The sequence below is a fragment of the Mycobacterium sp. Aquia_213 genome, assembly GCF_026625985.1.
GTDB lineage: Bacteria > Actinomycetota > Actinomycetes > Mycobacteriales > Mycobacteriaceae > Mycobacterium.
On sequence record NZ_CP113116.1, the window covers coordinates 1,592,836 to 1,707,042 of the forward strand.

The 114,207-nt window shown below is 66.1% G+C and carries 103 protein-coding genes, 1 tRNA gene and 1 pseudogene (2 of these 105 cut by a window edge); 62 read left to right on the plus strand and 43 right to left on the minus strand.

All coding sequences use genetic code 11. From position 1 onward, the window contains the following. Window positions 1-1,446: the 5' portion of an alpha-1,4-glucan--maltose-1-phosphate maltosyltransferase gene (locus LMQ14_RS07640; RefSeq protein ID WP_267734159.1), read on the minus strand. The gene continues 645 nt to the left of window position 1, outside the view; only the first 1,446 of its 2,091 coding nucleotides appear in the window; its start codon is at window positions 1,444-1,446; its stop codon lies beyond the left edge, outside the window. Between the two features lie 232 nt (window positions 1,447-1,678). Here LMQ14_RS07640 and glgP point away from each other — a divergent pair, with 232 nt between their 5' ends. Beyond that, window positions 1,679-4,294, plus strand: a complete 2,616-nt coding sequence (gene glgP / locus LMQ14_RS07645) for an alpha-glucan family phosphorylase (protein WP_267734160.1) — start codon at window positions 1,679-1,681, stop codon at window positions 4,292-4,294. Between the two features lie 9 nt (window positions 4,295-4,303). Here the strand turns inward: glgP and LMQ14_RS07650 are convergent, their stop codons facing one another. Together LMQ14_RS07650 and LMQ14_RS07655 are read right to left on the minus strand one after the other, a co-directional pair. After that, window positions 4,304-6,322, minus strand: a complete 2,019-nt coding sequence (locus LMQ14_RS07650) for an ATP-dependent DNA helicase (RefSeq protein WP_267734161.1) — start codon at window positions 6,320-6,322, stop codon at window positions 4,304-4,306. 27 nt (window positions 6,323-6,349) lie between these two features. Then, the gene (locus LMQ14_RS07655) at window positions 6,350-7,657 is read right to left on the minus strand and encodes a nicotinate phosphoribosyltransferase (protein WP_267734162.1); all 1,308 of its coding nucleotides are present in this window, start codon (window positions 7,655-7,657) and stop codon (window positions 6,350-6,352) included. A 56-nt stretch (window positions 7,658-7,713) separates the two neighbouring features. Between LMQ14_RS07655 and clpS the strand changes: the two genes are divergently transcribed. The 10 genes and pseudogenes from clpS to LMQ14_RS07705 all read left to right on the plus strand — a co-directional run bounded on the left by clpS (window position 7,714) and on the right by LMQ14_RS07705 (window position 14,254). Continuing rightward, complete coding sequence (clpS, locus tag LMQ14_RS07660; RefSeq protein WP_267734163.1) at window positions 7,714-8,019, plus strand: ATP-dependent Clp protease adapter ClpS; 306 nt, start codon at window positions 7,714-7,716, stop codon at window positions 8,017-8,019. A gap of 25 nt (window positions 8,020-8,044) precedes the next feature. Further along, on the plus strand, window positions 8,045-8,638 hold the full coding sequence (locus LMQ14_RS07665; protein ID WP_267734164.1) for a DUF2017 domain-containing protein: 594 nt from the start codon (window positions 8,045-8,047) through the stop codon (window positions 8,636-8,638). Further along, window positions 8,635-9,678: a P1 family peptidase gene (locus LMQ14_RS07670; RefSeq protein ID WP_267734165.1), complete on the plus strand. Its 1,044-nt coding sequence runs from the start codon at window positions 8,635-8,637 to the stop codon at window positions 9,676-9,678. Before LMQ14_RS07665 ends, LMQ14_RS07670 begins: the two co-directional genes overlap by 4 nt. After that, window positions 9,669-9,773 (plus strand): annotated as a pseudogene (gene cysM, locus LMQ14_RS07675) (cysteine synthase B); the annotation flags it as partial. The gene LMQ14_RS07670 and the pseudogene cysM, both read left to right, overlap by 10 nt. Further along, on the plus strand, window positions 9,764-10,438 hold the full coding sequence (locus tag LMQ14_RS07680; RefSeq protein WP_267734166.1) for a rhomboid family intramembrane serine protease: 675 nt from the start codon (window positions 9,764-9,766) through the stop codon (window positions 10,436-10,438). The pseudogene cysM and the gene LMQ14_RS07680, both read left to right, overlap by 10 nt. After that, window positions 10,435-11,250 carry a glutamate racemase gene (gene murI / locus LMQ14_RS07685; protein ID WP_267734167.1) on the plus strand — a complete coding sequence of 272 codons (816 nt, stop codon included), beginning with the start codon at window positions 10,435-10,437 and terminating at the stop codon, window positions 11,248-11,250. Before LMQ14_RS07680 ends, murI begins: the two co-directional genes overlap by 4 nt. A gap of 71 nt (window positions 11,251-11,321) precedes the next feature. Beyond that, complete coding sequence (locus LMQ14_RS07690; RefSeq protein WP_267734168.1) at window positions 11,322-12,107, plus strand: cyclic nucleotide-degrading phosphodiesterase; 786 nt, start codon at window positions 11,322-11,324, stop codon at window positions 12,105-12,107. Window positions 12,108-12,153: 46 nt separating this feature from the next. After that, window positions 12,154-12,933: a ribonuclease PH gene (gene rph, locus LMQ14_RS07695; protein WP_267734169.1), complete on the plus strand. Its 780-nt coding sequence runs from the start codon at window positions 12,154-12,156 to the stop codon at window positions 12,931-12,933. A gap of 107 nt (window positions 12,934-13,040) precedes the next feature. Next, the gene (locus LMQ14_RS07700) at window positions 13,041-13,646 is read left to right on the plus strand and encodes a hypothetical protein (protein WP_267734170.1); all 606 of its coding nucleotides are present in this window, start codon (window positions 13,041-13,043) and stop codon (window positions 13,644-13,646) included. Then, window positions 13,646-14,254 carry a non-canonical purine NTP pyrophosphatase gene (locus LMQ14_RS07705; RefSeq protein ID WP_267734171.1) on the plus strand — a complete coding sequence of 203 codons (609 nt, stop codon included), beginning with the start codon at window positions 13,646-13,648 and terminating at the stop codon, window positions 14,252-14,254. The genes LMQ14_RS07700 and LMQ14_RS07705 overlap by 1 nt, the downstream gene beginning before the upstream one ends. A 197-nt stretch (window positions 14,255-14,451) precedes the next feature. Here the strand turns inward: LMQ14_RS07705 and LMQ14_RS07710 are convergent, their stop codons facing one another. Both LMQ14_RS07710 and LMQ14_RS07715 read right to left on the minus strand, forming a co-directional pair. After that, complete coding sequence (locus LMQ14_RS07710; protein ID WP_267734172.1) at window positions 14,452-14,790, minus strand: DUF3817 domain-containing protein; 339 nt, start codon at window positions 14,788-14,790, stop codon at window positions 14,452-14,454. Beyond that, window positions 14,787-15,179: a hypothetical protein gene (locus LMQ14_RS07715; RefSeq protein ID WP_267734173.1), complete on the minus strand. Its 393-nt coding sequence runs from the start codon at window positions 15,177-15,179 to the stop codon at window positions 14,787-14,789. Before LMQ14_RS07715 ends, LMQ14_RS07710 begins: the two co-directional genes overlap by 4 nt. Before the next feature lie 151 nt (window positions 15,180-15,330). Here LMQ14_RS07715 and LMQ14_RS07720 point away from each other — a divergent pair, with 151 nt between their 5' ends. The 5 genes from LMQ14_RS07720 to mbtN all read left to right on the plus strand — a co-directional run bounded on the left by LMQ14_RS07720 (window position 15,331) and on the right by mbtN (window position 20,763). Continuing rightward, window positions 15,331-16,458 (plus strand): ferredoxin reductase, encoded by a 1,128-nt coding sequence (locus tag LMQ14_RS07720; RefSeq protein ID WP_267734174.1) that lies wholly within the window; start codon window positions 15,331-15,333, stop codon window positions 16,456-16,458. An 11-nt stretch (window positions 16,459-16,469) separates the two neighbouring features. Further along, the gene (locus tag LMQ14_RS07725) at window positions 16,470-17,702 is read left to right on the plus strand and encodes a fatty acid desaturase family protein (protein WP_267734175.1); all 1,233 of its coding nucleotides are present in this window, start codon (window positions 16,470-16,472) and stop codon (window positions 17,700-17,702) included. A 67-nt stretch (window positions 17,703-17,769) separates the two neighbouring features. Continuing rightward, on the plus strand, window positions 17,770-18,018 hold the full coding sequence (locus LMQ14_RS07730; protein WP_267734176.1) for an acyl carrier protein: 249 nt from the start codon (window positions 17,770-17,772) through the stop codon (window positions 18,016-18,018). Continuing rightward, entirely contained in the window at window positions 18,018-19,592 is a 1,575-nt protein-coding gene (gene mbtM / locus LMQ14_RS07735) for a long-chain-fatty acid--ACP ligase MbtM (RefSeq protein WP_267734177.1), read from the plus strand. The genes LMQ14_RS07730 and mbtM overlap by 1 nt, the downstream gene beginning before the upstream one ends. 1 nt (window position 19,593) lies before the next feature. Further along, window positions 19,594-20,763 (plus strand): mycobactin biosynthesis acyl-ACP dehydrogenase MbtN, encoded by a 1,170-nt coding sequence (gene mbtN / locus LMQ14_RS07740; RefSeq protein WP_267734178.1) that lies wholly within the window; start codon window positions 19,594-19,596, stop codon window positions 20,761-20,763. Here mbtN and LMQ14_RS07745 read toward each other — a convergent pair. Beyond that, window positions 20,730-21,362, minus strand: a complete 633-nt coding sequence (locus tag LMQ14_RS07745; RefSeq protein ID WP_267734179.1) for a GNAT family N-acetyltransferase — start codon at window positions 21,360-21,362, stop codon at window positions 20,730-20,732. The two genes, mbtN and LMQ14_RS07745, sit on opposite strands and share 34 nt — an antisense overlap. Before the next feature lie 235 nt (window positions 21,363-21,597). Between LMQ14_RS07745 and LMQ14_RS07750 the strand changes: the two genes are divergently transcribed. The 4 genes from LMQ14_RS07750 to LMQ14_RS07765 all read left to right on the plus strand — a co-directional run bounded on the left by LMQ14_RS07750 (window position 21,598) and on the right by LMQ14_RS07765 (window position 27,332). After that, window positions 21,598-21,679: transfer RNA gene (locus LMQ14_RS07750), tRNA-Leu, on the plus strand. A gap of 141 nt (window positions 21,680-21,820) precedes the next feature. Next, window positions 21,821-24,439 carry an ABC transporter ATP-binding protein/permease gene (locus LMQ14_RS07755; protein WP_267734180.1) on the plus strand — a complete coding sequence of 873 codons (2,619 nt, stop codon included), beginning with the start codon at window positions 21,821-21,823 and terminating at the stop codon, window positions 24,437-24,439. Further along, on the plus strand, window positions 24,436-26,175 hold the full coding sequence (locus LMQ14_RS07760) for an ABC transporter ATP-binding protein (protein ID WP_267734181.1): 1,740 nt from the start codon (window positions 24,436-24,438) through the stop codon (window positions 26,173-26,175). Before LMQ14_RS07755 ends, LMQ14_RS07760 begins: the two co-directional genes overlap by 4 nt. Window positions 26,176-26,255: 80 nt before the next feature. After that, window positions 26,256-27,332, plus strand: a complete 1,077-nt coding sequence (locus tag LMQ14_RS07765) for a phosphotransferase family protein (RefSeq protein ID WP_267734182.1) — start codon at window positions 26,256-26,258, stop codon at window positions 27,330-27,332. A gap of 7 nt (window positions 27,333-27,339) precedes the next feature. On the opposite strand, the gene LMQ14_RS07770 is transcribed toward LMQ14_RS07765, so the two are convergent. The 3 genes from LMQ14_RS07770 to LMQ14_RS07780 form a co-directional block, all read right to left on the minus strand. Further along, complete coding sequence (locus LMQ14_RS07770) at window positions 27,340-29,190, minus strand: fatty acyl-AMP ligase (RefSeq protein WP_267734183.1); 1,851 nt, start codon at window positions 29,188-29,190, stop codon at window positions 27,340-27,342. A gap of 269 nt (window positions 29,191-29,459) precedes the next feature. Continuing rightward, on the minus strand, window positions 29,460-30,281 hold the full coding sequence (locus LMQ14_RS07775) for a mycofactocin-coupled SDR family oxidoreductase (protein ID WP_267734184.1): 822 nt from the start codon (window positions 30,279-30,281) through the stop codon (window positions 29,460-29,462). Continuing rightward, the gene (locus LMQ14_RS07780; protein ID WP_267734185.1) at window positions 30,281-31,471 is read right to left on the minus strand and encodes an acyl-CoA dehydrogenase family protein; all 1,191 of its coding nucleotides are present in this window, start codon (window positions 31,469-31,471) and stop codon (window positions 30,281-30,283) included. The genes LMQ14_RS07775 and LMQ14_RS07780 overlap by 1 nt, the downstream gene beginning before the upstream one ends. A gap of 109 nt (window positions 31,472-31,580) precedes the next feature. Here LMQ14_RS07780 and fabG point away from each other — a divergent pair, with 109 nt between their 5' ends. The 6 genes from fabG (at window position 31,581) to LMQ14_RS07810 (ending at window position 37,076) form a co-directional block, all read left to right on the plus strand. Continuing rightward, a complete protein-coding gene (gene fabG, locus LMQ14_RS07785; protein ID WP_267734186.1) occupies window positions 31,581-32,333 on the plus strand; it encodes a 3-oxoacyl-ACP reductase FabG in 753 nt (250 codons plus the stop codon). Further along, entirely contained in the window at window positions 32,330-33,550 is a 1,221-nt protein-coding gene (locus LMQ14_RS07790; protein ID WP_267734187.1) for an acetyl-CoA C-acetyltransferase, read from the plus strand. The genes fabG and LMQ14_RS07790 overlap by 4 nt, the downstream gene beginning before the upstream one ends. Continuing rightward, complete coding sequence (locus tag LMQ14_RS07795) at window positions 33,543-34,751, plus strand: CoA transferase (RefSeq protein WP_267734188.1); 1,209 nt, start codon at window positions 33,543-33,545, stop codon at window positions 34,749-34,751. The genes LMQ14_RS07790 and LMQ14_RS07795 overlap by 8 nt, the downstream gene beginning before the upstream one ends. Next, complete coding sequence (locus tag LMQ14_RS07800) at window positions 34,748-35,941, plus strand: acyl-CoA dehydrogenase family protein (protein WP_267734189.1); 1,194 nt, start codon at window positions 34,748-34,750, stop codon at window positions 35,939-35,941. Before LMQ14_RS07795 ends, LMQ14_RS07800 begins: the two co-directional genes overlap by 4 nt. Before the next feature lie 4 nt (window positions 35,942-35,945). Further along, window positions 35,946-36,635 carry a GntR family transcriptional regulator gene (locus tag LMQ14_RS07805; RefSeq protein ID WP_267734190.1) on the plus strand — a complete coding sequence of 230 codons (690 nt, stop codon included), beginning with the start codon at window positions 35,946-35,948 and terminating at the stop codon, window positions 36,633-36,635. A gap of 72 nt (window positions 36,636-36,707) precedes the next feature. Then, window positions 36,708-37,076, plus strand: a complete 369-nt coding sequence (locus LMQ14_RS07810) for a hypothetical protein (protein ID WP_267734191.1) — start codon at window positions 36,708-36,710, stop codon at window positions 37,074-37,076. Here the strand turns inward: LMQ14_RS07810 and LMQ14_RS07815 are convergent. Genes LMQ14_RS07815 through LMQ14_RS07840 form a run of 6 tightly spaced genes read right to left on the minus strand, consistent with a single transcriptional unit; the run spans window position 37,073 to window position 44,100 of the window. Further along, complete coding sequence (locus tag LMQ14_RS07815) at window positions 37,073-38,608, minus strand: class I adenylate-forming enzyme family protein (protein ID WP_267734192.1); 1,536 nt, start codon at window positions 38,606-38,608, stop codon at window positions 37,073-37,075. The two genes, LMQ14_RS07810 and LMQ14_RS07815, sit on opposite strands and share 4 nt — an antisense overlap. After that, window positions 38,601-40,166, minus strand: coding sequence for a class I adenylate-forming enzyme family protein (locus tag LMQ14_RS07820; RefSeq protein WP_267734193.1), 1,566 nt, complete (start codon window positions 40,164-40,166; stop codon window positions 38,601-38,603). The genes LMQ14_RS07815 and LMQ14_RS07820 overlap by 8 nt, the downstream gene beginning before the upstream one ends. Further along, window positions 40,156-41,631: a class I adenylate-forming enzyme family protein gene (locus LMQ14_RS07825; RefSeq protein ID WP_267734194.1), complete on the minus strand. Its 1,476-nt coding sequence runs from the start codon at window positions 41,629-41,631 to the stop codon at window positions 40,156-40,158. Before LMQ14_RS07825 ends, LMQ14_RS07820 begins: the two co-directional genes overlap by 11 nt. Continuing rightward, window positions 41,631-42,440 (minus strand): enoyl-CoA hydratase/isomerase family protein, encoded by an 810-nt coding sequence (locus tag LMQ14_RS07830; protein ID WP_267734195.1) that lies wholly within the window; start codon window positions 42,438-42,440, stop codon window positions 41,631-41,633. Before LMQ14_RS07830 ends, LMQ14_RS07825 begins: the two co-directional genes overlap by 1 nt. After that, the gene (locus tag LMQ14_RS07835) at window positions 42,431-43,243 is read right to left on the minus strand and encodes an enoyl-CoA hydratase/isomerase family protein (protein WP_267734196.1); all 813 of its coding nucleotides are present in this window, start codon (window positions 43,241-43,243) and stop codon (window positions 42,431-42,433) included. The genes LMQ14_RS07830 and LMQ14_RS07835 overlap by 10 nt, the downstream gene beginning before the upstream one ends. Before the next feature lie 41 nt (window positions 43,244-43,284). Next, entirely contained in the window at window positions 43,285-44,100 is an 816-nt protein-coding gene (locus tag LMQ14_RS07840; protein ID WP_267734197.1) for an enoyl-CoA hydratase/isomerase family protein, read from the minus strand. Between the two features lie 128 nt (window positions 44,101-44,228). On the opposite strand from LMQ14_RS07840, the gene LMQ14_RS07845 reads away from it, so the two are divergent. Next, the gene (locus tag LMQ14_RS07845; RefSeq protein WP_267734198.1) at window positions 44,229-44,906 is read left to right on the plus strand and encodes a hypothetical protein; all 678 of its coding nucleotides are present in this window, start codon (window positions 44,229-44,231) and stop codon (window positions 44,904-44,906) included. After that, window positions 44,903-45,790: an enoyl-CoA hydratase/isomerase family protein gene (locus LMQ14_RS07850; protein ID WP_267734199.1), complete on the plus strand. Its 888-nt coding sequence runs from the start codon at window positions 44,903-44,905 to the stop codon at window positions 45,788-45,790. Before LMQ14_RS07845 ends, LMQ14_RS07850 begins: the two co-directional genes overlap by 4 nt. A 15-nt stretch (window positions 45,791-45,805) precedes the next feature. Here LMQ14_RS07850 and LMQ14_RS07855 read toward each other — a convergent pair whose 3' ends face one another. Further along, entirely contained in the window at window positions 45,806-46,609 is an 804-nt protein-coding gene (locus LMQ14_RS07855) for a TetR/AcrR family transcriptional regulator (protein WP_267734200.1), read from the minus strand. 251 nt (window positions 46,610-46,860) lie between these two features. Between LMQ14_RS07855 and LMQ14_RS07860 the strand changes: the two genes are divergently transcribed. Both LMQ14_RS07860 and LMQ14_RS07865 read left to right on the plus strand, forming a co-directional pair. Then, the gene (locus tag LMQ14_RS07860; RefSeq protein ID WP_267734201.1) at window positions 46,861-47,658 is read left to right on the plus strand and encodes an SDR family NAD(P)-dependent oxidoreductase; all 798 of its coding nucleotides are present in this window, start codon (window positions 46,861-46,863) and stop codon (window positions 47,656-47,658) included. 34 nt (window positions 47,659-47,692) lie between these two features. Next, window positions 47,693-48,700, plus strand: a complete 1,008-nt coding sequence (locus LMQ14_RS07865) for a dihydrodipicolinate synthase family protein (protein WP_267734202.1) — start codon at window positions 47,693-47,695, stop codon at window positions 48,698-48,700. 85 nt (window positions 48,701-48,785) lie between these two features. Here LMQ14_RS07865 and LMQ14_RS07870 read toward each other — a convergent pair whose 3' ends face one another. Further along, entirely contained in the window at window positions 48,786-49,004 is a 219-nt protein-coding gene (locus LMQ14_RS07870; RefSeq protein ID WP_267734203.1) for a CsbD family protein, read from the minus strand. Between the two features lie 96 nt (window positions 49,005-49,100). Beyond that, window positions 49,101-49,352, minus strand: coding sequence for a hypothetical protein (locus LMQ14_RS07875; protein WP_267734204.1), 252 nt, complete (start codon window positions 49,350-49,352; stop codon window positions 49,101-49,103). A 268-nt stretch (window positions 49,353-49,620) separates the two neighbouring features. Between LMQ14_RS07875 and LMQ14_RS07880 the strand changes: the two genes are divergently transcribed. The 10 genes from LMQ14_RS07880 (at window position 49,621) to LMQ14_RS07925 (ending at window position 61,295) form a co-directional block, all read left to right on the plus strand. After that, entirely contained in the window at window positions 49,621-50,478 is an 858-nt protein-coding gene (locus LMQ14_RS07880) for an enoyl-CoA hydratase (RefSeq protein WP_267734205.1), read from the plus strand. A 19-nt stretch (window positions 50,479-50,497) separates the two neighbouring features. Further along, window positions 50,498-51,700, plus strand: a complete 1,203-nt coding sequence (locus LMQ14_RS07885; RefSeq protein ID WP_267734206.1) for an amidohydrolase family protein — start codon at window positions 50,498-50,500, stop codon at window positions 51,698-51,700. A 12-nt stretch (window positions 51,701-51,712) separates the two neighbouring features. Continuing rightward, window positions 51,713-53,368 (plus strand): acyl-CoA synthetase, encoded by a 1,656-nt coding sequence (locus LMQ14_RS07890; RefSeq protein WP_267734207.1) that lies wholly within the window; start codon window positions 51,713-51,715, stop codon window positions 53,366-53,368. After that, window positions 53,365-54,195 carry an amidohydrolase family protein gene (locus tag LMQ14_RS07895; RefSeq protein WP_267734208.1) on the plus strand — a complete coding sequence of 277 codons (831 nt, stop codon included), beginning with the start codon at window positions 53,365-53,367 and terminating at the stop codon, window positions 54,193-54,195. Before LMQ14_RS07890 ends, LMQ14_RS07895 begins: the two co-directional genes overlap by 4 nt. A gap of 20 nt (window positions 54,196-54,215) precedes the next feature. Then, entirely contained in the window at window positions 54,216-55,265 is a 1,050-nt protein-coding gene (locus LMQ14_RS07900) for an acyl-CoA dehydrogenase family protein (RefSeq protein ID WP_267734209.1), read from the plus strand. Between the two features lie 15 nt (window positions 55,266-55,280). Further along, complete coding sequence (locus LMQ14_RS07905) at window positions 55,281-56,474, plus strand: acyl-CoA dehydrogenase family protein (protein WP_267734210.1); 1,194 nt, start codon at window positions 55,281-55,283, stop codon at window positions 56,472-56,474. A 158-nt stretch (window positions 56,475-56,632) separates the two neighbouring features. Further along, window positions 56,633-56,902: a metal-sensitive transcriptional regulator gene (locus LMQ14_RS07910; protein ID WP_090604920.1), complete on the plus strand. Its 270-nt coding sequence runs from the start codon at window positions 56,633-56,635 to the stop codon at window positions 56,900-56,902. Window positions 56,903-57,118: 216 nt separating this feature from the next. After that, window positions 57,119-57,550, plus strand: coding sequence for an MmpS family transport accessory protein (locus LMQ14_RS07915; RefSeq protein WP_267734211.1), 432 nt, complete (start codon window positions 57,119-57,121; stop codon window positions 57,548-57,550). Further along, window positions 57,547-60,537, plus strand: a complete 2,991-nt coding sequence (locus LMQ14_RS07920) for an RND family transporter (RefSeq protein WP_267734212.1) — start codon at window positions 57,547-57,549, stop codon at window positions 60,535-60,537. The genes LMQ14_RS07915 and LMQ14_RS07920 overlap by 4 nt, the downstream gene beginning before the upstream one ends. Window positions 60,538-60,929: 392 nt before the next feature. Continuing rightward, window positions 60,930-61,295 (plus strand): carboxymuconolactone decarboxylase family protein, encoded by a 366-nt coding sequence (locus LMQ14_RS07925; RefSeq protein WP_267734213.1) that lies wholly within the window; start codon window positions 60,930-60,932, stop codon window positions 61,293-61,295. Window positions 61,296-61,363: 68 nt separating this feature from the next. On the opposite strand, the gene LMQ14_RS07930 is transcribed toward LMQ14_RS07925, so the two are convergent. The 4 genes from LMQ14_RS07930 to LMQ14_RS07945 form a co-directional block, all read right to left on the minus strand. Then, on the minus strand, window positions 61,364-62,593 hold the full coding sequence (locus tag LMQ14_RS07930) for an amidohydrolase family protein (RefSeq protein WP_267734214.1): 1,230 nt from the start codon (window positions 62,591-62,593) through the stop codon (window positions 61,364-61,366). A 12-nt stretch (window positions 62,594-62,605) separates the two neighbouring features. Continuing rightward, a complete protein-coding gene (locus tag LMQ14_RS07935; protein WP_267734215.1) occupies window positions 62,606-63,754 on the minus strand; it encodes a thiolase family protein in 1,149 nt (382 codons plus the stop codon). Further along, window positions 63,751-64,968, minus strand: a complete 1,218-nt coding sequence (locus LMQ14_RS07940) for a CaiB/BaiF CoA transferase family protein (RefSeq protein WP_267735407.1) — start codon at window positions 64,966-64,968, stop codon at window positions 63,751-63,753. Before LMQ14_RS07940 ends, LMQ14_RS07935 begins: the two co-directional genes overlap by 4 nt. A gap of 64 nt (window positions 64,969-65,032) precedes the next feature. Further along, window positions 65,033-66,238, minus strand: coding sequence for a cytochrome P450 (locus LMQ14_RS07945; protein ID WP_267734216.1), 1,206 nt, complete (start codon window positions 66,236-66,238; stop codon window positions 65,033-65,035). 219 nt (window positions 66,239-66,457) lie between these two features. On the opposite strand from LMQ14_RS07945, the gene LMQ14_RS07950 reads away from it, so the two are divergent. Next, window positions 66,458-67,894 (plus strand): coniferyl aldehyde dehydrogenase, encoded by a 1,437-nt coding sequence (locus tag LMQ14_RS07950; protein ID WP_267735408.1) that lies wholly within the window; start codon window positions 66,458-66,460, stop codon window positions 67,892-67,894. Here the strand turns inward: LMQ14_RS07950 and LMQ14_RS07955 are convergent. From LMQ14_RS07955 to LMQ14_RS07980, 6 genes are read right to left on the minus strand one after another with little or no spacing between them, the layout of a single operon-like run. Continuing rightward, window positions 67,891-68,718 carry an SDR family NAD(P)-dependent oxidoreductase gene (locus LMQ14_RS07955; RefSeq protein ID WP_267734217.1) on the minus strand — a complete coding sequence of 276 codons (828 nt, stop codon included), beginning with the start codon at window positions 68,716-68,718 and terminating at the stop codon, window positions 67,891-67,893. The two genes, LMQ14_RS07950 and LMQ14_RS07955, sit on opposite strands and share 4 nt — an antisense overlap. Further along, complete coding sequence (locus tag LMQ14_RS07960; protein ID WP_267734218.1) at window positions 68,715-69,191, minus strand: SRPBCC family protein; 477 nt, start codon at window positions 69,189-69,191, stop codon at window positions 68,715-68,717. The genes LMQ14_RS07955 and LMQ14_RS07960 overlap by 4 nt, the downstream gene beginning before the upstream one ends. Window position 69,192: 1 nt before the next feature. Then, the gene (locus tag LMQ14_RS07965) at window positions 69,193-70,845 is read right to left on the minus strand and encodes an acyl-CoA synthetase (RefSeq protein ID WP_267734219.1); all 1,653 of its coding nucleotides are present in this window, start codon (window positions 70,843-70,845) and stop codon (window positions 69,193-69,195) included. 8 nt (window positions 70,846-70,853) lie between these two features. Then, entirely contained in the window at window positions 70,854-71,474 is a 621-nt protein-coding gene (locus LMQ14_RS07970; protein WP_267734220.1) for a PaaI family thioesterase, read from the minus strand. Beyond that, window positions 71,471-72,106, minus strand: a complete 636-nt coding sequence (locus LMQ14_RS07975; RefSeq protein ID WP_267734221.1) for a cysteine hydrolase — start codon at window positions 72,104-72,106, stop codon at window positions 71,471-71,473. The genes LMQ14_RS07970 and LMQ14_RS07975 overlap by 4 nt, the downstream gene beginning before the upstream one ends. Continuing rightward, a complete protein-coding gene (locus LMQ14_RS07980) occupies window positions 72,103-73,095 on the minus strand; it encodes a Rieske 2Fe-2S domain-containing protein (protein ID WP_267734222.1) in 993 nt (330 codons plus the stop codon). The genes LMQ14_RS07975 and LMQ14_RS07980 overlap by 4 nt, the downstream gene beginning before the upstream one ends. Before the next feature lie 96 nt (window positions 73,096-73,191). Between LMQ14_RS07980 and LMQ14_RS07985 the strand changes: the two genes are divergently transcribed. Genes LMQ14_RS07985 through LMQ14_RS08005 form a run of 5 tightly spaced genes read left to right on the plus strand, consistent with a single transcriptional unit; the run spans window position 73,192 to window position 77,826 of the window. Further along, the gene (locus tag LMQ14_RS07985; RefSeq protein WP_267734223.1) at window positions 73,192-73,656 is read left to right on the plus strand and encodes a nuclear transport factor 2 family protein; all 465 of its coding nucleotides are present in this window, start codon (window positions 73,192-73,194) and stop codon (window positions 73,654-73,656) included. Continuing rightward, on the plus strand, window positions 73,649-75,271 hold the full coding sequence (locus LMQ14_RS07990) for a flavin-containing monooxygenase (RefSeq protein WP_267734224.1): 1,623 nt from the start codon (window positions 73,649-73,651) through the stop codon (window positions 75,269-75,271). The genes LMQ14_RS07985 and LMQ14_RS07990 overlap by 8 nt, the downstream gene beginning before the upstream one ends. A 19-nt stretch (window positions 75,272-75,290) precedes the next feature. Next, window positions 75,291-76,418, plus strand: coding sequence for an alpha/beta hydrolase (locus tag LMQ14_RS07995; protein WP_267734225.1), 1,128 nt, complete (start codon window positions 75,291-75,293; stop codon window positions 76,416-76,418). Further along, window positions 76,415-76,795: a nuclear transport factor 2 family protein gene (locus LMQ14_RS08000; RefSeq protein WP_267734226.1), complete on the plus strand. Its 381-nt coding sequence runs from the start codon at window positions 76,415-76,417 to the stop codon at window positions 76,793-76,795. Before LMQ14_RS07995 ends, LMQ14_RS08000 begins: the two co-directional genes overlap by 4 nt. Next, on the plus strand, window positions 76,759-77,826 hold the full coding sequence (locus tag LMQ14_RS08005; RefSeq protein WP_267735409.1) for a TIGR03857 family LLM class F420-dependent oxidoreductase: 1,068 nt from the start codon (window positions 76,759-76,761) through the stop codon (window positions 77,824-77,826). The genes LMQ14_RS08000 and LMQ14_RS08005 overlap by 37 nt, the downstream gene beginning before the upstream one ends. A gap of 34 nt (window positions 77,827-77,860) precedes the next feature. Here the strand turns inward: LMQ14_RS08005 and LMQ14_RS08010 are convergent, their stop codons facing one another. After that, window positions 77,861-79,357, minus strand: coding sequence for an acyl-CoA carboxylase subunit beta (locus LMQ14_RS08010; protein WP_267734227.1), 1,497 nt, complete (start codon window positions 79,355-79,357; stop codon window positions 77,861-77,863). An 87-nt stretch (window positions 79,358-79,444) separates the two neighbouring features. Between LMQ14_RS08010 and LMQ14_RS08015 the strand changes: the two genes are divergently transcribed. The 7 genes from LMQ14_RS08015 to LMQ14_RS08045 all read left to right on the plus strand — a co-directional run bounded on the left by LMQ14_RS08015 (window position 79,445) and on the right by LMQ14_RS08045 (window position 86,284). Beyond that, window positions 79,445-80,467, plus strand: coding sequence for an LLM class F420-dependent oxidoreductase (locus LMQ14_RS08015; protein ID WP_267734228.1), 1,023 nt, complete (start codon window positions 79,445-79,447; stop codon window positions 80,465-80,467). Between the two features lie 11 nt (window positions 80,468-80,478). Beyond that, window positions 80,479-81,699 carry a cytochrome P450 gene (locus LMQ14_RS08020; protein ID WP_267735410.1) on the plus strand — a complete coding sequence of 407 codons (1,221 nt, stop codon included), beginning with the start codon at window positions 80,479-80,481 and terminating at the stop codon, window positions 81,697-81,699. A gap of 284 nt (window positions 81,700-81,983) precedes the next feature. Beyond that, the gene (gene mdlC, locus LMQ14_RS08025) at window positions 81,984-83,597 is read left to right on the plus strand and encodes a benzoylformate decarboxylase (protein ID WP_267734229.1); all 1,614 of its coding nucleotides are present in this window, start codon (window positions 81,984-81,986) and stop codon (window positions 83,595-83,597) included. A gap of 66 nt (window positions 83,598-83,663) precedes the next feature. Continuing rightward, window positions 83,664-84,842, plus strand: a complete 1,179-nt coding sequence (locus LMQ14_RS08030) for a PucR family transcriptional regulator (protein ID WP_267734230.1) — start codon at window positions 83,664-83,666, stop codon at window positions 84,840-84,842. 24 nt (window positions 84,843-84,866) lie between these two features. Continuing rightward, window positions 84,867-85,076, plus strand: a complete 210-nt coding sequence (locus LMQ14_RS08035) for a hypothetical protein (protein ID WP_267734231.1) — start codon at window positions 84,867-84,869, stop codon at window positions 85,074-85,076. A gap of 9 nt (window positions 85,077-85,085) precedes the next feature. Beyond that, window positions 85,086-85,526 carry a VOC family protein gene (locus tag LMQ14_RS08040; RefSeq protein ID WP_267734232.1) on the plus strand — a complete coding sequence of 147 codons (441 nt, stop codon included), beginning with the start codon at window positions 85,086-85,088 and terminating at the stop codon, window positions 85,524-85,526. Then, complete coding sequence (locus tag LMQ14_RS08045; protein ID WP_267734233.1) at window positions 85,523-86,284, plus strand: SDR family NAD(P)-dependent oxidoreductase; 762 nt, start codon at window positions 85,523-85,525, stop codon at window positions 86,282-86,284. The genes LMQ14_RS08040 and LMQ14_RS08045 overlap by 4 nt, the downstream gene beginning before the upstream one ends. Window positions 86,285-86,288: 4 nt before the next feature. On the opposite strand, the gene LMQ14_RS08050 is transcribed toward LMQ14_RS08045, so the two are convergent. Beyond that, window positions 86,289-87,446, minus strand: a complete 1,158-nt coding sequence (locus LMQ14_RS08050) for a Zn-dependent alcohol dehydrogenase (RefSeq protein ID WP_267734234.1) — start codon at window positions 87,444-87,446, stop codon at window positions 86,289-86,291. Then, complete coding sequence (locus LMQ14_RS08055) at window positions 87,443-88,669, minus strand: cytochrome P450 (protein WP_267734235.1); 1,227 nt, start codon at window positions 88,667-88,669, stop codon at window positions 87,443-87,445. The genes LMQ14_RS08050 and LMQ14_RS08055 overlap by 4 nt, the downstream gene beginning before the upstream one ends. A gap of 193 nt (window positions 88,670-88,862) precedes the next feature. Between LMQ14_RS08055 and LMQ14_RS08060 the strand changes: the two genes are divergently transcribed. From LMQ14_RS08060 to LMQ14_RS08085, 6 genes are all read left to right on the plus strand, one after another. Continuing rightward, window positions 88,863-89,222 carry a Rieske (2Fe-2S) protein gene (locus LMQ14_RS08060; RefSeq protein ID WP_267734236.1) on the plus strand — a complete coding sequence of 120 codons (360 nt, stop codon included), beginning with the start codon at window positions 88,863-88,865 and terminating at the stop codon, window positions 89,220-89,222. After that, window positions 89,219-90,268, plus strand: coding sequence for an amidohydrolase family protein (locus tag LMQ14_RS08065; protein ID WP_267734237.1), 1,050 nt, complete (start codon window positions 89,219-89,221; stop codon window positions 90,266-90,268). The genes LMQ14_RS08060 and LMQ14_RS08065 overlap by 4 nt, the downstream gene beginning before the upstream one ends. Then, window positions 90,265-91,428, plus strand: a complete 1,164-nt coding sequence (locus tag LMQ14_RS08070; protein WP_267734238.1) for an amidohydrolase family protein — start codon at window positions 90,265-90,267, stop codon at window positions 91,426-91,428. The genes LMQ14_RS08065 and LMQ14_RS08070 overlap by 4 nt, the downstream gene beginning before the upstream one ends. Window positions 91,429-91,638: 210 nt before the next feature. After that, entirely contained in the window at window positions 91,639-92,604 is a 966-nt protein-coding gene (locus LMQ14_RS08075; protein WP_267734239.1) for an alpha/beta hydrolase, read from the plus strand. A 119-nt stretch (window positions 92,605-92,723) separates the two neighbouring features. Next, entirely contained in the window at window positions 92,724-93,881 is a 1,158-nt protein-coding gene (locus LMQ14_RS08080; RefSeq protein ID WP_267734240.1) for an acyl-CoA dehydrogenase family protein, read from the plus strand. Continuing rightward, window positions 93,878-95,113 (plus strand): acyl-CoA dehydrogenase family protein, encoded by a 1,236-nt coding sequence (locus tag LMQ14_RS08085; protein ID WP_267734241.1) that lies wholly within the window; start codon window positions 93,878-93,880, stop codon window positions 95,111-95,113. The genes LMQ14_RS08080 and LMQ14_RS08085 overlap by 4 nt, the downstream gene beginning before the upstream one ends. 7 nt (window positions 95,114-95,120) lie before the next feature. On the opposite strand, the gene LMQ14_RS08090 is transcribed toward LMQ14_RS08085, so the two are convergent. From LMQ14_RS08090 to LMQ14_RS08110, 5 genes are all read right to left on the minus strand, one after another. Further along, window positions 95,121-97,085: a SpoIIE family protein phosphatase gene (locus LMQ14_RS08090; protein WP_267734242.1), complete on the minus strand. Its 1,965-nt coding sequence runs from the start codon at window positions 97,083-97,085 to the stop codon at window positions 95,121-95,123. A 150-nt stretch (window positions 97,086-97,235) separates the two neighbouring features. Further along, window positions 97,236-97,667, minus strand: a complete 432-nt coding sequence (locus LMQ14_RS08095) for an anti-sigma factor antagonist (RefSeq protein ID WP_267734243.1) — start codon at window positions 97,665-97,667, stop codon at window positions 97,236-97,238. A 203-nt stretch (window positions 97,668-97,870) separates the two neighbouring features. Next, window positions 97,871-99,076: an amidohydrolase family protein gene (locus tag LMQ14_RS08100; RefSeq protein ID WP_267734244.1), complete on the minus strand. Its 1,206-nt coding sequence runs from the start codon at window positions 99,074-99,076 to the stop codon at window positions 97,871-97,873. A gap of 76 nt (window positions 99,077-99,152) precedes the next feature. Continuing rightward, window positions 99,153-100,181 carry a hotdog fold thioesterase gene (locus tag LMQ14_RS08105; protein WP_267734245.1) on the minus strand — a complete coding sequence of 343 codons (1,029 nt, stop codon included), beginning with the start codon at window positions 100,179-100,181 and terminating at the stop codon, window positions 99,153-99,155. Between the two features lie 80 nt (window positions 100,182-100,261). Continuing rightward, window positions 100,262-100,594, minus strand: a complete 333-nt coding sequence (locus LMQ14_RS08110; protein ID WP_267734246.1) for a hypothetical protein — start codon at window positions 100,592-100,594, stop codon at window positions 100,262-100,264. Between the two features lie 195 nt (window positions 100,595-100,789). Between LMQ14_RS08110 and LMQ14_RS08115 the strand changes: the two genes are divergently transcribed. After that, a complete protein-coding gene (locus tag LMQ14_RS08115; protein ID WP_267734247.1) occupies window positions 100,790-105,220 on the plus strand; it encodes a cation-translocating P-type ATPase in 4,431 nt (1,476 codons plus the stop codon). Window positions 105,221-105,248: 28 nt separating this feature from the next. Next, window positions 105,249-105,740, plus strand: coding sequence for a hypothetical protein (locus tag LMQ14_RS08120; RefSeq protein WP_267734248.1), 492 nt, complete (start codon window positions 105,249-105,251; stop codon window positions 105,738-105,740). A 392-nt stretch (window positions 105,741-106,132) separates the two neighbouring features. On the opposite strand, the gene LMQ14_RS08125 is transcribed toward LMQ14_RS08120, so the two are convergent. The 5 genes from LMQ14_RS08125 to LMQ14_RS08145 are packed head-to-tail and all read right to left on the minus strand — an operon-like array spanning window position 106,133 to window position 111,897. Beyond that, the gene (locus tag LMQ14_RS08125; RefSeq protein WP_267734249.1) at window positions 106,133-107,632 is read right to left on the minus strand and encodes a class I adenylate-forming enzyme family protein; all 1,500 of its coding nucleotides are present in this window, start codon (window positions 107,630-107,632) and stop codon (window positions 106,133-106,135) included. Beyond that, window positions 107,629-108,564, minus strand: coding sequence for an acyl-CoA dehydrogenase family protein (locus tag LMQ14_RS08130; protein WP_267734250.1), 936 nt, complete (start codon window positions 108,562-108,564; stop codon window positions 107,629-107,631). Before LMQ14_RS08130 ends, LMQ14_RS08125 begins: the two co-directional genes overlap by 4 nt. Further along, entirely contained in the window at window positions 108,561-109,709 is a 1,149-nt protein-coding gene (locus LMQ14_RS08135; RefSeq protein ID WP_267734251.1) for an acyl-CoA dehydrogenase family protein, read from the minus strand. Before LMQ14_RS08135 ends, LMQ14_RS08130 begins: the two co-directional genes overlap by 4 nt. Before the next feature lie 2 nt (window positions 109,710-109,711). After that, window positions 109,712-110,836, minus strand: coding sequence for an acyl-CoA dehydrogenase family protein (locus LMQ14_RS08140; RefSeq protein ID WP_267734252.1), 1,125 nt, complete (start codon window positions 110,834-110,836; stop codon window positions 109,712-109,714). Beyond that, window positions 110,833-111,897, minus strand: coding sequence for an acyl-CoA dehydrogenase family protein (locus LMQ14_RS08145; RefSeq protein ID WP_267734253.1), 1,065 nt, complete (start codon window positions 111,895-111,897; stop codon window positions 110,833-110,835). The genes LMQ14_RS08140 and LMQ14_RS08145 overlap by 4 nt, the downstream gene beginning before the upstream one ends. Before the next feature lie 70 nt (window positions 111,898-111,967). Between LMQ14_RS08145 and LMQ14_RS08150 the strand changes: the two genes are divergently transcribed. After that, a complete protein-coding gene (locus LMQ14_RS08150) occupies window positions 111,968-112,837 on the plus strand; it encodes an LLM class flavin-dependent oxidoreductase (protein WP_267734254.1) in 870 nt (289 codons plus the stop codon). Here LMQ14_RS08150 and LMQ14_RS08155 read toward each other — a convergent pair. Both LMQ14_RS08155 and LMQ14_RS08160 read right to left on the minus strand, forming a co-directional pair. Continuing rightward, window positions 112,803-113,519, minus strand: a complete 717-nt coding sequence (locus LMQ14_RS08155) for an SDR family oxidoreductase (protein ID WP_267734255.1) — start codon at window positions 113,517-113,519, stop codon at window positions 112,803-112,805. The genes LMQ14_RS08150 and LMQ14_RS08155 overlap by 35 nt on opposite strands. A 17-nt stretch (window positions 113,520-113,536) precedes the next feature. Further along, window positions 113,537-114,207, minus strand: the 3' portion of a protein-coding gene (locus LMQ14_RS08160; protein ID WP_267734256.1) for a FadR/GntR family transcriptional regulator. Its footprint extends 151 nt past the window's final position; 671 of the gene's 822 nt are visible here — the last part of the coding sequence; its start codon lies off the right edge, out of view; it ends in the stop codon at window positions 113,537-113,539.

Genomic DNA, 114,207 nt, shown 5'->3' on the forward strand with positions numbered 1-114,207 from the left:
GGAGATGTCGTTGCCGAATTCGGTGAGTTCCCATTTGGCGGTGCGCCAGGTGAAGTAGCTGTAGGACTGCGTGAAGCCGAGTTTGGCCAGTCCGTACTGCCGGGCCGGCGGAGTGAACGCCTCGGACAGGAACAGCACGTCGGGATCGGCGTCCTTGACCTGACCGATCAGCCAGGCCCAGAAGTCGGGCGGCTTGGTGTGCGGGTTGTCGACCCGAAAGAACTTGATGCCATGGTCAACCCAGTGCCGGACCACGCGCAGCACTTCGTCGTACAGGCCCGCGGGATCGTTGTCGAAGTTGATCGGATAGATGTCCTGGTACTTCTTCGGTGGATTCTCCGCGTAAGCGATAGTGCCGTCCGGCAATTCGGTGAACCACTGCCGGTGTTCGCGGGCCCAGGGGTGATCCGGGGCGCATTGCAGTGCCAGGTCGAGGGCGACTTCCAGGCCCAGATCGCGTGCCGCGGCGACGAATTTGTCGAAGTCCTCGATCGTGCCCAGGTCCGGATGGATCGCGTCGTGGCCGCCCTCGTCGCTGCCAATTGCCCAGGGCGAGCCCACATCGCCGGGCGCCGCGGTGGGGGAGTTGTTGCGCCCCTTGCGATGTACTTTGCCGATCGGGTGGATCGGCGGCAGGTATACGACGTCGAATCCCATGTCGGCGATGCGCGGAAGGTCCGCGGCTGCCGTCGCGAATGTGCCGTGCACGGGGTTTCCGTCGGCGTCCCAGCCGCCGGTCGAACGCGGAAACATCTCGTACCACGAGCCGAAGCGGGCCAGCGGCCGGTCCACCCAGACGCCGTACTGCTCGCCGCGGGTGACGATCTCCCGCAGCGGATAGAGAGCCAGGATCTCCTCGATCTCGGGCGCCAGCGCCAGCGCGGTGCGCGTCACCGGATCTCCCGGGGCTCGCAACGCCGCGGCCGCGGCCAGCAGCGGATCACGATTCGCGCGCGGCACCCCGGTCGCGGCGCGCTCGAACAAACCGGCGCCGACCAACAGATCGTTGGACAGTTCCTTCTCGCCCTGGCCGGCATCCAGTTTGGCCAGCAGCCCGTGCCGCCAGGTGTGGAGCGGGTCACCCCACCCGTCCACGCGGAAGGTCCACAGCCCGACCCGGTCGGGCGTGAACTGACCATGGAAAACGTAAGGTTCCTGGCCCATCGTCATCGGCAGCTGCAGCGGTTTGACCCGCTCGGTGGGCTTGCCGTCGAGCGGGGACGCCAGCCGTTCCGGCGCCTGGACCGCTGTGACACGGCGGGTCTCGGTGACCTGCGGGTAGCGCGGCCCCAGGTAGCGGACTACCAGCGTCGCCGCGACCGCGTCGTGGCCTTCGCGCCACACCGCGGCGCTGACGGGGACCGTCTCGCCGACCACCGCCTTGGCGGGGTATGCGCCGCAGGAAACGACGGGTGCGACGTTATCGATCTCGACACGACCGGGCACGACCACTCCGTTCCGTCCGATTGGTTGCCGGCAAACCGCGGATTGTGCTGCGGCGCGGAATGCCTGCCGTCTGAGGAAACATCGTCTCGTGGGGGAAGTTCCTGTACTGGGGAAGCGTCTTTGCGGCCCCATTTACTACCCGTACCCACCCTAGTGTCTGGCCACACACCCGGTGGTGAACCGTCGAACACTGACCCTGCGAGCGTGGCAATCCTCAGTAAGGTGGTCATGTGTGAAAGCTCTCCGTCGCTTTACCGTCCGCGCCCACCTGCCCGAGCGGCTCGCCGCACTCGAACAGCTGTCCATCAATCTGCGATGGTCCTGGGACAAGGCGACGCAAGACCTATTCGCGAGCATTGATCCGTTGCTGTGGGCGAATTGCGGCAGCGATCCCGTGGCCCTGCTGGGCGCGGTCAACCCCGCGCGCCTCGATGAATTAGCGGTCGACGAGGGCTTCCTGCGCTGGCTCGACGAGCTGTCCGCCGACTTAAACGACTACTTGCGCCGCCCGCTGTGGTACCAGCAACAGCAGGAAGCCGGTACTGCGATGCCCACCGGTATCGCGTACTTCTCGATGGAATTCGGCGTCGCCGAGGTACTGCCCAACTACTCGGGTGGCCTGGGCATCCTGGCCGGCGATCACCTCAAGTCCGCGTCCGATCTGGGCGTGCCGCTGATCGCGGTCGGCCTGTACTACCGCTCCGGGTACTTCCGGCAGTCGCTGACCGCCGAAGGCTGGCAAAACGAGACCTATCCGTCGCTGGACCCGCAAGGTCTTCCGCTGCGGTTGCTCACCGATGCCGCCCGGAATCCCGCGCTGGTGGAATTGACGCTGCCCGACTCCGCACGCCTGTTCGCGCGGATCTGGGTGGCGCAGGTGGGCCGGGTTCCGCTGTTGCTGCTGGATTCCGACGTCCCCGAGAACGAGCACGATCTGCGCAGCGTCACCGACCGGCTGTACGGCGGCGACCAGGAGCACCGGATGCGCCAGGAGATCCTGGCCGGCATCGGCGGCGTACGGGCGATTCGGGCGTTCACCGCCATCGAAGGCCTGCCCGCGCCCGAGGTGTTCCACATGAACGAGGGGCACGCCGGGTTCCTCGGTGTGGAGCGCATTCGCGAGCTGATAACTGATTCGGGGCTGGACTTCGACACCGCCCTGACGGTGGTGCGCTCGGCCACCGTGTTCACCACCCACACGCCGGTGCCCGCCGGTATCGACCGTTTCCCGGTCGACATGGTGCGCCTCTACTTCGACGACTACCTGGACGAGGATTCCGACGATCAGGTGCCCGCGTTGTTGCCGGGCGTGCCGATCGATCGGGTGATTGCGCTCGGCGCCGAAGACGATGAGACCAAATTCAATATGGCGCACATGGGGCTGCGCCTTGCGCAACGCGCCAACGGGGTTTCGCTGCTGCACGGTCAGGTGAGCCGGGGCATGTTCAACGAGCTCTGGCCGGGATTCGACCGCGCCGAGGTGCCGATCGGGTCGATCACCAACGGGGTGCACGCCCGTACCTGGGCGGCACCGCAGTGGCTGCAGCTGGGCCGCGAGCTGGCCGGGCCGGAAGACGCGGCGTTCAGCGATCCGGGCGTGTGGCTACGGCTGCGGGAAGTCGATCCCGGTCACCTGTGGTGGATCCGCTCCCAATTGCGCTCGCTGCTGGTCGACGACGTCCGGCGGCGGCTGCGCCGCTCGTGGCTGGAACGCGGTGCATCGGACGCTGAATTAAGCTGGATTGCAACGGCTTTCGATCCCGACGTGCTCACCGTGGGCTTTGCTCGCCGGGTGCCGACGTACAAGCGGTTGACGCTGATGCTGAGCGACCCCGACCGCCTGGAACGACTGCTGCTGAACAAGGAACGACCGATCCAGCTGATCGTTGCGGGGAAGTCACACCCGGCCGACGACGGGGGCAAAGCCCTGATCCAGCAAGTCGTGCGGTTCGCCGACCGGCCCGAGGTGCGCCACCGCATCGCGTTCTTGCCCGACTACGACATGTCCATGGCCCGGCTGTTGTATTGGGGCTGCGACGTCTGGCTCAACAACCCGCTGCGGCCGCTGGAGGCTTGCGGCACTTCGGGAATGAAGAGCGCGCTCAACGGCGGTTTGAACCTGTCCATCCGCGACGGCTGGTGGGACGAATGGTACGACGGCGAAAACGGTTGGGAGATACCGTCGGCCGACGGGGTGAGCGACGACGAGCGCCGCGACGAGCTGGAGTCCAGCGCTCTCTACGGCCTGCTCGAGCAAGCGGTGGCGCCGAAGTTCTACGAGCGCAATGAACACGGGGTGCCACCGCGCTGGATCGAAATGGTCCGGCACACCCTGCAAACGCTCGGGCCCAAGGTGCTGGCTTCGCGGATGGTGCGTGACTACGTCCAGCAGTACTACACGCCGGCGGCGCAGTCGCTGCGCAAGACGATTGCCGACACGGGTGCGGGCGCATTCGGCGCCGCGCGTGAGCTGGCCGACTACCGGCGGCGCGCCGAACAGGCCTGGCCCAAGGTCGCGATCACCGACGTCGACTCCACCGGTCTGCCCGATACTCCGGTGCTCGGCTCCAAGCTCACCCTGACCGCGACCGTGCAGCTGGCCGGTCTGGTGCCCGACGAGGTCACCGTGGAGGCGGTGGTGGGCCGCGTCGATTCGGGCGATGCGCTGCTGGACCCGGTCACCGTCGAAATGTCGTACACGGGAACGGCCGAAGGCGGCAACCAGGTCTTCTCGACGACGACCTCGCTGCCGGTGGCAGGCGCGGTCGGATACACGGTCCGGGTGCTGCCGCAGCACCCGATGCTCGCGGCCGGCAACGAGCTTGGCCTGGTCGCTCTCGCCGGCTAAAAGCCTGCCTCAGGCTGGTAGGCCGTCCGGCGCGCCGCGCAGCCGCTGCAGGGCGCCGCGGACCTGCTCGGCGTTGGTGGTCTGCCAAAACGGCGGCAGCGACGCGCGCAGGTAGCCGCCGTAGCCGGCGGTGGCCATGCGCGAGTCGAGCACCGCCACCACGCCGCGGTCGGTGTCGCGGCGCAGCAGCCGTCCCGAGCCCTGCGCCAGCAACAGCGCCGCATGATTGGCCGCGACGGCCATGAAGCCGTTGCCGCCGCGGGCGGCCACCGCGCGCTGCCGGGCACCCAGCAGCGGATCGTCCGGCCGCGGGAACGGGATGCGGTCGATCAGCACCAGCGACAGCGACGGCCCCGGTACGTCGACGCCCTGCCACAGCGACAGCGTGCCGAACAGCGAGGTCTCGGGGTCGGCACTGAACTGCTCGACCAACGCCGAGGTGCTGTCGTCGCCCTGGCACAACACCGGCGTGGACAGCCGTTCGCGCATGGCGTCGGCGGCGGCCCGGGCGGCGCGCATCGACGAGAACAGGCCCAGGGTGCGCCCGCCTGCGGCGGTGATCAGTTCGGCGATCTCGCTCAGCTGCTCGGCCGAGCCGGTACCGTCGCGGCCCGGCGGGGGCAGATGTGCTGCCACGTAAAGGATTCCGGCCTTGGCATGCTCGAATGGCGATCCGACGTCGAGGCCACGCCAGGGCGGGCCATCCGTGGTCTCGTCGGGTCCTTTGAGGCCCCACGCCGAGGCCATCGCGTCAAAGGATCCGCCGACCGTCAACGTGGCCGAGGTCAGCACCGTCGTCGACCGCGAAAACACGTGGTTGCGCAACAAGGCGGCCACCGTCAGCGGCGCCACCCGCAGCACGGGTCGCGGCGAACCGCGGTTGTCCTCGTGGTCCAGCCACACCACCTCGGTGCGATCGGGGATCGCCGGCCCGAACGACGTCAGGATCCGCGACGCGGTATCGGAGATCTCGCTCAGTGCCGCAACGGCTTCGGCGCGCGCCGCGGCCGCCTTGGCGTCGCTGGTGGTGTCGATGTCGGCGCGCGCCGCGCCGGCTACGTCGCGCAGTGCCCTCAGGTATGTCGCCAGCTCGTCGTCGAGGTGATCGATGCGACCCGGCGTCGCGTCGTGGATCGCCGCCGCGAAGGTCGCGGTCGTCGTCTCCAGCCGCTGGACCAGTTCCGGGTGCACCAGCCGGGTGATCCGCCGCGCGGCGACCCCCAGGGCGGCCGACGTCAACTCCGCGGTGGCCACCGAGGTCACCCGGTCGACCAACTCGTGCGCTTCGTCGACCACCAACAGCGAATGTTCAGGCAGCACTGTCGATTCCGAGACAGCGTCGATCGCCAGCAAGGCGTGGTTGGTGACGACGACGTCTGCCACACCGGCGCGGCCGCGCGCGCGTTCCGAAAAGCACTCCGTGCCGAACGGGCAGCGGGCCACCCCGAGGCATTCGCGCGCGGAGACACTGACCTGTGACCAGGATCGTTCTGGCACACCGGGTTTGAGGTCGTCGCGGTCACCCGAATCCGTCGTCGAGGCCCAGGCGGTGAGCCGTTGCACGTCGCGGCCCAGGGCGCTGGCCGCCATCGGATTGAACAGCTCCTCTTGTGGTCGTCCCTCTTCGTCGTCCGGCTCGTCGGTGGACCCGTTGTGAATTTTGTTCAGGCACAGATAGTTTCGTCTTCCCTTGAGAAGCGCGAACTGCGGGGGATGCGGCAGCGCGTCGGCAAGCGAGTCGGCCAGGCGGGGCAGGTCGCGATCGACCAGCTGGCGCTGCAGGGCGATCGTCGCCGTCGACACCACGACCGGTGTCTCGTCAGCGATCGCATGCACGATCGCGGGAATGAGGTACGCCAGCGACTTGCCGGTCCCGGTGCCCGCCTGCACGGCGAGGTGCTCCCCGGTATCGAATGCGCGCGCGACCGCGGTGGCCATCTCCAGCTGACCGCTGCGTTCGCTGCCGCCGAGCGCGGTCACGGCGATGCCGAGCAGCTCGGGCACGGACCCGGAAACAGACTCCGACACGTCGTCCAAGTTATCCGAATCAGGTGATCAGACCGGGATGTGCAGCGTCGGAATCGCCGGGTCGCCGTGCGCCAATTTCAGGCCCTCCCAGGGCAGGCTGTGCAGCCCGGACGCGACCAGGTCCCGGGCGGCGGTCAGGGCCGCGTGGTCGGTGCCGGCCACCACCTCGCCCCCGCGGACGAGGGGGGTCGTCAGCACCCGGAACGGTTGGGTGGTCGAGGGTGGCCGGCCCGCCGGATGCACGACCTCTTCGGTGATCGTGCCGGTCGGGCGGGACAGTCGCAGCGCTTCTTTGTGGCCGCCCTGGGATTGCTTGTGGCTGCTGCGTTTCTGCACCGGTATGCCGTCGACTTCGACCAGCTTGTAGACCATCCCCGCGGTCGGGGCACCCGAGCCGGTGACCACCGACGTGCCGGCGCCGTAACTGTCCACCGGTTCGGCCCGCAGCGCGGCGATGGAGAATTCGTCGAGATCGCCGGAGACCACGATGCGGGTGCCGGTGGCGCCCAGCTGGTCGAGTTGCTCGCGCGTCTGGCGGGCCAGCACCCCGAGCTCGCCGGAGTCGATCCGCACCGCCCCGAGCGTCGGCCCGGCGGCGGCCACGGCATTGGCCACTCCGGTCGTCACGTCGTAGGTGTCCACCAGCAGCGTGGTGCCCACGCCCAACGCGTCGACCTGGGCGCGAAACGCCGCCAGCTCGTCGGGTCCGCCCGCGCCGGTGTGCAGCATCGTGAACGCGTGCGCGGCGGTGCCTTCGGTCGGTACGCCGTAGCGACGCTGCGCTTCCAGGTTGGAGGAGGCGGCGAACCCGGCGATATAGGCCGCGCGGGCCGCGGCGACGGCCGCGCGTTCGTGGGTTCGCCGCGAGCCCATCTCGATCAGCGGGCGGCCGGCGGCGGCACCGACCATGCGTGCCGCCGCGGAGGCGATCGCCGTGTCGTGGTTGAAGATCGACAGCGCCAGCGTTTCGAGCACCACGCATTCGGCGAAGCTGCCGCGCACCGACAGCACCGGTGAGCCGGGGAAATACAGCTCGCCTTCGGCGTAGCCGTCGATATCGCCGGTGAACCGGAAATCGCGGAGGTAACGCAAGGTGTCGGCGTCGAGGAATTCCGCCAGTAGCCGGCATGCGTCGTCGTCGAACCCGAACTGTGGCAAGGCCTCCAGCAAACGGCCGGTGCCCGCGACCACGCCGTAGCGCCGCCCCTCGGGCAGGCGGCGGGCGAACAGTTCGAACGCGGTCCGGCGCTCGGCCGTGCCGTCGCGCAGGGCCGCTGCCAGCATGGTCAACTCGTACTTGTCGGTTAACAGCCCAGCTAAGCCCGGCTCGTTCATTCTCCCAACGGTAACGGCTGGCGGCGCGCGGCTGGTCTCTCGGTATCCTGGAGGCCATGGTTGTTGCGTCAGCGCCTACCAAGCCCGGCACCACCGGGCAACGCGAGTCCGCTCCAGTCGACGTCACGGCCAGTCCATGGGTCACCGTCGTGTGGGACGACCCCGTCAATTTGATGACCTACGTGACGTATGTGTTCCAGAAGTTGTTCGGCTATAGCGAGCCGCACGCCACCAAACTGATGTTGCAGGTGCACAACGAAGGCAAAGCAGTGGTGTCGGCGGGTAGCCGTGAGTCAATGGAAGTCGACGTATCCAAGCTGCACGCCGCCGGTTTGTGGGCGACGCTGCAGCAGGATCGCTGAGATCCAAGGGTATCCGGAATCTCCTGTGCGCAAATGGAAGCGGGTTGAGACCGCAGCTGGTCCCCGTTTTCGGTCTTCCTTGGCGTCGCACGAGGCGGAACTGCTCAAGAATCTGGTCGGCGCGCTGATCGACTTGCTCGACGAACGCGAATCCTCCTCGCCGTCAGACGAACTCGAGGAGATCACCGGCATCAAGACCGGAAATTCGGAGCCGCCCGGCGATCCGACGCTGCGCCGGCTGCTGCCCGACTTCTACCGGCCGGAGGACGAGGACGCGTCGAGCGCCGGGACGGAAACGCCCGAAGGTCTCAACGCCGCGCTGCGCAGTCTGCACGAGCCGGAGATCATCGACACCAAACGTGTTGCGGCACAACAGCTGTTGCAGACGATTCCGGACGGCGGCGGACGTTTCGAGCTGAGCGAGGACCAGGCCAACGCCTGGATCTCGGCCGTCAACGACATTCGGCTGGCGCTGGGAGTCATGCTCGAGATCGGGCCGGAAGGGCCGGAACGGCTGCCCACCGACCATCCGATGGCCACCCACTTCGACGTCTACCAGTGGCTGACCGTGCTGCAGGAGTTCTTGGTCCTGGTGCTGATGGGCAAGCAGGCCGGATGAACTCGCTCACCGATGTCAGCGGCATCCGCGTCGGCCACTACCAGCGCCTCGACCCGGACGCCTCGCTCGGCGCCGGGTGGGCCAGCGGCGTCACCGTCGTGCTGACACCGCCGGGGACCGTCGGCGCGGTCGATTGCCGCGGCGGTGCACCCGGCACCCGGGAGACCGATCTGCTGGACCCGGCCAACACGGTGCGGTTCGTCGACGCGGTGCTGCTGGCCGGCGGCAGTGCCTACGGCCTGGCTGCCGCCGACGGCATCATGCGCTGGCTGGAGGAACACGAGCGCGGCGTGGCGATGGAGGGCGGCGTGGTGCCCATCGTGCCGGGCGCGGTGATCTTCGACCTGCCGGTCGGCGGCTGGGCTTGCCGGCCGACGGCGGAGTTCGGCTTTCTAGCCTGCGAAGCCGCCTGCGCGGCCGCCGGCGCGACGACCGCCGTCGGCACGGTCGGCGCCGGGGTGGGCGCGCGGGCCGGCGTACTCAAGGGCGGCATCGGAACGGCGTCGACGACGCTGCCCTCCGGCGTCACCGTCGGCGCGATCGTCGCGGTGAACTCCGCGGGCGAGGTCGTGGACCGGACCACCGGCCTGCCGTGGATGGCGGACCTGATCAAGGAGTTCGCGCTGACGCCGCCGCCGGCCGACCAGATCGAGGTGCTCGCGCAGCTGCCCTCTCCGCTGGAAGCGCTGAACACGACGATCGCGGTGGTCGCGACCGACGCCGCGCTGAGCTCACCAGCATGCCGGCGCATTGCGATCGCCGCCCAGGACGGCCTGGCCCGCACCGTCCGCCCGGCCCACACTCCGCTGGACGGCGACACGGTGTTCGCGCTGGCGACCGGGGCGGTCGAGGTGCCGCCGCCCGCCGATGCGCCCGCCGCGATGTCTCCCGAGACGCGGCTGGTCACCGAGGTGGGTGCCGCCGCGGCCGATTGCCTGGCCCGTGCGGTGCTGGTCGGTGTGCTGGCGGCCGAGTCGGTCGCCGGAATACCGACTTACCGCGACACGTTGCCCGGCGCATTCGGGCGAGAGCGCGGTTGAGTGCCGAGGCCGGGTGGACGTACCTGTCGACCGGCGCCTATGCCGGTAGCCTGGATGATGCCGAGGACGCTCTAGAAGGGCAGTTATGGGCATGAGCCCGAGTCAACAGCGCACACCCGCTACGCAACCGAAAAAGCGGCCCGAGTGGATGGTGGGCGGGGCCACGATCCTCACCTTCGTGGCGCTGCTCTACCTGATCGAGCTGTTCGACCAACTGTCGCGGCATTCCCTGGACGCCAACGGCATCAGGCCACTGGAAACCGACGGCCTGTGGGGGATCGTCTTCGCACCCGTGTTGCACGCCAACTGGCAGCATCTGATGGCCAATACCGTGCCACTGCTGGTGCTCGGATTTCTGATGACCCTGGCCGGCTTGTCCCGGTTCGTGTGGGCCACCGCGATCGTGTGGATCCTCGGCGGCTTCGGCACCTGGCTGATCGGCAACTGGGGCAGTAACTGCGGGCCGACGGATCACATCGGGGCTTCCGGCCTGATCTTCGGCTGGCTGGCTTTTCTGCTGGTCTTCGGGATATTCGTGCGGCGCTTCGTCGACATCGTCATCGGTCTGGTGGTGCTGTTCATCTACGGCGGCGTCCTGCTCGGCGCGATGCCGGTGCTCGGTCAATGCGGCGGGGTGTCATGGCAGGGCCACCTGTGTGGTGCCATCGCCGGCGTCGTCGCCGCGTATCTGTTGTCGGCCCCCGAACGCAAGGCCCGGGCGAAGCGAAAAGCCGGCAGCGCGCCGCGGCTGACGACATGAGCTCACCACTAGCGCCCGTCGGAGTCTTCGACTCCGGCGTCGGGGGACTGACGGTAGCCCGCGCGATCATCGACCAACTGCCGGACGAGGACATCGTCTACGTCGGCGACACCGGCAACGGTCCCTACGGTCCGCTCACCATTCCCGAGGTTCGTGCCCACGCGCTGGCCATCGGTGACGATCTGGTCGGCCGCGGCGTGAAGGCGTTGGTGCTCGCCTGCAACACCGCCTCGGCGGCATGCCTGCGCGATGCCCGTGAGCGCTACGACGTGCCCGTCGTCGAGGTGATCCTGCCGGCGGTGCGCCGCGCCGTCGCAACGACCCGCACCGGCCGCATCGGCGTCATCGGCACCCAAGCGACCATCACCTCGCACGCCTACCAGGACGCATTCGCCGCTGCCCGCGACACCGAGATCACCGCGGTGGCCTGCCCGCGCTTCGTCGACTTCGTCGAGCGTGGCGTGACGAGCGGGCGTCAGGTGCTGGGACTGGCCGAGGGGTATCTGGAGCCGCTGCAACGCGCTCAGGTCGACACGCTGGTGCTGGGCTGCACGCACTATCCACTGCTGTCCGGGTTGATTCAGCTGGCGATGGGCGAAAATGTGACGCTCGTTTCAAGTGCCGAGGAAACCGCGAAGGAAGTGCTCCGGGTGCTCACCGAACAGGATTTGCTGCGCCCTCATGACGCGGCGCCGGCCACCCGCGTCTTCGAAGCTACCGGCGACCCGGATGCCTTCACGAAATTGGCGGCGCGATTCCTGGGGCCCGCCGTCAGCGGTGTCCGGCCGGTGCATCACTCGCCCATCGGCTAGGCCGCAGAGAGATTCTCATCACATCAATCATGCGATGTTTTTCTCATGGTGCTTCCGGGCATGGCACAGTAGTGCCTGTGCGAATAACCGTGCTCGGCTGCTCGGGCAGCGTGGTCGGTCCGGACTCGCCAGCGTCGGGATATTTGCTTCGGGCTCCGGACACTCCGCCGCTGGTACTGGACTTTGGCGGGGGTGTGCTAGGCGCCCTGCAGCGCTACGCCGACCCCGGTTCCGTGCACGTCCTCTTGTCCCATCTGCATGCCGACCATTGTCTGGACATGCCGGGACTGTTCGTGTGGCGTCGCTACCACCCGTCGTCGCGTCCGCTCGGCAAGGCGATGCTGTACGGCCCCAGCGACACCTGGTCGCGGCTGGGGGCCGCGTCGTCGCCCTACGGCGGTGAAATCGACGACTGCTCGGACATATTCGACGTCCGTCACTGGGTCGACTCCGAAGCGGTCGAAATCGGTGCACTCACCGTGACGCCCCGGGTGGTGGCACACCCCACCGAGTCCTACGGCCTGCGCATCACCGATCCCAGCGGAGCGTCGTTCGTCTACAGCGGCGACACCGGGGTCTGCGATCAGCTCGTCGAGCTGGCTCGCGACGCCGACGTGTTCCTCTGTGAAGCGTCCTGGACGCACGACCCAGATCATCCGCCCGCCCTGCACTTGTCGGGCACCGAAGCCGGCCGGGTTGCGGCGCAGGCCGGCGTGCGCGAGCTGCTGCTGACCCACATCCCGCCGTGGACCTCGCGCGAGGACGTGATCAGCGAGGCCAAGGCCGAGTTCGACGGTCCCGTGCACGCCGTGGTGTGCAACGAGACGTTCGACGTTCGGCACTCCGAACGGGTCTGATTCAACCGATCCCTTGCGTGACGGACCGGCGGGCTAGGGTGGCGTCGTGTCAAAACGAGAAGACGGTCGCAATGACGACGAGCTTCGCCCGGTGGTCATCACCCGGGGCTTCACCGAAAACCCCGCGGGTTCGGTGCTGATCGGATTCGGTGGAACCAAAGTCCTGTGCACCGCGAGTGTCACCGAGGGAGTGCCGCGCTGGCGCAAGGGGTCTGGCCTGGGCTGGCTGACCGCGGAGTACGCGATGCTGCCGTCGGCCACCCACACCCGGTCCGACCGGGAATCGGTGAAGGGGCGGCTATCCGGGCGCACCCAGGAAATCAGCCGGCTCATCGGACGCTCGCTGCGCGCGTGCATCGACCTGGCGGCGTTGGGGGAGAACACAATCGCCGTCGACTGCGATGTGCTGCAGGCCGACGGCGGCACTCGCACCGCAGCGATCACGGGTGCCTATGTGGCGCTGGCCGATGCGGTCACCTACCTGTCGGCGGCGGGCAGGCTGTCGGATCCGCGGCCGTTGTCGTGTGCGATCGCGGCCGTCAGCGTCGGCGTGGTCGACGGCAGGATCCGCGTCGACCTGCCCTACGAGGAGGACTCGCGCGCCGAGGTCGACATGAACGTCGTCGCGACCGACACCGGAACCCTGGTCGAGATCCAGGGCACCGGTGAGGGTGCGACCTTCCCGCGCTCGACGCTGGACAAGCTGCTCGACTTGGCGCTCAGCACGTGCGACACCCTGTTTGCCGCTCAGCGCGAGGCGCTGGAGTTGCCCTACCCGGGCGTGCTGCCCGAGGGGCCGAATCAGCCGAAGGCGTTCGGCAGCTGACCCCGCTGCCCGTCGCCCGTTTGTCCCCCTTCGATCCAAAGTCGTTGGTAACCTACGCCAGGCAGGGAAGGGGTCCGTTGAGCGGAGCGAGTTTGCAGACTCACGCCTTGAATTGGCGCACGCTGGGCGGGTTGGCCATGCTGGGTATCGCGTTGGTTCTGACCGGCTGTGGCTCCTCGGACACCCGCACGGGGTCATCCTCGTCTCCGGGCGGGGTGGTCACCACGCTTCCCGGCACCGAAACGTGCTCGGGGCGACCGCCCCAGAATGCCGCGTCGCCCGACTTCTATCGGCAGCAGTACGCGGACGGTCTCGCGACTCCGCTCAAAGAGAGACTGAAAACCTACGACTCGGCGGTCGAGTCCGGTGATGTTCACGGTGTTGGCCAAGCCGCCGGCACTCTCGGCACCGAGATACGAGCGTACGGACGCATGGTCGATGTCCCGCGGTTGTATGGCTGCTATGACCAGCAGGTGTTGGCGCATCTGCAGAACGCGGCGAAAGCCTTTGCAAACACGCTCGACGCGCTGTCTTGTGCCACCGCGAACATGTGCAACCGCAAGCAGACCGAGGTCACCGGTATCGTCGCGCAAGCGGCTCAGCAGGAACGGGGCGCCGTCGAGGCGTTCAATGCCTACGCTGCGCAGTTCGGCGGGATGGAGATCCCGGCGCGGACCTCGGCCGCACGGGGCTGGCGCACCTCGGCGGTGTAGTGGCGCGCTTGACTGAACTGCTGGTCGCCAGCCGCAACCCCAAGAAGCTGGCCGAACTGCGCCGGGTGCTGGACGGCGCCGGGCTGTCGGGGCTGACGCTGGTGTCGCTCGACGATGTCGCGCCCTTCGACGAGGCGCCCGAAACCGGTGCGACGTTCGAGGACAATGCGCTGGCCAAGGCGCGGGATGCGTTCGCCGCCACGGGGTTAGCGACCGTGGCCGACGATTCAGGCCTGGAGGTCGCGGCGCTGCGCGGCATGCCCGGCGTGCTGTCGGCGCGCTGGGCGGGCACCCACGGCGACGACGCCGGCAACACCGCGCTGTTGCTCGCCCAGCTTCGCGATGTGCCCGACGAACGGCGCTCGGCGGCGTTCGTGTCGGCCTGCGCGCTGGTATCGGAGCGCGGCGAAGTCGTCGTCCGCGGCGAGTGGCCGGGCACGATCGCCCGCGCGCCACGCGGCGACGGCGGGTTCGGCTACGACCCGGTTTTCGTTCCCGTCGGTGACGAGCGCACCGCGGCGCAACTCAGCCCGCAGGAGAAGGACGCGGCCTCGCATCGTGGCCGCTCGCTCGCGCTGCTGCTGCCCGCCTTGCGCGCCCTGGCCTGAGGAGGTGAGCGGCGCCGTCGCGGATAAGCGGAAGAGGGAATAGGCGATTTGCCCGCCTCTGAGCGACAACTCGAGGGCTGCACGCTCACCCCAACGCGACTCGAACCGCACTCGGTCCGACTCCACCGAAGTTGTCGCTCAGAGGCGGGCAAAAAGTGTCGTGCCCCCGGGCAAGGGGCACGTGTGGCTGATGCGACTCATAGCCCGAAGCGGGCCTTGATGTCCTTGGTCTGGAAGTGCTCGACGACGATGCCCAGCAGCGGGATCGTGCCGGCCAGCAGCACGCCGATCGTCTTGCCGATCGGCCACCGAACCTTGATCGCCAGATTGAAAGCGGTCAGCACGTAGGCGAAATACACCCAGCCGTGCACCACTTCGATCCACCGGATCTCGTGGTGGAAGGCGAGGTGCGAGACGATCTCGTAGCACAGGGCGATCAGCCACAGACCCGTCGTCCACGCCATGATCCGGTACCCAAGCAAGGCGGGGCGGATGCGATCGGCGGAGACGGCTCCGGGTGTCTCGGGTGCGGTCATGCGGTGGTCCTGTTCTGCTTTTCGGCATCTTTGGCTGCGAGCTGGGCCAGGTAAGCGTTGTACTCCCGCAGGGCGGGATCGTCGGGTTGTTGCTGCGCGGGCGCGGGCCGCTCGGGAAGCAGCCCGGCCGGGATCTCGGTGACCGCGCCGTGGTTGCGCGGCTCCGGCGGCGCCTCCTCGTAGCGGACGAAGTTGCGATACGCGTAGACGCAGAACCACGCGAACAGCGGCCACTGCAGCGCGTAACCGAGGTTCTGGAACGAGCCCGACGGCGACTGAAACCGTGTCCACTGCCACCAGCCCAGGGCCAGGCAGCCGCACGCCGCGACGATCACCAAAATGATCAATGCGGGCCGGTGATGGCGCCTCGGACGGGCCTGGTCGGACACCCCTCGACGGTACCGCGCGGCGGTTGAAGCGGCGTCGCCCGCCATCCATTTCAGCGAACAACTGTTTAGTGAGTGACGTTGTGGGGAAGCCGAGTGAGAACCGTGTTCTCAGCTGAGTCACGGAACTTCGATACTCCACGAGGAACAAATAATGGGTCCTACCCTGCGCAGCCTCACTCGTTGGAGCAAGGCGCCCGCGAAAGGCGTCGAGACCGCCAAGTCCTGGGTCAACGTGCCACGGGGGCTGGCGGCCCGCGCGACCACGCCGTTGCTGCCCGACGACTACCTCAAAATGCTCAACCCGCTGTGGTCGGCGCGCGAACTGCGCGGCCTCATCGTGGATGTGCATCCCGAGACCGCGGATTCGGCAACCGTGACGATCAAGCCGGGCTGGGGCTTTTCCGGCAGATACCGACCGGGACAGTACGTCGGTATCGGATTGCAGATTGACGGCCGGTGGCACTGGCGGTCGTACTCATTGACGTCGATTCCACGCCGCGACAACAAGAACATCAAGATCACCGTGAAGGCCACTCCCGAGGGCTTCTTGTCGACACACCTGGTGAATGGCGTGGAGCCGGGAACCATCGTGCGCCTGGCCTCGCCGAAGGGGGAGTTCGCGCTGCCCGACCCGCCGCCGGCCAAAATTCTGTTCGTCACCGCGGGCAGCGGCATCACGCCGGTGATGGCCATGTTGCGGACTCTGAACGCTCGTAAACAGAACGCCGATATCGTGCACATCCACTCCGCCCCGAGCGCGGACGACGTGATCTTCCACGACGAGTTACGAGGTCTCCAGGAATCGCAGGACGGGTATCGACTTCACCTGCAGCTCACCGAAACGGACGGCCATATCAGATTCGACGAGCTCACCGACATCGCGGCCGATTGGCGAGAGCGATCAGCGTGGGTGTGCGGACCGACTGCCTTGCTGGATACCGCGGAAGAATTTTGGAAGGGCGCGGACGTCGGCGATCTGCTGCATATGGAGCGCTTTACTATCGCCGCTACCGACAAAGGCGGCGAAGGGGGCACTGTCACCTTCGCGATCTCCGACAAGACCATCGAAATCGATGGTGCCACTTCGCTTTTGGAAGCCGGGGAAAAGGTGGGCATTCAGATGCCGTTCGGATGCCGGATGGGGATCTGCCAGACCTGCGTGCTTTCGCTGGAGTCCGGGCACGTGCGCGACTTCAGGTCCGGGACCGAACACGGGGAAGGCGACCGCATCCAAACCTGCATCTCCACGGCATCCGGCAACTGCACGCTCAAGATTTAAGGAGAAATTTGATGGCAATTACCGACGTAAAGCAATACGCACACCTCAGCGACGAGGACGTCGAATCGCTAGGGCGCGAACTCGACGCGATCCGCACCGACATCGAGGAGTCCCGCGGCGAGCGCGACGCGCGCTACATTCGCCGCTCGGTCCAGTTGCAACGTGCGCTGGTGGTCGGGGCTCGAATCGTGTTGATGGCCAGCCACAATAAGTACGCGTGGGGCGCTGGGACCGCGATGCTCGGCACCGGCAAGATCATCGAGAACATGGAACTCGGTCACAACATCACTCACGGTCAATGGGATTGGATGAACGACCCGGAGATCCACTCCACCGAATGGGAATGGGATACCACCTCGCCGAGTGTGCATTGGAAGAAGTCGCACAACTTCATCCATCACAAGTACACCAACATCGTCGGCATGGATGACGACGTCGGTTACGGCATCATGCGGGTCACCCGTGATGAGCCCTGGGCGCGGTGGATGATCGGCAACCCGATCTACAACCTGCTGCTGGGCACTCTTTTCGAATGGGGCGTTGCGGCACACGGATTAGAGCTTTCGGCGGTCCGTCGACATGACAAATCCTGGGCGGAGGTGCGCAAAGACGCGCGGATCATCGCCAAAAAGATCGGCAAGCAGGTCGGCAAGGACTATGTCGTTTTTCCGGCATTGGCCGGACGCAACTTCAAGCACACCCTGCGGGCCAACATGGTCGCCAACCTGATCCGCAATTACTGGTCCTATGCGGTGATCTTCTGCGGCCATTTTCCCGACGGCGCCGAGAAGTTCACCAAAGAGGAATTCGACGACGAGTCGCAGGGGGAGTGGTATCTGCGCCAGATGCTGGGATCGGCAAACTTCAACGCCGGGCCGTTGCTGGCATTCATGAGCGGAAACCTGTGCTACCAGATCGAGCACCACCTGTTTCCGGACCTGCCCAGCAATCGCTACTCCGAGATCAGCGTCCGGGTGCGCGAGTTGTGCGAGAAGTACGACCTGCCCTACACCACGGGATCCCTTGGCCGGCAATACATGCAGTCCTTCTGGACAATCCTCAAGCTCGCCCTGCCGGACAAGCTGCTCAAAGGGACGCCGGACGACGCCCCGGAGACCAACTCCGAGTTGAAGTTTCGCGTCCGCGAGGGGCTGCGGGAGAGCTTCGTCGACCCGGCGACCGGTAAACGTCGGGGCTTGCGCACCGCGCTGCGTGAATTGCGGGTCTCTTCGAGGGCGGCGTGAGTGGCTTAACTCTCACCAGTAAAGAAGGCTAGCCTATCCTTAGCTAACCGTGTTATGGTCCCTCGCCATGGCCTCCTCTTCTCCCCCGGTGACCACTGCGCTGCAAAGCATTCTGCGTGACGACCTCAACGTCGACATGACCAGGGTCACGCCCGAAGCGAGACTGATCGACGATGTCGGCTTGGACTCGGTGGCCTTTGCTGTCGGCATGGTCGCCATCGAGGAGCGGCTCGGCGTCGCGCTGTCCGAGGAAGAGCTTTTGACCTGCGACACCGTCGGCGATCTGGATGCGGCGATCGCGGCGAAAACACCCTGATGAGTGAACTCGCGGCAGCGATTACGCGGTCATTGCAGACCGCGACCTCCGAGTTGGCCGTCTTCGACAAGGAGACCTCGGCGTGGCAACGGCGCCCGTGGCCGGAAGTGCACGGGTTAGCCGAAGGAGTTGCGGCCTGGCTGCTTGACCATGACCGCCCCGCCGCGGTCGGTCTCGTCGGCGAACCGACCGTCGAGTTCGTCGCCGCGACCCAGGGCGTCTGGCTAACAGGCGCAGCCATCTCGATCCTGCCGGGGCCGGTGCGTGGCGCCGAGTTGCGGCATTGGGCGGAGTCGACCCTGGCCCGGTTTGCCGAGATCGGTGTCGGTGCCGTCCTGAGCCACGGCTCGCACCTGGAAAGTCTGCAAGCGGTGGCGCGTGCCGACATCGCGGTCGAAGACCTGGCATCGGCGGCCCGCACCACCCGCTCGGGCTCGGGCATACCCCACGCCGGAACCACTGGCCTCGCGATTCTGCAAGGAACGGCGGGGTCGACCGGATCGCCCAAGACCGCGATGATCTCGCCGGGAGCCGTGCTCGGCAACATCCGCGGGGTCGCCGAACGGTTCAGCTTCGACGTGTCCCGCGATGTGGTGTGCTCGTGGCTGCCGCTCTTTCACGATATGGGACTCACCTGCTTGCTCTCCTCGATGCTGGCCGGGTTGCCGCTGTGGTTGGCTTCGCCAACGGCGTTCTCCGCGTCACCGTTCAATTGGCTGAAATGGCTCTCGGAAAGCCGCGCGACGCTCACCGCCGCACCCAACCTTGCCTACAACGTCCTCGGCAAGTACGCGGCGCTGGTGTCCGACGTCGATCTGGGTGCAATGCGGGTGGCGATCAACGGTGGGGAGCCGGTGGACTGCGAAGGGTTTGCGCGATTCGCAGAAGCCATGGCGCCGTTCGGCTTTGACGCGGGTGCGCTGGCGCCGTCGTACGGCCTCGCCGAGTCCACCTGCGCGGTGTCCCTACCTGCGGCGGGTACGGGGTTGGACTTCGCCACCGTTTCCGATGACACCGGTTCGCACAAATACGCTGTCCTGGGCGAGGCGGTCCCCGGCATGGAGATACGCGTCGTGTCCGGCGATCGCCGTGCTGGCAACACCGACCGCGAGATCGGCGAGATCGAGATTCGCGGTACCTCGATGATGGATGGCTACCTCGGTCACCCGGCCATCGATCGCGACGATTGGTTCCCCACCGGCGATTTGGGCTTCTTCGGCGACGGGGGGCTCGTCGTGTGTGGCCGAGCCAAGGAAATCATCTCGATTGCGGGACGCAACATCTTCCCGACGGAGATCGAGCTGATCGCCGCCCAAGTCGACGGGGTGCGGGAAGGTTGCGTGGTTGCCCTGGGCACCGGCGCACGATCCGCGCGTCCGGGCCTGGTCGTCGCGGCCGAGTTCAAGGGCGATGACCAGCGCCAGGCCCGCACCGAAGTGATTCAGCGCATCGCGTCGGTGTGCGGAATCGTGCCGGCCGACGTGGTGTTGATGTCGCCGGGATCCCTGCCGCGCACCTCGTCGGGCAAACTACGCCGGCTGGAAGTGCGGCGAACACTCGAGCTGGTGGACTGACATGACCGCGACAAGCCAGATCGTTTTCGATACCGACTATCGCGCGCTGCTGTCCGAGGCGTTTGACGACCGCGTCACCGAGTGGACGTCCGAAGCCGAGGCGCAGCAGCGTTTTCCGCGCAAGCTGATCGAGCATCTGGGATCAAGCGGCGTCTTCGCCGCCAAGTGGACTGACCAAACTCAGCCCGATGTCAACAAGCTCGTCGAGCTCGCCCTCGCCCTGGGCCACCTGGCTTCGGCCGGTATCGGAGTGGGCGTCAGCCTGCATGACTCGGCCATCGCGCTGCTGCGCCGCTTCGGCAAGTCGGATTATCTGAAGGACATCTGCGAGAAGGCGATTCGGGGTGAGGCGGTGCTCTGCATCGGCGCCTCGGAAGAATCCGGCGGATCGGATCTGCAGATCGTCGAAACCGAGGTTCGTTCGCACGACGGCGGTTTCGCGGTCCGGGGCATCAAGAAGTTCGTGTCGCTGTCTCCGATCGCGGACCACATCATGGTCGTGGCGCGCAGCGTCGACCACGACTCGTCCAGCCGGCATGGCAACGTCGTGGTGGTGGCGGTGCCGACCACGCATGTCAACGTGCAACAGCCCTACAACAAGGTGGGTGCCGGGCCGCTGGACACCGCGGCGGTGCACATCGATACCTGGGTTCCGGCCGACGCGATGGTCGCGCGGGCCGGCACCGGACTGGCGGCCATCAGTTGGGGTTTGGCGCACGAGCGCATGTCGATCGCGGGCCAGATCGCGGCTTCGTGCCAGCGGGTGATCGGAATTACCTTGGCCCGCATGATGACTCGACGCCAATTCGGCCACACGCTGTTCGAACATCAGGCGTTGCGGCTACGAATGGCGGACCTGCAAGCGCGTGTCGACCAGCTGCGCTTCGCGCTGCATGGCATCGCCGCTCAGGGGCGGCTGGATCTGCGGGCGGCCGCGGGTATCAAGGTCACCGCGGCACGGCTGGGCGAAGAAGTCATCGGCGAGTGCATGCACATCTTCGGTGGGGCCGGCTATCTCGTCGACGAGACACCCCTTGGCAGGGTGTGGCGAGACATGAAGCTGGCCCGGGTCGGCGGCGGCACCGACGAAGTCCTCTGGGAGTTGGTCGCGGCCGGCATGAAAGCCGACCACGACGGCTACGAGGACTGGGTCGGACGCTCCAACGCGTAGAGCACCATGCGCCGGTTCGGCGCGTCGTGCTCGCCGAGCGACCGGCATCCGACGTACTCGCACAGGCGGCGCACGGTGGTGTTGCGGTGATCGGGGTCGAACATGATCCGCTCGCAGCGTGGTTGCAGCGCGAACACGCTGGCCACGATCCGCGGTAGCAGTCGCGGGCCGAATCCCCGATTCACCAGCCTCAGGTCCGCGATGGCCGCGTGTAACCCGATGTCATAAGGATGGGCCTCATAGTGGCGAGAGATCATGTCCTTTGCCGCCCAATAGATCTCAAGGTAGGCGCACGCTTCGTCGCGCAGGGCTGCGATCAGCGGCAGCGAATAGGTCCCCGCGAGCTGCGCGTCGAGGTGCTGGCGCCACCGCGACTCCGGCCAGGCGTACTCCCAGGTCTCGGCGAGATGGGGGCGATTCATCCACTCCGACACCATCTCTGCGTCGTCGCTTACCGCGGCACGCAGGTCGTATGGCGGCTCCAGCGAGGGGACCGGAAGCGGGCCGACGCGCTGCACATCGTCGGACAAGTCCTTGCGTTCGCGCTTCAGTACCTGGGTCGACGCGTCGTCGGTCTGGGTGCTTGAGGCTCCGTTCATCGTTTGCTGACCTTACCCGAGCGTGGTTTCGCGGTTAGGTTAGGCATGCCAAACCGCAGGAGGCCGCGCCTACCAGCCGCGTCGAGTGTGCGTCCTTGGCGTTGAGTGTGCGGTGAGGGCGGGGACGCGCCGGTCAAGGCCGCCGTGGATGCACACTCGAATCCCTGAGCACCCGTCGTGGGCAGCGACAGTGACGTTTGCTTGGCCGTCGGGGCGGTAATATCGCAGGGCCCAGGCGCGAGTGGCGGAATTGGTAGACGCGCTGGATTTAGGTTCCAGTGTCTTAGGACGTGGGGGTTCGAGTCCCCCCTTGCGCACTCCGGCGTTTCAGCCGTGAATCCCGTGCACCGGACCACCGCGCCTCGACCCGGCCACCGAGCGTCAGCTATGGTAAGGCAACCCTTAGTTTCAGGGTAAATGGTCGTGGCGGAACTCCCCGCTGCGGGAGAGGACCGCCGATGGCACGCGGGTTCCAGGGCGCGATATTGCGCGGTTTCGGCGCGCGCGATCACACCGCAACCGTGCTCGAAACCGTGCAGATAGCACCGCATTTCGTGCGGGTGCGGATGGAGTCGTCGACCCTGTTCGAAGACGTGGAGGCCGAGCCCGCCGCGTGGTTGCGATTCTGGTTCCCGGACCCCGCCGGATCGAATACCGAGTTCCAGCGGGGCTACACGATCTCCGAGGCCGACGCCCCCGCCGGCCGTTTCGCGGTCGACGTCGTGTTGCACGAACCCGCCGGCCCGGCGTCGACGTGGGCCCGCACGGTCCAACCCGGCACCACGATCGCGGTGATGTCGCTGATGGGTTCGTCGCGGTTCGACCCGCCCGAGGAGCAGCCGGCCGGCTATCTGCTGATCGGCGACTCGGCGTCGATCCCCGGCATGAACGGCATCATCGGCACGATTCCCGACGACGTGCCGATCGAGATGTACCTCGAGCAGCACGACGACAACGACCCCGCGATCCCGATCACCTCGCATCCCCGGCTGCGGGTGCGCTGGGTCCGCCGCACCGACGAGAAATCGCTGGCCGACGCGATCGAGACCCGCGACTGGTCGAACTGGTATGCCTGGGCGACGCCCGAGGCCACCACCCTGAAGCACGTCCGCAAGCGGCTCAAGGAAACGTTCGGCTTCCCCAAGTCCGAGGTCCACGCGCAGGCGTACTGGAGCGCCGGGCGCGAAATGGGCACCACCCGCGGCGGCGAGGCGGAGACCGCCGACGTGCCCAGCGCCGAGAGTGCGCCGGAAAGCGTTGCGGCCCTTCCCGAGACACCGCCGGCCGCCGTCGACGAAGCGGCCGCCGCCAACGCCGGCAACTGGCGCGCGCAGGCCGCCGGCCGGTTGCTCGCGCCGCTGCGATCGGCGCTGATCGTCTCCGGCGTGCTGCAGGCCGTGATCACGCTCGTGCAACTCGCACCGTTCGTGCTGCTGGTCGAGTTGGCCCGGCTACTGGTGACGGGTGCCGACGCGTCGCGATTGTGGGACGTCGGAATCGCCGCCGTGGCGCTGCTGGGTTTGGGCACCGTCCTGGGTGCGGCCCTCACCCTGTGGCTGCACGTCATCGACGCGCGGTTCGCCAGCGAGCTGCGCTCGCGGCTGTTGAGCAAGATGTCGCGGCTGCCGCTGGGCTGGTTCACCGCCCGCGGGTCGGGTTCGATCAAGCAACTGGTGACCGACGACACGCTGTCGCTGCACTATCTGGTCACCCACGCGATCCCGGACGCGGTCAATGCGATCGTCGCGCCGGTGGCGGTGCTGGTCTATCTGTTCACCGTCGACTGGCGGGTGGCCCTGGTCTTGTTCGGGCCGGTGCTGGTCTATCTCGTGATGGCGTCGGCGCTGTCGATCCAATCCGGCCCGAAGATCGCTCAATCGCAGCGCTGGGCCGAAAGAATGACCGGGGAGGCCGGCGCCTACCTCGAAGGCCAGCCGGTCATCCGCGTCTTCGGCGGCGCGGCGGCGTCGAGCTTCCGGCGCCGGTTGGACGAGTACGTCGGCTTCCTGGTGGCCTGGCAGCGCCCGCTGGCCGGCAAGAAAACCGCGATGGATCTGGCCACCCGCCCGTCCACCTTCCTGTGGCTGATCTCGGTCATCGGCACCTTGCTGGTCGTCACGCACCGGATGGATCCGGTCAACCTGCTGCCGTTCTTGTTGCTGGGCACCACCTTCGGTGTCCGCCTGCTCGGCATCGCCTACGGACTCGGCGGCATCCGCACCGGATTGCTAGCCGCCCGGCGTCTCCAAATCGCGCTCGACGAGCAAGACCTCGGGGTAGCAGAACGGCCGGGCGCACCGAGCGGCGACACGGCGGCCACCGTGGTGTTCGACCGCGTCGGCTTCAGCTACCGCCCCGGGGTCCCGGTGATCCAGGACGTATCCCTGGAGCTGCGCCCGGGCACGGTGACCGCGCTCGTCGGCCCGTCCGGATCCGGGAAGTCGACGCTGGCGGCGCTGCTGGCCCGGTTCCACGACGTCGAGCACGGCGCGATACGTGTTGGGGGACAAGATATCCGGTCGCTGACCGCCGACGAGCTCTACACGCGGGTCGGCTTCGTGCTGCAGGAAACCCAACTCGTGCACGGCACTGTCGCGGAGAACATCGCGTTGGCCGTCCCGGATGCCACCCTCGAACAGATCCAGGCCGCGGCCCGCGAGGCGCAAATCCACGACCGGGTGCTGCGGCTGCCACAGGGTTACGACACCATGCTGGGCGCCAATGCCGCGCTGTCGGGCGGTGAGCGGCAACGCCTCACCATCGCCCGCGCGATCCTTGCCGACACCGGAGTCCTGATCCTCGACGAAGCCACCGCGTTCGCCGACCCGGAGTCGGAATACCTTGTGCAGCAAGCACTTAACCGGCTGACCCACGATCGGACCGTGTTGGTGATCGCCCACCGCCTGCACACCATCACCCGGGCCGACCAGATCGTCGTGCTCGATCACGGACAGATCGCCGAACGCGGCACCCACGAGGAGTTGCTCGCCGCCGACGGTCGGTATCGCCGATTGTGGGACACCGGCCAGGGCAATCCGGTGGCCGTGACGGGGGCGGCGCAGGAGGGCGGGCGATGATTCGCACCTGGATAAGCCTGGTTCCGGCGGACCGCCGCGCGAAGGTGACCGCCTACGCGGTGCTCGCGTTCGTGTCGGTCGTCGTGCGCGCGGTCGGCGCCGTCCTGCTCGTCCCGTTGGTGGGGGCGTTGTTCAGTGACGCACCGCAGCGCGCGTTGGCGTGGCTGGGCTGGCTGTCCGTCGCGACCGTGACCGGATGGATCGTCGACACCATCACCGCGCGGACCAGCTTCGATTTGGGCTTCGCGGTGCTCGACCATTCGCAGCACGATGTGGCGGACCGGCTTCCGGGCGTTCGGCTGGACTGGTTCACCCCCGAGAACACCGCGCTGGCCCGTCAGGCGATTGCGGCAACCGGCCCGGAGCTCGTCGGTCTGGTGGTCAACCTGCTGACGCCGCTGACGACTTCGGTGCTGCTGCCCGCGGTCATCGGCCTGGCGCTGTTGCCCATCTCGTGGCAGCTCGGCGTGGCGGCGCTGGCCGGTGTGCCTCTGTTGCTGGGAGCGCTGTGGGCCTCGCTTCGCTTGACGCGCCGCGCCGACACCGCGGCCGGCGACGCCAATTCCGCGCTGACCGAACGGATCATCGAGTTCGCGCGGACCCAGCAGGCGCTGCGCGCCGCGCGGCGGGTCGAGCCGGCCCGCAGCCTGGTCGGCTCCGCGCTGGCCGAGCAGCACAGCGCGACGATGCGGCTGCTCGGCATGCAGATCCCCGGCCAGCTGCTGTTCAGTGTCGCCAGTCAGCTGGCCCTGATCGTGCTGGCCGGCACCACCACGGCGCTGACCGTGGACGGCACACTCAGCGTGGCCGAGGCGGTCGCCCTGATCGTCGTGATCGCCCGCTACCTCGAGCCGTTCACCACCGTCAGCGAGCTGGCGCCCGCGCTGGAGAGCACCCGCGCCACCCTTGACCGCATCCGTGGCGTGCTGACCGCGCCGGCCGTGGCGGCCGGGGCCGCCGGCTTGTCGGACGCGGTGGTCGCCCCGCGCATCGAATTCGATGACGTCGCGTTCGGCTACGACGGTGCCAGCACCCCGGTGCTGGACGGCGTCAGCTTCGCCCTGGAGCCGGGAACCACGACGGCGATCGTCGGGCCGTCGGGTTCCGGAAAGAGCACGATCCTGGCGCTGATCGCCGGGCTGCACCAACCGACCCGCGGCCGCGTCGTCGTCGATGGCGCCGACGCCGCCACGCTGAACACCGAGGCGCGCCGCGCGGTCAGCAGCGTCGTCTTCCAGCACCCGTACCTGTTCCACGGCACGATCCGGGACAACATCTTCGCCGGTAACCCCACCGCCGGCGACGACCAGTTCGGCCGGGCCGTCGCGCTGGCGCGGGTCGACGAGCTGATCGGCCGGTTGCCCGACGGTGCCGACACCGTCGTCGGCGAGGCCGGCTCGGCGTTGTCCGGCGGCGAGCGGCAACGGGTCAGCATCGCGCGGGCCTTGTTGAAGGCCGCTCCCGTGCTGCTGGTCGACGAGGCGACCAGCGCCCTGGACACCGAGAACGAGGTTGCGGTGGTCGACGCGCTGACCGCCGACCCGCAAGCGCGCACCCGCGTGATCGTGGCGCATCGGTTGGCGAGTATTCGCCACGCCGATCGCGTGCTGTTCGTCGACAACGGACGGGTGTCCGAGGACGGCTCGATCGACGAATTGCTAGCCGCCGGTGGCCGATTCAGTGAGTTCTGGCGGCGGCAGCACGAGGCAGCGGACTGGCACATCGTCGCCGAATAGGCCACGGCGGATGGCTCTTGCCGAATGCCTTACAGTTGATCAGTCAGTCAGCTGGTTGAGTCCTGGAGGCGTGGTTGCTTATGAGTGCTGTGGTGTCGATTCCGCGGTACCCCGGCGATGTGACACCCGCATGGTTATCCGCAGCACTGAGCGAACGCCACACGCCGGTCGAGGTGTCGCACGTCGACGTGGTGGCAATCGGCACGGGCCAGACCGGGGCGACCTATCGCGTGACGGCGCAATACGGCTCGGATCCCGGGGAGCTGCCGGAAACATTCGTGATCAAGCTGCCCGCCCAAGACGACACTGTGCGCGACCGCGTCGTGATCGGCTACCGCAGCGAGTGTGCGTTCTACACCACGGTGGCCGACCGCGTGCGGGTGCCGACTCCGAGCTGCTTCTACTGCCAGATCACCGACGACGCCATGGAATACGCGCTGCTGCTCGCCGACCAGGCGCCCGCGGTGCAGGGAGACCAGATCGCGGGCTGCGGCGAGCAGGAAGCGCGGCTGTCGGTGGTGGCGCTGGCCGGCTTGCACGGCCCCAGCTGGTGCGACCCGTTCTGGCTGGATCTTCCCGGGCTGGCGTTTCCCCGCCCGGATGAAGCTGGGGCCCAGGGCCTCGGCGACGTGGCGAAGATGAGCGCCGACATCACCCTGGAAAAGCTGGGTGACCGGATGAGCGCCGAAGACCGCGAGACCTTCACCACGACAATGGGTTTGGTGACGCCGTGGCTGTCTACCGAGCGGGATCGCTTCGCGCTGCTGCACGGTGACTACCGGCTCGACAATCTGCTGTTCGACCCGGCGCACACCTGGGTGAGTGTGGTCGACTGGCAGACGCTCGGCGTGGGTCTTCCGGCGCGGGATCTCGCGTATTTCACTGCGACGAGCCTGAATTCGGAGTTGCGGGCGGCAATCGAGAAAGACCTCGTCGACGAATATCATCGGGCGCTCTTGGGTTATGGCGTTACCGGCTACGACCGCGAAACATGTTGGCGCGATTACCGACTCGGTATGCCGCAGGCGCTGCTGATCTCCGCCCTCGGGTTCGCCTTCGCCACCTCTACCGAACGCGGTGACGACATGGTGCTCGCGATGCTCGGTCGCGGCTGCCAGGCGGTCCGTGATCTGGGGACGCTGGAACTGCTCAGCTGAGCGGAGGTTACCGGCTGAACCGGCCGTCGAGATACTCGGCCCGGCACGCGTTGCGGGCGAGTTTGCCGCTGGTGGTGCGCGGAATCGCGCCGGCGGCGACGAGCCGGATGTCGGCCAGCCGGACCTGATGCTCACGGGCAACCGCGGCCCGCACGGTCGCGGCGATCGCCTCGGGATCCGCGCGCCCGACCCCCGCGGCACGTTCGGCGACGACGACCAGCTGCTCGGCGGAGCCGCCGTCGGCGGCGTCGGCCGGCACCGCGAACGCGGCCACGTAGCCGGTCCGGATGGCCGCTGAGGAATGGCTGACCGTGGTTTCGATGTCGTGCGGGTAGTGGTTGCGACCGTCGATGATGACGAGGTCTTTTATCCGTCCCGTCAGGTAGATCTCGCCGTCGATGTACACCCCGAGATCGCCGGTGGCCAGCCAGTAGCAGTTGTCCGGGGCACCCTCGGCGTGGCTGCCCCGCTCGAGCCGAGCCTGCAGCTTGTTGCCGAACGTGCGTTGTGATTCTTCCTCGCGCCCGAAATAGCCGCGGGCGATGTTGTTGCCGTGCAGCCAGATCTCCCCGACGGCGCCGTCCGGCACCTCGGCACCGTCCGGGCTGGCGATCACCCCCCAGACGTCCCGGAAGGGCCGGCCGCACGAGACATAGGCGACCGCACCTTGAGCGTCCGGCTCGACGATCACCGCCTGCCCGGCGGCGAGCTGAACACGGTCGAGAAATACCCCGTGGGCCGCCGCGTCCGTGGCGGTCATGGCCACGCCCAGCGTCGCCTCCGCCATCCCGTAGGCCGGTTTGACCGCCGTCGCGGGCAGACCGTGTGGGGCGAACGCCTCCGTGAATTTCTCGATGGCCGACATGGTCACCGGCTCGGAGCCGTTGAGCAGGCCAACCACGTTGTGCAGGTCAATGGCGACACCGTCGGGGGGTAGTCCCCGTTCGGCGGCCAACTCGTACGCGAAATTGGGCGCGGCCGCGAACGTCGGGCCGTTGGCGGCCTCCGCGCTCAGCTCTTTGATCCACCGGAAAGGCCGACGGACGAATGCCATCGGGTCCAGCAGCGTGAGGTACTCGCCACCGCACAACGCCGGGAACATGATCATGATCAAGCCCATGTCGTGGTAGAGCGGCAACCAGCTGACGCTGTGAGTGTTTGGGTGCAGGTCGGCGCCCAGGATCATCTGCAGCACGTTGGTAATCACCGCGCGATGCGTGACTTCCACGCCGGCCGGGCTGCGCGTCGACCCCGAGGTGTACTGCAGATACGCAATATCGTCCGTGGCGATCGTGGGCTCGGTGAACATCGAGGCCAGCGACGGCGGAATCGCGTCGACCGCGATCAAGCGCGGCCGCCCGACCACCGGATGCGCGCGCAGCGATTGCCGCACGGACTCGGCAGCCGCGGTGGTCGTCAACACCACGGCGGGCCGCGCGTCGGCCAGCACCGCGGTCAACCGCTCGGTATGGCCGGCCAGGGTTGGCGCGAACAGCGGGACCGCGATGTTGCCCGCGTGGACGGCGGCGAAGAACGAGGCCACGTACTCGAGACCCTGTGGCGCCAAGATCGCGACGCGGTCTCCGGGCTTGGCGACTTGCTGGAGGCGGGCGCCGATCGCGCGCACCTGGGTCCACAGCTCATTCCAGCTCAGATCGAGGACGCGGCCATCCTGCTCTTTCGCGTAGTCGATGAACCGGTATGACGGACGGTCCCCGAATGCAGCCCGGTTCTGATCGAAGAACGAGGTGAGTGTCAACCCGTCGGGCAAGGCAATCGAGCCGTCGGCGAGGACGTAATCGTTTATGTCAGCCACTAGTGGCTTAACAGCATCAATCGACAAATGGGGCCGTCCCATGTTGAGAGAATAAGAGTGGTACTTAGTCTTTTGCTCCACCGGGTGGGTGTGTCGCCCAGGTCGTTCAATAACGATGTGGTGTATCTCACATTACGGCGCCGTAATGACCAGCGAATTCGGTCTGCAATATCCCGCTGCATCGGCCGTTGTCGACACGAAATGCGTTGGCGCGACTCGTGGCTCACCGACGGCGCCGCGACTACCTACGCCCGCGCGTTGGGCATCGGCCGTAAGCGCGGTGCCAAACGTCGGGCGCGCTCGGCCACGCGTCAGTATTGGCTGGAGCCCTGATCCACCCGGATCTGTGCCGCGGTGACCTTGCGTGACTCGTCGCTGGCCAGCCAGCACACGGCGTCGGCGATCTCTTCCGGCTCGGCAACCCAGTCGGGCAGAAACGGCGTCAGGACGTGTGCCAGCTGGGGGTTGGTTTCCATCGCCCTGGCCACCGCCTCGACCATGTCGCCGGATCCCATCTGCGTGTTCACCGGGCCGGGGTGGACGCTGTTGACCCGGATCGAATGTTTACCCAGTTCGGCGGCGAAGGCCCGGGCCAGCCCGGTGACGGCGTGCTTGCTCGCGGTGTAGTGCACCATGAACGGCTGCTGTTTCGCCCCGGCCGCCGAGCTGATCAGGATGATCGACCCGCCGCGACCGCCTTCGATGATCTTGTCCGCGCCGGCCATCACGGTGTTCCAGGTGCCCGTCACGTTGATGTCCAGCACGTCGCCGAAGTTTTCGGACGTGATCTCGTTCCACGGCTGGGGAGCCGCAATCCCGGCGTTGGCCACGATGATGTCCAGACGTCCCAGTGCCGCGACGCCGTCGTCGACGGCCGCCCGCAGCGCTTCCAGGTCGCGCGTGTCGACAACCGAAGCGACGATGCGGCGGTTGGTCTCCTCAACCAGGCGAACGGTTTCGGCGAGATCTTCCTCCGTCGCCGGATCGTAGGGAACGCACGACGGCAGCTTGCCGGCGATGTCGACGGCGATGATGTCGGCGCCTTCCTGGGCCATCCGCACGGCATGCGCGCGGCCCTGGCCGCGCGCCGCTCCGGTGATGAAAGCGACTCGGCCCTCAAGCTTGCCTGCCATTAACGCTCCTTCGATGTAGCTCGTTGGGCCGCCTTGACGAGATTCGACCCGATGATCAGCCGCTGGATCTCACTGGTGCCCTCGTACAACCGCAACAAGCGCACATCGCGGTAGATGCGCTCGACGGTAACGCCCCGCATGTAACCGCTGCCGCCGTGAATCTGGACCGCGAGATCCGCTACATTGCCCGCCATTTCGGTGCAGAAAACCTTCGCGGCCGACGGCGCAATCCGGCGATCCTCGTCGGCGACCCACAATCGTGCGGCATCGCGCACCAGTGCGCGTCCGGCCATCACCCCGGTCTGCTGATCGGCCAGCATCGCCTGCACCAACTGGAAGCTTCCGATCGGTGTCCCACCCTGAGTCGCGGTGGCGGCGTACGCGACGGATTCGTCGAGGGCGCGCGTCGCCGCACCGACCGCGAGCGCGGCGATGTGGACCCGGCCGCGCGCCAGCGAGGTCATCGCCGCCCGATAGCCGACGTCTTCGCTGCCGCCGATCAGCGCATCGGATCCGACGCGAACGTCGGTGAAGTTGACGTCGGCCGTCCAGGCGCCTTCCTGGCCCATCTTGGCGTCCTTGACGCCCACCTCGACGCCCGCGGTGTCCGCGGGAACCAGGAAGACGGCGATCCCCGGGCCTTGGTCGTCGGCGGGGCGGGTGCGCGCGAACACCACGAACAGATCGGCGACGGGCGCGTTGGTGATGAAGCGCTTCTGGCCCGAGATCACCCACTCGTCGTTGTCGCGGACGGCTTTGGTGCGCAAACCGGCCGGGTTTGATCCGGCGCCGGGTTCGGTCAGCGCGAAGGAGGCGACGACGTCACCGGACGCGATGGCCTCCAGCCAGCGCGATTTCTGTTCGTCGGTACCGAACCCGACCAGCACCTGCCCGGCGATGCCGTTGTTGGTGCCGAACATCGAACGCAGTGCCAACGACGTGTAGCCCAACTCCATCGCCAACTCGGCGTCCTGCATCAGGTTGAGGCCGAGGCCGCCCCACTCCTGGGGAATCGCGTAGCCGAACAGCCCCATCTTCTTGGCCTCGTCGCGCAGGTCGTCGGGGACGCGGTCCTCATCGAGAATCTCCTGCTCGCGCGGAACAACCGCGGTGCGTACGAATTGCCTTGTCTGAGCGAGGATCTCACGGAAATCGTCGTCCGATACTGCTGTGGATTCGGTGGTCGCCATTGGCTCCACACTCCTCTCCCTGCCCGGGACACCCCGGTCCAGGGCAGGATCCTATATCAAATATGATATTTGCCTTGAGGGGCCCGGCAGTAGGCGAAAACAGTGAAGGATGTGGATCCAGGTGTCTTTGTTGACAGGTCAGACGGCGGTAATCACAGGCGGAGCGCAAGGACTGGGTCTGGCCATCGCGGAGCGCTTTGTGGCCGAGGGGGCGCGCGTTGTGCTCGGCGACGTCAACCTCGAGGAAACCGAAGTCGTGGCCAAGCAGCTGGGCGGTGACGACGTCGCCGTCGCGGTCCGTTGCGATGTCACGCAGTCGTCTGACGTCGAAACCCTGATTCAGACCGCGGTCGAGCGTTTCGGCGGCCTGGACATCATGGTCAACAACGCCGGGATCACCCGTGACGCGACGATGCGCAAGATGACCGAGGACCAGTTCGATCAGGTCATCAACGTGCATCTGAAGGGAACCTGGAACGGCACTCGGCTGGCCGCGGCGATCATGCGGGAGAACAAGCGGGGCGCGATCATCAACATGTCCTCGGTGTCGGGGAAGGTCGGCATGGTCGGTCAGACCAACTACTCGGCGGCCAAGGCCGGCATCGTCGGCATGACCAAGGCGGCGGCCAAGGAGTTGGCCTACCTGGGTGTGCGGGTGAACGCCATTGCCCCCGGTTTGATCCGTTCTGCCATGACAGAGGCTATGCCGCAACGCATTTGGGATTCGAAGGTCGCCGAGGTGCCGATGGGCCGGGCCGGCGAGCCCAGCGAGGTCGCCAGCGTGGCGCTGTTCCTGGCGTCCGACCTGTCGTCGTACATGACCGGCACCGTCATGGAAATCACCGGCGGCCGCCACCTATGAGGGCAATCCGCGCGGTCGTCATCTGCGAGCCCGTCCGGACGCCGATCGGCCGCTACGGCGGAATGTTCAAATCGCTTACCGCCGGTGACCTTGGTGTCGCGGCCCTGAAGGGACTGCTCGAGCGCTCCGGGCTGGCGCCCGACGCGGTGCAAGACGTCGTTCTCGGCCACTGCTATCCCAACAGCGATGCGCCGGCGATCGGGCGCGTGGTGGCGTTGGATGCCGGCTTACCGGTGACGGTGCCCGGCATGCAGGTCGACCGCCGCTGCGGGTCGGGCCTGCAGGCAGTGATCCAGGCGTGCCTGCAGGTGGGCGCCGGCGACCATGACCTCGTCGTCGCCGGGGGATGCGAAAGCATGAGCAACGTCGCCTTCTACTCCACCGACATGCGTTGGGGACCCCCCCGCAACGGCGTACAACTGCATGATGGATTGGCCCGGGGACGCACGACCGCCGGCGGCCGCCACTATCCGGTTGCGGGTGGGATGCTCGAGACTGCCGAGAATTTGCGCCGCCAGTACGGCATTTCACGCCAGGAGCAGGACGAGCTCGCGGTGCGGTCGCATCAGCGCGCCGTGGCCGCGCAGAAGGACGGCATTCTGGCCGAGGAGATCATTGGAGTTTCGGTACCCACCCGCAACGGCGAGGAACTGATCGACACCGATGAGCATCCCCGCGCCGACACCTCCGTGGAGTCGTTGAGCAAGCTCAAACCGGTTCTGCGGAAAGATGATCCGGAAGCGACGGTGACGGCCGGCAACTCCAGCGGGCAGAACGACGCGGCGTCGATGTGTGTGGTGACCACGCCGGAGAAGGCGGCGGAGTACGGCCTGACGCCGTTGGTCCGCATGGTGTCGTGGGGGCTGGCGGGGGTGGCGCCCAACATCATGGGTATCGGCCCGGTGCCTGCCACCGAGGCCGCGCTGGCCAAAGCGGGCTTGCGGCTGTCCGACATCGACCTGATCGAACTCAACGAAGCCTTTGCGGCCCAGGCCCTTGCGGTGACACGCGAGTGGAATTTCGGCGCCGCCGATTTCGACCGAACAAACGTGCACGGCTCGGGAATCTCGCTGGGCCACCCGGTCGGTGCGACCGGCGGCAGGATGCTGGCCACCCTGGCGCGTGAACTCAACCGTCGCCAGGCGCGCTACGGGCTGGAGACCATGTGCATCGGTGGCGGGCAGGGGCTGGCCGCGATTTTCGAGAGGGTTGTCTGACGTGCAGCCGCTCAGCGGGCTTACCGTCGTCGAGATATCCAGCTTCGTCGCTGCGCCACTGTGCGGTGTGACGCTGAATCAGCTTGGTGCACAGGTGATCCGCGTCGACCCGATCGGCGGGGCCTCGGACGTGAAGCGCTGGCCGCTGGCCGCCGACGGCACGTCGATCTACTGGACCGGGCTGAACAAGGGGAAGCGCTCGGCCAGCATCGATCTGCGTTCGGCTGACGGACAAGAACTGGTCCAGCGGCTGGTCGCCGAGGGCGACGGCATCGTCGTGACGAACGCGGTGCTGCCCTGGCTAAGCCATGATGTGTTGGCCGCCAAGCGTTCCGACGTCATCCACGTGCAGCTGCTCGGGCGCGGCGACGGATCCACCGGGGTCGACTACACCGTCAACGCGGCCATTGGCTATCCGCTGGTCACCGGTCCGGCAAGCCAGGCCGGTCCGATCAACCACGTGCTGCCCGCCTGGGACGTGTGCTGCGGGCTTTATGCGGCGTTGGCGGTTGTCTCCGCGGTGCACCGCCGAGAGCGGTCGGGCGAGGGCGCGCGGATCACCGTCGCGCTGGAGGATGTCGCGCTGGCCACGGCCGGAAACCTGGGATTGTTGACCGAGCCTCAGGTGATCGGAACCCAGCGCGAGCGGCTGGGCAACGCCATCTACGGCCAGTACGGCCAGGACTTCACCAGTTCCGACGGGGCGAGGTTCATGGTTGTCCTCTTGACTCCCAGGCACTTTCGCGACATGGTCGACGTGACCGGAACCGGGTCCGCGGTAGCCGCGCTGGCCGAGGCACTAGGCGCGGACTTCAACGTCGAAGGCGACCGGTACCGATACCGTGACGTGTTGTCCGGCTTGTTCGCCACCTGGTTCGCCGATCACCCGGCCGAACAGGTCACCGCGGCGCTGTCGGAAACCACCGTGTTGTTCGAGCGATACCGCACCTTCGCGCAGGTCGCCGAAGACCCGAAAGTGACTGAAAACCCACTGTTTTCCCCGCTGAACCAACCGGGTGTCGGCGAATATCTGGCCACTGGCTTGCCGGCCGCGTTCGACGGGGTCCACGCCCGCAGCCAGCCCGCGCCCACGCTGGGGCAGGACACCGCCGATGTCCTCGGCCATCACCTGGGCTTGACGCCCGCCGACATCGAGCGGCTCACCAGCGCCAAAACGATCGCCGGAAGGGACCGCCCATGACCAAACTCGCCCAAACCCTCGGACTGACCGAGATCCAAACCGAAATCATCGCTACGGTACGGCAATTCGTGGAGAAGGAAGTCATACCGCACGCCGCCGAACTCGAACGCGGCGACACCTACCCGCAGGAGATCGTCGATCAGATGCGGGACATGGGCCTGTTCGGGCTGATGATCCCACCAGAGTACGGCGGGCTGGGGGAGTCGCTGCTGACCTATGCGCTGTGCGTCGAGGAGCTGGCGCGCGGCTGGATGAGCGTATCCGGGGTGCTCAACACCCACTTCATCGTGGCGTACATGCTGCGTCAGCATGGCACCGACGAACAAAAGCAGCGATTCCTGCCCCGAATGGCAGCCGGCGAGACCCGCGGTGCCTTTTCGATGTCGGAGCCGGAGCTGGGTTCTGATGTGGCGGCGATCCGCACGCGGGCGCGGAGCAACTCCGACGGCACCTACACCATCGATGGTCAGAAAATGTGGCTGACCAACGGCGCCACCTCCACGCTGGTGGCGGTGCTGGTGCGCACGGACGAGGGCTCGGACAAACCGCACCGCAACCTGACCGCGTTCCTGGTCGAGAAGCCGGTCGGGTTCGGCGAAGTCGTTGCAGGCCTGCACATTCCGGGCAAGATCGACAAGCTGGGCTACAAGGGCATCGAAACAACGGAGATGATTTTCGACGGCTATCAGGCCAGCGCCGACGACATTCTCGGCGGCACCACCGGGCAGGGCTTCTTCCAGATGATGGACGGCATCGAAGTCGGCCGGGTCAACGTGTCGGCGCGCGCGTGTGGAGTCGGGATTCGTGCCTTCGAGCTTGCGGTGCGCTACGCGCAACAACGCGAGACGTTCGGCAAACCGATCGCCGAACACCAGGCCATCGCCTTCCAGCTGGCCGAGATGGCGACCAAAGTCGAAGCGGCACACCTGATGATGGTCAACGCCGCGCGCCTGAAGGATTCGGGCGAGCGCAACGACGTCGCCGCCGGGATGGCCAAATATCTATGCAGCGAGTACTGCAACGAGGTCACCCAGCAAAGCTTCCGGATCCACGGTGGCTACGGCTATTCCAAGGAATATGAGATCGAGCGGCTGATGCGCGACGCGCCGTTCCTGCTGATCGGTGAGGGAACCAGCGAAATCCAGAAGAACATCATCAGCAAGCGACTTCTCGCCGAGTACCGGGCGTAAGCAGATGAGCGTTCCGGATTTCGCTGCGCGGCCTCAACTTTCCGAGGACGTCGCGCGGATTATCCGTGGGCGGATATTCGATGGCGTCTATGCCGCCGGGTCTTACGTTCGGCTGGACCAACTCGCGGCCGAGTTGGGGATCAGTGTCACACCGGTTCGCGAGGCGCTGTTCGCGCTGCGCGCAGAAGGGCTGATCGCCCAACAGCCTCGTCGCGGCTTCGTGGTGTTGCCGGTCACCGGCCGGGACGTCACCGACGTCGCGAACGTGCAGGCACATGTGGGTGGGGAGCTGGCCGCGCGGGCCGCGGTCAACATCACCCACGATCAGCTGCATGAGCTCAAGGAACTCCAGGCCCAGCTGGAACAGGCCTATGCCGGCGATGACCACGAGCGGACGGTCCGGCTGAACCACGAGTTTCACCGGGCCATCAATGTCGCCGCGGACTCGCCAAAACTCGCTCAGCTGATGTCGCAGATCACCCGGTACGCTCCCGAATCGGTGTTCCCCTCGATCGAGGGCTGGCCGAGCCAGTCGATCAAGGACCATCGGGAGATCTTGACCGCGCTCGAGATTCACGACGACAAGCTTGCGCGGGCCGCGATGTCGGAACATCTTGCCGCCGGAGCGGTGCCGTTGATCGATCATCTCGTTGCCCGCGGAGTGGTGTCGGACGAGGACTGCGCGAGCGGCTGACCTCCTTAAGCGGAGCATGTGCATGTGCTTTGGGAGGTTGTTGCTGAGACCGTCAGGGAATAGGCTGCGGAAATGCCCCTCAGGTTCGCTCTGCGCGTGACGGCCGCATTCGTGACCTGTGCCGTCGTGGTCTCGTTGGCGCCGCCGGCCTTTGCTGACCTGCTCGACCCGATCCCCGGCAACGGTGTATTCGTCGTCGGGCCTGACATTGCACCGGGCCTCTACCGAACGGCCGGTTCGGCTTCGACCTTTGGGGTCTGGATCAACAATGTGCCGACCCAGGACTCGATGTGCGCGTGGTTTACCTACAGCACGCCCGATGCGAACAAGGAGCATGTGCTGCAGACGAATATCTCTGTCGGCCCGATGTTCGCGAACATCAACACGTCGGTGAAGGCGTTCGAGTCGCAGAACTGTCAACCCTGGACGCGGGTGCCTTAAGGCGCGCGATCCGCTTCGGCCAGCATCTCGCGCAATCGATGGATGTCGACCTTGCCGGTGCCGCCGCGTGGCACGCCGTCGTCGGAATCCAGCAACAGCCACACCGTCGGCACCTTGAAGGCGCTCAACACCGTCCGCGCCGAGTCACGCAACTGCTCGGCGGTCAACGCGCGCGTGCCACACACCACCGCCGCGCCCACCCGTTCACCCGCGGCGCCCGGCACATGGGTGACGAAGGCGTTGTCGATGCCGTCGACCGTGCGTAGCGCGCGCTCGACCTCGCTGGGGTAGACCGTCGCGCCGCTGACTTTGAACATGTCGTCGGATCGCCCGTGATAGAACAGGAATCCGTCCTCGTCGAGGTGGCCGAGGTCGCCGGTCGGATGGAAGCCGTCGGTGGTGAACAGCTCTTCGCGGCTGCGACCGCAAATGCCGCGCAATGTATGCGGTCCGCGGATCTGGATCATGCCGGCGGTTCCCGCCGCGACGGGCTCGCCGCTGTCGACGTCGACGATGCGAACTTCCATGCCTGCGAACGGTTTTCCGCAGCTGCCCCACGCCGTTGCGGGCATGTCGGTATCCGCGGGGTAGCCGCAGTACGGCCCGAATGCCTCGGTCATGCCGAACAGGGTGGCCCGGGCCCCGGGCCGGGCCCGTTGCTCGGGCGGCAACAGGGCATCCAGGCTGCCCGGTCGCAGCGCCGAGAGGTCGACGCCGGTCGAGCCCGCGTGCCGGGCCAGTGCCTCGGCCTGATCGGGCCAGCCGCGAAACAGGGTGACCCGTTCGCGTTCCAGCAGGCGCAAAGTCGTTTCGGGCCGCGGGATTTCCTCGGTCACCAGGGTGGCCCCGGCCAGCAGGGCGGACAGTATTCCGCTGCCGAAACCGCCGACCCAGAAGAACGGCATCGGCAGGTACAGCCGGGTTCCGGAGGTGATGCAACGCGCCGCAAGCCCCGACTGCACGGCGCCCAACGCGTTGCCGTGGGAGTGCACGACCCCCTTGGGTGTTCCGCTGCTGCCGGAGGTGAACATGATGACCAACGGGTCGGCGGCGGTGACCGTTGCGGTCATGGCGTCGATGATCTGCCGGGCTTGTTCACTCGCCGTGGCGTCATCGAGCTGTCCGATCGACCAAACCTGCCGTAGCGCGGGCAGTTCGGATTGCGGCACCGCCTGGAGGTCGTCGAGATAGCGATGGCCGCGGAATTCCTCGACGCTCACCAGAAACTGCACGGCCGCGACGCGCAGCTGCGCGACGAGTTCGCCGGCTTTCAGCAGCGTGCTCAACGGAACCAACACGGCGCCAATGCGGGTCAGTGCGATGGCGACCTGGACCCAGCGGGTGCTGTTGGGCATGATCAATCCGATCCGGGTGCCCTTGCCAACGCCGGCTTCGACGAATGCCGCGGCCAAATCGCGTGTGGTCGAATCGAGTTCGCGGTAGCTGACCCGAGACGTGGGATCGATCACCATCGGTGTGTCCCCGTCGTGGTCGGCCCGCAACCGCACCAGCTGGTCGATGGTGCTAGGCATCGAAAAGCTTCCTCAGCCGCCGGGTGTCGACCTTGCCGCTGGACATCAGCGGTATATCTGCGCGAGGCAGGGTGATGAACCGCTTGGGGATCTTGTACGCGGACAGTTCGGATTTGAGTCGTTCGCTCAACGCAGCGTCGTCGAATGCTGCGGCGCCGTCCGTGGAGACCACAACCGCGGCGACGAGTTGCCCGCGGCGCGGGTCGGGCAGGCCGATGACGTACGCCGGCGCTCCGCCGGTGACCTTGGTGATGGCCTTCTCCACTTCGGCGGCCGAGACATTGGCCCCGGCCGTTTTGATCATCGCGCTCAGCCGCCCGACGAAATAGACGAATCCGTCGGCATCCGTGCGCACCAAATCTCCGGTGTGCAACCAGCCGTCGGCGTCGAAGCACTCTTCCCGCGCACGCTTGTAATAGCCCTGCATCACATACGGTCCGCGGATGCAGAGTTCGCCAACCTCTCCGACGGCGACGCTTTCCATCGTGTCGGGGTCGATCAGCATCGTCTCGAATCCGGGTGCGGGCTTGCCGTACGACCCGCGCCGCGCCTCGGGCTGGTCGGACTCATCCTCGGCGATCAGCACGACGCTGCCGGCCTCGGTCATGCCAAGCATGTTGTGCCGCAACTCCGGATCGGCAGGTCTCGCCTCGGCGGCCATGATCGGGTAGAGGTTGCCGCGCCGCATCGACGACAGGTCACGCTCGGCGTAGCTCGGCTGGTCGGCCAGGTGAGCGACCCCGGCCGCGAATCCATTTGTCATGGTTGGCTTTTCGGCTTCCAGTAAGTCGAGTGTTGCTCCGGGGTCGGCGGCGTTCGAGCACACCAAGGTCGATCCGGCGACCAGGGTGGCGAGCAGGCCGAACGCGAAGCCGCCGATCCAGAAGAACGGCGAATTGCAGAACAGCTTGTCCGCGGCGGTCAAGCCGCGAATCGTGTTGAGGTTCTGTTGATGTCCGAGTAGCGCGGCATGCGTGTGCACCACACCTTTGGGAGTGGAGGTGGACCCCGACGTGTAGACGATCGCCAGAAGATCGCAGCCGTAGACATCGGCCTCCATCGCGCGCAGGAGTGCGGGGTCGACGGTTGCGGCTCGCCGGTACACCGTCTCGTGAGTGATTGCGACGTGACGCAGTTGAGGGGCGGTGGGCGAAAACAGCCGGGGCTTGAGATCGGCGCCCAAGAGAACCTCGGTCAGGCGTTGCACATAGTCGTGGGAGCGGAAAGACTGAGCGGTCAACAGGATTTCGACATCGCTGTCGACTAGCTGCTCGCGCATCTCACGAGCGGTGACGAAGGTCGAAAACGGGACCACCGCAGCGCCGATTCGCGCGGCAGCCAGCATTGCTACGACGAACTCGGGGCCGTTGGGGTAGAGCAGTCCGACCTTGGTCCCCTTGCCCGCGCCGAGGGCGATCAACCCGCGGGCGAGCTCCGCCGACCGGACGTCGGCTTCGGCGTAGCTGATCCGCTCGGCGTCGCAGACCAGCAGCGGGTGGTCGACGCGGGTGCGGGCTTGCTGTCGCAGGACTTCGGCGACGGTGGAATCACCGGGCATGGTCGTGCGGTGCCGCGGATTCGTCGAAGAAGCGCCGGATCTCGCTCAGGTCGGCCTTACCCGACGCTGTGCGCGGGATCGTGCCGACGATCGCGATCTCGGTGGGAATCTCGTAGCGGGCCAGTCGTGTTCGCAGATACTCCACCAACGTGTCGGTATCGGCGGCGGCGGGCTCGCGCAGTTCTACCATCGCGACCGGCGTTTCGCCCAGGCGGACGTCGGGTCGTCCGATCACGGCCGCGCCCGCCACCGCGGGGTGGCCCTCCAGTGCGACGCGCACATCGTCGGGCATCACCTTGAACCCGCCGCGGATGATCGCCTGGTCGGCCCGCCCGACTATCCAGAGGAAGCCGTCCGCGTCGATGCGCGCCAAATCCGTGGTCCGCATCCACTGCGCCGATCGCCCCAGCTGTCCGGGCTTGACCTCCAGCAGCCCGACTCGGTCCACGTCGAGCGGCGTGCCGGCGTCGTCCACCACCCGCAGCTGCGCGCCGGGGTTGGCCCGCCCGACGCTACCGCGTTTGGCGGTCCAGTAGCTCTGGTAGTCGGCCAGGGTCCAGCCGGCCACACCGCCGCCGAATTCGGTTGCGGCATAAGAGGTTAGTACGGGTATGCCGTACTTCTCGGTGAACGCGTCCGCGTCGTCGGCGGACAGCGGGGCGGTGCCACAGGTGACCGCGCGGACGCTGTCCAGATCGGTTCTCGACAGCTCGGAGTGCAACACCGTGCGCAACGCGGCCGGCACCAGCGATACCGCGCGGGGCCGGTGTGTGCGCACCGCCCGCGCCCACGCGTTGAGCTCGAAGCGTTCCAGCAGCACAAAGGATCTCGCCTCGGCGACACACTGCAGCACCCGGAAGACACCACCGATGTGCACCAGCGGCGAGTTCATGATCGCGACCCCGCGTCGCAGCTCCTGAGGCGGCATTGCGTGCTCGGGGTCCGGCCCCATCACGCTGCGCGCCAGCATGTCGTAGCTGAGGTCGATTCGCTTGGGCGGACCGGTCGTTCCGCTGGTCAGCATCCGCACCGCGACTTCGGCTGCGGCGCTGCCCCCGTCGCGGCGCGACTCGCCGGGGTCATCGAGGCGCCCGGAGATCGGCATCGTCGGCGTGCCGGGGGCGACCAGCGTGGTCAAGTCGTCGGGCTCGCCGACCACCAGTGGCAGTTGCAGTGCGGCGATATCGGCCCGGGTGCGCTCGTCGCCGCGCGACGGATTGATCGTGACTACGGTCCCGCCGCCCAGTAACACCCCGAGGAACGCCGCCACCTGGCCCGGCCGGTTGCGCAGCAGCATTCCGATCGCCGGGGCGTCGCCGTAATCGGCCGTCACCGCCGCCATGTGCCGCGCCGCACCGGCGATCAGGCCCCACGACAGCCAGCGACCGTCGTATTCGATCGCGGGTGCGCTCGGCTGCAGATCCAGCACACCGGCGATGCGTTGACTCAGCGGATGTTGGCCCATCAGCGGATCTTTGGATCGCTGCGGGCGCTCCTGCCGTCGGCATCCTGCTGCGCCGCCAGTTCGGCGGTACCCAGCGGGTTACCCAGCCGGGTGTAGATCAGCCCCTGCTCCAAGGCGGCGCGGTAAGGCTTGTCCAGCGACTCCCAGATCGCCTTGACGGTGCCCTGGGTCGCAGTCGGCGGCTTGGCCGCAATCGCCGCGGCGATCTCGTGGGCGCGGTGCCACAGCTGGTCGGTCGCGACGACCTCGGACACCAACCCGATCCGCAACGCGGTATCGGCCCCGACCCGTTCGTCGTTGCCCATCAACGCGATGCGCAACGTCTCGCCCAGGCCGATGCGGCGCATCAGCCCGATCGGCTCCAGGGCGCAGACCAGGCCGGCCGAGACGTGTGAGTCGAAAAACGTCGCGTCGGTTGAGCAGATGACCACATCGGACTCGTTGATGAAGTAGAACGCACCCGCGGTGCACATGCCCTGAACGGCGCACACCACCGGCTTCCACAGCTTCTGCCACTTGGGGCTGAGCAATTCGCCGGGATCCTCGTGATTCCACACGTTTTCGGGTTGCCCGTACGGCGTCTTGATGTCCAGCCCGGCGCTGAAGGCTCGGCTGCCGGCGGCCCGCAGCACCACCGCATGCACCGACTCGTCGAGTTTGACGATGCGCCAGGCCTCGGCCATCTCCTCACACATCGTGCGATTGAACGCATTCAGCTGCTCGGGACGATTCAGCGTGATGGTGGCGACGTGGTCGTCCGCGTCAACGTCGAGGAGAATGGTTTCGAAGCGCGGGGTACTCAACGGCACTGCCAATTCGGTTTGCGCTTTTCCACAAAGGCTTTGGGGCCTTCGGCCGCATCCTCGGTGCGCAGCACCCGCTCGCGGAAGGTTTCGGCCATGATCTCGGCCTCGTGCAGCGGCACGTTCAGGCCTTTGAGAATCGCGAGCCGGGTGCCCCGGACCGCCAGCGGCGCATTGGAGTTGACGATGTCGGCGATCTCGCGGGCCCGGTCCAGCAGGCGGTCGTGCTCGACGACCTCACTGATCAGTCCGAGTTGGTAGGCGCGCTCGGCGCTCATCCGTTCGTGCTTGCCCATCAAGGCCATTCGCAGCGCGATCGAGCGGGGCAATACCCGGGATATCCGCACCAATTCGCGTCCGGCTACCAGCCCGATGCTGACGTGCGGGTCGAAAAAGGTCGCCTGTTCGGATGCGATGACGATGTCTGTCGTGGTGACCCAATCCATACCGGCGCCACAACAGATTCCGTTCACCGCGGTCAACACCGGCTTGGCGGTGGAGCGAAACGGGGGAGTGCCCTCCTGGGGGGCTTCCCACTGGTCGTAAGTCGACAGGTACGGCCGCTCGTAGATCACCTTGCCGTCTTCGGGGATCTCTTTGACGTCGGCACCGGTGCAGAACGCGCGACCGGTGCCGGTGACGATGGTCAGCCAGACGTTGTCGTCGTTTTCGGCCTCGTCGTAGGCGGCCCTGAGTTCGGTGATCATGTGGGGGCTCAGCGCGTTGAGGGCCTCGGGCCGATTCAACGTGATGGTGGCGGTGTGCCCGTCGACCTCGTAGTTGATGGTGTCGAACGAGTCAGCAGGCATCCATGTTCCCTTCATACCGGTGCAACCGAAAGCCTATCCGGTCAGCGTCCATCGAATTTCGGCGTGCGGCGCTGCCGAAAGGCCTCCAGGCCTTCTTTGAAATCTTTTGTCCGACAGGACAGTTCCAAGTTGAACAGCTCCTGCGTCATGGACTGGCTCAGCGATGCGTGCTGGCCGTAGTTCAGGGCTTGCTTGGCCAGCCCGAGCGCGACGGTTGGTCCGTCGGCGAGTCGTGCCAGCAGCTGTTCGACGGCGTCGTCGAGTTCGTCCGCGGCCTGGTGAATCAACCCCCAGTCGGCCGCGTCGGCCCCGCTAACTTTCTCGCTGAGCAGCAGCATGCGCCGGGCTCGCGCCACCCCGACCAGTCGGGGGAGCAGCCAGGTAGCACCCGAGTCCGGGCTGAATCCCCGTTCGATGAACGGCTCCCAGAACACGGCATCGGTCGCGGCCACGGTGAAGTCGGCGGCCAGCGCAAGATTGCAGCCCATCCCCACCGCCCAGCCCCGCACGGTGCACACCACCGGGAGCTGGATGGTCTGCACGAGCTCGATCAATCGATGAGCGGCGTGCGGAATCCGGCGTACCAGATCACCGGTGCGCGGCCGTTGTCCACTGCCACTGTTGGTGGCGACCCAGTCGGCGCCCGCGCAGAAGTCTTCGCCGGCGCCGCGCAGGTGAATCGCGCGTAGCGAGTCGTCGGCGGCGGCCTCGGTCAGCGCGCGGACCAACGTGTCGATCATCAAGTGGGTCAACGAATTACGCCGCTGGGGGCGATCGAGTGTGAGCCGCAGAATCGCGCCATCCCGGCGTGCTGTCACCGACCCCTCGGCGTCGGCCGCATCGGCGTCGTGACTCACCGTCGGATCCGGCCTTTCTCAGCGATACAGTTACCCATACAGTAGGCAATGCGATTGATACGCTGTATAAGTTATCAAGGAAACGCTGCCGACGGAACAACCGGGTGAAACCCGTGGAAGAGGGTCGCATGCCCGAGGGGACACCGGTACGCGCCGATGACGCGAAATTCGGCGAGATGCCCCTTGCTCAGACCGTCGCGGCGGCCGGCGCGCTGCGGCGGCTGAGCTCACTGCTGCTCTCGCTGGAACATCCGCACCCGACGGTCGATGCCATGCTGGCGAAGTTCGACGAATGGGAAGCCGAGCTGGCGTCCGCCGCCCCGCGGGACAACGCTCCCCGGATCGGCGAGGTCGACGACGATCCGCGCCGGGTTTACCTCAACCACGCGACCGACATCGGCGCCTACAACCCGTCCTTTCCCGAATACTCCTTCGATTACCTCGACGCGGAGGCGGCCGAAGGTCGCGTCGTCTTCCCACTCGTCTACGAAGGACCGCCGGGGCTGGTACACGGCGGCTTTCTGTCCGTGTTTTTCGATTGCGTGATTCAGCATCACAGTTGCGTTATGGGGCTGTCCGGCAAGACGCGATCGCTGCACGTGACCTTCCGCCGGCCCACGCCACTGCTTACCGAGCTGCGTTTCGACATTGTCCGGTCGCAGGTCGAGCGCGGCATCGCGTCGACGGCGCGGCTGCTGCTCGGCGACGAGGTGCTGTGCATCGGCGAGATCAACACCCTGGCATCACAGCCGGACAAGCTGACCGGATACCGATTCGGTAGGCGGCGAAAGGAATCCGCGACATGACTGCCTCGAACGACGACCGGGTGCTTTTCGAGGTCGATCCCGGCAAGAGAATCGCGACGATCACGCTGAACAATCCCAAGCAGCGCAACTCCTACGACGCCGCGATGCGCGAGGCCGTCGGCCGCTGTTTGGATCAGGTGGCCGAAGACGACGATCTGACTGTGGTGCTGCTGCGCGGAGCCGAGGGCGTCTTTTCCACCGGGGCCGACATGAACAACGCATACGGCTGGTATGGCGACAAGTCCAAGGCGCCCGACGACGCGGCCAAGCGACGTCCGAGTCAGCGCCGACGACTTACCGTGGACCGCAAGTCATTTAGCTTCTACCACAACTTCATGGGCTTCCCGAAGGTGACGGTGGGAGAGATCTCCGGGTACGCCCTGGGCGGCGGCTTCGAGATGGCGCTGATGACCGACATCTCCGTGATCGCGCGCGACACGAAGATCGGCATGCCGGCGACGCGCTTCCTGGGGCCCGCGCTGGGCAGCCTGCACATGTTCTTCCATCGGTTGGGACCGGTGCTGGCCCGCCGCCTGCTGCTGACCGGTGACGTCATCGAAGCGGGCGAACTCGAAAATCTCGGAATCTTCACCGACACATGCGATCCCGGTGCGGTGACCGCGCGCGCCCGGTACTGGGCCGAGAAGGCGGCGAAGATGCCGGCCGACGGGGTTGTGATCGCCAAGGAAGCATTCCGCCTCGTCGAGCAGAGCCAGGCCTACAACGGTGAGGAAGTCGCGAGCTATCTCTTCCACGCCTACGGCACCAACCTGCAGTTCGGACCAGACGAATTCAACTTCGTCAAAACCCGGGCCCAGCACGGCACCAAGGAAGCGTTCCGGCTGCGCGACGAGCACTTTCACGTACCGGAACCCGAAGCGTAGTAACGAGATTCGGGCCTAGCGGTCCGCGGTAGCCTTGGCCCGCGCTCGCGGAGTGGCCGACTTCGTCGCCTTGCGCGGGCGCGACGTCGTCGACTTGGCGGCGTTCGATCCCTCGATCAACTGGGTGGCGTGGTCCAGGATGCAGGTCAGGCCGTACTCGAAATTGGTTTCGTCCGGCGCGCCGATCCGGTGACCGATCCTGGTCACCTGGGCGAGCAGCGGAGTCTTTTCGGGGTCGATGGAAACGGCATCCTCGATGGCGCGCGGACCGAGGTCGGAGGACTGGTTCTTTTCGTAGAGCCGCTGCAAAACCACCGAGCCGCGGACGTGGACCGAAACCGCCGAATACGTGTCAAACGCGTCTTCGGGCGTGAGGCCGGCCTCGACCAGATTGGAGATCGCCTTCTCCATCTCGAGTGCGCCCAGTCGGGCCGCCTTGGGACTCAGTGCGGCGCGAATCAAAATCAGGTCGCACAGAATTGGGTTGCCCATGAACGTCTTACGCATCGAGCGCGCGTGGTTGCGCAGGGTCTCCCGCCAATCGCTGGCTTCGACATAGGGGGTGGCGAACACGTACTTGCTCAAGGCGCGGTCGGTCATCGCGTTGAGCAAGTCGTCTTTCTTGCGGAAATACCAGTAGATGCTGGTAACGCCGACGCCGAGGTGTTTGCCGAGCAGCGGCATGCTCAAGTTGTCGATCGACACTTGCTCCGCGAGTTCGAATGCGCCGCTGATGATGTCGTCAGGGTTGATGGACCCGCGTTCGCGTCGTTGACGCTTATCAGCGGTTGCCTGCTTTGCCACTACGGGCACCTCCATCAAAATGTATCCTGCGCGTACGGTCTGCAACCGTGCCGCCGATTGCATCAAATCTACCGGCAGATGTGCTCCCACCTGCGTATATGTAGGCGTGTCGCCATTCGGGTATGACGGTCAACCGGGCTCTCGCACGCTTTTCCATCTGCTACTGTAATCCCTATCGTAGGCTTTTTGGTATATGAAGCTGGACGGGCAAAGATGACCGGACGCAAGCCATTGGCTGACCTACCGCATGCGCGGCGGATACCGCGATGGATCTAGGCCTGACGAATGCGACAGCAGTAGTTGTCGGCGGTAGCCGCGGCATGGGCTTGGCGGCGTCGCGTTGCCTCGCCGAGGACGGCGCCCGGGTGGCGCTGGTCGGCCGGACGCAAGCCTCCCTCGATAGCGCGCTGGCCGATCTGATCGACCGTGGCAGTCCGGATGCCGTGGGATTCGCGGCCGATATCGGTGATGCCGCGGAGGTCGACAAGGTATTCGCCGAGGTTTCCGCCCGGTGGAACGGCGAACTCAACGTGCTGATCAATACGATCGGGCCGGGAGCGGCGGGCAGCTTTGAAGATCTGACCGACGACCAGTGGCGTGAGTCCGTCGAAGACGGCGTGCTGGGGATGGTGCGCTGTGTGCGTTCGGCGCTTCCGCTGTTGCGCAAGGCCCAGTGGGCGCGGGTCGTCAACTTTTCGGCGCATTCGACACAGCGGCAAAGCGTCATGCTGCCCGCCTACACCGCGGCCAAGTCGATGCTGACGAGCGTCTCTAAAAACCTGTCGTTGTCGCTCGCCAAAGACGAGATCTTGGTGAATGTGGTGTCACCGGGCAGCATCGCGTCCGAGTCGCTGATCGGCTGGGCCGACTCGGTCGGTGTGGATGGCAACGACCCCTATCGCCTGATGGAGGCCATCGACAAGCACTTTGGGCATCCGGCGCACATGCCGCGCGCCGGCCTGCCGGAAGAGATCGGGCCCGTCGTCGCGTTCCTCGCGTCGCGGCGTAACTCCTACATGACCGGCGCCAACATCAACGTCGACGGTGGTTCAGACTTCACCTGACCTTAAATCGCTTGGCCGACAAAAGGAGTGGATTGTGGCTACAGCTGCTGAGGCGCGCGGGTGGGCGCGCGGAGCGTTGCGGGGAATCGGCGATTCGCTCTACACGCCGTTCTGCGGGACCGACGGCGACGACATCGACTGGGACGCCTACCGGACGCTGGTGCGCTACTGCGTCGGCGATCTCGGCCACCCAATGTTGTGGTGCACCAGTGGAATCGCCGAGTTCTGGTCGCTGACCATAGACGAGCGCAAGCGCTTGCTGGAGGTGGCGGTCGAGGAAGCGCGCCGCATCAATCCAGACGTGGTGGTGCAGGCCTGTACGGCGGCGATGTCGGCGAAGGACTGCGTCGATCTGACCCTGCACGCCCAGGAGGCGGGCGCCGATATCGCCTACATCCAAACGCCGATGATGGAGGCCCACGGTGGCGACGGCGTGCTGCGCTTTTTCAAATACGTGGCCGCGCGCACGGATATCGCCCTGGGCATGTTCAATTCCCCGTCCTCGGGCTACGTGTTGACCCCGGTCGAAAGCGCCCGGATTTACGACGAGGTGCCCGCGGTGTGCGCCACCAAGGAGGGCGCCTTCCGCCCGGAGGCCAGCCGGCGGCTGCACGAATTGGCGCCCGGGCTGGCGGTGTGGGAATGCGACAGGACGGTGTACCGCGCCGGGTGGTTGCGGGCGGGAATCGTCTGCCCGGCCCAATTAGGCACCGCTGGTTACCTTTTCGAGACGCCGCAACGGCGGCAGTTCTCCGAGTATTGGGACCTGATACTCAACGACAAGCTGCTCGAGGCGATGGACTACGGGCGGGAATCCGGGATGGACCAATTCGATCTGGACATCGGGTCGTGGTGGACCTGCTACCCGGGTCGCTCGGACTACTTCACCCATTGGGGTGCTGCGTTCAAATACGCCGCCTCGGTATTGGGCTTGCCGATCGGTGCCTACCCGCATTCCCGTCCTCCGCAGGCAGAGCTGCCGGCCGAGGCCAAAGCTCAAATCGAAACGGCATATCGCCGGCTCGGGCTCGTCGATTCGTAACGGGCGCCCAAAACCCTTGTGCTGCAAGCCTATGCGAGGGCCCGACCACCACTAGGGTGGCCGGGCCCTCGCAGCTGCCGTTCGGCTAATTCTGTTCGGCGCGCTCGCGTGCCTCGTGAATTTTCGCTTCGGCACGAGCTTTGTCGGCCTCAGCCTCTTTCTTCACGACATTGCGCAGCGCATCTGCCTTGTCCTGCTGCGCCTGACCCTCACGGATCCAGTCGTTGCGCCCCGCGACAGTGCCGACAACTTCCTTGGCCTTACCCACAACGTCGTCCACGACGCCCTTGATGATGTCAACCATTGGCGTTCCCTCCTCCTGCCTAGTGGGTGCCTCTCTGCCTCTTCCCGATCACCCGATTGCGGAAACCACGATCCGGACGTGGCGCTCGCCACGGCCTCAGCGCGCATGCCCGTTGGCGGCCGCGTTTGCCGAGGTGGTAGCCGCCGGCGGGGTCGCTTCGGCAGCCCCGCGCGCAGGTTCGTCGTCCTGGGCTCGGCGCCGTCGCGCCCACAAGACGAGCGCGATCAGGACACCCACCGGTCCCAACGCAAGCAGAAATTGCGCACCTGCCAGCGTCGCCTCGACCTTCAGCACCGCTGACCGCGCCTGCTTGAGGCGATGCACAACGGCTTTTGCTGTCGACTTCACTACCGATCCCCTCAGCTGCCGGATATTGGCGTCCTGTTGCCGGTAACCCGGAGAGTCGCCATCCCAAACCCGGGGCGCGAATTCATTGCTGGGATTTCGGCTGTCCGTTGCCCCCGCGGATGGCGGTTCAGCGTTCCGAAATTCGCTGTTTGGCGTGGGTTCGCGGGGCCGCGGGGACAGTTGTGGAATGCAGTACCGATAGGTATACAGTATGGGTACAAAGCCCAGCGAATCCCGTAGTCAAAAGCATGAGGAGGTGCCGCGGAAGATGTCCGGCAGCAACGGTGCCTCCCAGGACTCTCAAGCCGACGATGCGGTGCTCTACGAGGCCACGGACGGCGGCGTGGCCATCCTGACGTTCAATCGGCCGGATCGGCTCAATGCGTGGGGTCCCGACATCGCGGCCGGGTTCTACGCCGGCATCGACCGCGCCGAATCCGATCCCGCTATCCGGGTGATCGTGGTGACCGGTCGGGGCAGGGGGTTCTGCGCCGGTGCGTATTTGGGTGCGCCGGGCGGGGCGGCCAAGGTCGGCGAATCGATGGAGAAGGCCGGTCAGACGAATCTGGCCGACCTGGTCGGCGAACGGCCGCCGCATTTTGTGACCACGCTGCGCAAGCCCGTCATCGCCGCCATCAACGGTGCGTGCGTCGGCATCGGCCTGACCCAGGCGCTGATGTGCGACGTCCGGTTCGCCGCCGCCGGGGCCAAGTTCGGCGCCGTGTTCGCTCGCCGGGGCCTGATCGCCGAATTCGGCATCTCCTGGATCCTTCCTCGTCTGACCAGCATGGGAATCGCGCTCGATCTGCTGCTGAGCGCACGCACCTTTCTTGCCGAGGAGGCCGCCGAGCTGGGCCTGGTCAAAGAGGTAGTGGCGGCCGACGACCTGATGAAGCGGGCCCTGGAGTACGCCGAGGACATGGCCGCCAAGTGCTCGCCGGCATCGATGGCGGTGATCAAGCGGCAGGTCTACGGCGACGACACCCGCGATGTCGAGGACGCGAACACCCGCTCCGAAGTCCTGGTGCACGAGGCGATGTCGCGGCCGGACGTCATCGAAGGAATCACCAGCTTCCTCGAGAAGCGGCCCCCCCAGTTTCCGTCGCTGCGCCCAACAGACGCTTAGCACCTCCGAAGGGATGATCATGAATAGCTTGAGCTACAAGGCGATTGACGTCGACAACCACTACTACGAGCCGCTGGACTCTTTCACCCGGCACCTCGACAAGGCGTTCAAGACCCGCGGCGTGCAGATGGTCAGCCAAGGTAAGCGCACCTTGGCGGTGATCGGGGGCCGCGTCAACAACTTCGTCCCCAATCCCACCTTCGACCCGATCATCGTGCCGGGCTGCCTGGATCTGTTGTTCCGCGGCGAGATTCCCGAAGGCGTCGATCCCGCGTCGCTGATGAAGGTCGAGCGGATGGCCGACCACCCCGAATACCAGAACCGCGACGCGCGCATCGCGGTGATGGATACCCAGGACATCGAAACCGTGTTCATGCTCCCTACATTCGGGTGCGGCGTCGAGGAGGCACTCAAGCACGACATCGACGCGACGATGGCGTCGGTGCACGCCTTCAACCTGTGGCTCGACGAGGACTGGGGTTTCGACCGGCCCGACCACCGGATCATCGGCGCGCCGATCATCTCGCTGGCCGATCCGGCCAAGGCGCTCGAAGAGGTGGAGTTCGTGTTGGCCCGCGGTGCCAAGCTGGTGTTGGTGCGGCCCGCGCCGGTACCTGGCGCGGTCAAGCCCCGGTCGCTGGGTGATCGCAGCCACGACCCGGTCTGGGCCCGGCTGGCCGAGGCGGGAGTGCCGGTGGGATTCCACCTGTCCGACAGCGGTTACCTGCACATCGCGGCGGCGTGGGGCGGCAAGGCGACGTTCGAAGGGTTCGGCGCCAAGGATCCGCTGGATAACGTGCTCCTCGACGACCGCGCGATCCACGACACGATGGCCTCGATGATCGTGCACGGTGTGTTCACCCGCCACCCGAAACTCAAGGCGGTCAGCATCGAAAACGGTTCGTATTTCGTGCATCGGCTGGTGAAGCGCCTGAAGAAGGCGGCCAACACCCAGCCGCGTGATTTCCCCGAGGACCCGGTGGAGCAGTTACGCAACAACGTGTGGATCGCCCCGTACTACGAGGACGACCTGCCGGAGCTGGCCGAGGTCATCGGCGTCGACAAGATCCTGTTCGGCTCCGACTGGCCGCACGGCGAAGGCCTCGAGTCGCCGGTGTCGTTCACCGAGGAGCTCACCGCTTTCAACGAATCGGATATCCGAAAGATCATGCGCAACAATGCCTTAGATCTTCTGGGCGTCAAAGCCACCGTGGCAGCCTAGGCGGCCCGGCCAGTGAGTGAATGGACCGTCGGAGCGGCTTTCGACGCCATCGCCGACGTGGTCGGCGACCGCGTGATGACGGTATGCGGATCCCGCCGTAGCACCTTCGCCGAGTCGGCGAGCCGAACCAGCCGATTGGCGAACTTCCTGAACGCCAACGGCTTCGGCGCGCACCGCGAGCGCAACACCCTGAACCGCTGGGAGTGCGGTCAGGACCGGGTCGCGCTGCTGATGTACAACGACCTGTACCCGGACGCGGTGATCGCGTGTCTGAAGGCGCGCACCGTGCCGGTCAACGTGAACTACAGCTACTCGCCGCGGGAGATCGCCGATCTGCTCTCCTACGTGCGGCCGCGCGGCGTCATCTATCACCGATCGCTCGGTGCGGCGTGTGCCGAAGTGCTGCCGACCGTCGGCGCCGAGCTGCTGATCTCGATCGACGACGGCAGCGACGCCGTCGAACTCCCGGGCGCGATATCGCTGGATGATGCTCTGGCGCAAGGTGTTTCGGGAGATCCGGCGCCGGGATCACCGGACGACCTGATCATGATGTGCACCGGCGGGACCACCGGTCGTCCCAAGGGAGTCTTGTGGCGGCAAAGCGACATGTACGTGGCGTCGATGGTCGGCGCCGACCACACCAGCGTCGACGAGATCCACGCCAAGGTCCGCGGCGGCGGGCAGTCATGGTTCGCGGTCTCTCCGCTGATGCATGCCGCCGGCATGTGGACCGCCTTCTCGGCGATCATGAACGGGTTCACCGCCGTCCTCTATGACGGCCGGGGCAAGCTGGACGTGCGCTCGGTATGGCAGACCGCCGAGCGCGAACGGGTCGGCATGATGACCATGGTCGGCGACGCTTATGCCGGCCCGCTGGTCGCCGAGTTGCAGCGGGGTTCCTACGATCTGTCGTCGCTGAACGGAATCGGCACCGGTGGCGCCGCAACAAATCCGAAGTTCAAGCAGGCACTGATGGAAAAGCTGCCGCAGGTCACCATCATCGACGGGTACGGCTCGTCGGAATCCGGGAACATGGGGTTCGGACACAGTCAACGCGGTACGCAGAGTGAGACTTTCGTGCTCCGCGAGGGCGGAGCGGTGGTGTCGGAGGATCGGAGCAGGTTCTTGGCCCCCGGTGATCCCGAGATCGGCTGGGTGGCGCGCAGCGGCCGGATTCCGTTGGGCTACTTCGACGACGCCGACGCCACCGAACGCACCTTCCCGGAGATCGACGGCACGCGGGTGGTGATCCCGGGCGACCGGGCGAGTATCGAATCCGACGGCACCCTGCGTCTGTACGGCCGCGATTCGTTGGTGGTGAACACCGGCGGTGAAAAGGTTTTCGTCGAAGAGGTCGAAGAGGTGCTGCGCACGCACCCCGGTGTCGCCGACGCGTTGGTGGTGGGGCGGCCCAGTGAGCGGTGGGGCCAGGAAGTGGTCGCGCTGGTCGCGCTGCAGCCGGGCGCCGGTGTCGTCGAAGAAGCCGAGCTTGCCGCGCTGTGCAAGTCGCAGCTGGCTCACTTCAAAGCACCCAAGGCCATCATGCTGGTCGACCAGATCAAGCGACTCGGCAATGGCAAGCCAAACTATCGGTGGGCTAAACAGGCTGCCATACAACAGCTTCCGGCTACCGCACTGGCCGGTGCCGATGCGGAAGGACCCGCATGAACGACAAAGCGATTGACTGCCTGATCAACGTGCACTTCGGCGAGGCCGATTCGCAGCCCACCTGGATGCTCAAGGTCCGCGACGACTACTTCAAGGGCCCCGAGTCGATGTTCGCGCCGGTCGACCTGTCCGAGCTGCTCGACGAGATGGATGAGCAGGGCGTGCAGAAGGCGGTCCTGATGGACAACCTCGCCAGCCCGTCGACCACCGCGCGCAAGTTCGTCGAGGCCAAACCGGACCGATTCGCGCTGGCCATGGGCGGAGTCAACCTGCTGCGTCCGGTCGGGCCATTGCGCGAACTGACCGCGATCGTGCGCGATCTGCCGGTCGCGTATGCCGTAGTGGGACCGAGCTTTTGGGGCGATGGCCAATATCCGCCCAGCGATGCCGTCTACTACCCGCTGTACGCCAAGTGCGCGGAGCTGGGCCTGCCGCTGTGCGTGAACACCGGCATTCCGGGGCCGCCGATACCCGGAGAGGTACAGAACCCGATCCACCTCGACCGGGTATGCGTGCGGTTTCCCGAACTCAAGCTGTGCATGATCCACGGCGCCGATCCGTGGTGGGATGTCGCGATCCGGCTGCTGCTCAAGTACGCGAACCTTCGACTGATGACCTCGGCCTGGTCGCCCAAGCGACTGCCGGAAAGCCTGCTGCACTACATGCGCACGCGCGGTCCGAACAAGGTCATCTACGCCTCGGACTGGCCGGTGTTGCGGATGCGACGAGTGCTGCCCGAAGCCCGCGCGTTGGACCTGCCCGCCGAGGTGCTGGACAACTACCTGTACAACAACGCACAAGAGTTCTTCTTCGGCGACCGAGCCTGAGATACGACAGGAGCACAGAGATGGACCGCTTCGAGCTGCGCAGGCTGGACTACAGCCTGTCCGATCACCATGTGGATCTGCAGAATGCGTACAAGCAATTCTTCAAGACCCACTGCTCCATCGAAACGGTCCGCGCCGCAGAGCCTTCCGGGTTCGATAAGAACCTGTGGGAGCGCTTGTGCGCGATGGGTGCGACCACGATGGCGCTGCCCGAGTCCTGCGGCGGCGACGGGGCGACGCTCGTCGACCTCACCCTGGTGGCCGAGGAGATCGGGCGCTCGCTCGCGCCGGTTCCGTGGGTCGATCATGTGTGCGCGGCGCGGCTGCTGGGCCGGCTCGGCGCCGACACCGCCGGCATCGCCGACGGTGAACAGCTCGCGGGCATCGACGCGCGCATCGACAGCGCACCGGGCCTTCGTCTGATCCCGACCGGGTCGATCGCCGACCACATCATCGCCCGCGACGGCGACGAGGTGGTCCGCCTGACATTCGGGACCCGGCCGGCCAAGGTCGACAACCTGGGCCGGCTGCCGATGGCCTGGGTCGATCCGGCCAACGCCGACACCCGCACCGTCGTCGCGCAAGGTCCCGAAGCGCTGGCGAACTACGAACTCGCGCTGGATGAATGGCGACTGCTGACCGCGTCGGCTCTGGTGGGCCTGGTCGAGGAGACCATGACCATCGCGGCCGAATTCGCCAAGTCCCGTTACACATTGGGCGTCCCGATCTCAACGCTGCAGGCGATTTCGCATCCGCTGGCCAACATGGCCATCACCGTCGCGGGCGGACGCAACCTGGCCCGGCGGGCGGCCTGGTTCCTGGACAACGAGCCCGGCGAACGGGCCGAGCTGGCGCCGTCGGCGTTCGTGTTCATGGCCGAAGAGGCTGCCAAGGCGGCCACCATGGCTGTCCACATCCAAGGCGGACTTGGTGTTTCGTCTGAAGCCGCGGCGACGGCGTACCTGGTGCGCGCCCGGGGATGGCCACTGGCGGCCGGCGATCCGGGTGCCACCGCCAAGCGGGTCGCCGAGATCGTGACCGCCCGTGAGAGCGCGCCCGCGCGCGTCTAGGACAGGAGCGAAAGAATGGACTTCTCCCGGGTAGAGCTATCCGACGAGGACGAGGCTTTCCGCGAGGAACTGCGCGGCTTCTTGAAAACCCATGTGACCGAGGAAGTCCTGCGGCGCGACCGCGAGACCGGTGACAACTTCGACGAGGGCGTGCATCTGGCGCTCGGGACCGCGGGTTATCTGGCGCGCGAATGGAAGGCGGAAGCCGACGGCGGATTCACTCGCCTGCGCCGGCGCATCTACGAGCTGGAGAAGCGCCGCGCCCACGTGCCGTGGGTGACGTGGGGGACCACGGCCATGGTGGCGCGATCGGTCGAGAAGTTCGGTTCGGCCGAGCTGCAGGACGAGGTGATGCCGCGAGTCTTCAACGGCGAGGTGCGGCTTTGCCTCGGCTACACCGAACCCGAGGGCGGTTCCGACATCGCCACCTGCAAAACCCGCGCGGTGCGCGACGGAGACGGCTGGGTGGTCAACGGTTCGAAGATGTTCACCACCGGCGCGCACAACTGTCAGTACGTTTTCCTGATCACCAACACCGCCCCGGATGCGCCAAAGCACAAGAGCCTGACCATGTTCCTGGTGCCGCTGGACTCGCCGGGCATTGAGATCCAGGGCATCCGCACCGTGGACGGCGACCGGACCAACATCGTCTACTACAGCGATGTTCGCGTCGACGACAAATACCGGCTGGGCGATGTGAACGCGGGCTGGACAGTGCTTCGCGAGCCGCTCAACACCGAGCACGGCGCGGTCGCGGCCGCACCCGACGGCTTGCAGGACACCTCGATCATGATGCACCAGGCCGGTTCGATGGCCCTGGCGGTCGACAACGCCGTGACGGCCGCGACGCGGCCGGATCCCAACGGGCGCAAGCTCGTCGACGATGCCGCGGTCGCGTACCGGCTGGGCCGCAGCGTCGCCCGCTTGGAAGCGGCGTTATCGTCGCCGAACATCTACGGGCGGGTGGCCATTGCCCAGACGATGCGCGATATCTCTCCGGACCTGATGGACATCCACGGTGCGGCGTCGACCCTGCCGTACGGGGCCGACGGTGCCGCCGATGACGGCAGCGCCGAATACGTCTACCGGTTCGCGCCGTTGGTCGGAATCTACGGCGGCACCCTCGAGGTGTTCCGCAACATGATCGGCCAATACTCGCTCGGGCTGGGCAAGCCCAACTACTCACCGCCGGTCAAGAAGGTCTCCTGACATTTGGCACCGAGTGTGCACTGACGGCGGTGTGTCGCCGCCGCGGGCACGCGCTTGACTGCCTCCGCCACTTCGCACCGCGGCGTCACGTCGCACTGCGGGAATACCCCCCGGGGGATGATGGCTTATATTGGTGTGTAACAAGTGAGGGGACCGTGATGGTTGGTGACGAAGACAGTATTGCTGCGGTACTGAATCGATTGCGCCGTGCGCAGGGACAGCTGGCGGGCGTGATCTCGATGATCGAGCAGGGCCGCGATTGTAAGGACGTGGTCACGCAGCTCGCCGCGGTCTCGCGCGCGCTAGATCGCGCCGGATTCAAAATCGTCGCCACGGGTATGCGCGAATGCACAACCGGAAAAGCCGCAAAGGGCAAGAAGCCGTTGACCGAGGACGAGCTGGAGAAGCTCTTCCTCGCGCTTGCCTGACAAATCGATCGATTCTTTTTAGCGCAGCCGTGTGACGTCCAGGCGTCACACGGCTGCTTGTAGCGCCTCGGGGTGCGCAAAGTCCATCCATTGATGTGCCGACGGCGCCCCGTTCGCTTGATCTATACTATACCCCGTAGGGTATAAAGAAGTCGTGAGCCGATCGAGCGCCACGACAAGCAAGGAGGTTGACGTGCAACCGGCCTGGAGGTTCCGATGGTGACCTTTCTCAAGCGAGCCTGGGTGCCGATCGTGGTCGTGGTGGCAGTTGCCCTCGGCGGTGTTGCCGTCGCCCGGCTGCGCGGCGTCTTTGGCTCCGACGCGATCTTCACGGCGGCCGGCAGCAGTGCCGCGCCGCTCGAGCCGTCGCACGTCAAGCGGGTGACATACGAGGTTTATGGGCCGACCGACACAACAGGAAGCGTGAGCTATCTGGACAAGAAGGCCCAGCCCGAACAGGCCGACTTCAGCAGCCTGCCGTGGACCTTCACAATCACAACCACGGTGCCGGCCGTAATCGCCAGCGTGGTGGCGCAGGGCAATAGTGACAACATCGGGTGCCGCATCACCGTCAACGGTGAGGTCAAGGACGACAGGTCCGTGGCCGGGCGCAACGCACAAGCCTCCTGTTTGGTGAAAGCGGCATGAACACCGATAACGAGGCCCGTCCGAGGTACATGCGGTTCATCCGCAGGTTCGCCTGGCCCATCATCATCGGATGGCTACTTCTGACAGTGGCGCTGAATGTGCTTGTGCCACCGATCGAGTCAGTCGCGCGAAACCACGCGGTGACGATGTCGCCCCAGGACGCGCCGGCGATGATCGCCGCGAAACGCATCGGCTCAACCTTTCACGAATCGGACTCCGACAGCACCGCGATGATCGTCCTGGAGAGCGACAAACCTCTCGGCGACGAGGCGCACCGCTACTACGACGGCTTGGTGAAAAAGCTGCAGGCCGACGGCAAGCACGTGCAGCATGTGCAGAACGTGTGGGGAGATCCACTCACCGCCGCCGGCGTGCAGAGCCGAGATGGCAAAGCCGCTTACGTTCAACTCAGTCTGGCCGGCAACCAGGGCAGCACCCTGGGCAACGAGTCCGTCGACGTGGTGCGGAAGATCGTCGATAGGTCAGCGGCTCCCACCGGGCTCAAGGTTTACCTCACCGGTCCGGCACCGCTGACGACGGACATGAACGAAGCCGCCGACAAAAGCATGTTCAAGATGATGGGCGTCACGGGTCTGGTCATCATGATCATGCTTTTCATCGCCTATCGCTCGATCAGCACGGTGCTTCTGGTTCTCGTTATGGTCGGCTTCGAGATGGGTACGGCCAGAGGGCTTGTCGCGCTGCTGGGGAACAACGAATTGTTGGGATTTTCGACGTTCGTCGTCGCGATGCTGTCGTCGTTGGCGATCGCGGCGGGGACCGATTACGCGATCTTTCTCATCGGGCGGTACCAGGAGGCGCGCCAGGCCGGCCAGGATCGAGAAACAGCCTGGTACACGATGTTCCGCGGGACCTCTCACATCATCCTCGGCTCCGGATTGACGATCGCGGGAGCTACTTTCTGCCTCCACTTGGCGCGGCTGTCGTATTTCAAGGCGCTGGGCATTCCGTCCGCATTGGGATTGCTCGTCGTCGTCGCGGGAGCGATGACCGCCGCGCCTGCCGTTGTCGCCGTGGCTACCCGGTTCGGTTTGCTCGACCCCAAAAGGATGATCAAGACACGTCGGTGGCGACGGATAGGGACCGCGACCGTGCGCTGGCCCGGTGCGGTGTTCGCGGCCTCGCTGGTCATCGCGATCGTCGGCATCCTGATAATGCCGAGCATGAAGGTGAGCTACAACGACCGCTTCTACATACCCGCCGGCCTGCCATCGAATGTCGGATATGCCGCCGCGGAGCGCCATTTCAGTGCTGCCACCATGAACCCCGATATCCTCATGATCGAGAGTGATCACGACATGCGGAATAGCGGCGACATGATCATCCTGGACAGGCTTGCCAAGGACGTCTTTCGTTCGCCCGGAATCGCGATGGTGCAAAGCATTACCCGCCCGTTGGGTGGCCCGATCGAGCACACGTCGATACCGTTCCAGATCAGTGCCCAGTCGATTCCGATCCAGCAGAACATTCAGTTCATGAGGGACCGCACGGCCGACATGCTCAAGATGAGCGACGACCTCGGCGCGATGATCGGTTCGATGGAGCGGATGCAGGGTTTGCTCGGGCAGATGAGCGGTGCAACTCACCACATGGTCGGCGATATGCACGACATGCAATCCACGCTCGACGAGATGCGGGATCATCTGGCGGATTTCGACGATTTCGCGAGGCCGTTCCGCGGCTATTTATACTGGGAACCACATTGTTTCAACATCCCAGTGTGCTGGGCTTCGAGGTCGGTGTTCGAGGCGATCGATGGTGTGGACAAATTCAGCGAGAACATGAGCACGCTGATCAAGGACATGAACAATATCGATGCGGTCATGCCCCAGATGCTTGCCGAGTTCCCACCGATCATCGCCGTCGCCAAATCCATGCAGGGGACTCTGCTCACGATGCACAGCAGCTTCTCGGGCCTGGTCACTCAAATGGCTCAGATGACCGATACGGCGAGCGCGATGGGGCAGGCTTTCGACGCCGCGCGCAGCGGCGACTACTTCTACCTGCCACCGGAGGCATTCCAGAATGCCGACTTCCAGCGCGGTCTGCAGCTTTTCCTGTCACCGGACGGCAAGGCCGCACGCTTCATCATCACCCATGACACGGATCCGGCGACGCAGGCAGGCATTTCCGCGGTCAAGCCCGAACTGGCCGCCGCGCATCAGGCGGTGAAGGGTACAACACTGACCGACGCCAAGTTCTACCTCGCCGGGACGGCGGCCATCTACCGCGACATCCAGTCGGGTTCCCAATACGATCTATTAATCGTCGGGATTGCCGCTCTGACACTGATTTTCGCGGTCATGGTGATTATCACTCGAGCCCTGGTGGCGTCCCTGGTGATCGTCGGCACGGTGCTGCTGTCGTTGGGCGCAGCCTTCGGTCTCTCGGTGTTGGTATGGCAGCACCTCTTCGGCTTGGACTTGAACTGGATCGCACCCGTGTTCGGGTTGATCATCCTGCTCGCAGTCGGCTCGGACTACAACCTGCTGCTGGTGTCGCGTTTCCAGGAGGAGATCGGGGCCGGCCTCAAAACCGGCATCGTCCGGTCGATGGGCGAGACCGGTGGGGTGGTCACCTCGGCGGGCCTGGTCTTCGCCTTCACCATGATGTCGATGGCCGCCAGCGATCTACGCTCTATCAGCCAGGCGGGCACGACAATTGGCCTGGGCCTGCTATTCGACACCCTGGTCGTGCGCTCACTCATGACACCGTCGATCGCGGCACTCCTGGGACGCTGGTTCTGGTGGCCGCAAACAGTGCGCCCGCGTCCGGCCAGCTATATGCTGCTGCCTTTCGGACCGCGTCGCCTGGTTCGCTCCCTCCTTCTGGGTGAGGCCGCCGACGCGGCCAAGTGCCAGGGACATTCCACGGTGGCGAAGACGCCGACGCCGGCGATGATAGGGGCCGATGGTCCCTACCGGGGAGGCGTAGACGTGCGCCATGATTCGAATCATGACGGATGAATCTGAATTACCGGATCCGCGTGCCACCGCGGCCGGACAGTCTCACCCCGACGAACCGCGCGGCCGGCCGAGTCGGCTTGGTCAAGCCGTTTCCTGGGTAGTCATTGCTGCTGGTGTGGTTTTCGTCGTTGCCGTGATCTTCTTCTCGGGGGCCATGTTCGGTTGGTCCTCGGGCCGCGATCATGGCTGGGACCGTGATGGATGGCCCGATGGACGTATGCATCCCGGGACGACCGGGTGCCCGATGATGGGCCCAGGCGGAATGATGAGCCCCGGTGGAATGATGGGGCCAGGCGGCCCGGGCCCATCTCTGGCGTCGTCAGCACCCATCGCGCCACGCCCGTAGCGCGACTCGCGGGAATACCCCCATGGGTATATGAGTTGCAATAATCATGAGCGATCACAACCACTATCACGATGTGCTGAATGACTTGAACCCGCAACATCGCGCGCTGCGGGACATGATCCCGGATGTGTACCGGGGCTTTGGTGAGATGAGCAAGGCGGCGTTGACCTCTGGAGCGCTGGACAAAAAGACCAAGGAGCTCATCGCGTTGGCAATCGGCGTGGTGGCCGAGTGCGACGGCTGCATTGCCTCCCATGCCCAGGGCGCCGTTCGCGCCGGAGCCTCCAAAGAGGAAGCTGCGGAAGCCATTGGTGTCAGCATTCTTATGCATGGCGGCCCCGCCACGATTTACGGCGCTCGTGCGTACGACGCGTTCTGCGAGTTCGCGGATCCGTCGCCGAGTGTGCATTGACGGCGGTGTTTCTCGGTGTGTCGCCGCCACCACGTCACACTCGGCGAACGGTGCGACAGGGCGGTAGCTCAGGCGTTGGCGAGTGCCGGGGGCTTGGCGGCGTTCGGATCGGGGTTGGCGATCGGCAGGCCCATGAAGCGGCGCGCGTTGTCGCCCATGAAGTCGTAGGTGCGTCGCTCGTCCATGTTGTCGGCGTACTTCCAGAAACCCTGCGGCTCGGCCAGCCCTTCGGGATGCGGGTAATCGGAACCGAACAGCACCCGGTCCCAGCCGACGGTGTCGACGACGTCGGCCACACAGCCCTCCCAGAACGGGCTGACCCAGATGTTTCGCCGAAACACGTCGTGTGGATGCTCGGGGAAATTCTGCGGCATCTTCTTCTGTAAATCGGCAAAGTCGTGGAACAGCGGGAAAATCCACGAGCTGCCGTTCTCCACGCTGGCGATGCGCAGCCTGGGGAATCGCGTCAGCGTGCCGTGACAAATCAGGCTGGTGATCATGTCCGCAATTTCGCGGTGGCCCAACGTCATCCAGCGAAAGGCGCTCTGCGCCATGAAATTCTGGGTGTGCGGCGGTTCCCACCTGGAGACGTAGTCGTCCAGCGGTGGGTAGCTGGCGTGCAGCACGATCGGCAGCCCCGCGGCCTCTACGTCACGCCAGAACGGATCGAACTCGGGTAGCGCCGGCGAGCGCCAGCCGTGAATCCCGTTCACCGGTCCGGGTTTGATCAACGCGGCCCGAACATCGTTGTCCAGCAGGTACTCCAATTCGCGCTGGGCGGCATCGACCTCGGACAGATTGATGATCGGCGTGGAGAACACCCGGTTTTCGTAGTTGTAGGTCCAGTGTTCGAGCATCCACTGGTTCAGCGCGTGGATGATCGCGAGCGTCAATTCGGGATCGTCGGCCGACGAGTGCTCGATCAGGCTGGCCAGCGTGGGGTAGTTGAGGGCCTCGACGACGCCCTGGCGGTCGAGTTCGGCGATGCGGTCCTCGGGATTGCGCGTCGCGGCCGGTGCCGTGATCGCCGGGCCCTGCATCTCGCGCAGCGTGAGCCCCTCGGAGTTTTGTCCGGCGAAGAACTTTTCGTGTGCGCCCGGCGCCGCGACGCGTTCGAATGTCGGGTTCGGGATGAAGTCAGAGACTTTGTTGTTGATGATGATTCGGGTCTGACGCCCGATCTGGGCGAACTGGACCGCCCGCGCGTACTTCTCCGGAAGATACTTGGTCAACGATTCCGGAGTTTCGTACATGTGCTGGTCGGCGTCGAAAATCGGCGCCTGGGTGAACTGAGCCATCGAATGGTCCCGTCAGGTCGTCAGGATGGTCGCCGCGGCAGTGCCGGGGGCGCCATACAACTGGGTGAACCCCACCTTCGGATTCCCGGGCACCTGGCGATCGCCCGCCTCACCGCGGAGTTGGCGGACGATTTCGTGGATCTGCCGCAGCCCGGAGGCGCCGATGGGCTCGCCGTTGGCGATCAGCCCGCCGTCGGTGTTGACCGGCATCGGGCCGTTGATCTCGGTCGCGCCGTCGGCCAGCAGCTTCTCCTGGTCGCCGTGCTCGCAGAACCCGCACTCGGCCATGTGGATGATCTCGGCGCCGGCGTCGGTGTCCTGCAGCTGGATCACGTCGACCTCACCGGGAGTCACGCCGGCCTTCTCGAACGCGGTGCGGGCGGCGTAAACCGTTGGTGCCACGTCTTCTTCGACCGGTGCGCAGGTGGTGTTGACCTCGTAAGCGCCGTAGCGCCGGGTGCGGACCTCCACCGCTCGCAGATAGACCGGCTTGGAGGTATAGCGGTGCGCGATGTCGGCCCTACACATCACCGCCGCCGCGGCGCCTTCGTCGGGCGCGCAGAACATGTATTGGGTCAGCGGATAGTTGAGCATCGTCGAGTTGAGGATGTCCTCTTCGGAGATCGGCTTGCGGCGAAAGGCGTTGGGGTTCAAGGCGCCATTGCGGAAGTTCTTGGCGGCGACCTTGGCCAGCGTCTCCTGGGAGATGTTGTGGTCGTGCAGGTAGCGGTTGGCCTTCATGCCGAAGAACTGGGTGGTCAGGTATTGCCCGTTTTCCGCATACCAGCTCGGCATGCCCACCAGTGCCGGGTCTTCGGTGAACGCTCCGCGCGGATGCTTGTCCAAGCCGATCGCGATGCCGATGTCGTAATCGCCCAACCGGATTCCGTCGGCGCAGGTCTTGACCGCACTGGCCGCCGTCGCGCATGCATTGAACACATTGGTGAACGGGATGCCGGTCAGTCCGACCATGCCGACGATCGCGTCCGGATTGGCGACCGTCCAGCTGCCGCCGGTGGCGAATTGGACGTCCTGCCAGGCGATACCGGCGTCGGCGACCGCGGCGAGGATGGCGTCAACGCCCATCTGCATCGCCGACTTGCCCTCGAATCGGCCGAACGGGTGTAGGCCGACCCCGATGATCGCCACGTCATTCGTCACGCTATGGCTCCTGCGTTCTTGAGTTCTTCGATGCGGTCCCAATCCATGCCGATCTCCATCAAGACGAGTTCGGTATGTTCCGAGGCCTGCGGCGCCCGAGTGGTCACCAGCGGCTCGTGGTTGAACTGGACCGGCCCGCGCACGACTTTGAACGGTTCACCACCCGCGGCGACCTCGACTTCGGCGATCATGTCGTTGGCGATGGCCTGCTCGTCGTTGGCCAGGTCGAGCAGGCTCTGGAACGGCGCCCACTGACCCTTCATCGTCTTCAGGTGCTGACGCCAGTATTCAAACGGCTTGGTGGCGAAGGCTTTCGCGATCAGTTCGGCGGCCGCGTTGGCGTTCTGAATCAGCGGCAGCACGTCGGAGAAGCGTTCATCGTCGGCGGCCTCGGGGATGCCGAGATGCTCGAAGGTGTCGCGGATCAGGCCCGTCGGGCTGATGATGCACAGGTTGATCGTGCCGCCGTCGGACGTTTCGTAGTTGCCCATGAAGGGATTCACCGACATTGCGGTGGCCGAACCCGGCATCGGGGTGCGCATCACCTCTCCGGTCTCCATGCCTTGCGTCATGCTGGCGCCGGCGGCCCACCACGCCGTGCTCAACAGCGACACGTCGAGTTCGACCGCCTCCCCGGTGCGCTCGCGATGCAGTAACGCCGCGGAGATTCCGCCGGCGATGAACATGCCACCGATGGAATCGCCGAACGCCGGAATGCCTTGTCCCAGTGCGCCGCCCAACTCCTCCGGGGTCAGCGCGTAGCCGATACCGCTGCGGGTCCAGAACGCCGTCCCGTCGTAGCCGCCGACGTTGCGCTCGGCGCCCTTGTCGCCGTAGGCCGAACCCCGGGCATAGACGATGTTCGGGTTCGCCGCGCGAATGTGCTCGACGTCGAACTTGTGCTGTTGCCGTTGCGATGGCTTGTAGTTGGTCAGAAACACGTCGGAGGTTTTGGCCAGTTCGTAGATCACTTCCTGGCCGCCGGGCGTGGACACGTCGATGCCGACGCTGCGCTTGCCTCGGTTGGGGTGTTCCATCAGCGGATGCCGGTCCGGGTTGACCTGAATGCCACCCATGTTGAGGAAGCCGCGTTGAGTATCGCCGCGCAGCGGGTGCTCGACCTTGATCACGTCCGCGCCCCAGTCGGCCAGGATCGCTCCCGCCGCAGGGACGAACGTGAACTGCGCAACCTCGAGGACTCGAAAGCCCTGCATTACCTTGACCATTTCTCCCACCAACTCCGTCTTCTTCGCACCGGACGTTTCTTAACCGCGGACGCTACTTGGCCTCGAACGTCACGGGAAGGGCGGTCGGCGAGCGGAAGGGTTGACCGAAGATATGCGGGTCGTCATCGGTGAGCAACGTGATGTCGTTCGACCGGTTCAGCAGGCATTCGACCGCGACACGGGTTTCCAGCCGCGCCAGATGCAGACCCAGACAGGTGTGCTCCCCGGCGGCGAAGGAGATGTGCGGTGTGGCCTTACGGAAGATGTCGAATTCTTCCGCTCGTTCCCAGCGCGCCTCGTCGCGATTGGCCGAACCGACGCACACGCCGACCACGGAGCGCGTCGGTATCGTCACGCCTTCCAGCTCGGTGTCCTCGGTGGTGAACCGCTGCACGGTGGTCAGCGGCGTCTCGAAGCGCAGGCCTTCCTCGATCGCCGGCCCGATCAGCTCGCGATCGGCTTGCACCGCGGCGAACTGCTCGGGATGAGTGAGCAACAGATACAGCAGGTTTCCCGAGGACCGGTAGGTGGTTTCGAGTCCGGCGGGCAGCAGCAGTCGTAGGAACGAGTAGATCGCCTCGTCGCTGAGCTTTTCGCCGTCGATCTCGGCCGTGACCAGATCGCCGATGATGTCCTCGGTGGGTTTGGACTTGCGCTTGTCGATCTGTTCGACGAAGTAATCCTTCAGCGCCGCCGACGCTTCGAAGGCCTTCTCGTAGTTGACGTGGTAGCTGATCAACTGCACGGCGCGCTTGCGGAACATCGGCAGGTCTTCGTCGGGCAATCCCAGTAGCCGGGCGATGACGCGGGTGGGGAATTCGAAGGTGTAGTTGCGGACCAGGTCGGCGGTGCCGGTCTCGATGAATTCGTCGATCAATGCGTTGCAGATCGGGCGGACAATCTCCGGCTCCCAGCGGGCCAGCGCCCTGGACTTGAAGGCCGCCGACACCAGGTTGCGATGTTCGCGATGCTTCTTGCCCTCCATCGCCAGGATGGTCGGACCCATGAACAGGCCGATCGTCTTGTCGTAGGGCTTGGAGCTGAACACCCGCCCGTCCCGGAACACCGTGTTGACCGCGTTGAACGACACCGCGGAGTACTCGTTTTTGGGCAGCATGGACTCGGGTGTCTTGGAGTAATCCATGACCGTCCCGCGGAATACACCGGATTGACGACGTTTGTGTGCGAAGTACGGGTAGGGGTCCCGCAGATCGACGGTTTGGTCGCCGGTGCCGGCGGTGTGAACGTTGGTCGTCACCTAAATCTCCAGCATCTTCTTCCATCTCGGCACGAACGGGCGGTCGTTACGTAAGATCGTACTGTAATTATTACAGTAGACAATATGGGCTTAAGATCAGCGGCGTCGTGAGAAGTCGCGGGCGCCTTCCCGCATCCCCGGTCTAACGAGGTCACAATGAGCACACTCGATGAACGCGCGGACAGCACGGTCGACCAGCAGCGGGCGGCGTTAGGCGCGATCCTGGCCAGGCAGCGCCACGCCTTCGTCGCCGACGGACCGCCGGCCCTGGCGCTGCGCCGCAACCGGATCGACCGGCTGATGGCGCTGGTCCTCGACAACACCGACGCGTTCGTCGACGCGATGGCGGCCGATTTCGGCACCCGGTCCAAGGCGGCAACGTTGTTCACCGAGGTCATCGGCATGATCTCGGTGATCGAGCACACGAGAACCCATGTTGCTCAATGGATGCGGGCGACCAAGCTGATGCGCGCGGCCGGACTGTTCGGGCTGCGGGCCGAGGTCCAGCCGTCGCCGCTCGGAGTGGTCGGCATCATCGGTCCGTGGAACTTCCCGCTCAATCTCGTGATTCTCCCGGCCGCGACCGCGTTCGCCGCGGGCAATCGGGTGATGATCAAGATGTCGGAGATCACCTCGCACACCGCCGAGTTGATGAAGGCGACCGCGCCAAAATACTTCGATGCCGACGAACTCGAGATCGTCACCGGCGGACCCGACGTCGCCGCGATCTTTTCGACGCTGCCGTTCGATCATCTGTTCTTCACCGGGTCGCCCTCGGTCGGTGCGTTGGTGCAGCGGGCGGCCGCGCAGAACCTGGTGCCGGTGACGCTGGAGCTTGGCGGCAAGAACCCCGTCGTCGTCGCACCCGGTGCGAACATCCGTCGATCCGCCGCCCGGATCGCGCAGGGCCGCATGGTCAACGGTGGACAGGTGTGCGTCTGCCCCGATTACGTCTTCGTTCCCGACGACCAGATCGACACGTTCGTCGGCGCCGCGCGGGAGACGCTGCGCGACATGTTCCCCAACATCGTCGCCAACGACGACTACTGCTCGAGTGTCAATCAGGCCAATTTCGACCGAGTCGTCGGCCTGATCGACGACGCACGGGCCAACGGCGCCACCGTGGAAACCGTTGCGCCGGAGGGGGAGCTATTGCCCGACCGGGGCTCGCGCAAGATCGCACCGACCATTGTGCGCGACATCGACGACACCATGAAGATCGCCAGCGAAGAGATCTTCGGTCCGGTCCTTGTGGTCAAGGGATATTCGCGCCTGGGCGAGGCCATCGACTACATCAATGCGCGGCCCGCGCCACTGGTGGCGTACTGGTATGGACCCGACGACGCCGACTTCCGCGACTTCGTCTGCAACACCCGCAGCGGTGGTGTTGCCCGCAACGACTTTGCCGCACAGATGATTCCGTCGGCAGCGCCGTTCGGCGGCGTGGGGCGCAGCGGGATGGGCGCCTATCACGGCAAGGCCGGTTTCGATGCGTTCAGCCATCACCGGTCGGTGGTCGGCAGCGATCTGCCGTTCAGCGTCACCGGCAGTGCCGCCCCGCCGTTCGGGAAGTCGATGCGGATGTATGCCGACGCCATGATGCGCGTGACGCGGGCCCGTACCCGCCGCCGGCTCAAGGGCGGTCCGCGCGCCTAGCGCGCGTTGGGATTCAACCTCGCCGCGCGCGCCATCAGGTCGACGTAGCCGACACCCAGTAGCCTCGGCAACGCCGCCATCACCCGACCGTCGGCTCCGATCAGGATTCTGGCGCGGTTCTTCTCGGCTCCGCGCAGGATGGTCCGGGCGGCCTTCTCCGGCGACGTCAGTGCCATCCGCCCGAAGTATTTCGCCGCTTGCTCGGGATCCTCGGTCTCCGCGGTGCGCATGTTGGTCCCGAAGTTGGTGCGCACGACACCCGGGTGCACGCAATGCACGGTCACCGGATGTCGCTCCATGATCATCTCCTGGCGCAGTGCCTCGGTGAAGCCGCGCACCGCGAATTTCGAAGTGCTGTAAGCGCCTTGGTAGGGGACCGCGATCAGGCCGAACGCACTGGACAGGTTGACCAACCGCGCGGGCCGCTCGGTAGTTCCGGATTCGATCAGCTGCGGCAGGAAGGCCTTGGTCCCGCTGACCACGCCGCCGATATTGATGCCGACGAGCCAGTCGAAATCCTTCCAGGACATGTCTGCCACGCTGGCGAACAGGTCGACTCCGGCGTTGTTGAACAACATCGAGGTGGGCCCGAGATCGCGGCGGACGTCTTCGGCGTACCCGCATACCGCGTCACGGTCGGCGACGTCGACCTGATAGGTGGTCACCTGGCCGGACCGGCACATCGCCTGTGTCTGCGCCAGACTCGCCTTGTCGATGTCGGATGCCGCGACGTGCGCCCCGTCCTGGGTGAGCGCGTAGGTCAGGGCGCGCCCGATTCCCGACCCGGCACCGGTGACAACGGCGACACGATCCTGATACTTCATGCTTTCACTCCCGCTTCCAGGATCGTGCGGATCCGGTCCAATGAGATTTCGAGGTTGCGCTGCAGGTCTGTCCGGCGGTCCCAGACCAACAGCGCGAGGCGTTCGAAAAGCAGCACAGAGAACGGCAATTCAACGCACATCTCGAACATCTCGGTCAGGCGCGTGGTCCCGGCGGCCGAACCCGGTTCGATGAGGTAGGTCCACTGGGTCCAATCCCCGCCCAGCACCTGGACGACAAACGAAAACCTCTGCCCTACAACGGCGTCGACGACGTTGGCGTCGGTGCGCCAGCGCCCAAGCCGACGGTGGTTCCACGCCCGAAAACTGTCCGGCCCCAACCACTGCGCGCGGCGGGTCTCCGGACTCCACTCGGGGATGCGCGTGACATTCGCGATGAGCGCGTAGACCTCCTCGGCCGAGGCTCGCAATTCGACCGACGCGCTCAGCGTCTCGCCCTTGTGCAGCACTGTCATGTCAGCCGCCGACGGCCTGCTCGCGCGCCCAGCGATAGTCGGCCTTGCCCGACGGACTGCGCTCGATCACGGGACGGAAGACGATCGCCTTGGGAAGCTTGTAGCGAGCCAGCGATTGCGCTGCGTGCGTGACCAATTCGTCGGCATCGGCGTGCGCCCCCTCGGCCAGCGCGACGACGGCGACGACCTCCTGGCCCCAACGTTCGCTGGGGCGTGCCGCGACCACCACGTCGGCCACCGCGGGATGCGACGCGATCGCGGTTTCAACCTCCTCGACGAAGATCTTCTCGCCCCCGGAATTGATCGTCACCGAATCACGGCCCAGCAACTCGATGCTGGCGTCCGCGCGGTGGCGTGCCCGATCGCCCGGAACCGCGTAGCGCACCCCGTCGATGACCGGGAAGGTCGCTGCGGTCTTGGCCGCGTCGCCCTGGTACCCGAGCGGAATGTAACCGCGCTGGGCCAGCCAGCCGATCCCGTCGTGTCCCGGCGGCAGGATCGACGACAGATCCTCGGCCGCCACGAAGGCGTCCGGGCCGGCGTTGAAGGTGCCGGTGGACACCGCGCCGGACGTCGACAGGTGATGCATCTGCGCGCCGGTCTCCGAGGATCCGACACCATCCACCACAAGGACGTTGGGCAGCGCTTCGATCAAGCGCTGCTTGACATACGGGGTCAGCACGGCGCCACCATTGGCGATCACCGCCAGCGACGACACGTCGGCGATACCCTTCTCGACGGCCGCGAGCAGCGGACGGGCCATCGCGTCGCCGACTACGGTCACCACCGATACTCGCTCTCGCTCGATCGTGCGGACCACGTCCTCGGCATCCAAATGGTCGACGACGGAAGGGAAGACGACGGATTGCCCGGTGGTCAGGGCGGTCATCACGCTCCACTGCGCTGCGCCGTGGATCAGTGGCGGCAAGATCATCAACTTGGTGGCGGTGCTGGCGGCGACGCGTTCCACGATCTCGTCGACCGAGCCGGCCGGCTCGCCGGTCATCAGATTGCGCCCGCCGAACGATGTCATGAAGATGTCGTGCTGGCGCCACAGCACACCCTTCGGCATTCCCGTGGTGCCGCCCGTGTACAGGACGTAAAGGTCGTCGGGGGAGTGCGCTACCGGCGGTGGCCCGGCTGGGCTGGAACCGATGATGCTGTCGTAATCGACTGCGCCGTGCACCAAGTCGTTGCCGGAGTCGTCGGCGATCTGGATCAGCACGCGTAGCCTCGGCAGCTCGGGCAGGACTTCGGCCACCCGTGGCGCGAATGCGGCGTGGTAGACCAACGCGGTGGCACCCGAGTCAGCGAGCAGATATTGCAGCTCGCTCTTGACGTAGCGGAAGTTGACGTTGAACGGGGCGACGCGGGCCGCGAAGGCGCCGAGCAACGACTCGACGAATTCGTTTCCGTTGTAAGCGTACAGGCCCAACAGGTCCTGGCCCACTTCGTGGCCGGCAAGGGCCGAGCGCTCGGTGTGGCAGCCAAGGCCCCGGGTGTGCAGATACGAGGCCAGCCGGTTGGATCGCTCGATGGTCTGGGCGTAGCTGAATCGCTGGTTGCCCTGGATCAGCAGGTCGCGGTCGCCGATCGTGGCCGCGACCGCCTTGGCGACGGCGGGTACCGTGAATTGTGTTGCGGTTTCTGACATTATGCCTTTCACGGCTGGTGGGGTAGCAGGCGGACCATCAGGCCGTTGGCTTCGCTGAGCAGCGATCCATCGGCCGATGTCATCGTCGAGGAGATGAAGACTTTCCGGCCGTCGGTATCGCTGATGCGGCCTTGTGCGATCAATGGTTCGTCGATCGGGGTGATCTTGCGGTAGTCGACGTGCAGGTACGCGGTGCGGGTCGGGCGAATGCCCGCGGTGGAAACCACCATGCCGAACAGCCAGTCGTAGAACAGCGGGATCATGCCGCCGTGCACGGCGTTGTTGCCGCCCACGTGGGACCGGGTGAAGTGCCCGTGCATCGTGACGCCGTCGGGTCCGGATTCCGTCAGGGTCCACGGCGGTAGCAGCGGATGCCCGAGCCCGGGCAGTTCGAGGACGCGGCCGGCGGGTGCCACGTGCTCCGGAGCCTGGTGGCCGTCGAGCAAGGCGGACGCGTTTTCGACGAGCTGTGCGGCGCTTGCCCAGATCGAGCTGTCCGGGTTGGTGGACACCGTCAGATCCTGCAAACGGCGCATCGCCGCAGCGAATCGGCCTAGTTCGGGCGGTGCGTTTTCGACCGGCGAGATTTGCGGAAACCCGCCGCGGGTGCCGGAGGCGGTGTCGGTCATGAGGATCCTTTGGCCTGCTGCTGCCATACCTGGAGCAGATCGTCGGTCGTGGTGATCGTTGCCAGCAGCGACAGCGTGTTGGCTATCATCGCAGCACCGTACTCGGTGGGGATGCCCGCCACGGCGTCGGCGGGGATGACGACGCGGTAGGCCGCGTTGACCGCATCCATCACCAGGTTGGGGATCGCGATGTTCAGCGAAACACCGACCACGACGATCGTGGACACCCCGAGGTTGCGCAGTACCGCGTCGAGGTCGGTGCCGCCCATCGGTCCCACGCCGTGCCACCTGCGCAGCACCAGATCGCTTGGTTGGGGCCCTAATTCGGGAAGCACTTCGGCTCCCGGTGTGCCCGGGGCGATGTCGACCGCGCCGCGACTCATGGTGAAGATCTTGGCGTTGTGGTTGGACCCCAGCCCGTCGCGGCGCCGTTGCACCAAGCAGTGCACGATGGGCACGCCGGCCGCCCGCGCGGCCGGCAGCAGCCGCACGATGTTGGGCAGCGCCTCGCGTCGCGCTTCCTCGGCGAGCATGGCCAACCCGGCATCGGGGCCGATGACCGCACCCTGGCACTCCTGGGCGACGATCGCGGTACGTCCGGGCTCGAGGACGTCGACGAGTCGGCGGCTCATGCCGGTACGTCGTAGAACTGCGTCGCCCATTTTCGTAGTGCCATATAGCCTTTCGCGTCGACCTTGGACAATGCCGGATGTTCGACGTACTTCTGGTAGCGCCAGATTTGCAGGTCGTCGAAGACCGTGGACAGGAACTGCTTTTCGATCACGTCGCGCAGTTTGCCCTGCGGCACGTCGGAGTCATCGCCCGGGATGCGTGGCCACCAAATCGAGTAGAAGAGGTCCGAAACTTCGTCGTCGACCGGCGTGCAGGTGAAAATCAGGCGATGATTCTGCGCGCCCTCGAAGACGCTGATCGCCCCGCCGAGACCGAATAGGTGGCTGTGGAACCGTAAGGCGAGATCGTCCGGATTGTCGCTGCGCGCGTCCGGCCAGCCCGCGATGAATTGCCATTCCTGGTCGACGATCTTCCAGTCCAGCACCCGCGGCGTCACCGTCGCGTGGTGGACGTACTCGAAATGGGCGCTGTCGGGGGCGTTCTCCGCGACGATCTGCGGATGCACCGGCTCGCGCTCGGCGCGCCGGGAGAACTCCGGATATGCCCGGTAGTAGCCCGCCGGGTCCGTCTCGAACTGCGGGAACTTTCGGAAGATGTCCGGCATCTCCCACTGCGGCTCCTTGCCATCCGGGTGATGCCAGATGAACACGCAGTCGTATTGCTCCTGCACGGGATACGACTTCAGCCGCAGCGCTCTGTTGGGGCGGTCCGGCTGGTAGGGGATGTACCGGTTGGTGCCGTCCGGGCCCCAGCGCCAGCCGTGGAAGGGGCACTCGACGCAGTCGCCGATGACCTTGCCGCCGTGACCGATGTGGGCGCCGAGGTGTTTGCAGTGTGCTTCCAGCACGTGCAACTCGCCCGACTCGTCGCGATAGGCGACGAGATCCTCGCCGAAGTACTGCAGCGGCCGCACTTCGCCAACGGGGAATTCCGGGGACCACCCGACCATGAACCACCCGGTGACCTTCCAGGTAAACGGGACTTTCACGGCGGCTCCTCCCAGGTTCTGCTAGATACTAAGCCCGTTACAGTATAGATTTCAGCAGGTCCTCAGAAGTTCGTCCAGGGCGCGGCAGGGAGCGTGATGACGCAAGCGGTTGTCTCGACGGCTGATGAGCTGGAAGAGCTTCGGAAATTGAAGGCGCGGTACTGCCGTTTTCTGGACACCAAAGACGTCGAATCCTGGCGTGGCGTATTCACCCCCGACGTGGTGGTCACCCTGGACATGGCGGTCTCCACCGCCGGCGCGGACCCGATGACCGCACCGCCGATCGAGGGCGTCGACAACTTCGTCCCCACCGTGCTGGGTGGTCTGGAAGGCGTGGCCACCATGCACCATTGCCACACCCCGGAGTTGACCCTCACCTCGGCCACCACCGCCACCGGCATCTGGGCGATGGAGGATCTGCTCATCTTCGGCGACGGCCGCGAGATGCACGGCGCGGGCCATTACCGCGAGACCTACGAGAAGACGGACGGCTCCTGGCGGATCAAGAGCCTGCACCTGACCCGAACGGTCCTGAAGATAAGCGGAGGTGACGATGCCTGAAGCCGATACATCCGTCGATGTACTGGTGATCGGTGCCGGGTTCTCCGGCCTCTACATGCTGCACCGGCTGCGCCAGCTGGGCATTCGTACCCGGGTGCTGGAGATGGCCGAAAACGTCGGCGGCACCTGGCTGTTCAATCGTTACCCCGGTGCGCGATGTGACATCGAAAGTATCGAGTACTCCTACAGCTTCTCCGAAGAGATTCAGCAGGAATGGGTCTGGACGGAGTCGATGCCGGCCCAGCCCGAGATCGAGGCGTACCTGAATTTCGTCGCCGACCGGTTGGACCTGCGTCGCGATATTGCGTTCCACACCAAGGTCGTAGCGATGGAGTTCGACGAAGCGGCCGCGGTGTGGCTGGTGCGCACCGAGTCCGGCGAGTCCTTCGTCACCCCGTTCGTCGTCGCGGCCTCCGGCATCCTGTCGGTGCCGCTGGAGCCCGACATCCCCGGAATGGGGACGTTCGCCGGAACGTCGCTGTTCACCAGCCGCTGGCCCAAGGAGGGCTTCGACCTCACCGGAAAACGGGTCGGCGTGATCGGCACCGGCTCCACCGGGGTTCAGCTCATCCCCGTCGTGGCTCAACAAGCCTTGCAGCTCTGTGTCTTTCAGCGTTCACCCGCATATACCTTGCCCTGGCGCGTGCACCAGTTCGAACCCGGCGAGCTGGACGAGATGAAGGGCCGATACGGCGAGATCCGGGAAGCCCAGCGTGCCCACCCGATCGGGGCGGCGCGGCTGAGCGCCTTTTCCGTGCTGCTGGAAATGCTGAGCAGCCCGCCGATCAAAGCGGCGTCGCGCGAAGAGCAATTGCGTGCCATCGAGGACAACGGTGTGATGGGCGCGCTCAACTGGAGCGACATCTTCTTCGACATCGAAGCCAATCGGATGGCCGGCCAGCTGTACGGCGAGGCGGTGGCCCGCATCGTCAAGGATCCGCAGACGGCGGCATCGTTGGTGCCCGTGCATCCGTTCGCGTGCAAGCGCCCGATCATCGATCAGGGCTACTACGAGACGTTCAACCGGGACAACGTCACGCTCGTCGACCTGCGCAAGGCGCCGATTCGCGAAATAACACCGGACGGTATCCGCACCGAGACCGATGAATACGAGCTCGACGTGATCATCTACGCGACCGGGTTCGACGCGATGACGGGTGCGCTGTCCCGCATCGACATCCAGGGCCGCGACGCGATGTCGCTCGGCGAGTTCTGGGCCACCGAGGGGCCGCTGTCCTACCTCGGGCTGGCGGTCGCCGGCTTCCCGAACCTGTTCACCATCCAGGGCCCGGGCAGCCCGAGTGCGGCCACGAACTTCGTCGCGGCGCTGGAACAACATGTGGAGTGGATCAGCGATTGCATCGCGCATCTGCGCGACAACGGAATCCGCACGATCGAGGCGCTCAGTACCGCACAGCAGGAATGGATCGACCACGCCACCGCGCTCGTCGCACCGACGGTGTTAGTTCACCCATCCTGCAACTCGTGGTACAACGGCGGCAACGTGCCCGGAAAGAAGCGGATGTACATGGGCTATACCGGCGGAATCCCCGAATATCGGCGCCGCTGCGACGAAATCGCCGCCCGCGGATATGCCGGCTTCAAGTTGGCTTAGCTGGTTTAAGGTGAGCGGCATGTCATGGGCGACGCGCGGGTTTGATATCGGCCGCGAACTGGGCTTGGTGCTGCCGCGCACGGTGGCCGGCCTCAACGAATCAACCGGCTGGGTCCCGGCGTCACCGCGGGGAGTGCGCCAGTTCGGCGAGGTCATGTTGGACGAACTTGTGCTGAGCGGCTTTTCGCTGCTGGGCGGAAACCTGACCAAAGACATCCGGCCGCTCAGCGCGTGCACACCCGCGGCCGAGGAGCTGTCGGCGCTGGGCATCGACGGCGCGCATGGCGCGCCAAAACCCTTGCAGGTGAAGTCGATACGGCGACACCGTATCGGCGGACTGGCATACGAGCGGATGACGTTCGAGCATGACCCGGAGCTGCCGGCGACGCTGGCGGCCGAGGGTCTGAGTGGTCCGGCGACGGCAGTGGTGCACCTGTGCCGCCACCGCGACCGGCCCCGGCCGTGGCTGATCTGGGTGCACGGGGCCGGCCAGGGCGGCACCGAGGATCTGTTGCTGTCTCGCATCGGCCACATCCACCACACGCTGGGGTTCAATGTCGCGATGCCGGTGCAGCCGGGTCACGGGTGCCGGCGCCGCGAATGGCCGGCCTATCCGGACATGGATCCCCTCGGCAACGTCGCGGGCATGATGCGCTCGGTGTCGGAGGTGCGCGCCGTGGTGCGCTGGGCGCAACCGCAAGCCAGCGTCCTTGTGGTGTCCGGCATTTCGATGGGCACCCCGGTCGCCGCGCTGGTGTCGCACCTGGAGCGCGACATCGACGCGGTGGCGCTGTACACCCCGATTCTGGGGCTCAACGCGATGATCGCCCGGCATCTTTCGCGCTGGGGGTCGGCGCGCGATGGATTCCGGGATCTGCTGGAATCCCCGGTGGTGGCGCAATTGACGTCGGTGATCGACCCGCTGGCGGTCGATCCGGCACCGCCGCCGCAGCGCCGGCTCATCGTCGGGGCGTGGCACGATCGCATGGCGATGCGTGAGCCCACCGACGCGTTGCAGGAACGCTGGGGCGGTCAGCTGTATTGGTACGACGGCGGCCACGTCGGCCACATATTCTCCCGTCGCGTGCAAAAGGTTTCCGAGCGATTTCTGCGCGAGGTGGTAGACGAACCGGTATCGCAGCGATGACGGCCACCCGGACGGCGCGCGAAGTCGTCGAGCTCTACAACCTGGTGGTGTGGAACAAACGCGATTTCGCGCTCGCCGAGGAGTTGATCGGAGACACGATCACCCGGCACGAGGTGGGTGAGGCGACAGTGCTCACGCACGAGCAGGCAGTCAACCGCATCATCGATCACTGGGCCATGTTCGAGACCATCCGATTCGACCTGAACCTGGTGGTCGCCGGTGATGACGGCGAACACGTGGCGATCGTCTACCAGTCGCCGATGACGCTCAAGGACGGTGGAGAAGTCGAAGTCGCCAGCATGGAGATCTTCCGCGTCGTCGCCGGAAAGATCACCGAAGTCTGGAATTGTGGCTACAAGCAAGGAGTTTGGAGTTGACCGAGACACTCGACGAATTGGGCTACTACCTGCTGGCCGGGGCCGGAGGTGAGGGTCCGGCGACGTTGATGGACGAGGCTCGCCGCGGTGAGGAGCTGGGCTTCGGCACCGCGTTCATCTCCGAGCGCTGGAACGTCAAGGAAGCGTCGTCTCTGGTCGGGGCGGCTTGTGCGGTGACCAACCGGATGCAGATCGCCACCGCCGCAACCAATCACAACACGCGGCATCCGCTGATCACCGGTTCGTGGGCGACCACGATGCACCGGCTCTCGCGTGGCCGGTTCACGTTGGGTATCGGCCGCGGCATCGCCGCGATCTACGGCGCGTTCGGCATCCCGGCGGTCACGACCGCACAGATGGAGGATTGGGCGCAGGTCATGCGGCGCCTGTTCCACGGCGAGCTGATCTTCAATCACGAAGGCCCGATGGGCAAATACCCGATTCTGTTCCTCGACCCGGACTTCAACGAGGACATTCGATTGGCCCTGGTGGCGTTCGGGCCCAACACGCTCGCGCTTGGCGGTCGTGCCTTCGACGATGTCATCCTGCACACCTACTTCACGCCGGAGACGTTGCAGCGCTGCGTAAAAACCGTGAAGACCGCGGCGGAGAAGGCGGGCCGCGATCCGGACAGCGTGCGGGTGTGGTCGTGCTTCGCCACGGTCGGCGACCACCTTCCCGAAGAGTTGCGGCTGAAGAAGACCGTCGCCCGGCTGGCCACGTACCTGCAGGGTTACGGCGACCTGCTGGTGCGGACCAATGACTGGGATCCCGCTGTGCTGGAACGGTTCCGGGCCGACTCCGTCGTCACCTCGATCGCCGGCGGGATCGACCACAAGGCCACGCCGGAGCAGATCGAGCACATCGCGACGCTGATTCCCGACGAGTGGCTGGAGCCGTCGGCGACCGGGTCGGCGCAGCAATGTGCGGACCGCATTCGCAAAGAGTTCGAGTACGGCGCCGACGCGCTGATCATGCACGGCGCGACACCCGACGAGCTGGAGCCGGTGGTAGCCGAGTACCGGGCCTAACGCCGGAACCCCTTGGCGTTCATGCCCGCAGAGCTCAGGGCAAAATCACCGTCCGGCTTACCGGCTCGGCGGCGGCCTGCCGCGCCGACAGCCCCCGAAGCAGGGAAGCCAGCAACGCCTCACGGGTCTCACGGGGATCGATGAGTTCGTCGAATCCCATGCTTTCGGCCGAGCGATAGGACGCCTGCAACTCGGCGTCGCGCAACTTCGCGGTGACGTCCTCGCCGGCGTGCGTCGCCCGGCCCAGCGCGGCCGCGCTCATGGCGCCCATCGTCGCGCCGGGATAGGCGAAGGTCGCGGACTGGCTGTCGAATCCCAACAGCGACATGACCATCGAGCCGAACCCGTAGGCCTTGCGCAGCGTCACGTGCAGCTTGACCGTGGTGGCCGCGGTCTGGGCGGCGAACATTCGCGCGCCGGCGCGCAGCACCCCGCTGCGCTCGGACCGGCTGCCCGGCAGCATGCCCGGATTGTCCGCGAAGAAGATGAGGGGCAGGTGGAATGAGTCGGCCACCATGATGAAATGCGCCGCCTTGTCCGCGGCCGCGGCGTCGATCGAGCCGGCGAGCACGTTGGGCTGATTCGCGACAACCGCGACCGGGTGACCACCGAGATGGGCGAGCGCGCAGATGATCGCCTTGCCGTACTGCGGCTGGACTTCGAACCAGTCGGGACGGTCGAAGACCACGTCGAGCACCGCGCGCATGTCATAGACGCGGCGGTTGTCGCGCGAGACGATGTCGAGCAGCTCCGGCGTCGGACGCGGTTCGCTGTCCTCGTCGGCGGGCAGCGGCGACGGATACGACCATGCGCTGGGCGGGAAGTAGGACAGGTAGCGGCGGATGTCGGCGAGCACGGCTTCGTCGTCTTCGGCTACGTTGTGGATCACCCCGCTCGGCACGGCGGTGACAGGTCCGCCGAGCTCCTCTTTCGAGATCTCTTCTCCCGTCGACTCTTTGACGACCGGTGGCCCAGCGGTGAAGATCGCGCCTTGAGTGCTCATGATCCGGAAGTCGCACACCGGTGCCACCAGCGCGCCATGCCCGGCCGAGGGTCCGAGCACGGCGGCGACCGTCGGCACCTTGCCCGAGCACTGCGCCTGGGCGAGCAGGTCGGTGGGGGCGCGCCCGTAATGCCCGCCACCGGGGCGGAAGCCGGCGCCTTCGAGCAACATCACCAGCGGAGTCTTGTCGCGCAGCGCCAGTTCGGCGATGCGGTAGCGCTTGGAGTTGCCGCCGGGTCCGATGCTGCCGGCCAACGTGGTGAAATCCTCGGCACCCAGCATCACCGGCGTGCCGTTGATCGAGCCCGACCCGACCACCAGCCCGTCGGCCGCGACCTCGCCACCGACGAGCGTGCCGATTTCGCGGAAGGTGCCCTTGTCGAGCAGCCGCTCGATGCGTGCGCGGGCGTCGAGCTTGCCCTTTCCGCGGTGTTTGTCGAGGCGCTCGGGCCCGCCCATGCCCCACGCGTGCTGACGGCGACGGTCGAGATCGGAGAGCGTGTCCTCCCAATCCGGGGGTTTTGTCATGCGTCAGTCCTACCTCTTGCGGATGCGATCGTGCGCGCCTAGATGAGCAGGGTCACATACTGGATTGCTTACTGTAAAGTTACCCGCATGCCTGACGGCCCCGGCCTCAAGATTGACGGCGGCATCCCCAATCGGCTCGAACGCGTGGTTGAAGCGGTCGGCAACCTGGAACAACACGGATACGACGGGGGCTGGACCGCCGAAACCAGCCACGACCCTTTCCTGCCGCTGCTGCTGGCCGCAGAGCACACGTCGCGACTCGAACTCGGCACCAATATCGCGGTGGCGTTCGCGCGCAATCCGATGATCGTCGCCAACGTCGCCTGGGACTTGCAGGCCTATTCACAGGGCCGCTTCATACTCGGCCTGGGCACCCAGATTCAGCCCCACATCGAGAAACGATTCAGCATGCCGTGGAGTCATCCGGCCCGCCGGATGCGCGAATTCGTCTCCGCGTTGCACGCCATCTGGTCCGCCTGGAACGGCGAGGCCAAGCTGAGCTTCGAGGGCGACTTCTACACCCACAAGATCATGACGCCGATGTTCACCCCCGAGCAGCACCCCTACTCGGTGCCGAAGGTGTTCATCGCGGCGGTCGGTGAAGTGATGACCGAGATGTGCGGCGAGGTCGCCGACGGCCACCTCGGCCATCCGATGGTCTCGAAGCGCTACCTCAACGAGGTGACGGTGCCGGCGCTGCTGCGCGGGATGGCGCGCAGTGGCCGCGACCGCGGCGACTTCGAGGTGTCGTGCGAGGTGATGGTCGCGACCGGAGAAGACGATGCCGAGCTGGCCGCGGCCATGACGGCCACGCGCAAGCAGATCGCCTTCTACGGATCCACGCCCGCGTACAGCAAAGTGCTTGAGCTGCATGGCTGGGGAGACCTGCACACCGAGCTGAATCGCCGGTCAAAGCAGGGCGAATGGGACGCGATGGGATCGCTGATCGACGACGACATGCTGACGGCCTTCGCGGTCGTCGGCCCCGTGGACAAGGTCGGTGCCGCGCTCAAGAGCCGGTGTGAGGGCGTGGTCGATCGCGTGCTGCCGATATTTTTCACTGCTTCCCAGACCTGTATTACCGCCGCAATGAAGGAGTTTCGCCAGTGAGCACAACGACGATGGACGACGCCGGAAGGTTGTTGGCAGATCCGTTGGCCTACACCGACGAGAAGCGTCTGCACGCGGCGCTGGCTCACTTGCGCGCCACCGCACCGGTCTCTCGGGTCGAGGCGCCGGACTACAAGGCGTTCTGGGCGATCACCAAACACGCCGACATCATGGATATCGAGCGCAACAACATGCTCTTCACCAACTGGCCGCGCCCGGTGCTGACGACGGCAGAGGGCGACGAGATACAGGCCAGCATGGGCGTGCGCACTTTGATCCATCTGGACGACCCACAGCACCGGGTGGTGCGCGCGATTGGTTCGGACTGGTTTCGGCCAAAGGCCATGCGCGCCCTGAAGATGCGCGTCGACGAACTGGCGAAGATCTACGTCGACAAGATGATGGCCGTTGGGCCGGAATGTGATTTCGTTCAGCAGGTCGCGGTCAACTATCCGCTGTACGTGATCATGTCGCTGCTGGGCATCCCGGAAGCCGACTTCCCCCGCATGCTCAAGCTGACCCAGGAGTTATTCGGCAGTGACGACTCCGAATTCAAACGCGAAAGCACGGCGGAGGAGCAGCTGCCCGCACTGCTGGAAATGTTCGAGTATTTCAACGGCGTGACCGCCTCGCGCCGCGAGCATCCGACCGAGGATCTCGCCTCGGCGATCGCCAACGCCCGCGTCGACGGCGAACCGCTGTCCGACATCGACACCGTGTCGTACTACCTGATCGTGGCCACCGCGGGCCACGACACCACCAGCGCGACCATCTCCGGTGGCCTGCAGGCGCTCATCGAGAATCCGGACCAGCTCGACCGCTTGAGCAACAATCTCGACCTGATGCCGTTGGCCACCGAGGAGATGATCCGCTGGGTCACCCCGGTCAAAGAGTTCATGCGGACTGCTGCCGAGGACACCACCGTGCGCGGAGTGCCGATTGCCGCAGGGGATTCCGTGCTGCTGTCCTATGTGTCGGGCAACCGCGACGAGGACGTCTTCGAGGACCCGTTCCGTTTCGACGTATCGCGGGATCCCAACAAACATCTGGCCTTCGGCTACGGCGTGCACTTCTGCATGGGCGCCGCACTGGCCCGCATGGAAGTCAACAGCTTCTTCTCCGAGCTGCTGCCCAGGCTCAAATCGGTTGAGCTGACCGGTGATCCGGAATTGGTTGCCACGACGTTCGTCGGCGGCCTCAAGCACCTGCCGGTGCGCTATTCGCTGGTCTGAGTCCGCCCCGCTAGGGTGTGAGCACCACCGATCCAATGGTCTTGCGCGCCTGAAGGTCTCGGTGCGCGTCGGCTGCCCACCGAGCTCACTGACTTCGATTGCATGCATGGCCACAGTCTGCGTCACCGGTATCAGCCTGTCGAAGTCGTTGTGCTCGGAAACAGCGGGCGCCAACCAACGCTGTGCACGATTACATCGACACCGCCGCGCTCAGGGACGAGACTGAATCGCGGCGCACTGCGGTGAGGCCCCTTGGGGCCTGGGTACAGAAAGTTGGGCAGCTCATGGCATACGGAAAAACGGTCCACGAGGTCACCTACGACCTGCTTCGCAAATTGGGCCTTACCACGGTGTTCGGTAACCCCGGCTCGACCGAGCAAACATTCCTGAAAGACTTTCCCGACGATTTCACCTATGTCCTTGGGCTGCAAGAAGCCTCGGTGCTGGCCATGGCCGACGGGTTCGCGCAATCCACCGGCAAACCTACGTTGGTCAACCTGCACACCAGCGCCGGAACCGGCAATGCGATGGGCAGCCTGATAGCCGCATACCGGGGCAACACCCCGCTCATCGTCACGGCAGGTCAGCAGACGCGGGAAATGGTCTTGTGCGAACCGTATTTGACCAACCCCGATGAGACGTTGCTCCCCAAGCCCTGGGTGAAATGGGCGTATGAACCCAAGCGCGCCGAGGATGTACCGGCGGCGTTCATGCGCGCCTACACCGTGGCTTTGCAGCCGCCGGCCGGCCCGGTGTATCTGTCGATACCGCTTGACGACTGGGAAAAGCCGGCTCTCGGGCCGGCGGTCGTCCGAACCGCCAGCCATCGGGTGGCGCCCGATGCCGAGCGGCTGCGGGAGTTCGCCGACCGGATCAACCGCGCCCAGCGGCCGCTGTTGGTCTTCGGTCCCGAGGTCGATCGCAGCGGGGGCTGGGACGCCGGGGTGGCGTTTGCCGAAAAGGTCGGCGCCCCGGTGCACGGCGGCCCGCTGCCCGATCGCGCGTCGTTCCCGGAGAACCACCCGCTGTATCGGGGCATGCTGCCGTTGACCATCGCCGGGGTGGCCGAGGTGCTGCGTGGTCATGACCTCGTCGTGGTGATCGGAGCACAGGTCTTCCGCTACTACCCCTACGTGGCCGGCGAATACCTGCCCGAGGGCAGCGAATTGCTACACATCACCGCCGACCCCGCCCTGGCCGGAGCCGCGCCGGTCGGGGACAGCCTGATCAGCGATACGCGGTTGGCCCTCGAGCAGCTGGTGGGTTTGATCAACGACCGCGGCACCGCTTCGGCGCCGGCCGCGCCGGCCGCGACGATCGAAATCGTCGACGCGGACTCGTCGCCACTGACCCCGGACGCGGCGTGGTCCACCCTGGCCACCGTCAAACCCGCCGACTCCCCGGTAGTCACGGAGTCGACCTCGACGATGGCTCAGCAGCTGCATTGGCTGCCCACTACCCGGCCGGGTTCGTTCTTCGCGACCGCCAGCGGTGGCATCGGCTGGGGCGTGCCGGGCGCGGTGGGCGTCGCACTCGGCGATCGTGCCCGCGGGGTCAACCGCACCGTGGTCGCCACCATCGGCGACGGTTCGTTTCAATACTCGATCCAGGCGATCTACACCGCCGCCCAGCACCGGCTGCCCATCGTCTTCGTGGTGATGCGCAACGAGGAGTACTCGATCCTCAAAGCGTTCGCGCTGCTGGAGAAAACGCCGAACGTGCCCGGTCTCGATCTTCCGGGACTCGACATTGCATCTCTGGCAACGGGTTTCGGCTGCCGGGCGGTCAACGTTGATACCACCGAAAAGCTCGCCACCGAGTTCACCACGGCGCTGACCGCCGACGGGCCCACGGTCATCGTGGTGCGGACCAAACCACAGCTGGCGCATCTGGGCTGACCCGGCTCGAACACGCGGTGACGATCCCGCGTGACGAGATGACCCCGCGCTTCTACCGTTATCCGCATGAGCGCGGAACGCACAGCCGAGCAGGTATCGCTAATCGGTGCCGAGTTGATCCGGCAGACGGAACAACTCGGCGCCGCGGTCGCCTCGACGATCCGCGACGAAGTCGACTTCTACCGGGACGCCGAGGTCGTCAGTCAGGATCAGCTTGTCGAAAGTTGTACCGACAATGTGCGTTTCATCTTCGGCGGCTTGGCCGGGCCCCAGACATTCGACACCACCCCGGCCGCGCTCACCGGCGAATCGCGCGCCCAAAGCCGGGTGCCATTGCACGTGGTGATGTCGGCCTACCGGATCGGCTCGCACCACATTTGGCAAGCACTGCTGGACATCGTGGAGGCGCACGGCAACATCACGCAGCAGGCGTTGCTCACCGTGACAGAACGCATCTGGGAGGCGCAGGACGTCTACACCGAGGCGATGACGAGCGGCTACCGGCGACGAGCGACGCAGCAGGCCGTCGCCGACGAGGCCGAACGCGCGGCACTCACCGAGGCATTGTTCTCCGGTACGGCATCGGCAAGCCACAGCCCGTGGGAGATCGCCGACCTGCTGGGGCTTCCGACCCGGGGGCCCTATGTCGTCGTGGCCGCGCGCACACCGGAGCTGGGTAAACACGCGCTGCCCGGCGTCGTCGACATCCTGCGCAGCACCGACATCTATTCGGCGTGGCGACTCTTGCCCGAGCTGCAAATCGGGATCGTCCACTTACCGTCGGCCGCCGCCCACACCAGCCTGATCGCAACCCTGCACCGCATGAGCAGCCACGGCATCGGAGTCAGTCCGCAATTCGATGCGCTCGCGGAGATCGGGACGGCGCTTCGTTACGCGCGGATCGCGGTCACCGGATCAAGCGCCAGCGAGCCGGTCGTGGAGTTCGAGGACAGCGTTCTGGGCATCGCCGCGGTGACCGCTCCGGACGTCAACCTGCGACTGGCCGACGCGGTGCTGGGCGGTTTGGCCGGCGCAGTCGATAGCGATCTGCTCTATCGGACATTTCGCGTTTGGGTCGCGCATCGCGGCTCGATACCCGAAGCCGCGGCGGCGCTGTTCTGTCATCCCAACACCGTTCGTCATCGGCTACGCCGGATCGAGGAATGCACCGGGCGATCGATCAATGTCCCGCTCGAGCTCGCCGAGTTGTGCTTGGCCTTCGAGATCGATTCCCGGCTGCGCTGAATGGTGCTCGCTACACTCCGGGGCATGCAGCAGTACACGCCGCAAGCGCGGTTCACCGCGACCGTTGACGAGGGGGCCGACCAGCTGGTGTGGCTCGCCTCGAGTGCTTCCGATGCCGAATGGACGCCCGGCGAGTACTACGTGAAACGCCGGGTCTGCAAAGCTAGTCGCCTGGCGGTCGACCCGCGGCTCGCAGGCGAGCTGTGGGAGCGCACGTCGGCCAAGATCACGTAGGAGGTAACCGTGCTCGGTGTCCACCACTCCGCGATCTGCACCTCTGATGTCGAACGCTCGCTTCGATTCTGGCGCGACGGCCTGGGCATGAGCCAGCTGATGGACTATCAGTTCACCGGTGATTGGCCAGAACTGTTCGGCGCCAAGAGCGATCGGTTGCGGTCGATCTTTCTCGGCGATCCGCAAAAGCCGGGCAGCGGGATTGTGGAACTGGTGGAGTTGGCCGGCGCCGACGCGGCACTACCGGGGTCGACTGCGCCACGGCACGGATTCTTCTTGCTCTCGTTGCAGCGTGAAGTCGACGAGACGCTGGCCGCCTTGGCGGCGTTGGGTTTCACCGATGGTGTTCGTCGCATCGATGTCGTGGCCCCGGACGGAAAGACCGTCGCAATGGCGGTGATCACCGCGCCGGACGGCGTACTCGTCGAGCTGATCGGGCGGGCGAAATGAGCGCCGCACTGGTAACCGGTGGCGCGTCCGGGATCGGGCGCGAAGTCGCCGGACGGCTGCGCGGCGACGGTCACGACGTCGTGGTGTGGGACCTGTCGGACGCCGATATCGCTTGCGATATCAGCGATCCCGAGGCGGTGGCGGCGGCGATGGAACGAACCGTGCGCGAGTATGGTGTGCCCGCCCGGGTGGTGACATGCGCGGCGGTGGGAGCGGCGGGTGTGCTGCTGAAGCAGTCGCCCGCGGAGTGGGAACGGGTGCTGGCGGTGAACCTCACCGGCACCTGGCTGACGATCCGCGCCGCGGCGCAGGCCATGATCGACGCGGGCGTGGGCGGTTCGATCGTCGCGGTGTCCAGCATCAGCGGCTCGATCGCCGATCGCGACATGGGTGCCTACTGCGTGTCCAAGGCCGGCGTGGACATGTTGATCAAGGTCGCCGCCGTGGAGTGGGGGACACGCGGCATCCGGGTGAACGCCGTCGGGCCCGGTGTCACCCGAACGCCGATGCTGCCCAATCCCGAAGCGCTGCCCGGCTGGGTGGAAGGCCTGTCCGAGCGCACCGCGCTGGGCGGCCTGGGACAAGCCGCCGACGTCGCCGAGGCCATTGTGGGTGTGCTCGAATTGCCTTGGGTGACAGGACAGGTCGTGCACGCCGATGGGGGCCTGGCCCTGCACAGTCCGATCGACGCCTACGGACAGGTGCAGCGGCTGATGGCACACAAGAAAGCGGTCAGGGATGACGACCGGCGGGGGTAGGGACCTACTCGATCCCGAAATCGATGATGCCCCGGACGATTTTGCCGTTCAGGAGGTCGTCGTAAGCCTCGTTGATGTCCTCGAGACGGTAACGCCGGGTGATCATCTCGTCGAGCAGGAGCTGCCCGGTCTGGTAGAGCCTGGCCAGCCGGAAGATGTCGGCTCTCGGGTTGCACGAACCGAACACGGTGCCGGCCAGCGACTTGTTCGACAGGATGAAATCCTGCAGATCGATCTGGACTGAGTTGGTCAACTGGGAAGTCATCCCGGTCAGCACGCAGGTCCCGCCCTTGCGGGTGAGCCGCACCGCGTCGCGGACATCCTCGGCGACCATCAGCGATGGCGAGACGACGACGGCGTCCGCCATGACTCCGTAGGTCAGGTCGCGCACCAGATCCATTGCCTCGACCGCGGTTGCGGCGGTGTGGGTGGCACCGAACTGCAACGCCGACTTCTGTTTGAATTCCACCGGATCGACCGCGACGATGTACGCGGCACCGCCGACCCGGGCGCCCTGAATCGCGCCCGTACCGATACCGCCGACACCGATCACGACGACCGTGTCACCGGGGCGCATATTCGAGCGGTTGGCCACCGAGCCGAACCCGGTCGGTATCGCGCAGGACAGCAGGGCGCTGGGCGCCAGCGGCAGGTGTGGCTCGATCTTCACCAGCGAATTCGTCGACACCACAGTGTGGGTGGAGAACGCGCCCACCTTGGCCAGATGGCCCAGTGGCTTGCCGTCGGCGGTGTGATGGCGGTAGGTGCCATCGGTCGGCATGCCCGGCGTCAGCACGCCGGCACCCATGTCGCAGATGTACTCCATGCCGCTCGCACACCAGCGGCACTGCCCGCACACCGCGACGAACGACATCACGACGTGGTCGCCCGGCGCGAATTCCGTTACGCCGTCCCCGACTTCGCGCACGACGCCCGAACCCTCGTGACCGCCGATCATCGGGAACATGGTGGGCAGCCCGAGGGAACGCAGCACCTCGTTGGGCGCCGACATGTCGCCCTTGAGGATGTGGTCGTCGGAGTGACACATCCCGGCCGCGGCCATCTCCACCAGCACCTCGCCGGCCCGCGGCGCGTCCAGCTCGAAATCCTCGACAGACCACGGTCCGCCGACATCGTGCAGGATCGCAGCCCGGCTTTTCATGCTGCCGGGGTGAACGTGACGGGAAGCTTGTTCGGCGACCGGAAGGTGAGGCCGATGATCCTGGACTCCTCGCCGGTGCCGTCGTCGCGAACAAAGGCGAGGTTCGACACCCGGTCGAGCAGGCTGTTCAACATGACCCGGGTTTCCAGGCGGGCCAAATGCATTCCGAGGCACATATGGATGCCGCCGGCGAATGCGATGTGGGCTTGGCGCGGCCGGTGGATGTCGAAGCGATTCGCGTCGGGCCAACGACTTTCGTCTCGGTTGGCCGAGCCCATGCACATGTCGATCTGCGCATCCGCGGGGATTGTCTTGCCGCCGATTTCGACTTCTTCGGTGGTGGTGCGCATGACCATGGTCAGTGGCGTCTCGACCCGCAGGCCTTCCTCGATGGCGGCGGGGATCAGCGACCGGTCCTGCCGGACCATCTCCAGCTGCTCGGGGTGGGTCAGCAGCAGGTACAACAGGTTGCCCGACGAACGGTAGGTCGTCTCCAGTCCGGCCGGCAGCAGCAAGCGCAAGAACGCGATGATCGCGTCGTCGGTGAGTTTCTCGCCATCGATCTCGGCGGCGACCAGGTCGCCGATGATGTCGTTGGTGAGCTTGCGTCGCCGCTGTTCGACCTGCTCGAGGAAGTAACCGTGCAATTCGGTCGCGGCGTTGAGCCCGGCCATGATGTCGGTCGGAATCGAGATGAGGTCAAGCGACAGCCGCCGGAACATGTCGAGATCCTCCGGGGGAAGTCCGAGCAGCACCGAGATGATCCGGGTCGGGAACTCGAACGTCAGCGCCTTCACCAGGTCGGCGTGACAGTCGTGTTTGATTTCGTCGATCAGCTGATCGCAGACCGGCCCGATGACCGACGGCTCCCAACGTTCCAGTGCGGTGGCCCGAAAGGCCTTGGCCACCAGGCTGCGATGGTCGTGGTGTTCCTTGCCGCCCATAGCCAAGATCGTGTGCCCCATGACCAGACCGATGGTTTTCTCGTAGGCGGCCGACGTGAAGATCCGGTCGTCGCGAAAGGCTTGAAACACACCGTCATAGCCGAACAGCACCCACTCGTCGTTCGGCCGCATGTCCTCGGGCATTTGCGAGTGATCCCCCAGGGCGCCGTGCCAGACCGGGTCGGTACGCCGCATGTACTCGTAGAACGGATAGGGGCTGGTTTCACCGGTGAAATCGAGGGTGACGGGCTGGCCGACGGGGTCGGTGCTTAACGGCATCAGCGCTCCTCCTGAGCAACCGGTAAGGCCGTTGACGCGGGCCGGTACCTGACCGCCCCGGCTTCTTCGGCGGGTGTCTTCGAGCGATTGTCGCTATCATAGTATAAATAGCAACGAAGCCCAACGGCTTGTAGTGGTTACCGTAACGGGTTCAGTATTGATCTGGATAGGTCCAGGAGGCGGTGATTCTCAAGTGGCCCAGCGGCGTTTCGTGTGCTCCCTCGACGAGCTGCCGCCCGGCGGGATGAAACTGGTCGACGTCGGCAAGTTCGGTGTGGGCGTCTACAACGTGCGGGGCGCGCTCTACGCGATCGTCAACTACTGCTCGCACGAAGGCGCCCCGCTATGCCTGGGCTTGCTCGGGGGCACCACCGAATCGGCGCCGGAGGAGCCCGGCGGGATACGCCGCGTGCGCGACGGGCAGATCGTGCGATGCCCTTGGCACAACTGGGAATTCGATGTCACCACAGGGCAAAACCTTGCCGATCCGAAACGTCGCGTCCGCACCTACCAAGTCGATGTCAGCGACGGGGAGGTGTACCTGACCGCATGATCATCGATACCAATGTGCAACCGCACTTCCGCTACAACGCCGAGATCCGGCGCTACCTCCCCGACGCGCACCAACTGCGCGCGATCCCCGACGTGGAGCAGCAGTGGTACCAGGCCCCGGGCGGCGATTACCGGCAGGACCTCTACGACGGCGACTCGTACCCGGGCTCTGATCCCGAGGCCGTCAGCCGCCACCTGTTCGACGACATGGGCATCGATTTCGCCATCCTCAACCCGATGACGCGCGGCAATATCGCCGACTACCTGCTCAACAGCCGCATCTGCGCCGCGGTCAACGACTGGCTCCTCGATCGCTGGCTCGAGCCCGACACCACCGACCGGTTCCGCGGCACCATCCGGGTCAACCCCGAAGACCCGCGGGGCGCGGTCGCCGAGATCGAACGCCTGGCCGATCATCCGAAACTCGTGCAGGTCGGTATCCCGATGCAGTCGCGCGAGCCGTACGGCAAGCCGATGTTCGAACCGATCTGGGAGGCTGCCGCCGCGCACGGTCTACCGGTCGCGGTGCACATCAACGGCGGCAACGGTGTGGACCATGCCCCCACGTTCGCCGGCCACGCCCACACTTACCCGGGATATGCGGCGTTCATGCCGCTGAACTACTTCGTGCATCTGTCCACGCTGATCGTCGAGGGCGTGTTCGGCCGGCTCCCCGGACTGAGATTCGTCTTCGCCGACGGCGGCTACGACATCCTCACCCCGTTGCTGTGGCGGCTGGACACGTTCTGGTTGTCCATGCGCGACCAGACGCCGTGGGTCGACCGCTATCCCAGCGAGTACCTGCCCGGCCACGTCCGGTTCTGCTCGTCGGCATTCGACGGGCCCCCCGAAGCGGGCCACACGCAGCGCTGGATGGAGTTCAGCGGCAAATCCGAGCTGCTGATGTACGGCTCGAGCTATCCGCACTGGTCGACGTCGTCACCGGACGTGGCCGCCCAGGGGCTCGATGCCGCGCAACGCGACAGGGTGTTGTGGCGAAACGCGAGTGAGCTTTACGGGCTTGGGGCAAAGGAGCGAACGCAATGACCACGATCGAACGAGTCGAATCACAGACCGGTCGCGACGACCACATCGCGGTCACCATCGTGGACACCGACGTGCACCCGTTGCCGGTCTCGACCGAGGTGCTCAAGTCGTACGCACCGGCCGAGTGGGTGGACAAGATCTGGCCGACCGGGAATGCGGTGAGCCCGATGTCGTATTTCTACGACACCCCGGACTCGTTCAAGACGTCGTCGCTGCGCATGGACTCGTGGCCGCCCAACGGGGGAGTCGCCGGCAGCGACCCGGACTACGCCGCCCAGCAGCTGCTCGTCGACGCCGGCGTCAGCATCGCGTCGCTGGAGCCGATGTGCGACGCGCAACTACCCCAGGCCGAGCACGTGCTGAAGTCCACCTATAACGACTGGCTGGCCGACGTCTGGCTGGACAAGCACAACGCGCACGGCCGCTGGCGCGGGTCGATCAGCGTCAGCGCGCAGACGCCGGAGCAGGCGGCGCGCGAGGTCGAGCGATGGGCCGGCCATCCGTACCTGGCCCAGGTACTGATGACACCGCAGACCCGCGGAATCCCGTTCGGGAACCCGCATTTCGATCCCCTCTACGAAGCCGCGTCGCGCAACGGGCTGCCGATCTCCACGCACCTGATGGGTCAGACGCCGTTCGAACTGATCCCGCTCTACCCGGTCGGCAACCCCGCGCACTGGCACGACTTCTTCGCGTCGTGGCCACTGCTCTATGTGTCGCATCTGATGAGCCTGGTCTTCGACGGCGCGTTCGACCGGCATCCCGACCTGCGGGTGGTGTTCATCGAGGGCGGCTTCACCTGGGCGATGCCGGTGATGTCACGAATGGACCGGATCTGGGAGGCCCGCCGCGCCGACTTGCCGCAGGTGCGACGCCGTCCGTCGGACTACGTGCGTGAACATGTCCGCTTCACCACGCAGCCGCTGGAAGACGCCGACACCGTAGAGTTCCGCGAGTATCTGGAAATGATGGACCTGGGAGACAATCTCATGTTCTCGACGGACTACCCGCACTGGAGCTATGACTCGCCGACGTACGCGATCAACCGGTTCCCCGCCGACCAGCGGGAGCGGATCATGCGTGGGAACGCGACCGCTCTGTATGGGTTGCCGGCGACCGTCCGGGCACTCCCCGGTGAGGCCGTCACCCTCGACAGCTGAGTCGCCCGGGCCCGGCCTCGCGGTCCGGCCGAAGGCTTTGATCAGCGAATATCACGCGAAATCGCCGGCGCTCGATGTCGCCGGCGGGTCGCAGCTGTGGGAGTGTGACGGCTCGCGGCCGATCAGGTCTACCTTGAATATGGTCTCCGACATGGCCTCCCGTCAGGCCCGGACGACACCCCCCACCATGAGCCCGGAAGTTGAGAGGGTATGACACAAACGGATCTGACCCGCCCGCAAGGGATTAACCGCCTCGACCCGGTGCTGCGCGACGCCGCGAGCGAGCTGGGCATCGTCGAATTCCGTGCCGAGACACTGGCCGCCGAACGGGAGCAGGCCAACCGATTGGCCGCCGAGCGTGCCGCGGCGGTCGACACCAAGGGCGTGGCCGTCGAATCGCGCTCGATCTCCGGTCCGGGCGGCCAGCAGCTGAACCTCCGCTTCTACCGGGGCGGCATCGAAGGTGACTCGGGAGCGCCGCTGCTTGTGTACGCCCACGGCGGTGGTTTCGTCAGCGGCAACCTCGACACCGACCACGCGGAGTGCGTGGAGCTGGCTCGCGAGGGCGGCTGTCTGGTGGTCTCGGTCGACTACCGGCTGGCACCGGAGAATCCGGCCCCGGCGGCACTCGACGACGTCGAGGCGGGTTTGTACTACGCGATCCGGAACTGCGCCGAGCTGGATGTCGATCCGAGCCGCCTGGCCGTGATGGGCCGGGACGCGGGTGCCGCGCTAGTCGCGGGCCTGGCCCAGCGGATGTTCGACAATGAGGGCCCGACCATTCTGATGCAGATCCTGCATCAGCCGATGCTCGACAGCGACGCCACGCCGTCGCGACGCGAATTTCAGCGCACACCGGGGCTCAACGGTCCCGCGGTGAGCCGTGCATGGGGTCACTACCTCGGCTCCGACAGCGCCACCGGTCAACACGTCCCGGCGCACCGGGCAAACCTCGAGGGGCTGCCGCCCACCTTCATCAGCTGCTCCGAGATCGACCCGTGCCGTGACGAAGCCATCGACTACGCCAACCGGCTCCTGCATGCCTTCGTCCATACCGAATTGCACGTCATCGCAGCGACATTCAATGGCTTCGACTCGATGGTGCCGGGCTGGGTTGTCTCTCAGGAGAACCGGGCGTTGCACGCGCAGTCGGTGCGCCGCGTCTTCGCGATGTAGCAAGTCGCCCGGGTTATCGACCGAACTCCGGTAGCGCGTACGGTATTGACGTTTGCTAATATCGAGAATGTGATTCTTGGCGGCGGCGACCTCATGTCGCGGAAGGGTTTGTCGGCATCATGACCGTCGTCGACTCTCCCGAAAAGGCACTCTTCGTCTCGACAACCCAGTCCTTTCTGCAGAAGGAAGCGCCGCTGAGTCGCGTCCGGGAGCTGCACGCGGCGGGCGTTTCCTTCGACCAGTCCTGGTGGCAGCGCGCCGCGGAACTGGGCTGGACGGGCCTGCTCGTTCCGGAGGAGTTGGGCGGCGGCAGCGTCTCGGACAGCGGTGTCGCGGATCTGGCCACGGTCGCCGAACTGCTCGGCAAGACCGTCGCACCCGGCCCGCTGTATCCGGTCAGCGTCGTGCTCACCGCGCTTGCCGAATGCGCCGATGCGCCGGCACACGCGGCGGTGATCGAGTCGCTGATCGCCGGCGAAACCGTTGCGTCCTGGGCAGTCTCGGAACCCGGCCGCGGCTGGGAGCCGCTGGACCCGTCGGTGACGGCCACCCAGACCGACACCGGCTATCGCATCGACGGCACCAAGGACCGCGTCGAGGCCGCGGCCCAGAGTGGTCTGCTGCTCGTGGTGGCGCGCTGCGGTGCGGAGATTCGTCAGTTCTTGGTCCCGACGGACGCGCCCGGCGTTCGGGTCGAGCCCCAGCAGTCGGTCGATCTGGTCAAGCAATACGCGCGAGTGCATTTCGACGGTGTGGTCGTGGACTCGTCGGCGGCCATCGGCAGCGCCGCCGAGACCGCCGCGCTGATCGACCGGCAGAGCCAGATCGCCCAGGTGCTGCAGTGCGCCGAGGTGGTCGGCGTCGTGCAAACGGTGTTCGACTTCACCGTCCAGTGGGCGCTGGACCGACACACATTCGGCCGCCCGCTGGCGTCGTACCAAGCGCTCAAACACGACTTCGCCGACATGAAGTTGTGGCTGGAAGCGTGCCGCGCCACCACGGGTGCGGCGGTTGCCGATGTCGCCGACCGCTCACCCGCGGCGAGCCTGTCGGCCAGCATCGCCAAGTCCTACGTTTCAGAGATGGCGGGTCGGATCGTCCAGGGTTGCGTGCAGATGCATGGCGGCATCGGCGTCACCTGGGAACACGACCTGCACCTCTATCTGAGACGAGTTACGTTGTACCGCTCGCTGTTCGGCACGCCGGAGGAACACAACTTGCGCGTGTATGAGTTGGAGAAAGCCAGCCGTTCCGCGGCCGGGAGTACGACCCGATGACGCCGACGGAATCCGTTGCGGAGTTCGCCGCCCGCGCCCGCGCGTGGTTGGCGGACAACCTGCCGCCCATCGACCCCGAGTCGCCGCCGCCCGCGCCCCGCGACGACGAGGATGCCTGGAAACGCGCCCGGGAACTGCAAAAGCGGCTCTATGAAGGCGGATTCGCCGGTATCTGCTTTCCGCGTGAATACGGCGGCCTGGGTCTGGATTATGCCTACCAAAAGGCATTCGACGACGAATCCCTGCGCTACGAAATGCCGTTGATCCTCAACATTCCGACGTTCACCATCTGCTGCGCGACCTTGCTCGACACGGGTACCGAAGAGCAGAAGAAGCGGCACATCGCGGCGGCACTGCGCGGCGACGAGGTGCTGGTGCAACTGCTGAGTGAACCCAGCGGCGGGTCGGATCTGGCCGGCGTCATCACCCGGGCCGAACGGCGCGGAGACCGATGGGTGATCAACGGCGCCAAGACCTGGAGCACGAGTGCGTTTGCCGCCGACTACGGGCTGTGCCTGGCCCGCACCGATTGGGATGTGCCCAAGCACGAAGGCCTGACCATGTTCCTGGTGCCGATCAACCACCCGGGAATCACGTTGCGCCACATCACAATGCTCAGCGGCTCCACGGAGTTTTGCGAGGAGTTCCTGGACGGGGTGGACGTCGGCGACGACGCCGTGGTGGGAGAGGTCAACGGCGGCTGGGCGGTGGCCTCCCGGCAGCTGTATCACGAGCGCCGGGCAGTCGGTCAAGGTTCGGAGTTTGCAAGCGGCAGCGGTAGCGAGGGCGGCCAGGCCAGTCCCGTTGACTACGTTGCTCTTTTGGAGAAGACGGGCCAGGCCGAGAACGAACGCGTGCGGGAGATGGCCGGCCGGTCGCTGGTGCACCGGGCGGTCGCCGAGCAGCTGATCGACCATGTGTCGCGCAATGTCCGCGACGGAGTCCTGCCACCGGCGGGCGGCACGCTGATCCGGCTGTTCCACTCCGAGACAGTGACATTGGACTTCGATATCGCGATGGCGGTCACGGGAGCCGCCGGTGTGGTCGGCGAGATCGGTGACGGCCTGGAGACCGGACTGCGGTACCTGTCGCGGCAGAACGTCGCCATCGGTGGCGGGACGACGGAGATGGCGCGCAACGTGATCGGGGAGCGGGTGCTGGGCTTCCCACGCGAATACGCCGCCGACCGCGGGGTGCCGTTCAATCAGGTGCGGCACGGCCAGACCCGCTGATCGCGGGCTAGTCCTCGGCGAAGACGTTCTCGCTATCACCGCTGCTGACGGGTATCTGGACCATCGACAAGATGTGATGCGCGGGGCTTCCCGGCGGGGCGATCAGCGCGCAGTCACCGCCTTGTCGCAGGGCCCGGTCGCGAGCGGATGCCAGCGCGCTGACACCAGCGGACCCCAGGTGGGTGACGGCGCTGAGGTCGATCGTCAAAGGTGCAATGCCCGAACGGCTTTCGACCGCGATCAGGCGGTCCAGCGTGGACGCGGTGGTGGAGTCGACGTCCCCGCTGACCACGATGTGGCCGGCCTCGCGCACCGTTGAGACGAATTCGTTGTCGACGGCCCGGGAGTAGGTTGCCCGGCCGACAATCGTGTCGGTGACGAAATTGGCCGGTCGTGACAGACGGTGCGTCACGCTGGCCGTGGTCCCATTGTCGCTGCGCGTAACGAGGGCTTCGGATACCAACGCCTCTGCCATCGCAAGTCCGCGGCCACGACCCTGTTCGCCTTCACGGTGATCCTTCCACTGTCCGCGATCGATCACCGCGGCATGCAGGTTGCCATCGCCGGATAGCGATGCCTCGACGACAACACCGTCGGAAACCTCGGTGCCGTAACCATGTTCGACCGCGTTCTCGACGAACTCCGAGATCGCGTGCACGACGTCGGAGATGTCGTCGGCGTCGGCGCCGATCTCCGAAAGCCATCCGCGAAGCCGGGAGCGCACGGTGCGTGCGGCGTGGATTGTCGCGTCCAGCGTCATGTGCAGCGGTGCCGGGGGGGTGCGGCGCTTCGCGGCAAGCAATGTGACGTCGTCGCTGTAACCGGTTGACCGGAGCAGCAATTCGAGCGTCTCCGAACAGATGCGGTCGATGGTTCGCGTCGGTGCATCGATGACGAATCCGCCGATGCCGGCGGCGATGTTGGCGGCCAGGTCGGCGAATTCCGCGGTGCTGGCGCCCAGCGGGCGCCCGGGCCGCTCGATCAGGCCGTCGGAATAGAACAAGATGGAGTCGCCGATGTCGAGCGTTTCGCTGCGCACCGGAAACCCGACGCGGCTGCCGAGCGGACCCGCACCGGAGGGTTCCACATAGCGTGCGGTCGAGGCGGCGGTCACCACCAGCGGCGGCGGATGTCCGGCGGTGCAGTACTGGAATTCACCCGTGGCGTAGTCGAGCGAGCCGACGCACAATGTGGCCGACTTAGATCCCGGTACCTGCTCATGGAAGCGGTCGACGGCCTCGAGTGCTTCGGTGATGGTGTGGCCCTGCGATATCTGCATTCGCAGCGCGGTGCGCAACTGCGACATGACCGCCGCGGCCTCGACACCGTGACCGACGACGTCGCCGACGATGAGCACCAACCGATCCCCGAGCGGTATCGCGTCAAACCAGTCACCACCGGCTGCGGTGTCCTCCGTGGCGACCAGGTACTGCGCGGTGATGTCGGCGCCGGGAACCACCGGTACCGACGAGGCCAGCAGCGCCTGCTGCATCACGATGGCGGAATCGCGGACGTTGCGGTATCGCTGGGACAGCTCCTCGATGCGGGCCTCGGCGGCCAATCGCGCCTGCACGCGTTCCGTGACGTCGTCGAAGATGATTTGTACACCCTCGATCGATCCGCCCTTTCGGCGGCGTGCGGTGACGAGGAAGTCGAAGTAGCGCTCCTCGATTCCCGTTCCTTCGAAGTCGGCCTGCAGCCGCCACTCCGCACCGGATTGCCGCTCACCGGTCTCGTACACCCGGTCGAGCATCTGAAAGATTTGCTGGCTCTCCAGCTCGGGATAGACCTCGCGGGCCAGCTTTCCCACCGGGTTGAACGCCGGATTCAGGGCGCGGTAGGCCGCGTTGGCCGCGACGAAGCGATGCTCCGGCCCTTCCAGGCCGATCAACATCGCGGGGACCTTCTCGAAGATGCGGCGCACGTCGTCAGCCGTACCGACAATCTTGTCCCAGTCCTTTTCGGCCACCATATGGCCGTCCCTCCTGAGCCTCCCTGCGGGCCCTTTTCTGGACCGAGAAATCTAACAATGCGGGGTCCTATTCGACACACGCAAGTAATCAGATTAGCAATGGCTGGGGGGTGTCTCGTGCATCAGTTTGCTAACAGCGGCTACGGACTCTCAGGCCACGGTGGTGGCCAGCGCAGTGTCGATGGTCGGATGCAGCGGCAATACGCCGCCGAGATTGCACGCCTGGATGACCCGGGCGACGCTGGGATCGCAGCTCACCAGCCGCAATGCGACGCCGCGAGCGCGGCACCGGGCAGATTCGGCGGCCAGGACGGCGAACCCGCAGCAACCGATGAAATCAAGGCCGTTGATGTCGACGATGAAGGGGCCCGGCGGGGTAGCGACCGCGGCCGCCTCCTCCACCAGCCGTCGCCAGGTGTGCTCGTTGACGGCGTCGACCTCACCGCCCGCGCGGATGATCACGATCGCGCCGCTGCGCTGAGTCGCCGCCCGCAACGTGCTGTGTGGATCGCCCAGTTCGGAAACCAGCCGCGGGCTTAGCGCCACTCTGGTCACTGAGGACTCGACCGGAGCCAGGTTCATCGTGCGCTCCTAACCGGTCGCGCCAACGGGACCGTGCTGGACGTCGGTGACGACATCCGTGTTCGGAGGGAAGATTCTTTTCTATAGCAAAGCCGAAGGCCGCGTCTATAGTCCCGCCGTTGACCAGGGCATACAGGAGTGCCCGCCTCCGAGCGACAACCTCAGGGGATGTCGCCCGAAGGCGGGCGATGCTCAGTGCTGGATCAGGCCGAGACCGGCTTCTTGGCCGGCTTGGAGACCTTCATGAGCTGCATCAGGTTGCCGCCCATGATCTTGGCGACGTCCTCTTCGGAGAAGTCGGTCAGCTCGTCGACGAAGGTGATCGGGTCCTTCAGGCCTTCCGGGTGGGGCCAGTCGGATCCGAACATCACCCGGTCGGTGCCGACCATGTTGACGATCTCGGTAAACCGGTCCTCCCAGAACGGGGTGATGTAGACGCACCGCTTGAACGCCTCGACCGGGTCCTCGGTGAATGCCTGCGGCATCTTCTTGTAGACGCCCTTGAGGCCCTTGAACAGGTCCGGCACCCAGTCGGCGCCGTTCTCGATGGACAGGATCCGCAGTTCGGGGTTGCGGGACAGCGCGCCGTGGCACACCAGCGCACCCATCGCGTCCAGGATCGGCCGGTGGCCCATCGCGAAGCTCCGGAACGCGGTCGGCTTGAACGGCAGGAACTCGTCGCCGGGCTCCCACACGTTCGCGAATTCCGAGTAACCACTGTCCGAGGCGTGCATCGAGACCGGGATGCCGGCCTCGACGCAGGCCTGCCAGAACGGGTCGAACTCCTCGAGGCCGAACGACCGGCTGCCCTTGAAACCGGGCACCGGTGCCGGGCGGACCAGCACGGTGCGAGCGCCGCGCTCCAGACACCACTGCAGTTCCTCGAGCGCACGGTCGACGATCGGCAGCGTGATGACCGGGGTGGCGAAGATGCGGTCCTGATAGTTGAACGTCCACTGCTCGTGCATCCACTCGTTGAGCGCGTGGATGACGTCGTGGGTCATCTCCGGGTCGTCCTTCATGCGCTCTTCGACCAGGCTGGCCAGCGTCGGGAACATCAGTGCGTAGTCGATGCCGAGCTCGTCCATCACCTCGAGGCGCGCGCCCGGTTCGCGGAAGGCCGGGATCGCCTTCATCGGCTCGCCGAGGATCTCGCGATACGTCTTGCCCTGCGCGCCGTTGCGGAAGTAGTCCTCCTGGGCGCCGGGCTTGGCGACGACCTCGAACGTCGGGTTGGGGATGTACTCGCTGATGTGGCCGCGCACCACGATCTTGGTGCGGCCGCGGACCTGCACGTAGTCGATGACGCGCTTCCTGCTTTCCGGGAGGAACTTGGTCAGCGCTTCCTGCGGCTCGTACATGTGGTTGTCGGCGTCAAAGACGGGGAAGCTGAGTTCGCGAGAGGGCATGGCGATCTCCTTGAGGGCTGGATTCTCGTCGAGTGGTAATGACGTTACCACTTCGGCGCAACAACGTGTACCGGCGTTAGGTGTCCGCCCGGAGGCCCTTGGGTGTCGCCCCGTTGATGATGGCGAAATTCACCGTCGCGGTCGCGGCGACCTCGTCGTCGCCGTCGCCATAGATGTCGATCTGCATGACCATCGCCCGCCGGCCGGCGCGCAGCATTCGGGGCACGGCGAACGCGGCGCCCTGCCGAATCGGCCGCAGGTAGCGGACGAACAGATCCGCGGTAGTCATCGTGGTGCCCGGCTGCAGAAAATCCAGCCCGTACTGGCCGCCCGCCACGTCGACAAGGGTGGCGATCAGGCCGCCCTGCAGCGCCCCAGAAGTGTTGACCACGTTCGGACTAACCGGCATCGTCATCGCGAATTCGCCGTTGCGCGAGCCCGCGCGCAAGCCAATTGCGGCGAACAACTCCGCCAGTGAGGGCGGGCCCGTTTCGTCGTCGGTGTCCCGGATGCCCAACGCGCGGCTGCAGAAGTCGTAAAGCTGGCCGGCGTCGACCGGCGACCCGTTCAATTCGGCGCCCAGCCAGTGCAGCCGCTGCGCCCCCATCATCGTCTGCATCACGATCGCGGCCGACTCCCCGGTACCCAGACCCGGGCTGAACACTCCCTCGGTGATGCCTTGCCCCACGATGTCGCGGATCAGTTGGTACAACGGGGACAGCACGCGGGCGTATTCGCGGGGACGGGTATCGGCGAGGTGCTGGTTATAGAGACCCAATGCCCGGTTGAGGCTGTCCTGGGTGCTGGATTCCGGTTGCTGGCTGATGCGGTCGATCAACAGCTTCAGCGCGGCCGTGCTGTCCAGTCCGGCGGCTTCGGCGCGCCAGGTCAGCACCGATTGCGAGATCGTCCGGTCGAATAGCGCGAGCAGCAGTTCGTCCTTGCTGCTGAAGTGCTGGTAAAAGGCGCGCAGCGAGGTCTTGGAGCGGGCGACGACCTCCTGCACGGTGAAGTCGGTGCGCCCGGTCTCGCGCAGGATCTCCACGGCCGTCTTGATGAAGCGGTCGCCGCGCGTCACTTCGGCGTCATCGCTGGGGGCGGTCATGTGCGCTATGTCCCCTTCCCGTGGCGCACCGCGTGCGCTTTGAGAATGAGGTTACCGCGCGTGACGAGATCTCTGCGAAGCTAGCCCTGCGGTAGCTCGTCGGGGGTTTCGGGCCCTGTCTCGAGCTCGGCCTCTGGCTCGGTCTCCGGGGACCGCTTCTTGAGTTTGCTGGCGAGTACCGCGACGCCGCCGGCGGCGAGCAGCAGGGGCCATTCGACGACGGCGATCAGCCCGACTGCCGCGGCGACGACCGCGGTCCGGGGGCGGATGTGGCCCTCTCGCATACCGGTGCGAATGTCTCTCGTCGTAACAACGACGCCCTCGGCGATCGCGGTCCCGATCTGGCTAACTGTTGAAACCGTTTGGTCGGCAACCGAGTTCGCTGATTTGGTGGCTCGTTCAATGATTGTCACTGTGCCCTCCCAAGATTCGAATTGTTGTGCGCGTGGCCAATAATTTGTCGTCCGTTTGCTTTTCGGATTCTCTAAGTCGCGCTCCTAGATCCTCTTAGTCAATACGGTGTAGCACGCACGTACTACTTCGACGAGTCTGCTGCGTGAATCTGCAATGTCCAAGCTAATTATCGCGAGAGGGCGTAACGCACAACTATGGTCATCGAGCCGATCGTCTCGGGGCTTCGTATGGTGGTCGCAGGCGGCGCTGCCGCGGCAGCTGAGTTGCTGGGTGGGGACCGTCCCCGCCGCCGCTGGTCCGGCAATGGCCGCGGGTGGATCGAGCTGCGCATCCCCGAGGAGGACCGCTCGTCTGAGTACGCGACCGTCCTGGAGCGGACGATAGGCAGCACCACCGGCGTCACCCGCACCCAGGTGAACTGGCCGTTGTCCCGCCTGATCGTCGACATCGACGAAAACGGGCCGACCGTCGACGATTTGGCCCTGATGGTGGAGGCGATCGAGCGGGCCTTCACCCAGAAAGCCGCTCGCAACGAGCCATCCGACGAGTTCGCGCCGCAGCCTCCGGTCCGGCTGCCGGTGATCGACATCCCCGGAGACGGCGCGGAGGTCGTCAACCGGATGAGCCTGCTTGGGGCCAAGGCGGTATCGCTGGGTGTCACGACGTTCCTGCAAGTGACGCGGATGCCCAGGTTGCCGCGCGCCTTCGCCGCCGCGACCACCTTTGCCGAGGCGCAGCCCGATGTACGCCGGGTGTTCGAACGGGCCCTTGGCCGTGGGCGCGCCGACGCACTGCTCGCGTTGGGCACCGCCGTCACCCAGTCGCTCGGCCACACCCCGTCGGTGATCGCCGCCGACATGTGCCTTCGGAGCCTGCGCCTCATAGAAGCGCTGTCGGCCGTTGAGGCCTGGAATGAGCACGAACCTCAGCTGGCGCTCAGCGCCGAAGCCGAGCCGCACCCGGAGACGCGGCGGCCGCGGCCCGTGCCGGACACGGCGTCGGAAAACTACGCCCGCGCAGCAACCGCGGCGGGCCTGGCCGGGGCAATCGCCCTCACCGTCAGCGGCGGGGCCGCGCTGGCGAGCGAGGCGGTCATCGTCGCCGCACCGCGGGCGCTCAACTACGCCCGCGAGTCGTTCGCCACGACGTTCTGCGCCGGGCTGAACCGCTACCACCACACCCTGGTGATGCGACCCGACGCGATCCGGCGCCTGGATGGTGTCGACGTGCTGATCGTCGACCCCGCGGTGCTGGTCGGTGAAACCCTGCGCGTGGCCGAGATCAGCGGCGTCGACGGCGAACTCCGCACCAAGGTGTGGCAGTGCGCCCAAACGGATGTCAACGACGGTCTGCTCGATGCGGGCGTCCACACCGGGTGCTCGCTGTCACCCGCGCATCAGTTGCCGGAGCTGCACGACCTCGAGGTCGTGGTGGCGCGCAATGCGGATCCCTACGCCGAACCACTCATGGCCGCGGCGCGCGGCGCCGATCTCAAGCTCGTGTCGGTGGATCGGGCCGATGCCGGGCATCTGCGCGGCACATTCGACGAACTGCTGCCCGTCGACGACGGCGACGTGGATCTGACCATCTACGGTGCGGTCCGGCAATTGCAGGCCGACGGAAAAATCGTCGCCGTGGTGGGGCGTGACCTTCGGCGTGCCTTCGCCGCCGCGGACCTTGGGCTGGCGGTCTGGCCGGCCGGTCGGGGGGCGCCCGCGTGGATGGCCGACGTCCTGATGCCGGACCTCAAGGTCGCGTGCCGGATCATCGACGCCATCCCCGCGGCCAAGTCGGCCGCACGGCGAGGCGTCGAGTTGGCCGCTGCTGGGACCCTGCTGGGCTCGCTGACGCTGTTGCCGGGTGTTCGGGCGGCGGGCGTGCGCCCCAGCATCGCGGCCGCTGCCATCGCGCTCATTCCCGGATACGTGATCGGGCGAGGGGTGGCCATGCAGCCCGATCCGGCCGCGGCCGCGGACACCGAATGGCACGCGCTGGACGCCGACCAGGCGCAGGCACAGATTCGGGCCCTGTGGCCCGAGCTCGCCAACCCCGTCCCCGTCGCCGCCCAGGTTCCCCAGACGCGGATGCAGGCGTTGGCCGCCGGCTTCGCCGACAGCAGCAGAGACGTCGTCGAGGCGATGTGGCACGAGATGCAGGATCCGCTCACCCCGATCCTCGCCACCGGGGCGATGGCGAGCGCGCTCGTCGGTTCGCCGATGGACGGTGTGCTGGTCGGGATTGTGCTCTTGGGCAGCGCCGGGATCGCTGCGGGGCAGCGACTCAGCTCGGATCGTCAGCTCAACAAGATGCTCAGCGCCCAGACGCCGCCGGCCCGCGTCACCACGGGACCCGACCAGTTCGAGCTGGTGGCGACCGAGCACCTGACACCGGGAACCATCATCGAGGTCCGTTCTGGTGAGGTGGTTCCCGCCGACGCCCGCGTGCTGACCGCGGTCGCCGTGGAGGTGGACGAATCGTCGCTGACGGGCGAGTCGTTGCCGGTGACCAAAAACCCCGCGCCGACACCGGGCCGCCCGCTGGCCGAGCGAGCCTGCATGATCTACGAGGGCTCGACCGTGCTCAGCGGCGTGTGCCGCGCGGTGGTCGTCGCGGTCGGTGAAGCTACCGCCGCGGGCCGGGCCATGGCGCTGGCTCCGAAACGGCGCGACGAGGTCGGGCTGCACGCACAGCTGGCCTCGGTGACGGCGAAGGTGTTGCCCTGGACCCTCACCGGTGGTGTCGGAGTGATCGCCACCGCGCTGCTGCGTGGGTCGGGCATTCGTGAAGCGGTCACCAGCGGTGTCTACTGCGCGGTCGCCGCCGTGCCGGAAGGCCTTCCGCTGGTGGCGACTCTGGCGCAGCGCGAGGCGGCAAGGCGCCTGACCGAGCGCAACGTTTTGGTCCGGGCTCCGCGGTCGGTCGAGACCCTGGGCCGCGTCGAGGTGGTCTGCTTCGACAAGACCGGGACGCTGAGTGAAAACCGGCTAGTGGTGACGGATATCTCCGCACAGCCGGGTTTCGACGAGGACGTGATTCTCGAGCGCGCGGCGCTGGCCACCCCGGTGGCGGTCACCGAGCACGCTCCGCTGCAGGCGACCGACGCCGCGGTGGTCAATCGAGCCGGAAGTCAGCCAAAGCGCGACCGCGAGTTGCCGTTCCGTGCCGGACGCGCCTACGCGGCCGGACTGGACGGCGACACCCTCGCGGTCAAGGGCGGACCCGAGATCGTCCTGTCGGCGTGCGTCGAGGGTCAGGACGACGACCTGCGTGAGGAGCTGTTGGCACACGTCCACGACATGGCCGCGCGCGGCCTTCGCGTGATCGCGGTCGCCGACAAGACATTGACGGATGCCGAGCTCGAGATCGCGCAGGACAAGGGCCTGGAACCGTTGTGCCGCAATGATTTACGCCTGTTGGGATTCCTCGGGATCACCGACACGCCGCGGCGCGACGCGCGGGAACTCCTGCTCGGACTGGCCAAACGGGACATCGGCGTGCGGGTGATCACGGGCGACCACCCGGCCACCGCCCGCGCCATCGCTCGCGAGATCGGGCTCGACGTTCCGGAAGACTGCATCATCACGGGAGCCCGCTGGGAGCGGTTGTCGATCGCCGAGCGGGCCGAGGTCGTCAAGACCAACGTGATCTATGCGCGGATGTCACCCGAGCAGAAGGTCCAGATCGTCCAGCAGATCAGCAATTCCGGGGTCGTGACCGCGATGGTGGGCGACGGTGCCAACGACGCCGCGGCGATCCGTGCCGCGGCCGTGGGCGTGGGCGTGTCCTCGCACGGCAGCGACCCGGCCCGCGGCGCCGCCGACGTGGTGCTGACCGAGGGCCGCGTCGGAAGCCTCTTGGAGGCGATCGAGGAGGGTCACCGGTTGTGGCAGCAAGCACAAGCCGCGGTCGGGATGTTGTTGGGCGGCAACGCCGGTGAGGTGGCCTTCAACATGTACGGCACGATGGTCCGAGGCATCGCGCCGCTGACGGCCCGGCAGATCCTGCTGGTGAACATCCTGACCGACGTGTTCCCCACGACGGCCGTTGCGGTGAGCGCCGTTCGCAACATGCGACCGCCGTCGGAGCGCGGGATCAACATGGACGATCTGATGCAGACCGTCGCTATCCGCGGGGCCGCCACGACTGTTGGCGCAAGCGCTTCGTGGAGCCTGGCCACCTTTACCCGCGCTGCCCCGCAGCGTGCGGCGACGGTCGGTCTGGTGGGTCTGGTCACGACGCAGCTGGGGCAGACGCTGCTGGATTCCCGCGATCCGCTCGTGATCAGCACCGTCGCCGGCACCTTCGTCGCGATGGCCGCCCTGATTACGACGCCGGGCCTCAGCCAACTCGTCGGGTGCGTCCCGCTGGGTCCGCTGGGGTGGATCGAAGGCGTGGCCCCGGCCGTGGGCCTGACCGTGCTTACCGCCGCCAAGCCGGACTTGTTGCTCCGGATGGCATCGATGATCGGGAAACGCGTCTCGAAATATGGCAACGAGGCCGACAGCGTCTTGACCAGCATGGTGGGGTCGCTGACTACGTGGGCCCAGGAAATCCCGGGTATGGACAGTGGCAATGGAGCCAAGGGCGACCGGGTGCCCCAACTGGAACTCACACCAGCCGGTTAACCGACGACAACAACGAAGAGGTACAGACATGACCACGCTGGACCAAGACCAAAACGGCACGCCCGAAACGGATTCCGGCTCAGACGAGCTGCACGATCAGCTCCACGACGAGCTGCACGACGAGCTCCACGATGAGTTGCACGACGAACTGCACGATGAGTTGCACGAAGAGCTGCACGATGAGCTGGCCGAAGAGCTTCGTGCCGGACCGAGTTTCGCGCAGCGGTGGGCTGCCTACGCCGAGGCGCACCCGAAGTCCAAGCGCGCCCGGACCCTGCGAACCCTGCGGGAGTTGGAATCACGGGCAATCGACTTGCCGGTCATCGGGAAGTTCCACCGGCCCGACAAACACGACGTCGTCTACGTGGTGGGGCTCACTGCGCTGCTGGCGTTCGGGGCCGTGGAGCTGCCGATTGCCCTCGTCGTGCTGGGCGGACATGTGCTGGTCAAGCAGCACTCCAGCCGTTCGCTGGCGGCGGTCGGTGAAGTCATGGAAGACGTCTTCGGCCACCACATCTAAAACGGTGGCCCGCCGCCGGGCGGGCTAATCAAGGTTGCGGCGGTGGAGCGGGCACAACCGGTTTCCCTGCCATGCAATCTTGAAGCTCCTGACTGCCCGGGGCGAAGTCGAAGCCGCAGTTGCACTCATGAACTTGCTGGGGCTTGGGAAGCGAATTGCAAAAGTCGGTGCCAGCCGAGGCCGATGGTGCGGTCCACATCACACCAGCGGCCAATGCTGCCGCTCCGATCGTGGCCATCAATACTCTCGGCTTCATGTTGGGATTCCTTTTCTCGGGAAGACGCCGGGCACTCCGTCGCTGCTGGTTACCGCAGGGACAGCAGTTGTCGCACTACGCTAACCCGCGCTGCCGGATTTTTCTCTTCGCTCGGTCAGGGTGCGGGGTTGAACGCTCACCCGCCCCGGGCGGCGATCATCGCGGAGCGATTGACCTTGGTCGCCGCCGTGCGGGGGATCGCATCGACGAACTCGACCGTCTTGGGTGCCTTGTAGGGCGCGAGCCGGTTCTTGGCGTACTCGATCACCAGCTGCTCGGTGAGCGACGCGCCGTCGGCGGCTTGCACCACGGCATGCACCCGGCGTCCCCACCGTTCGTCGGCGAGCCCGATCACCACGACATCGGCGATGTCAGGGTGGCCGGCAAGGGCCGACTCGACCTCGGCGGGAAAGACATTCGCGCCGCCGCTGACGATCATGTCGACCCGGCGATCGACGAGGTAGAGGAAACCGTCCTCGTCGACGTGGCCGATGTCGCCGGCGGAACGAAAGCCGTCCTCGGTCGATGGCAGCGGTGCGGCGCCGCCGAGGTAGCGATACCCGGCGCTCATCGGCGCGCGCAGGTAGATGTCGCCGTCTTCACCGGTGGGTACCGGGTTTTTGTCGGCGTCCAGAATTCGGATCTCGGTGTCGCGGAAGCCGCGACCGACGCTGCCGGGATGCGACAGCCATTCGTCGCCGCGCAACGCGGTGAGCCCGAGATTCTCGGTCATGCCGTAGGCCGTCACAATCCGTTCGGGGCTGAGCAGTTCGAACCAGGTATGCAGCAGCGAGGGCGGCATCACCGCGGCGCCTTGGAGAATGAAGACGACGCTCGACAGGTCACGCTGCCGGACGTCGGGCCGCGCCGCGATGCGCGCCAGCATGGTCGGCGTGGCCGTGAAGTTGGTGATCCGATAACGTTCGATAACATCCAAAACCAAAGCCGCATCGAACTTTTCGAGTATTACCAGGTGATTGCCGCCGAGCAGCATCAGGAAGGTTGCGAAACCGTTGGTGTGATACATCGGCGCGGGCACCATGATGGTTTGCGGCATCTGCACCGGCGTCCAGTTCGTGATGAACGGTTCGCCCTGCTCGGGAATCCATAGTGACGGAGCCAGGGTGAGGATCACCTTGGGCACCCCGGTCGATCCGCTGCTGCAGATTCCATTCGCGGCGGGGGAGATGGCTTCTGGCAGCGGGTCGCCGGACTCGCCCGCCGCACGGGCGTCCAGCTCCCACCGAGTCTGTTCGTCGACGACGACGGCGGGGTCGATCACCGCGCGCACCCGATCCCGCTCCCAATCCGGCAGATCCCAGTGCATCGGGATCGGGACCGCGCCGATTTTCCAGCATCCCAGCGTGGCCAGCACCAGGTGCACCGAATTTGGAATCGCGAGTGCGACAAGGGAACCCGTTTGTGCGCCGGCGGCCGTCAGGGCCCGCCCCCATTGGTTGGCGCGGGCGTCGAGCTCACCGAACGTCAGCGCCGCCGCGGTGCCGTCGAGCGCGACAACCGTCACCGCCGCCGTGTCGCGCTGGTGTTCGGCGAGCGTGGCGAGTTTGGTGCCGAACGGGACTCCGTTTTCGAACGGATTGGTCGCCGCCGACTCGAGGGGTTGCGTACTGCTCACGCCGATACCGGTTCGCTGAAGAGGGTCTCCAGGGAGCCGTCGCGGACGTCGGAGATCAGGCGCAGCCCGAGCGCCTCGGCGCCCAGCGGCAACCGGATCAGCGGCTGGGTGTGCCGGTCGAGCACGCTGACGTCGGACTCGTCGCAGAAGCCCAGGGCGCCGAGCAACTGGTGGGAGGCGCGCAGCACTTGCCGTGCGGTGTCGGTGGCCTTGAATCGGAGCACCAGCGCGTCAGCGGAATGCACCTGCGCCGGTAGCGATTCCGGTCGGCAAATGGTGTATTTCGCCAGCTCGTGCAGCCCACGTACCGCGACCGAGGCATCCGCGACGGCGAACCGGACGGCCTGGAAGTCCGCCAGCGGCTTGCCGAACTGGATGCGGGCCCGCAGATGGTCAGTGACGATCTGCAGCGAGCGCTGCATTGCTCCCAGAATCCGCCATGATCCCAGCACGAGATGAAGATTAACGTCGGCGGCCGGAACTGTCCCGTCGGGTGCGCTTATTGAGGCCGGCACCAGGAACGGCCCCAGTTTGGCGTTCGTCCGCGACGCGATCTGCAGCTGGTACCGGTTGCCATCCAGGTCGGCGGCGACCCAGGCGCCGGGCAGATCGCCGTGGTCGATGCGCGGCGCCTCGGGATTGACCAGGGCTAGGCGCGCACCGTCGATTGCCAGCAGCTCCTCGACGACGGGATAGGGCAGCGCGTGCGCACCCGCGGTTTGGCAGAGCACTGCCGCGGCAAGCAGGTCGTCGGGACCGGACCGGACTTCGAGCTCGAACGCGCCGAGCTCGCCCAGGGCCGCTCGAGCCGCGTCCCGAACGCTGTCGTCTGTCTCGGCCCGCAGTGCGGCCTGCGGGCCGCCCAGCCGGTCGAACCGTTTGGCGGCGACGGTCGCGAAGTCGCTAATGTCCTGTGGCAGTGTGGTTTTCACCGGTGCTCTCCCAGAGCGGCTCGTGCCACCAGCATGCGCTGCACCTCGATGGTGCCCGATGCCACGGTGGCCGCTTGTGCGTAGCGCCAATGGTCTTCGATGGCCCCGTGCAGCGCTGACGAGGCACCGCTGTCCAGTGCGACCGGGCCCAGCACGTCAAACAGCAGCTCGGCGACCTGCTGATCGCAAGTAGTGGTGGCGATGCGGGCGGCGCTGGCCGCCGCACCGGCCGACGGATCGTCCTGCAGCGACACCGCGCGATAGGCCAGCAGCCTGGCCACCCGCAAGTCGACGAGCGCCCGGACCCACCGAGCCCGAAGCGATTCGGGCAGCCGGTCCCAGTCGTCGCCGAACTCGCTTTGTATCCGATGCAGCAGCGACTCGCAGCGCGCGTAGCGCGCGATGCCGACGCGCTCGAACGCGAGCGCCTCGCGCATCACCCGCCAGCCGTCACCGACCTCGCCGAGAACGTCACCGGGGAACGCCTGCACATCGTCGAGGAACATCTCGTTGAGGTGATGCGGCCCCAGCATCGACGGGATTCCCCGTACCGTGAAACCCTTGCGGTCCATCGGGATCAGAAAAAGGGTGAGCCGCTTGTGCTTCGGGGCGTCGGGGTCGGTGCACGTCGCCAGCACGCACCAGGACGCCATCTGCGCGTACGACGTCCACACCTTCTGGCCGGTGATGCGCCAGCCGTCCCCGTCCGGCACGGCGCGCGTGCGCAACGAGACCAAGTCCGTTCCGGCCTCCGGTTCGGAGAAGCCTTGGCACCAGATCACATCGCCGGACGCGATGGCCGCCAGGTGCTTTGCCTTCTGTTCCTGCGTCCCGTATCGCATCAGCGCCGGGCCGACCCAGTTGACACCCATGTACTGCGGGCCCCGCGGCTCGTGCTGGGCCCACATCTCCTCGCGCAATACCGTCTGTTGCCAGACCGAACCACCGCCGCCGCCATGCTCTTTCGGCCAGGCCAGCGCGAGCAGACCCTCGGAGGCCAGCAGCTTGCAGAACGTCTCGGTGGTGGCGAGGTCTTGCGGATCCTCGGTGCAGGCGCCCAGGAAGTCGGGTGGTACGTGGTGGGCGATCAACTCCCGCAAGCGGTGTCGCAGTTCGACGGCGTCGTCGCCGAGGTCGTAGTCCATCGTCATCCCTTCGGCAACCCGAGCAGTCGCTCGGCGATGATGTTGCGCTGCACCTCCGACGTGCCGCCGTAAATGGTGGCGGCCAGCGCGTCCTGACGTTCGAACAGCAGATCGGAATCGCCGGCCGAACGCGGTCCTTCGGCGGCGGCCGCGAGTTCCCAAACCCGTTGCAAGGTAACCGATCCGAGGAGCTTCATGATGTCGGCTTCCGGGCTGGGCCGGCCGGCCAGTTCGTTGCCCAGTGCGCGGTACCCGGTGGCCCGCAGCGCTTCGGCGTCGGCGAGCAGCGACCCGAGTTCGGTGTAGAGGTCCTGGCTGTCCCCGGTCGCCCCGGCCCCCCGCACCGCGTCGAGTCCGCGCTTGATTTCGACCCAGTTCATGATCCAGATCATCTGGCGTTCATGGTGCAGCGAGGAGAGCGCGACGTTCCAGCCGCCGTTGACCGGACCCAGCAGGTTTTCCGCCGGGATCTCGACGTCGTCGAGGAAGACCTCGCAGAACGTCTCGTCCGAGATCGACGACATCCGAATGGGTTCGATGCGCACGCCGGGGGAGTGCAGGTCGAGGATCAGGCACGAGATGCCACGGTGTTTCGGTGCGTCCGGATCGGTGCGCGCATAGAGTGTGCACCACCGCGATTCGTGGGCCTGTGTGGTCCAGATCTTGTGACCGTTGACCCGGAAGACGTCCCCGTCGCGCTCGGCGCGGGTGCGCAGGCCGGCGAAATCCGACCCGGCCTCCGGCTCGGACATACCGAGCGCCCACCATTCGTCGCCGCGCAGCAGTGGCACCAGCAGGCGCTCGATCTGGTCGGGCGTGCCGAACTGGCGGATGCCGGGTGCGGCGACGCCGGGCCCCTGAATGTTGGGGAGCTTGGGCGCCGACCGCAACGCGCCCTCGATCCGGATCTCCATCGCGTCGCGCAAACCCAGCGATCGACCGCCGTGTTCGCGTGGCCAGGTGGGCTGCAGCCAGCCGCCCTCGAATGCGGCCCGCTGATAGTCGCGGCGCAGCGGGATGTCCCAGCGATACCGGCGGTAATTCTCGTAATAGTCCTGCGGCAGGAACGCGGCCAGCCAGTCGACGAACTCGGCGACCGCCTCGGACGGAGTCGTTGCACTCGTCATGCCGCGCCTCCGGCGAAACGGCAGCCCACCTCGTGGTAGAGCGCGCGACTGTCTCCCAACAGCGCCGCGCCCTGCCAGGCGTGCCGGACGTAGAGGTGTGCGTCGTGCTCCCAGGTCTGCCCCAGCGCACCGTGCACCTGGACCGCGGTGCGGGCACAGCCGGCCGCGGCGTCGCCGGCCGCCGCCTTGGCCAGTGCCGCGGCGGTCCAGGCGTCCGCGGGTGCGGTGTTCGGATCGGCAAGGCGGGCCGCGGCCGCGTAGGTGAGGCTGCGGGCGCGCTCCACGCCGACATAGTTGTCGGCCAGCGCGTGCTTGATGCCCTGGAATGCGCCGATCGGCGTGCCGAATTGACGGCGTGACTTCGCGTACTCGACGGAGAGGTGCAGGGCGGCGCTCGCCGTGCCGACCAGATCGGCGGCGACCGCGACCAACGGCGCGGTCAGCGCCCACTCCAGGTCGACGGGCGCCCAGCCTAAGGGTTCGGCGTCGATCTCGACGTCGGCCAGCGGTTGCGCGGGATCGGTGGACTCGCCCGCGGTGATCGTCACGCCGTCGCCGGTACGCACGGCCACGGCGACATAGCCGTCGATGGATTTGGCCAGCGTGACGACCAGCTCTGCGCGAGACGCGTTGGGGACGGCGACCGCGCGGCCGCGTACCCGTCCGTCGCGCAGCGTCATCGGTGGCCCGGGCAGCCGAGATCCCTTGGCGTGCACCGCCAGGGTGCCAACGGCCCCGCCGGCGATATCGGTGAGCACCGAGTCCAGACCGCACGCCCGCAACACCCCTGCGGCCAGGCCGACGCTGCTGAGCAACGGAATTGGCGCCAGGGCGGCGCCGCACTCCTCGAGAACCACTACCAGTTCGACGGGTCCGTAGTCGTCGACTCCGGGTGCGGCGAGTTCGGTCCAACCGAGGTCGACTACCGTCTTCCACAGAGCGCGCCAGCGCTCCGGATCCGTCAGCGCCTGCCGGGCGGCGTCGGGAGGACATTCGGTACGCAAGATGTCGCGCACGGCGTCGCGCAGCGACAGCTGATCCGAAGTCAGTCCGACATCCATAAGACCCCTAACATAATAAAGATAGTAAACTAGCGACGCTGTTGCAATCGCGCCGAGCATAGGTGGTCGCATGGTCGAGTGGTATCTGTTCCTGCCGCAGGTGCGGTTGTCTGTGGGCGACATCACGGAACGGGCCCGGCATGCCGAAGCCAGTGGCTTCGATGGAATGGCGTTCATCGATCACCTCGAGGCTCCGGGGCTGCCCGGCGAAAGCATTTGGGAGGCAATGGCCGTCGCCACCTGGGTGGCTGCCAAGACGGAGCGGCTGCGGATCGGCCATCTGGTGCTGTGCGACGCCTTTCGGCATCCCGCCGTGCTCGCCAAGCAAGCCGTCAGCCTGTCCGACGCATCGGACGGCCGGTTCGATCTCGGCCTCGGCTCGGGATCCTGGCCCGCCGAGTTCACCAGATTCGATGTCGGTCAGCAGGATCCGGTGGCCCGCGTTCAGCAGCTCGGCCGTCACCTGGCCCTGATCAGGCAGTACTGGGGCGACGGTACCGACGACGACGGAGCGGTTCAGTTGCCGAAGCGCAACCATCCGATACCGCTGGTTCTGGGTGGCAGCGGGCCCCGCTTGATGGAACTCGTTCGCAATTACGCGGATTGGTGGAACCTACAGGCCAATCACATCGACCGGTTGCCCAAGCTGGCTCCGTCGGCGGGAAGCGCCCGGATCTCGGTCCAGCAGATGATCGGCTTCGCCCGGTCGGGCACCGACCCCGACACCGTGCGTGAGGTGAGCATGCGTCGATTCGGCAATCTGGGGGCGGGACTGGTCTGCGGCGACGCCGACGAGCTGACCCAGCACTTCGCGGGTCTGGCCGCCCAGCGGGTCGAGCGCTTCTACGTGTGGTTCGCCGATTTCGCGAACCCGGAGTCCCTGCGCGAGTTCGGCGAAACGGTGATCAAGACGTTCCCTGGCGCCGGCGGGCCTCGTTAGGAACGACCGGCGGTCGAGCGTACGGACCGCGCTGCACCGCGGAAAGCCGGATCTCCGGCAGATCGACCGACGGGTCCACCGTGTCCAGCCAGGCGACGGCCGCGGCGACGTCGGAGATCTGAATCGCGTACATCTCGAAGGGAACGTCCTGCAGCATCTCGGTTTCCACCGGGCCCGGCGTCACGATGTGCACGGCGATGCCGTCGCGGTCGACTTCGAGCGCCAGTGCCCGGGCGAACGCATTCATGCCCGCTTTCGACGCGGAGTAGGCGGTACGAGCCATCATCGGCTCGTGGGCCGCCGACGAGGAGATGAACACGAACCGCGAGCCGGCCTGCATCCGCGGCAGCACCGCGGCGGTCACCACGAAGCACGAATCCAGGTTGGCCGAGATGATGGTCTGCCACTGCGCGAAAGTCTGCTTGCGCGCATAGGTTCCGCCGAGCGTACCCGCGGCGTGAACGACCAGGTCGATCGTCTCCAAAGTGCTTATCGCAGCGGCGAATCCGTCCGGATCGGACGCGTCGGCCACGAGGTAACGGGCCCCGATCTCCGCGGCGGCCGCGCGGAGCGGATCCGCGCGCCGGGCCACCAGCACCACGTTGTAACCCAGTTCGGCCAGCTTACGCCCGCAGCCCTTGCCGATCCCACCGCTGCCGCCGGTGACCAACGCGGTTCGCATGGAGATGAGTGGCTTCCTTACGACTGCCGGAGATCGCGCGGGCGTGACAATGCCTGCGGCGAAAGCGCATAGATCCGTTGGGTGGGCCGCCCGGCCAGCACATAGGTCTGGGTATCGGCGAGGTGACGGCCCGCGATGCGCCGGGCGCGGTCGACGTCGCCTTCCGCGATGGTCTCGGCCAGCTTGGTATGTGTGTTGAGGACCGCGCGTCGCTGGGTCAGCGACGGATAGGTGCCACGCGCTGCGCTCTCGTCGGCCCACTGCTTTTCGTGGCTGCTCCACAGCGTTTCCAGGCTGCCGACGACCGCGATGATGGTGTGGTTTCCGCAACCCTGGACGATGAGATCGTGGAACTGGCGGCCGATTTCGGTGAACAGGCGCCCGTCGTCGAGGTGCTCGGTCATGGAGTCGTTGACCCGCTTGAGTTCTGGCACCAGGGTGTCGGCCCGGTCCGGTCGCTGCGCCGCCAACGCGGCGCAGGCGGGCTCGAGCTCCTGTAGCGCCATGCCCAGGTCGGCGACCTGAACGGACTCGCTCTGCAGCAACAGCCCGAGCATGTAGGCCGCGCTGGTCTTGGCCGGTGCGTGCACGACGGCGCCGCCGCGGTTACCCCGTCGCACCGAGACCAGACCCTCGGTTTCCAGGATGCGCAGGGCTTCGCGCAGCGAGACCAGGCTGACGTTGAATT

Bases quoted from the DNA above. Each gene is read 5' to 3' on its own strand.
- LMQ14_RS07655 (WP_267734162.1), bottom strand. From the start codon at position 7,657: ATGAACGAGCCGGGCTTAGCTGGGCTGTTAACCGACAAGTACGAGTTG.
- clpS (WP_267734163.1), top strand. From the start codon at position 7,714: ATGGTTGTTGCGTCAGCGCCTACCAAGCCCGGCACCACCGGGCAACGC.
- LMQ14_RS07670 (WP_267734165.1), top strand. From the start codon at position 8,635: ATGAACTCGCTCACCGATGTCAGCGGCATCCGCGTCGGCCACTACCAG.
- LMQ14_RS07680 (WP_267734166.1), top strand. From the start codon at position 9,764: ATGGGCATGAGCCCGAGTCAACAGCGCACACCCGCTACGCAACCGAAA.
- murI (WP_267734167.1), top strand. From the start codon at position 10,435: ATGAGCTCACCACTAGCGCCCGTCGGAGTCTTCGACTCCGGCGTCGGG.
- LMQ14_RS07710 (WP_267734172.1), bottom strand. From the start codon at position 14,790: ATGACCGCACCCGAGACACCCGGAGCCGTCTCCGCCGATCGCATCCGC.
- LMQ14_RS07720 (WP_267734174.1), top strand. From the start codon at position 15,331: ATGGGTCCTACCCTGCGCAGCCTCACTCGTTGGAGCAAGGCGCCCGCG.
- LMQ14_RS07725 (WP_267734175.1), top strand. From the start codon at position 16,470: ATGGCAATTACCGACGTAAAGCAATACGCACACCTCAGCGACGAGGAC.
- LMQ14_RS07730 (WP_267734176.1), top strand. From the start codon at position 17,770: ATGGCCTCCTCTTCTCCCCCGGTGACCACTGCGCTGCAAAGCATTCTG.
- mbtM (WP_267734177.1), top strand. From the start codon at position 18,018: ATGAGTGAACTCGCGGCAGCGATTACGCGGTCATTGCAGACCGCGACC.
- mbtN (WP_267734178.1), top strand. From the start codon at position 19,594: ATGACCGCGACAAGCCAGATCGTTTTCGATACCGACTATCGCGCGCTG.
- LMQ14_RS07745 (WP_267734179.1), bottom strand. From the start codon at position 21,362: ATGAACGGAGCCTCAAGCACCCAGACCGACGACGCGTCGACCCAGGTA.
- LMQ14_RS07755 (WP_267734180.1), top strand. From the start codon at position 21,821: ATGGCACGCGGGTTCCAGGGCGCGATATTGCGCGGTTTCGGCGCGCGC.
- LMQ14_RS07760 (WP_267734181.1), top strand. From the start codon at position 24,436: ATGATTCGCACCTGGATAAGCCTGGTTCCGGCGGACCGCCGCGCGAAG.
- LMQ14_RS07765 (WP_267734182.1), top strand. From the start codon at position 26,256: ATGAGTGCTGTGGTGTCGATTCCGCGGTACCCCGGCGATGTGACACCC.
- LMQ14_RS07770 (WP_267734183.1), bottom strand. From the start codon at position 29,190: ATGGGACGGCCCCATTTGTCGATTGATGCTGTTAAGCCACTAGTGGCT.
- LMQ14_RS07775 (WP_267734184.1), bottom strand. From the start codon at position 30,281: ATGGCAGGCAAGCTTGAGGGCCGAGTCGCTTTCATCACCGGAGCGGCG.
- LMQ14_RS07780 (WP_267734185.1), bottom strand. From the start codon at position 31,471: ATGGCGACCACCGAATCCACAGCAGTATCGGACGACGATTTCCGTGAG.
- fabG (WP_267734186.1), top strand. From the start codon at position 31,581: ATGTGGATCCAGGTGTCTTTGTTGACAGGTCAGACGGCGGTAATCACA.
- LMQ14_RS07790 (WP_267734187.1), top strand. From the start codon at position 32,330: ATGAGGGCAATCCGCGCGGTCGTCATCTGCGAGCCCGTCCGGACGCCG.
- LMQ14_RS07800 (WP_267734189.1), top strand. From the start codon at position 34,748: ATGACCAAACTCGCCCAAACCCTCGGACTGACCGAGATCCAAACCGAA.
- LMQ14_RS07805 (WP_267734190.1), top strand. From the start codon at position 35,946: ATGAGCGTTCCGGATTTCGCTGCGCGGCCTCAACTTTCCGAGGACGTC.
- LMQ14_RS07810 (WP_267734191.1), top strand. From the start codon at position 36,708: ATGCCCCTCAGGTTCGCTCTGCGCGTGACGGCCGCATTCGTGACCTGT.
- LMQ14_RS07815 (WP_267734192.1), bottom strand. From the start codon at position 38,608: ATGCCTAGCACCATCGACCAGCTGGTGCGGTTGCGGGCCGACCACGAC.
- LMQ14_RS07820 (WP_267734193.1), bottom strand. From the start codon at position 40,166: ATGCCCGGTGATTCCACCGTCGCCGAAGTCCTGCGACAGCAAGCCCGC.
- LMQ14_RS07825 (WP_267734194.1), bottom strand. From the start codon at position 41,631: ATGGGCCAACATCCGCTGAGTCAACGCATCGCCGGTGTGCTGGATCTG.
- LMQ14_RS07835 (WP_267734196.1), bottom strand. From the start codon at position 43,243: ATGCCTGCTGACTCGTTCGACACCATCAACTACGAGGTCGACGGGCAC.
- LMQ14_RS07845 (WP_267734198.1), top strand. From the start codon at position 44,229: ATGCCCGAGGGGACACCGGTACGCGCCGATGACGCGAAATTCGGCGAG.
- LMQ14_RS07850 (WP_267734199.1), top strand. From the start codon at position 44,903: ATGACTGCCTCGAACGACGACCGGGTGCTTTTCGAGGTCGATCCCGGC.
- LMQ14_RS07855 (WP_267734200.1), bottom strand. From the start codon at position 46,609: ATGGAGGTGCCCGTAGTGGCAAAGCAGGCAACCGCTGATAAGCGTCAA.
- LMQ14_RS07860 (WP_267734201.1), top strand. From the start codon at position 46,861: ATGGATCTAGGCCTGACGAATGCGACAGCAGTAGTTGTCGGCGGTAGC.
- LMQ14_RS07870 (WP_267734203.1), bottom strand. From the start codon at position 49,004: ATGGTTGACATCATCAAGGGCGTCGTGGACGACGTTGTGGGTAAGGCC.
- LMQ14_RS07880 (WP_267734205.1), top strand. From the start codon at position 49,621: ATGTCCGGCAGCAACGGTGCCTCCCAGGACTCTCAAGCCGACGATGCG.
- LMQ14_RS07885 (WP_267734206.1), top strand. From the start codon at position 50,498: ATGAATAGCTTGAGCTACAAGGCGATTGACGTCGACAACCACTACTAC.
- LMQ14_RS07895 (WP_267734208.1), top strand. From the start codon at position 53,365: ATGAACGACAAAGCGATTGACTGCCTGATCAACGTGCACTTCGGCGAG.
- LMQ14_RS07900 (WP_267734209.1), top strand. From the start codon at position 54,216: ATGGACCGCTTCGAGCTGCGCAGGCTGGACTACAGCCTGTCCGATCAC.
- LMQ14_RS07905 (WP_267734210.1), top strand. From the start codon at position 55,281: ATGGACTTCTCCCGGGTAGAGCTATCCGACGAGGACGAGGCTTTCCGC.
- LMQ14_RS07910 (WP_090604920.1), top strand. From the start codon at position 56,633: ATGGTTGGTGACGAAGACAGTATTGCTGCGGTACTGAATCGATTGCGC.
- LMQ14_RS07915 (WP_267734211.1), top strand. From the start codon at position 57,119: ATGGTGACCTTTCTCAAGCGAGCCTGGGTGCCGATCGTGGTCGTGGTG.
- LMQ14_RS07920 (WP_267734212.1), top strand. From the start codon at position 57,547: ATGAACACCGATAACGAGGCCCGTCCGAGGTACATGCGGTTCATCCGC.
- LMQ14_RS07925 (WP_267734213.1), top strand. From the start codon at position 60,930: ATGAGCGATCACAACCACTATCACGATGTGCTGAATGACTTGAACCCG.
- LMQ14_RS07930 (WP_267734214.1), bottom strand. From the start codon at position 62,593: ATGGCTCAGTTCACCCAGGCGCCGATTTTCGACGCCGACCAGCACATG.
- LMQ14_RS07940 (WP_267735407.1), bottom strand. From the start codon at position 64,968: ATGCAGGGCTTTCGAGTCCTCGAGGTTGCGCAGTTCACGTTCGTCCCT.
- LMQ14_RS07955 (WP_267734217.1), bottom strand. From the start codon at position 68,718: ATGAAGTATCAGGATCGTGTCGCCGTTGTCACCGGTGCCGGGTCGGGA.
- LMQ14_RS07960 (WP_267734218.1), bottom strand. From the start codon at position 69,191: ATGACAGTGCTGCACAAGGGCGAGACGCTGAGCGCGTCGGTCGAATTG.
- LMQ14_RS07965 (WP_267734219.1), bottom strand. From the start codon at position 70,845: ATGTCAGAAACCGCAACACAATTCACGGTACCCGCCGTCGCCAAGGCG.
- LMQ14_RS07970 (WP_267734220.1), bottom strand. From the start codon at position 71,474: ATGACCGACACCGCCTCCGGCACCCGCGGCGGGTTTCCGCAAATCTCG.
- LMQ14_RS07975 (WP_267734221.1), bottom strand. From the start codon at position 72,106: ATGAGCCGCCGACTCGTCGACGTCCTCGAGCCCGGACGTACCGCGATC.
- LMQ14_RS07985 (WP_267734223.1), top strand. From the start codon at position 73,192: ATGACGCAAGCGGTTGTCTCGACGGCTGATGAGCTGGAAGAGCTTCGG.
- LMQ14_RS07990 (WP_267734224.1), top strand. From the start codon at position 73,649: ATGCCTGAAGCCGATACATCCGTCGATGTACTGGTGATCGGTGCCGGG.
- LMQ14_RS07995 (WP_267734225.1), top strand. From the start codon at position 75,291: ATGTCATGGGCGACGCGCGGGTTTGATATCGGCCGCGAACTGGGCTTG.
- LMQ14_RS08000 (WP_267734226.1), top strand. From the start codon at position 76,415: ATGACGGCCACCCGGACGGCGCGCGAAGTCGTCGAGCTCTACAACCTG.
- LMQ14_RS08010 (WP_267734227.1), bottom strand. From the start codon at position 79,357: ATGACAAAACCCCCGGATTGGGAGGACACGCTCTCCGATCTCGACCGT.
- LMQ14_RS08015 (WP_267734228.1), top strand. From the start codon at position 79,445: ATGCCTGACGGCCCCGGCCTCAAGATTGACGGCGGCATCCCCAATCGG.
- LMQ14_RS08020 (WP_267735410.1), top strand. From the start codon at position 80,479: ATGGACGACGCCGGAAGGTTGTTGGCAGATCCGTTGGCCTACACCGAC.
- mdlC (WP_267734229.1), top strand. From the start codon at position 81,984: ATGGCATACGGAAAAACGGTCCACGAGGTCACCTACGACCTGCTTCGC.
- LMQ14_RS08030 (WP_267734230.1), top strand. From the start codon at position 83,664: ATGAGCGCGGAACGCACAGCCGAGCAGGTATCGCTAATCGGTGCCGAG.
- LMQ14_RS08035 (WP_267734231.1), top strand. From the start codon at position 84,867: ATGCAGCAGTACACGCCGCAAGCGCGGTTCACCGCGACCGTTGACGAG.
- LMQ14_RS08045 (WP_267734233.1), top strand. From the start codon at position 85,523: ATGAGCGCCGCACTGGTAACCGGTGGCGCGTCCGGGATCGGGCGCGAA.
- LMQ14_RS08050 (WP_267734234.1), bottom strand. From the start codon at position 87,446: ATGAAAAGCCGGGCTGCGATCCTGCACGATGTCGGCGGACCGTGGTCT.
- LMQ14_RS08055 (WP_267734235.1), bottom strand. From the start codon at position 88,669: ATGCCGTTAAGCACCGACCCCGTCGGCCAGCCCGTCACCCTCGATTTC.
- LMQ14_RS08065 (WP_267734237.1), top strand. From the start codon at position 89,219: ATGATCATCGATACCAATGTGCAACCGCACTTCCGCTACAACGCCGAG.
- LMQ14_RS08070 (WP_267734238.1), top strand. From the start codon at position 90,265: ATGACCACGATCGAACGAGTCGAATCACAGACCGGTCGCGACGACCAC.
- LMQ14_RS08075 (WP_267734239.1), top strand. From the start codon at position 91,639: ATGACACAAACGGATCTGACCCGCCCGCAAGGGATTAACCGCCTCGAC.
- LMQ14_RS08080 (WP_267734240.1), top strand. From the start codon at position 92,724: ATGACCGTCGTCGACTCTCCCGAAAAGGCACTCTTCGTCTCGACAACC.
- LMQ14_RS08085 (WP_267734241.1), top strand. From the start codon at position 93,878: ATGACGCCGACGGAATCCGTTGCGGAGTTCGCCGCCCGCGCCCGCGCG.
- LMQ14_RS08090 (WP_267734242.1), bottom strand. From the start codon at position 97,085: ATGGTGGCCGAAAAGGACTGGGACAAGATTGTCGGTACGGCTGACGAC.
- LMQ14_RS08095 (WP_267734243.1), bottom strand. From the start codon at position 97,667: ATGAACCTGGCTCCGGTCGAGTCCTCAGTGACCAGAGTGGCGCTAAGC.
- LMQ14_RS08100 (WP_267734244.1), bottom strand. From the start codon at position 99,076: ATGCCCTCTCGCGAACTCAGCTTCCCCGTCTTTGACGCCGACAACCAC.
- LMQ14_RS08105 (WP_267734245.1), bottom strand. From the start codon at position 100,181: ATGACCGCCCCCAGCGATGACGCCGAAGTGACGCGCGGCGACCGCTTC.
- LMQ14_RS08115 (WP_267734247.1), top strand. From the start codon at position 100,790: ATGGTCATCGAGCCGATCGTCTCGGGGCTTCGTATGGTGGTCGCAGGC.
- LMQ14_RS08120 (WP_267734248.1), top strand. From the start codon at position 105,249: ATGACCACGCTGGACCAAGACCAAAACGGCACGCCCGAAACGGATTCC.
- LMQ14_RS08135 (WP_267734251.1), bottom strand. From the start codon at position 109,709: ATGGACTACGACCTCGGCGACGACGCCGTCGAACTGCGACACCGCTTG.
- LMQ14_RS08140 (WP_267734252.1), bottom strand. From the start codon at position 110,836: ATGACGAGTGCAACGACTCCGTCCGAGGCGGTCGCCGAGTTCGTCGAC.
- LMQ14_RS08145 (WP_267734253.1), bottom strand. From the start codon at position 111,897: ATGGATGTCGGACTGACTTCGGATCAGCTGTCGCTGCGCGACGCCGTG.
- LMQ14_RS08150 (WP_267734254.1), top strand. From the start codon at position 111,968: ATGGTCGAGTGGTATCTGTTCCTGCCGCAGGTGCGGTTGTCTGTGGGC.
- LMQ14_RS08155 (WP_267734255.1), bottom strand. From the start codon at position 113,519: ATGCGAACCGCGTTGGTCACCGGCGGCAGCGGTGGGATCGGCAAGGGC.